Source organism: Methylobacterium sp. J-090, assembly GCF_022829345.1.
Classification (GTDB): Bacteria; Pseudomonadota; Alphaproteobacteria; order Rhizobiales; family Beijerinckiaceae; genus Methylobacterium.
Genome location: NZ_JAKSXV010000082.1, coordinates 1 through 112,131 on the forward strand (window position 1 = coordinate 1; position 112,131 = coordinate 112,131).

The 112,131-nt window shown below is 70.0% G+C and carries 103 protein-coding genes, 1 tRNA gene, 2 pseudogenes and 1 riboswitch (1 of these 107 only partly in view); of the genes and pseudogenes, 51 read left to right on the forward strand and 55 right to left on the reverse strand.

The annotated features are described in order from the left end of the window. On the forward strand, positions 1-165 hold a 165-nt coding region (locus MKK49_RS13215; RefSeq protein ID WP_244029458.1), incomplete at its 5' end, for an integrase core domain-containing protein. A 305-nt stretch (positions 166-470) separates the two neighbouring features. On the opposite strand, the gene MKK49_RS13220 is transcribed toward MKK49_RS13215, so the two are convergent. Continuing rightward, the gene (locus tag MKK49_RS13220; protein WP_244029093.1) at positions 471-2,525 is read right to left on the reverse strand and encodes a methyl-accepting chemotaxis protein; all 2,055 of its coding nucleotides are present in this window, start codon (positions 2,523-2,525) and stop codon (positions 471-473) included. A gap of 505 nt (positions 2,526-3,030) precedes the next feature. Here MKK49_RS13220 and hflX point away from each other — a divergent pair. Both hflX and MKK49_RS13230 read left to right on the forward strand, forming a co-directional pair. Further along, positions 3,031-4,443, forward strand: a complete 1,413-nt coding sequence (gene hflX / locus MKK49_RS13225; RefSeq protein WP_244029095.1) for a GTPase HflX — start codon at positions 3,031-3,033, stop codon at positions 4,441-4,443. A gap of 412 nt (positions 4,444-4,855) precedes the next feature. Then, on the forward strand, positions 4,856-5,548 hold the full coding sequence (locus MKK49_RS13230; RefSeq protein ID WP_244029097.1) for an ArsR/SmtB family transcription factor: 693 nt from the start codon (positions 4,856-4,858) through the stop codon (positions 5,546-5,548). A 144-nt stretch (positions 5,549-5,692) separates the two neighbouring features. On the opposite strand, the gene MKK49_RS13235 is transcribed toward MKK49_RS13230, so the two are convergent. The 5 genes from MKK49_RS13235 to MKK49_RS13255 form a co-directional block, all read right to left on the reverse strand. Further along, positions 5,693-6,667, reverse strand: coding sequence for a transporter (locus MKK49_RS13235; RefSeq protein ID WP_244029098.1), 975 nt, complete (start codon positions 6,665-6,667; stop codon positions 5,693-5,695). Positions 6,668-7,232: 565 nt separating this feature from the next. Continuing rightward, positions 7,233-10,226: an excinuclease ABC subunit UvrA gene (gene uvrA / locus MKK49_RS13240; protein ID WP_244029100.1), complete on the reverse strand. Its 2,994-nt coding sequence runs from the start codon at positions 10,224-10,226 to the stop codon at positions 7,233-7,235. Between the two features lie 184 nt (positions 10,227-10,410). Beyond that, on the reverse strand, positions 10,411-10,671 hold the full coding sequence (gene hfq / locus MKK49_RS13245) for an RNA chaperone Hfq (RefSeq protein ID WP_244029102.1): 261 nt from the start codon (positions 10,669-10,671) through the stop codon (positions 10,411-10,413). Between the two features lie 179 nt (positions 10,672-10,850). After that, positions 10,851-12,221 (reverse strand): sigma-54-dependent transcriptional regulator, encoded by a 1,371-nt coding sequence (locus tag MKK49_RS13250; RefSeq protein ID WP_244029104.1) that lies wholly within the window; start codon positions 12,219-12,221, stop codon positions 10,851-10,853. Further along, positions 12,218-14,476 (reverse strand): sensor histidine kinase NtrY-like, encoded by a 2,259-nt coding sequence (locus tag MKK49_RS13255; protein ID WP_244029106.1) that lies wholly within the window; start codon positions 14,474-14,476, stop codon positions 12,218-12,220. Before MKK49_RS13255 ends, MKK49_RS13250 begins: the two co-directional genes overlap by 4 nt. Before the next feature lie 400 nt (positions 14,477-14,876). Here MKK49_RS13255 and MKK49_RS13260 point away from each other — a divergent pair, with 400 nt between their 5' ends. From MKK49_RS13260 to oxlT, 3 genes are read left to right on the forward strand one after another with little or no spacing between them, the layout of a single operon-like run. Next, complete coding sequence (locus MKK49_RS13260; RefSeq protein ID WP_244029108.1) at positions 14,877-16,475, forward strand: gamma-glutamyltransferase family protein; 1,599 nt, start codon at positions 14,877-14,879, stop codon at positions 16,473-16,475. A 44-nt stretch (positions 16,476-16,519) separates the two neighbouring features. Next, positions 16,520-17,392, forward strand: coding sequence for a class I SAM-dependent methyltransferase (locus MKK49_RS13265; RefSeq protein ID WP_244029110.1), 873 nt, complete (start codon positions 16,520-16,522; stop codon positions 17,390-17,392). Between the two features lie 47 nt (positions 17,393-17,439). Continuing rightward, positions 17,440-18,714 carry an oxalate/formate MFS antiporter gene (gene oxlT, locus MKK49_RS13270; protein ID WP_244029113.1) on the forward strand — a complete coding sequence of 425 codons (1,275 nt, stop codon included), beginning with the start codon at positions 17,440-17,442 and terminating at the stop codon, positions 18,712-18,714. 222 nt (positions 18,715-18,936) lie between these two features. On the opposite strand, the gene MKK49_RS13275 is transcribed toward oxlT, so the two are convergent. Both MKK49_RS13275 and MKK49_RS13280 read right to left on the reverse strand, forming a co-directional pair. Beyond that, positions 18,937-19,194, reverse strand: coding sequence for a hypothetical protein (locus MKK49_RS13275; RefSeq protein ID WP_244029460.1), 258 nt, complete (start codon positions 19,192-19,194; stop codon positions 18,937-18,939). A gap of 327 nt (positions 19,195-19,521) precedes the next feature. Continuing rightward, positions 19,522-20,874: an adenylate/guanylate cyclase domain-containing protein gene (locus MKK49_RS13280; protein ID WP_244029115.1), complete on the reverse strand. Its 1,353-nt coding sequence runs from the start codon at positions 20,872-20,874 to the stop codon at positions 19,522-19,524. Between the two features lie 298 nt (positions 20,875-21,172). Between MKK49_RS13280 and MKK49_RS13285 the strand changes: the two genes are divergently transcribed. Both MKK49_RS13285 and MKK49_RS13290 read left to right on the forward strand, forming a co-directional pair. Then, positions 21,173-21,445 (forward strand): type II toxin-antitoxin system ParD family antitoxin, encoded by a 273-nt coding sequence (locus tag MKK49_RS13285; RefSeq protein WP_244029117.1) that lies wholly within the window; start codon positions 21,173-21,175, stop codon positions 21,443-21,445. After that, the gene (locus tag MKK49_RS13290; protein ID WP_244029119.1) at positions 21,435-21,743 is read left to right on the forward strand and encodes a type II toxin-antitoxin system RelE/ParE family toxin; all 309 of its coding nucleotides are present in this window, start codon (positions 21,435-21,437) and stop codon (positions 21,741-21,743) included. The genes MKK49_RS13285 and MKK49_RS13290 overlap by 11 nt, the downstream gene beginning before the upstream one ends. 61 nt (positions 21,744-21,804) lie before the next feature. Here MKK49_RS13290 and ntrC read toward each other — a convergent pair whose 3' ends face one another. The 3 genes from ntrC to dusB are packed head-to-tail and all read right to left on the reverse strand — an operon-like array spanning position 21,805 to position 25,445. Further along, positions 21,805-23,265 (reverse strand): nitrogen regulation protein NR(I), encoded by a 1,461-nt coding sequence (gene ntrC / locus MKK49_RS13295; RefSeq protein ID WP_244029121.1) that lies wholly within the window; start codon positions 23,263-23,265, stop codon positions 21,805-21,807. 9 nt (positions 23,266-23,274) lie between these two features. Further along, entirely contained in the window at positions 23,275-24,414 is a 1,140-nt protein-coding gene (locus tag MKK49_RS13300) for a two-component system sensor histidine kinase NtrB (RefSeq protein WP_244029123.1), read from the reverse strand. Further along, positions 24,411-25,445 carry a tRNA dihydrouridine synthase DusB gene (gene dusB, locus MKK49_RS13305; RefSeq protein WP_244029125.1) on the reverse strand — a complete coding sequence of 345 codons (1,035 nt, stop codon included), beginning with the start codon at positions 25,443-25,445 and terminating at the stop codon, positions 24,411-24,413. Before dusB ends, MKK49_RS13300 begins: the two co-directional genes overlap by 4 nt. Before the next feature lie 124 nt (positions 25,446-25,569). Between dusB and MKK49_RS24660 the strand changes: the two are divergent. The 5 genes and pseudogenes from MKK49_RS24660 to MKK49_RS13335 all read left to right on the forward strand — a co-directional run bounded on the left by MKK49_RS24660 (position 25,570) and on the right by MKK49_RS13335 (position 30,725). Next, a pseudogene (locus MKK49_RS24660) lies at positions 25,570-26,894 on the forward strand (bifunctional 2-C-methyl-D-erythritol 4-phosphate cytidylyltransferase/2-C-methyl-D-erythritol 2,4-cyclodiphosphate synthase). Beyond that, on the forward strand, positions 26,891-27,400 hold the full coding sequence (locus MKK49_RS13320; protein WP_244029131.1) for a CinA family protein: 510 nt from the start codon (positions 26,891-26,893) through the stop codon (positions 27,398-27,400). The pseudogene MKK49_RS24660 and the gene MKK49_RS13320 overlap by 4 nt, the downstream one beginning before the upstream one ends. A gap of 172 nt (positions 27,401-27,572) precedes the next feature. Then, complete coding sequence (locus MKK49_RS13325) at positions 27,573-28,244, forward strand: haloacid dehalogenase type II (RefSeq protein ID WP_244029133.1); 672 nt, start codon at positions 27,573-27,575, stop codon at positions 28,242-28,244. Between the two features lie 367 nt (positions 28,245-28,611). Next, positions 28,612-30,399 carry an ABC transporter ATP-binding protein gene (locus tag MKK49_RS13330; RefSeq protein ID WP_244029135.1) on the forward strand — a complete coding sequence of 596 codons (1,788 nt, stop codon included), beginning with the start codon at positions 28,612-28,614 and terminating at the stop codon, positions 30,397-30,399. Continuing rightward, a pseudogene (locus tag MKK49_RS13335) lies at positions 30,396-30,725 on the forward strand (low molecular weight protein tyrosine phosphatase family protein). Before MKK49_RS13330 ends, MKK49_RS13335 begins: the two are co-directional and overlap by 4 nt. Positions 30,726-30,728: 3 nt before the next feature. Here the strand turns inward: MKK49_RS13335 and blaOXA are convergent. The 4 genes from blaOXA to MKK49_RS13355 form a co-directional block, all read right to left on the reverse strand. Beyond that, positions 30,729-31,556, reverse strand: coding sequence for a class D beta-lactamase (blaOXA, locus tag MKK49_RS13340; RefSeq protein ID WP_244029137.1), 828 nt, complete (start codon positions 31,554-31,556; stop codon positions 30,729-30,731). Further along, positions 31,553-31,828: a hypothetical protein gene (locus tag MKK49_RS13345; RefSeq protein ID WP_244029139.1), complete on the reverse strand. Its 276-nt coding sequence runs from the start codon at positions 31,826-31,828 to the stop codon at positions 31,553-31,555. The genes blaOXA and MKK49_RS13345 overlap by 4 nt, the downstream gene beginning before the upstream one ends. A gap of 149 nt (positions 31,829-31,977) precedes the next feature. Further along, positions 31,978-32,442 (reverse strand): response regulator, encoded by a 465-nt coding sequence (locus MKK49_RS13350; RefSeq protein WP_244029141.1) that lies wholly within the window; start codon positions 32,440-32,442, stop codon positions 31,978-31,980. Further along, positions 32,439-33,554, reverse strand: coding sequence for a sensor histidine kinase (locus tag MKK49_RS13355; protein ID WP_244029143.1), 1,116 nt, complete (start codon positions 33,552-33,554; stop codon positions 32,439-32,441). Before MKK49_RS13355 ends, MKK49_RS13350 begins: the two co-directional genes overlap by 4 nt. Before the next feature lie 201 nt (positions 33,555-33,755). On the opposite strand from MKK49_RS13355, the gene MKK49_RS13360 reads away from it, so the two are divergent. The 4 genes from MKK49_RS13360 (at position 33,756) to MKK49_RS13375 (ending at position 35,203) form a co-directional block, all read left to right on the forward strand. Then, entirely contained in the window at positions 33,756-34,133 is a 378-nt protein-coding gene (locus MKK49_RS13360; protein WP_244029145.1) for a hypothetical protein, read from the forward strand. Positions 34,134-34,291: 158 nt separating this feature from the next. Then, complete coding sequence (locus MKK49_RS13365; RefSeq protein WP_244029147.1) at positions 34,292-34,651, forward strand: hypothetical protein; 360 nt, start codon at positions 34,292-34,294, stop codon at positions 34,649-34,651. A gap of 107 nt (positions 34,652-34,758) precedes the next feature. Further along, complete coding sequence (locus MKK49_RS13370; protein WP_056095126.1) at positions 34,759-34,941, forward strand: DUF3606 domain-containing protein; 183 nt, start codon at positions 34,759-34,761, stop codon at positions 34,939-34,941. A 76-nt stretch (positions 34,942-35,017) separates the two neighbouring features. Continuing rightward, positions 35,018-35,203 (forward strand): Rmf/CrpP family protein, encoded by a 186-nt coding sequence (locus MKK49_RS13375; protein ID WP_244029151.1) that lies wholly within the window; start codon positions 35,018-35,020, stop codon positions 35,201-35,203. A gap of 118 nt (positions 35,204-35,321) precedes the next feature. Here the strand turns inward: MKK49_RS13375 and MKK49_RS13380 are convergent. The 3 genes from MKK49_RS13380 to MKK49_RS13390 form a co-directional block, all read right to left on the reverse strand. Then, positions 35,322-35,408: transfer RNA gene (locus MKK49_RS13380), tRNA-Leu, on the reverse strand. A 37-nt stretch (positions 35,409-35,445) separates the two neighbouring features. Continuing rightward, positions 35,446-36,636, reverse strand: a complete 1,191-nt coding sequence (locus MKK49_RS13385; RefSeq protein ID WP_244029153.1) for an FAD-dependent oxidoreductase — start codon at positions 36,634-36,636, stop codon at positions 35,446-35,448. 5 nt (positions 36,637-36,641) lie between these two features. After that, positions 36,642-36,896: a zinc-finger domain-containing protein gene (locus MKK49_RS13390; RefSeq protein ID WP_244029155.1), complete on the reverse strand. Its 255-nt coding sequence runs from the start codon at positions 36,894-36,896 to the stop codon at positions 36,642-36,644. A 182-nt stretch (positions 36,897-37,078) separates the two neighbouring features. On the opposite strand from MKK49_RS13390, the gene map reads away from it, so the two are divergent. The 6 genes from map to MKK49_RS13420 all read left to right on the forward strand — a co-directional run bounded on the left by map (position 37,079) and on the right by MKK49_RS13420 (position 43,037). Continuing rightward, entirely contained in the window at positions 37,079-37,909 is an 831-nt protein-coding gene (map, locus tag MKK49_RS13395; protein ID WP_244029156.1) for a type I methionyl aminopeptidase, read from the forward strand. Between the two features lie 9 nt (positions 37,910-37,918). Then, on the forward strand, positions 37,919-38,653 hold the full coding sequence (gene radC, locus MKK49_RS13400; RefSeq protein WP_409565071.1) for a RadC family protein: 735 nt from the start codon (positions 37,919-37,921) through the stop codon (positions 38,651-38,653). A 200-nt stretch (positions 38,654-38,853) separates the two neighbouring features. After that, positions 38,854-40,293: a circularly permuted type 2 ATP-grasp protein gene (locus MKK49_RS13405; protein WP_244029158.1), complete on the forward strand. Its 1,440-nt coding sequence runs from the start codon at positions 38,854-38,856 to the stop codon at positions 40,291-40,293. A gap of 139 nt (positions 40,294-40,432) precedes the next feature. Beyond that, the gene (locus MKK49_RS13410; protein ID WP_244029160.1) at positions 40,433-41,377 is read left to right on the forward strand and encodes an alpha-E domain-containing protein; all 945 of its coding nucleotides are present in this window, start codon (positions 40,433-40,435) and stop codon (positions 41,375-41,377) included. A gap of 39 nt (positions 41,378-41,416) precedes the next feature. Further along, positions 41,417-42,244 carry a transglutaminase family protein gene (locus MKK49_RS13415; protein WP_244029162.1) on the forward strand — a complete coding sequence of 276 codons (828 nt, stop codon included), beginning with the start codon at positions 41,417-41,419 and terminating at the stop codon, positions 42,242-42,244. A 37-nt stretch (positions 42,245-42,281) separates the two neighbouring features. Then, on the forward strand, positions 42,282-43,037 hold the full coding sequence (locus MKK49_RS13420) for a peptidase (RefSeq protein ID WP_244029164.1): 756 nt from the start codon (positions 42,282-42,284) through the stop codon (positions 43,035-43,037). Positions 43,038-43,096: 59 nt separating this feature from the next. On the opposite strand, the gene MKK49_RS13425 is transcribed toward MKK49_RS13420, so the two are convergent. The 7 genes from MKK49_RS13425 to dnaG form a co-directional block, all read right to left on the reverse strand. Continuing rightward, positions 43,097-43,729 (reverse strand): thiamine phosphate synthase, encoded by a 633-nt coding sequence (locus MKK49_RS13425; protein ID WP_244029165.1) that lies wholly within the window; start codon positions 43,727-43,729, stop codon positions 43,097-43,099. After that, on the reverse strand, positions 43,726-44,517 hold the full coding sequence (locus MKK49_RS13430; protein WP_244029167.1) for a thiazole synthase: 792 nt from the start codon (positions 44,515-44,517) through the stop codon (positions 43,726-43,728). The genes MKK49_RS13425 and MKK49_RS13430 overlap by 4 nt, the downstream gene beginning before the upstream one ends. Before the next feature lie 4 nt (positions 44,518-44,521). Then, positions 44,522-44,734 carry a sulfur carrier protein ThiS gene (thiS, locus tag MKK49_RS13435; RefSeq protein ID WP_244029169.1) on the reverse strand — a complete coding sequence of 71 codons (213 nt, stop codon included), beginning with the start codon at positions 44,732-44,734 and terminating at the stop codon, positions 44,522-44,524. Then, the gene (gene thiO / locus MKK49_RS13440; protein WP_244029170.1) at positions 44,731-45,912 is read right to left on the reverse strand and encodes a glycine oxidase ThiO; all 1,182 of its coding nucleotides are present in this window, start codon (positions 45,910-45,912) and stop codon (positions 44,731-44,733) included. Before thiO ends, thiS begins: the two co-directional genes overlap by 4 nt. Before the next feature lie 117 nt (positions 45,913-46,029). After that, a riboswitch (TPP riboswitch) is annotated at positions 46,030-46,160 on the reverse strand. A 47-nt stretch (positions 46,161-46,207) separates the two neighbouring features. Then, a complete protein-coding gene (locus MKK49_RS13445; RefSeq protein ID WP_244029172.1) occupies positions 46,208-47,458 on the reverse strand; it encodes an adenylate/guanylate cyclase domain-containing protein in 1,251 nt (416 codons plus the stop codon). Positions 47,459-47,555: 97 nt separating this feature from the next. Then, positions 47,556-49,559 carry an RNA polymerase sigma factor RpoD gene (gene rpoD, locus MKK49_RS13450; RefSeq protein ID WP_244029174.1) on the reverse strand — a complete coding sequence of 668 codons (2,004 nt, stop codon included), beginning with the start codon at positions 49,557-49,559 and terminating at the stop codon, positions 47,556-47,558. Positions 49,560-49,758: 199 nt separating this feature from the next. Then, a complete protein-coding gene (gene dnaG / locus MKK49_RS13455; RefSeq protein ID WP_244029176.1) occupies positions 49,759-51,681 on the reverse strand; it encodes a DNA primase in 1,923 nt (640 codons plus the stop codon). Between the two features lie 264 nt (positions 51,682-51,945). Between dnaG and MKK49_RS13460 the strand changes: the two genes are divergently transcribed. After that, complete coding sequence (locus MKK49_RS13460; protein ID WP_244029178.1) at positions 51,946-52,245, forward strand: BrnT family toxin; 300 nt, start codon at positions 51,946-51,948, stop codon at positions 52,243-52,245. After that, on the forward strand, positions 52,187-52,495 hold the full coding sequence (locus MKK49_RS13465) for a BrnA antitoxin family protein (protein WP_244029180.1): 309 nt from the start codon (positions 52,187-52,189) through the stop codon (positions 52,493-52,495). Before MKK49_RS13460 ends, MKK49_RS13465 begins: the two co-directional genes overlap by 59 nt. Before the next feature lie 25 nt (positions 52,496-52,520). On the opposite strand, the gene MKK49_RS13470 is transcribed toward MKK49_RS13465, so the two are convergent. Further along, complete coding sequence (locus MKK49_RS13470) at positions 52,521-52,982, reverse strand: GatB/YqeY domain-containing protein (protein WP_244029181.1); 462 nt, start codon at positions 52,980-52,982, stop codon at positions 52,521-52,523. Positions 52,983-53,166: 184 nt separating this feature from the next. On the opposite strand from MKK49_RS13470, the gene carA reads away from it, so the two are divergent. Further along, on the forward strand, positions 53,167-54,399 hold the full coding sequence (carA, locus tag MKK49_RS13475; RefSeq protein WP_244029184.1) for a glutamine-hydrolyzing carbamoyl-phosphate synthase small subunit: 1,233 nt from the start codon (positions 53,167-53,169) through the stop codon (positions 54,397-54,399). 158 nt (positions 54,400-54,557) lie between these two features. After that, positions 54,558-54,935 carry a hypothetical protein gene (locus tag MKK49_RS13480; protein WP_244029186.1) on the forward strand — a complete coding sequence of 126 codons (378 nt, stop codon included), beginning with the start codon at positions 54,558-54,560 and terminating at the stop codon, positions 54,933-54,935. Between the two features lie 47 nt (positions 54,936-54,982). Here the strand turns inward: MKK49_RS13480 and MKK49_RS13485 are convergent, their stop codons facing one another. Continuing rightward, the gene (locus MKK49_RS13485; protein ID WP_244029188.1) at positions 54,983-55,423 is read right to left on the reverse strand and encodes a pseudoazurin; all 441 of its coding nucleotides are present in this window, start codon (positions 55,421-55,423) and stop codon (positions 54,983-54,985) included. 318 nt (positions 55,424-55,741) lie between these two features. Here MKK49_RS13485 and carB point away from each other — a divergent pair, with 318 nt between their 5' ends. The 6 genes from carB (at position 55,742) to MKK49_RS13515 (ending at position 63,564) form a co-directional block, all read left to right on the forward strand. Then, entirely contained in the window at positions 55,742-59,227 is a 3,486-nt protein-coding gene (carB, locus tag MKK49_RS13490; RefSeq protein WP_244029189.1) for a carbamoyl-phosphate synthase large subunit, read from the forward strand. Positions 59,228-59,353: 126 nt separating this feature from the next. Further along, entirely contained in the window at positions 59,354-59,830 is a 477-nt protein-coding gene (greA, locus tag MKK49_RS13495; RefSeq protein ID WP_187272944.1) for a transcription elongation factor GreA, read from the forward strand. 8 nt (positions 59,831-59,838) lie between these two features. After that, positions 59,839-60,369: a hypothetical protein gene (locus MKK49_RS13500; protein WP_244029191.1), complete on the forward strand. Its 531-nt coding sequence runs from the start codon at positions 59,839-59,841 to the stop codon at positions 60,367-60,369. An 87-nt stretch (positions 60,370-60,456) separates the two neighbouring features. Beyond that, positions 60,457-61,479 carry a mitochondrial fission ELM1 family protein gene (locus MKK49_RS13505; RefSeq protein WP_244029194.1) on the forward strand — a complete coding sequence of 341 codons (1,023 nt, stop codon included), beginning with the start codon at positions 60,457-60,459 and terminating at the stop codon, positions 61,477-61,479. Positions 61,480-61,493: 14 nt separating this feature from the next. Then, a complete protein-coding gene (trxB, locus tag MKK49_RS13510; protein ID WP_244029196.1) occupies positions 61,494-62,468 on the forward strand; it encodes a thioredoxin-disulfide reductase in 975 nt (324 codons plus the stop codon). 205 nt (positions 62,469-62,673) lie between these two features. Then, entirely contained in the window at positions 62,674-63,564 is an 891-nt protein-coding gene (locus MKK49_RS13515) for a LysR family transcriptional regulator (protein ID WP_056094777.1), read from the forward strand. 315 nt (positions 63,565-63,879) lie between these two features. Here MKK49_RS13515 and msrP read toward each other — a convergent pair whose 3' ends face one another. The 4 genes from msrP to MKK49_RS13535 all read right to left on the reverse strand — a co-directional run bounded on the left by msrP (position 63,880) and on the right by MKK49_RS13535 (position 68,987). Next, a complete protein-coding gene (gene msrP / locus MKK49_RS13520; protein WP_244029199.1) occupies positions 63,880-64,830 on the reverse strand; it encodes a protein-methionine-sulfoxide reductase catalytic subunit MsrP in 951 nt (316 codons plus the stop codon). A gap of 107 nt (positions 64,831-64,937) precedes the next feature. Next, positions 64,938-66,650: an AMP-binding protein gene (locus tag MKK49_RS13525; RefSeq protein ID WP_244029201.1), complete on the reverse strand. Its 1,713-nt coding sequence runs from the start codon at positions 66,648-66,650 to the stop codon at positions 64,938-64,940. An 85-nt stretch (positions 66,651-66,735) separates the two neighbouring features. After that, positions 66,736-67,497, reverse strand: a complete 762-nt coding sequence (locus MKK49_RS13530) for a hypothetical protein (protein ID WP_244029203.1) — start codon at positions 67,495-67,497, stop codon at positions 66,736-66,738. Beyond that, on the reverse strand, positions 67,494-68,987 hold the full coding sequence (locus MKK49_RS13535; protein ID WP_244029205.1) for a leucyl aminopeptidase: 1,494 nt from the start codon (positions 68,985-68,987) through the stop codon (positions 67,494-67,496). The genes MKK49_RS13530 and MKK49_RS13535 overlap by 4 nt, the downstream gene beginning before the upstream one ends. Before the next feature lie 270 nt (positions 68,988-69,257). Here MKK49_RS13535 and lptF point away from each other — a divergent pair, with 270 nt between their 5' ends. From lptF to rsmA, 5 genes are all read left to right on the forward strand, one after another. Next, a complete protein-coding gene (gene lptF / locus MKK49_RS13540; protein ID WP_244029207.1) occupies positions 69,258-70,403 on the forward strand; it encodes an LPS export ABC transporter permease LptF in 1,146 nt (381 codons plus the stop codon). 3 nt (positions 70,404-70,406) lie between these two features. Beyond that, on the forward strand, positions 70,407-71,501 hold the full coding sequence (gene lptG, locus MKK49_RS13545) for an LPS export ABC transporter permease LptG (RefSeq protein ID WP_244029209.1): 1,095 nt from the start codon (positions 70,407-70,409) through the stop codon (positions 71,499-71,501). Next, positions 71,501-74,179, forward strand: coding sequence for an LPS-assembly protein LptD (locus tag MKK49_RS13550; protein ID WP_244029211.1), 2,679 nt, complete (start codon positions 71,501-71,503; stop codon positions 74,177-74,179). The genes lptG and MKK49_RS13550 overlap by 1 nt, the downstream gene beginning before the upstream one ends. Positions 74,180-74,264: 85 nt before the next feature. Further along, positions 74,265-75,314, forward strand: coding sequence for a 4-hydroxythreonine-4-phosphate dehydrogenase PdxA (pdxA, locus tag MKK49_RS13555; RefSeq protein ID WP_313899164.1), 1,050 nt, complete (start codon positions 74,265-74,267; stop codon positions 75,312-75,314). Then, the gene (gene rsmA, locus MKK49_RS13560; protein WP_244029212.1) at positions 75,311-76,183 is read left to right on the forward strand and encodes a 16S rRNA (adenine(1518)-N(6)/adenine(1519)-N(6))-dimethyltransferase RsmA; all 873 of its coding nucleotides are present in this window, start codon (positions 75,311-75,313) and stop codon (positions 76,181-76,183) included. The genes pdxA and rsmA overlap by 4 nt, the downstream gene beginning before the upstream one ends. Before the next feature lie 58 nt (positions 76,184-76,241). Here rsmA and MKK49_RS13565 read toward each other — a convergent pair whose 3' ends face one another. From MKK49_RS13565 to MKK49_RS13580, 4 genes are all read right to left on the reverse strand, one after another. After that, a complete protein-coding gene (locus tag MKK49_RS13565) occupies positions 76,242-78,116 on the reverse strand; it encodes a peroxidase family protein (protein WP_244029214.1) in 1,875 nt (624 codons plus the stop codon). Positions 78,117-79,022: 906 nt separating this feature from the next. Continuing rightward, a complete protein-coding gene (locus tag MKK49_RS13570) occupies positions 79,023-80,024 on the reverse strand; it encodes a TIM44-like domain-containing protein (RefSeq protein ID WP_244029216.1) in 1,002 nt (333 codons plus the stop codon). A gap of 111 nt (positions 80,025-80,135) precedes the next feature. Further along, a complete protein-coding gene (locus MKK49_RS13575) occupies positions 80,136-81,251 on the reverse strand; it encodes an ATP-binding protein (protein WP_244029218.1) in 1,116 nt (371 codons plus the stop codon). Between the two features lie 83 nt (positions 81,252-81,334). Beyond that, positions 81,335-81,967, reverse strand: coding sequence for a helix-turn-helix transcriptional regulator (locus MKK49_RS13580; protein WP_244029220.1), 633 nt, complete (start codon positions 81,965-81,967; stop codon positions 81,335-81,337). Positions 81,968-82,197: 230 nt separating this feature from the next. Here MKK49_RS13580 and MKK49_RS13585 point away from each other — a divergent pair, with 230 nt between their 5' ends. Together MKK49_RS13585 and MKK49_RS13590 are read left to right on the forward strand one after the other, a co-directional pair. Continuing rightward, a complete protein-coding gene (locus tag MKK49_RS13585; protein ID WP_244029222.1) occupies positions 82,198-82,566 on the forward strand; it encodes a DUF952 domain-containing protein in 369 nt (122 codons plus the stop codon). Further along, complete coding sequence (locus MKK49_RS13590) at positions 82,563-83,642, forward strand: quinone-dependent dihydroorotate dehydrogenase (protein ID WP_244029224.1); 1,080 nt, start codon at positions 82,563-82,565, stop codon at positions 83,640-83,642. Before MKK49_RS13585 ends, MKK49_RS13590 begins: the two co-directional genes overlap by 4 nt. Here MKK49_RS13590 and MKK49_RS13595 read toward each other — a convergent pair. After that, entirely contained in the window at positions 83,639-83,938 is a 300-nt protein-coding gene (locus MKK49_RS13595) for a hypothetical protein (protein WP_244029227.1), read from the reverse strand. The genes MKK49_RS13590 and MKK49_RS13595 overlap by 4 nt on opposite strands. A 258-nt stretch (positions 83,939-84,196) precedes the next feature. Here MKK49_RS13595 and MKK49_RS13600 point away from each other — a divergent pair, with 258 nt between their 5' ends. Together MKK49_RS13600 and MKK49_RS13605 are read left to right on the forward strand one after the other, a co-directional pair. Beyond that, a complete protein-coding gene (locus MKK49_RS13600; protein ID WP_244029229.1) occupies positions 84,197-86,494 on the forward strand; it encodes an FdhF/YdeP family oxidoreductase in 2,298 nt (765 codons plus the stop codon). After that, positions 86,491-86,814 (forward strand): hypothetical protein, encoded by a 324-nt coding sequence (locus MKK49_RS13605; protein ID WP_244029232.1) that lies wholly within the window; start codon positions 86,491-86,493, stop codon positions 86,812-86,814. Before MKK49_RS13600 ends, MKK49_RS13605 begins: the two co-directional genes overlap by 4 nt. Before the next feature lie 67 nt (positions 86,815-86,881). Here the strand turns inward: MKK49_RS13605 and MKK49_RS13610 are convergent, their stop codons facing one another. Beyond that, positions 86,882-87,988, reverse strand: a complete 1,107-nt coding sequence (locus MKK49_RS13610; RefSeq protein WP_244029234.1) for an alkene reductase — start codon at positions 87,986-87,988, stop codon at positions 86,882-86,884. A gap of 113 nt (positions 87,989-88,101) precedes the next feature. Beyond that, the gene (locus tag MKK49_RS13615; protein ID WP_244029236.1) at positions 88,102-88,986 is read right to left on the reverse strand and encodes an HpcH/HpaI aldolase/citrate lyase family protein; all 885 of its coding nucleotides are present in this window, start codon (positions 88,984-88,986) and stop codon (positions 88,102-88,104) included. 181 nt (positions 88,987-89,167) lie between these two features. Between MKK49_RS13615 and MKK49_RS13620 the strand changes: the two genes are divergently transcribed. Next, positions 89,168-89,503 carry a DUF167 domain-containing protein gene (locus MKK49_RS13620; RefSeq protein ID WP_244029238.1) on the forward strand — a complete coding sequence of 112 codons (336 nt, stop codon included), beginning with the start codon at positions 89,168-89,170 and terminating at the stop codon, positions 89,501-89,503. A 61-nt stretch (positions 89,504-89,564) separates the two neighbouring features. On the opposite strand, the gene MKK49_RS13625 is transcribed toward MKK49_RS13620, so the two are convergent. The 7 genes from MKK49_RS13625 to MKK49_RS13655 all read right to left on the reverse strand — a co-directional run bounded on the left by MKK49_RS13625 (position 89,565) and on the right by MKK49_RS13655 (position 95,166). After that, positions 89,565-89,936: a tRNA-binding protein gene (locus tag MKK49_RS13625; RefSeq protein ID WP_244029240.1), complete on the reverse strand. Its 372-nt coding sequence runs from the start codon at positions 89,934-89,936 to the stop codon at positions 89,565-89,567. Positions 89,937-89,943: 7 nt separating this feature from the next. After that, a complete protein-coding gene (locus MKK49_RS13630; RefSeq protein WP_244029242.1) occupies positions 89,944-90,768 on the reverse strand; it encodes an FTR1 family protein in 825 nt (274 codons plus the stop codon). A 40-nt stretch (positions 90,769-90,808) separates the two neighbouring features. Next, positions 90,809-92,209: a 4Fe-4S binding protein gene (locus MKK49_RS13635; protein WP_244029466.1), complete on the reverse strand. Its 1,401-nt coding sequence runs from the start codon at positions 92,207-92,209 to the stop codon at positions 90,809-90,811. 17 nt (positions 92,210-92,226) lie between these two features. Further along, on the reverse strand, positions 92,227-92,568 hold the full coding sequence (locus MKK49_RS13640; protein ID WP_409565072.1) for a cupredoxin domain-containing protein: 342 nt from the start codon (positions 92,566-92,568) through the stop codon (positions 92,227-92,229). A gap of 2 nt (positions 92,569-92,570) precedes the next feature. Continuing rightward, a complete protein-coding gene (locus MKK49_RS13645) occupies positions 92,571-93,143 on the reverse strand; it encodes an iron transporter (protein WP_409565073.1) in 573 nt (190 codons plus the stop codon). A gap of 168 nt (positions 93,144-93,311) precedes the next feature. After that, on the reverse strand, positions 93,312-94,688 hold the full coding sequence (locus MKK49_RS13650) for an MATE family efflux transporter (RefSeq protein WP_244029247.1): 1,377 nt from the start codon (positions 94,686-94,688) through the stop codon (positions 93,312-93,314). Between the two features lie 10 nt (positions 94,689-94,698). Beyond that, positions 94,699-95,166: a gamma-butyrobetaine hydroxylase-like domain-containing protein gene (locus MKK49_RS13655; RefSeq protein WP_244029249.1), complete on the reverse strand. Its 468-nt coding sequence runs from the start codon at positions 95,164-95,166 to the stop codon at positions 94,699-94,701. 158 nt (positions 95,167-95,324) lie between these two features. Here MKK49_RS13655 and moaA point away from each other — a divergent pair, with 158 nt between their 5' ends. Beyond that, positions 95,325-96,362, forward strand: a complete 1,038-nt coding sequence (moaA, locus tag MKK49_RS13660) for a GTP 3',8-cyclase MoaA (RefSeq protein WP_244029251.1) — start codon at positions 95,325-95,327, stop codon at positions 96,360-96,362. 132 nt (positions 96,363-96,494) lie between these two features. Beyond that, the gene (locus MKK49_RS13665; RefSeq protein WP_244029469.1) at positions 96,495-97,361 is read left to right on the forward strand and encodes an NAD(P)-dependent oxidoreductase; all 867 of its coding nucleotides are present in this window, start codon (positions 96,495-96,497) and stop codon (positions 97,359-97,361) included. Here MKK49_RS13665 and miaA read toward each other — a convergent pair. Further along, positions 97,339-98,301, reverse strand: a complete 963-nt coding sequence (gene miaA / locus MKK49_RS13670) for a tRNA (adenosine(37)-N6)-dimethylallyltransferase MiaA (RefSeq protein ID WP_244029253.1) — start codon at positions 98,299-98,301, stop codon at positions 97,339-97,341. The genes MKK49_RS13665 and miaA overlap by 23 nt on opposite strands. Positions 98,302-98,318: 17 nt before the next feature. Here miaA and serB point away from each other — a divergent pair, with 17 nt between their 5' ends. Then, positions 98,319-99,215, forward strand: coding sequence for a phosphoserine phosphatase SerB (gene serB, locus MKK49_RS13675; RefSeq protein ID WP_244029255.1), 897 nt, complete (start codon positions 98,319-98,321; stop codon positions 99,213-99,215). A gap of 58 nt (positions 99,216-99,273) precedes the next feature. On the opposite strand, the gene MKK49_RS13680 is transcribed toward serB, so the two are convergent. The 6 genes from MKK49_RS13680 to MKK49_RS13705 all read right to left on the reverse strand — a co-directional run bounded on the left by MKK49_RS13680 (position 99,274) and on the right by MKK49_RS13705 (position 105,550). Further along, positions 99,274-100,806, reverse strand: a complete 1,533-nt coding sequence (locus tag MKK49_RS13680) for a Do family serine endopeptidase (RefSeq protein ID WP_244029257.1) — start codon at positions 100,804-100,806, stop codon at positions 99,274-99,276. 136 nt (positions 100,807-100,942) lie between these two features. Continuing rightward, positions 100,943-101,887, reverse strand: a complete 945-nt coding sequence (gene hflC, locus MKK49_RS13685; protein WP_244029259.1) for a protease modulator HflC — start codon at positions 101,885-101,887, stop codon at positions 100,943-100,945. After that, positions 101,884-103,047 carry an FtsH protease activity modulator HflK gene (gene hflK, locus MKK49_RS13690; protein ID WP_244029261.1) on the reverse strand — a complete coding sequence of 388 codons (1,164 nt, stop codon included), beginning with the start codon at positions 103,045-103,047 and terminating at the stop codon, positions 101,884-101,886. The genes hflC and hflK overlap by 4 nt, the downstream gene beginning before the upstream one ends. A 311-nt stretch (positions 103,048-103,358) precedes the next feature. Continuing rightward, complete coding sequence (locus MKK49_RS13695; protein WP_244029263.1) at positions 103,359-103,856, reverse strand: dihydrofolate reductase; 498 nt, start codon at positions 103,854-103,856, stop codon at positions 103,359-103,361. Beyond that, complete coding sequence (locus tag MKK49_RS13700; protein WP_244029265.1) at positions 103,856-104,650, reverse strand: thymidylate synthase; 795 nt, start codon at positions 104,648-104,650, stop codon at positions 103,856-103,858. Before MKK49_RS13700 ends, MKK49_RS13695 begins: the two co-directional genes overlap by 1 nt. A 90-nt stretch (positions 104,651-104,740) precedes the next feature. Then, positions 104,741-105,550 carry a CPBP family intramembrane glutamic endopeptidase gene (locus MKK49_RS13705; RefSeq protein ID WP_244029267.1) on the reverse strand — a complete coding sequence of 270 codons (810 nt, stop codon included), beginning with the start codon at positions 105,548-105,550 and terminating at the stop codon, positions 104,741-104,743. A 300-nt stretch (positions 105,551-105,850) separates the two neighbouring features. Between MKK49_RS13705 and MKK49_RS13710 the strand changes: the two genes are divergently transcribed. Beyond that, entirely contained in the window at positions 105,851-106,522 is a 672-nt protein-coding gene (locus MKK49_RS13710; protein ID WP_244029269.1) for an SspB family protein, read from the forward strand. A 3-nt stretch (positions 106,523-106,525) separates the two neighbouring features. On the opposite strand, the gene MKK49_RS13715 is transcribed toward MKK49_RS13710, so the two are convergent. Further along, complete coding sequence (locus MKK49_RS13715) at positions 106,526-107,920, reverse strand: cytochrome P450 (RefSeq protein WP_244029271.1); 1,395 nt, start codon at positions 107,918-107,920, stop codon at positions 106,526-106,528. Positions 107,921-108,059: 139 nt separating this feature from the next. Between MKK49_RS13715 and fumC the strand changes: the two genes are divergently transcribed. The 3 genes from fumC to MKK49_RS13730 are packed head-to-tail and all read left to right on the forward strand — an operon-like array spanning position 108,060 to position 109,914. Continuing rightward, on the forward strand, positions 108,060-109,472 hold the full coding sequence (gene fumC / locus MKK49_RS13720) for a class II fumarate hydratase (protein WP_244029273.1): 1,413 nt from the start codon (positions 108,060-108,062) through the stop codon (positions 109,470-109,472). 15 nt (positions 109,473-109,487) lie between these two features. Further along, complete coding sequence (locus MKK49_RS13725; protein WP_244029275.1) at positions 109,488-109,676, forward strand: DUF4169 family protein; 189 nt, start codon at positions 109,488-109,490, stop codon at positions 109,674-109,676. Positions 109,677-109,689: 13 nt separating this feature from the next. Further along, positions 109,690-109,914 (forward strand): ribbon-helix-helix domain-containing protein, encoded by a 225-nt coding sequence (locus MKK49_RS13730; RefSeq protein ID WP_244029277.1) that lies wholly within the window; start codon positions 109,690-109,692, stop codon positions 109,912-109,914. An 8-nt stretch (positions 109,915-109,922) separates the two neighbouring features. Here MKK49_RS13730 and MKK49_RS13735 read toward each other — a convergent pair whose 3' ends face one another. Further along, positions 109,923-110,681 (reverse strand): AraC family transcriptional regulator, encoded by a 759-nt coding sequence (locus MKK49_RS13735; RefSeq protein WP_244029279.1) that lies wholly within the window; start codon positions 110,679-110,681, stop codon positions 109,923-109,925. A gap of 82 nt (positions 110,682-110,763) precedes the next feature. Between MKK49_RS13735 and MKK49_RS13740 the strand changes: the two genes are divergently transcribed. Further along, positions 110,764-111,786 (forward strand): MBL fold metallo-hydrolase, encoded by a 1,023-nt coding sequence (locus MKK49_RS13740; protein WP_244029280.1) that lies wholly within the window; start codon positions 110,764-110,766, stop codon positions 111,784-111,786. 9 nt (positions 111,787-111,795) lie between these two features. Here the strand turns inward: MKK49_RS13740 and MKK49_RS13745 are convergent, their stop codons facing one another. Continuing rightward, positions 111,796-112,131, reverse strand: the end of a protein-coding gene (locus MKK49_RS13745) for a heterodisulfide reductase-related iron-sulfur binding cluster (RefSeq protein WP_244029282.1). 1,020 nt of this gene lie beyond the right edge of the window; 336 of the gene's 1,356 nt are visible here — the last part of the coding sequence; its start codon lies beyond the right edge, outside the window — the gene reads right to left on this strand; it ends in the stop codon at positions 111,796-111,798.

Here is a 112,131-nt window from a genome sequence, read left to right on the forward strand (position 1 = left end):
CGCGACGAGTGCCTGAACGCGAACTGGTTCTTGTCGTTGGCCGACGCGAGGAGCAAGATCGAGACGTGGCGGCGGCAGTACAACGAGAGCCGTCCTCACACAGCCCTGGGGTGGCGAACGCCTCAGGAATTTGCCTTGGCGACGGCCCTGCAGGCCGCCGAATGAGACCCGGAAGCTCACCTTCCGGCTGGACCAAAATCCGGGGGACCCTCATGAGACCCGGAAGCTTACCTTTCGGCCGGACCAAAATCCGGGCGACCCTCAACCGCCTGAGAACTTGCGTAGGTCGTGGACCACAAACTGGGTCAACTCCAGGCCACCTGTGTACTAACTTTACTCTTGGAACACCTCGTACGGGCCGATCAATCAGCGGTTAGCACGCTAAAGCGGTGATCGCGGAGCGCTTCAAGTGCGTCCACCGCAGCTTTGGCAAGGGTATTCTTGGGTTGCGCCGGTGATGCTCCCTCCTCTCAAGCCGCCCGAACGGTGGCCAGGAACCCGTCGACCTCAGTCCGCAGGGCGGCCGCTTGGCGGGCTAGGTCGCTGGCGGCGGTGAGGACCTGGTCCGAGCCCGTACGGGCCGTATCGGCCGCCGTGCTGACGCCGGCGATGTGGGTCGAGACCTGACGGGTGCCATCCGAGGTGCGGATCGTGGTGCGGGCGATCTCCCCCGTCGCGGCGTCCTGCTGCTGGACCGCCGCGGCGATGTCCTGCGACAAGGTGCTGAGGCGCTGGATCACCGTCGCGATGCCGCCGATCGTCTCCACCGAGGCCGCCGTGGAGGTGGTGATCTCGGCGACCTTGGCGGCGATCTCGTCCGTGGCGCGGGTGGTCTGGTTGGCGAGCTCCTTCACCTCCGCGGCGACAACGGCGAAGCCGCGTCCGGCGTCGCCGGCCCGCGCCGCCTCGATGGTGGCGTTGAGCGCCAGGAGATTGGTCTGTCCGGCGATGCTAGAGATCAGCCCGACGATCTCGCCGATGCTGCCGGCCGCCGCCGCAAGCCGGCGCACGTCCTCGCCCATGCGGGCGGTGTCGCGCTCGGCCTGGGCCGCCACCGTGGCGGAGGTCTCCACGCGGGCACCGATCTCGCGCACGGAGGCGCTCAGCTCTTCCGTCGCCGCCGCCACCGTATCGGCGCTGATCGCCGCGCTCTGCGAGGTGCTGGCCACCGCGCCGCTCAGGCGGGAGGTGTCGCTGGCGGCCTGCGACAGGGCGTAGGCGGAGGCTTCCAGCTGGGTCGAGGCCGCCGACACCGCCTCGACGATGCCGCCGGCCCGGGCCTCGAACCCGTCCGCGAGGGCGAGCATCGCCTGGCGCCGCTCGGCCGCCGTGCTCTCGCTGAACCGCTCGGCCTCGGCCTGGATGCGCTGGCTCTCGGCCAGACTGTCGCGGAACTCGGCCGCCGCCGCCGCGATGGCCCGCACCTCGCGGGCCCCCCCGACGGGGAGCGGACCGGATTCCGCGCCGCGTCCGATGGCCGTGAGGGCATCGGCGATCCGACCGAGTGGCCGGGCGATGGCGGTGCCGAAGCCGAAGGCGACGAGGCAGGACAGGGTGAGGGTCGCGAGGCTGGCGCCGAGCCACAGGGTCGCGCCGCGCTCCGCGCCGGACCGTGCCGCGGCGGCGGCGGCGGCGAGATCGGCGGTCAGGCGATCCTCGATGCCCTTCAGGGCGTCGATGCGCTGGGTCGCGGCGGTGAACCAGGCCGGCGCGTCGGTGAAGCTCAGGAGCTGGCCGGGGATCGTCGCCAGGACGAGGGCGCGCAGGCGCTCGACTTCGCGGGCCGCCGGGCTCGACGCCGCGGCGTCGAGGAGCGCCGCCTGGGCCGGGTCGGCGGAGAGGCGGAACAAGGATTCGTAGGTCGCCTGGCCGGCGCCGAGCGCCAGGAGTCGCGAAAAGCCCGGCAGATCGACCTGGCCCGCGCCGATGAGGCCGGCCCCGGTGGCCCGCTCCTGGCCGGCGAGCTCCTTCAGGGACAGGAACGAGGCGTAGGTCGAGACCCGGGTGCTCAGGGCCGCGTCGGCGGCGACCTGGGACATCTCGCGCACGAGGTCGAGGGCCTTGGCGATCATGTCCGAATAGGTGGCGAGGTTCTGGGCCGGCGTCGGGGCGAGGCCGTCCACGGCCCGGCGATGGGCGCCGAGGCCGTCGAGGGCGGCGGTGAGGGCCGCGCCCCGAACGGCGAGGCTTCCGCCGGCCGAGGCCGGCTCCATCGCCGCGTAGGCCTCCATCAGGTGGGTGCGGCTCGCATCGGTGCGGGTGCGCTGGGCGTCGAGTTCCGTCCGGAACCGGGTGCCCTTCGAGCCGAGGAACAGGCTGGAGGCACCGCGCTCGCGCTGGGCCTCGTGGACGAACCCCCCGACCTGGCCGGCGAGGCCGAGGAGGCTCTCCACCTGAACCATGTGGGCGCGCTCGCTCATCCGCCCGGAGATCGCCAGGGCCGCCACGACCGCGAAGGCGAGGCACGGCGCCAGGGCGACGAGAAGGATGCGACCGCGAAGGGATTGGAAGAAGCTGGCGAGCATCGAGAAGAGCTTTCCTGGAACGTTAGCTTTGCTTAGTCATCCAGATTCATAAACGTGATCTTTCCCGGCGAAGGGATGCCTGAATTTTCCGCACGGATGATGATTTGCTGAGCGGATCTGCCGTGTGACATCGACCATCCGCGCGACAACGCAGGATCGGGCGGCGATCTGAGCATTCCTGTCATCCCTGATCCGCTGACGACCACCGACGCGACGGGAACATCCCTTGTCCCGCGCATCGATGTCTTGCGGCGATGTCTTGCCGCGATGTCTTGCCGCGATGTCTTGCGGCACGGGTTCGCAGGATGGCGGCGCGCCGGACGAGGGGCCGCCGATCCCGCCCGTCCCCGTCGGCGACCGCGGCCGCGGCGATCGCCGCAACCGACGGGGTCGCGGTGGGCGCCCGACGCGATGGCGGTTCGCCGGATAAACACCGGGCGCCCTTGTCTGACGTGATGCGGAGCCCAATGTCGGAGGACCACGAAAAAGGTCTGACACGCACGCGATGACGGAAACCATGACGCCCGGCGAAGCCCGGCTCCAGGCGATGGCGGCCCCCGAGGGCGACATCGCGGCCGCGACCCACACCCTCGTGGTCGGGCCGTATCTCGGCCGGGTGGCCCAGCGCAGTGCCGGGGGCGTCCACAGCACCGAGTCCTCACGGTCCAACGAGGCGCGCCTCGACGAGGCCTCGGGCCTCGCCGCCGCCATCGAGCTCGACGTGGTCGAGGCGATCTTCGCGCCGGTGCAGCGCATCCGGCCGTCGACCTATCTCGGCAAGGGCCGGGTGGAGGAACTCGCCGGCGTGATCAAGGCCCGCGAGATCGGCCTCGTGGTGATGGATTGCGCCCTCTCGCCGGTGCAGCAGCGCAACCTCGAGAAGGAATTCGGTTGCAAGGTCATCGACCGCACCGGCCTCATCCTCGAGATCTTCGGGCGTCGCGCCTCGACCCGCGAGGGCACGCTCCAGGTCGAGCACGCGCATCTGGCCTACCAGCGCAGCCGCCTCGTGCGGTCCTGGACCCACCTGGAGCGCCAGCGCGGCGGCTTCGGCTTCCTCGGCGGCCCCGGCGAAACCCAGATCGAGGCCGACCGGCGGATGATCCAGGAGCGGATGACGAAGATCGAGCGCGAGCTCGACGGCGTCACCCGCACGCGCGGCCTGCACCGCCAGGGCCGGGCACGGGTGCCGTACCCCATCGTGGCCCTCGTCGGCTACACCAACGCCGGCAAGTCGACGCTCTTCAACGCGCTCACCAAGGCGCAGGTGATGGCGCAGGACATGCTGTTCGCCACCCTCGACCCGACGGCGCGGGCGACCAAGCTCCCCCACGGCGAGACCGTGATCCTGTCCGACACCGTGGGGTTCATCTCCGAACTCCCGACCTCCCTCATCGCCGCCTTCCGGGCGACCCTGGAGGACGTCATCGAGGCCGACATCCTGCTCCATGTCCGCGACGTCTCCCACGGCGACAGCGAGGCCCAGGCCGAGGATGTCGGCGCGGTCCTGCGCGAGCTCGGCATCGAGACCTCCGCCACCCGGATCATCGAGGTCTGGAACAAGGCCGACCTCCTCGACGAGGGCGAGCGCACCCGCCTGCTCAACCTCAGCGCCCAGGGGCGCACGGACCGGGACAGCGACGCGCCGGTCCTCGTCTCGGCCCTCACCGGCGAGGGCCTCGCGGCGCTGACGAGCCGGATCGAGGCCCGCATCGCCCGCCAGCGCTCGACCTTCGCGGTGGTGCTGCCGCCCGAGGACGGCGCCGCCCTGCACTGGCTCTACGAGAACGGCGAGGTCCTGGACCGGCGCGAGGAGGAGGGCGGCACCATGCACCTCGCCTTCCGCATCGCCCCCGAGAAGGAGCCGCGCTTCCTCAACCGCTTCGCGGGCGCGCGGCGGCTGAACCGGGTGGGGTAGCCCCCGCGCGATCCATCCGCGCCACGGGCGGATGGACTTGCGGGGCCTCGCGCCGGTCGAACAGTCCGTAATTCCGTGTCGATGAAGCCGTCGATGCCCTCCAGCTCCGGCTTCAGCATCCTGGCATGAGCATCCTGGCATGCCCGAGGTAGGCGTCGCGCTGCCCGTCTCCCGGATGGACTTCGAAGACGACCGAGATCACGCGGGCTGCCCCTGTTTCCTGATCCGGGCGAGGGCCCGTGCCTCAGCGTGAGGACGCGGCGAGCCGGGATGCGGCGGGCGATCACGATGCGTCCCCCCGGTTCGGCCCGCAGGATGACGCCCTTCGGGTCGGCTGTCAGGCGCGAACGCTTCGGTCCCGGCCGAAGCGTCGGGGCGGGATCGCGCCGGCCGAATCGGTTAGGCTCCGCCCATGACGAACGCCATCGGCCTCGCCGAGACCGCCGCCCTCGTCGGCGACCCGGGACGTGCCAACATGTTGGCCGCCCTCCTCGACGGGCGCGCCCTGACGGCGACGGAGCTGGCCTGGACCGCCGGGATCACGGCGGCCACGGCGAGCGGGCATCTCGGACGGCTCGTCGAGGGACGGCTGCTGCAGGTCGCCCAGCAGGGCCGCCACCGCTACTTCCGCCTCGCCTCGCCCGAGGTCGCGCGGATGCTGGAAGGCATCCTGGTGGTCGCCGGGGCCGCGGCGCCGGCGGGAATGCGCCGGGCGACGCCGCGCATCGACCCGGATCTGCGCGCGGCCCGGACCTGCTACGACCACCTCGCCGGACGCCTCGGGGTCGGGATCGCCGACGCCCTCGTCGCGCGCGGGCTGATCGTGCTCGGGTCGGAGGCGGGCGAGGCGACGGAGGCCGGGCGTGCCTGGCTCGCGGCGTTCGGCGTCGCGAGCGAACGGACCGGATCGGCGCGCCGCGTGTTCTGCCGCCCATGCCTCGACTGGAGCGAGCGCCGACCGCACCTCGCCGGCCTTTTGGGGGCCGCCCTGTGCCGCCGTTGCGAGGATCTCGGCTGGATCGCCCGCGTGCGGAACGGCCGCGCCGTGACGGTGACCGAGGCGGGCCGGCGCGGGTTTGTCGAGGTGCTGGGGTTCGAGCCCTGACGAACGCCCGCCGGGTTTTGCGCAGCGACGGTCTCACGGTCCCCCGAACGACGAAAGCCGCCCCTCCCGGGGGAGGAACGGCTTCCGGCTTCTGAAACACCGCGGACCCGGAGGTCCGCGGCAGTCGGATCAGTCCTTGTGGGATCAGTACTTGCGGATGATCGGCGAGACCGGAGCGGCGGCGACGGCGGTCGGCGAGTACAGCGGAACGATCAGGCGGAACCAGCCTTCGACCGTGTCGGCGCGACGGACGGAGTTGGCGACCGTGGTGGCGACGTAGGCCTGGGCGGTGACGGGCCCGAAATCGTAGCCGATGAGACCACCGACCGAGAAGTTGCCGCGGTTGCCGGCGGCGAGGCTGACGGAGCTGATGTCGAAGTTCATCGTGCCGTAGGCGATGGCGCCGATCTCGAACTTGCCGAACTTCTTCGTCGCGGTCAGGTCGAGGTTGAGCGAGTCGGAGATGATGAACGGACCGCGGGTGTTGCCGAAGCCCACCGTGTTGGTGCCACCGAACGAGGCCGGCGAATCGTAGATGTTCGCGGTCAGGTTGGCGGTCAGGTTCCAGCCGTCACCGGTGTAGCTGCCGGCGACGCCGAAGCGGTAGGTGTTGGAGGCGAGCTGGCCGAGCACCGGGGCGCCGGAGAAGTTGCCGGAGTTGCTGACGAGGACGCCGCGGTCGCCGTTGAGCTCGTTGAGGTAGACACCGCCGAGCAAGCTGACGCCGAAGTTGTTGCCGAGGTCGAACGCCCAGATGCCGCCGACGAAGGTGCCGACGTTGATCGACAGATCACGGGTGCCGTTCGGGCCGCCGTTCTTGCCGAAGGCGAACACGGTCGGGGGAGCGACGAGCAGCTCAACGCGGCCACCGAGCGGAACGAACGGGGTCGACCACACCAGCACCGGGACGTTCACGCCGACGTCGACGGAGCCGGGACCGGTGTTCTCGTTGCTGCGGTAGACGAAGGTGTTGAGGGCGTAGATGCCCTCGGGCAGCGGGGCGCCGGTGGCGAGGCCGACCTGCTCACCGGGAACCGTGGTCGTCTGGGCGAAGGCGGCGGTGGCGGACATGCCGACCGAAAGCGCCACCGCTCCGGCGGCGAGCCAGTTCTTCATCATGTGTCTGTCCTTCCCAAGGATTTCAGGCGGGCGCCGCGTAGCCTTCCGCACCATTCTGCCGGTCCGCCGCTTTTTGAGCGGCGTGTTCCCGTTGGTTTGGAAGGCCCCCCTTGCGGCCCGAATTCGTGTCTCAACGAGGGGAACTATTCTACAGCTTGGCTCGGAAGGACAGCGCATTGCACTGAAACGGGGCAGTTCCAAACTGACCGTTGCGCAAAAGCCGCAATTCGGCCGCGGTGCAACACCGTGCTTCGTTAACCATTGCGGCGCGGTGCGGGACGCCCCGCGGCACCGAACCGGAACGATATCGCTGACGGCGTAAGCGTTTGCCGTGGCCGCCCGGTTTGGGAGGAAGCGGAAATCCGCCCTCGGCGATTGCGCAATCGTTAACCTTTGGCGGACCGGCCCTCCGGCCGGTCCCGCGGCGCGGGACGGGCGTCCGCCGACGAAAGGCCTTGCCGACCCCGCGAATCACCGTCCGGCGCCGTCGTTCTCCGGTCCCGAATCAGGTTCGGATGCGTCCGCGCCCGCGACGAACCGGCCTGGCGTCCGGCGCGACCGCGCCCTAGCCGGCGGCCTTGCGGCCCTTTGGAACGACGGCGGGGGCGGGCGGCCGGCGGGCGAGCACGTCGCGCAGGAAGCGGCCGGTGTGGCTCTTCTTCGACTGGGCGATCTGCTCGGGCGTGCCCTCGGCCACCACCAGGCCGCCGCCGTCGCCGCCCTCCGGCCCCATGTCGATGACCCAGTCGGCGGTCTTGATGACCTCGAGGTTGTGCTCGATCACCACGACGGTGTTGCCCTGGTCGACGAGCTCGTGGAGCACGTCCATGAGCTTGGCCACATCGTGGAAGTGCAGGCCCGTGGTCGGCTCGTCGAGGATGTAGAGGGTGCGGCCCGTGGCGCGCTTCGACAGCTCCTTCGACAGCTTCACCCGCTGGGCCTCGCCGCCCGACAGGGTGGTGGCCTGCTGGCCGACCTTGACGTAGCCGAGGCCGACGCGGGCCAGGGTCTCCATCTTCTCCCGGATGGTGGGCACCGCCTTGAACAGGTCGGCGGCCTCTTCCACGGTCATGTCGAGGACGTCGGCGATGGAGCGGTCGCGGTACTTCACCTCCAGGGTCTCGCGGTCGTAGCGGCGGCCCTTGCAGACGTCGCAGGTGACGTAGACGTCCGGCAGGAAGTGCATCTCGATCTTGATGACGCCGTCGCCCGAACAGGCCTCGCAGCGCCCGCCCTTCACGTTGAACGAGAACCGCCCGGCCTGGTAGCCGCGCGCCTTCGCCTCCGGCAGGCCGGCGAACCAGTCGCGGATCGGCGTGAACGCGCCCGTATAGGTGGCCGGGTTCGAGCGCGGGGTGCGGCCGATGGGCGACTGGTCGATGTCGATGACCTTGTCGAGGTTCTCCAGGCCCTCCAGCCGGTCGAAGGGCGCCGGGTGCTCCAGGGCGCCGTTGAGGGTCTTCGCCACGGACTTGTAGAGCGTGTCGATGATGAGGGTTGACTTGCCGCCCCCCGAGACGCCCGAGACGCACGTGAAGGTGCCGAGCGGGATCTCGACCGAGACGTTCTTGAGGTTGTTGCCCCTGGCGCCCACGAGGCTGAGCTTGCCCTTCTTGGGCTTCCTCCGCGCGGTGGGCACCCGCACGCTCATCTCGCCGGTGAGGTACTTGGCGGTGAGCGAGGCGGGGTTCTTCAGCACCTCCGCGGGCGTGCCCTGCGCGATGATCCGGCCGCCGTGGATGCCCGCACCCGGGCCGACATCGACCACGTAGTCGGCCTGCAGGATCGCGTCCTCGTCGTGCTCGACGACGATCACCGAGTTGCCGAGATCGCGCAGGCGCTTGAGGGTGCCGAGCAGGCGCTCGTTGTCGCGCTGATGCAGGCCGATGGAGGGCTCGTCGAGCACGTAGAGGACGCCGGTGAGCCCGGAGCCGATCTGCGAGGCGAGGCGAATGCGCTGGCTCTCGCCACCGGACAGCGAGCCCGAGCCCCGCGCCAGGGTGAGGTAGTCCAACCCCACATCGACCAGGAAGGTGAGTCGGTCGCGGATCTCCTTGAGGATGCGGAACGCGATCTCGTTCTGCTTGGCCGTGAGCTTTTCGGGGAGTTCGGAGAACCAGCGATGGGCCTCGCGCACGGACAGGGCGGTGATCTCGCCGACATCCTGCATGGCGATCTTCACGCACAGCGCCTCGAGCTTAAGACGCTTGCCGTCGCAGGTGGCGCACGGCGTGGCGCTCATGAACCGCGCAATCTCCTCGCGCGACGTGTCGCTCTCGGTCTCCTTGTAGCGGCGTTCCAGGTTCGGGATCACGCCCTCGAACGGCTTGTTCACCTCGTAGGCGCGCAGGCCGTCGTCGTAGGCGAAGCGGATGGATTCCCGGCCGGTGCCCTGGAGGATCACGGCGCGGGCCGTCTCCGGCAATTCGGCCCAGGGCACGGTGGTCTTGAACTTGTAGTGCCGTGCGAGGACATCGAGGGTCTGGCCGTAATACGGCGAGGTCGATTTCGCCCAGGGGCCGACGGCGCCGCGCTTCAGGCTGAGCTTGGAATCCGAGATCACGAGTTCGGGGTCGATCCGCATCTCGTGGCCGATGCCGCCGCAGGTCGGACAGGCCCCGAACGGGTTGTTGAACGAGAACAGGCGCGGCTCGATCTCCGCGATGGTGAAGCCCGAGACCGGGCAGGCGAAGCGCGACGAGAACGTGATGGGCTCACGGGCGGCCTCGCCCTCCTGCGTGTCGGCGAACTCGATGAGCGCGATGCCGTCGGCGAGCTCCAGGGCGGTCTCGAACGAATCGGCGAGCCGGGCGGCGATGTCGGCCCGCACGACGATGCGGTCCACCACCACGTCGATGTCGTGCTTCACCTTCTTGTCGAGGACCGGCACGTCGTCGATGGCGCAGTATTCGCCGTCGACGCGCAGGCGTTGAAACCCCTTCTTCTGGAACTCGGCGATCTCCTTGCGGTACTCGCCCTTGCGACCGCGCACCACCGGCGCCAGCAGGTAGAGCCGGCTCTTCTCCGGCAGGGCCAGGACCCGGTCGACCATCTGGCTGACCGTCTGGCTCTCGATGGGCAGGCCGGTGACCGGCGAGTACGGGATGCCGACCCGCGCCCAGAGCAGGCGCATGTAATCGTAGATCTCGGTGACCGTGCCGACGGTGGAGCGCGGGTTCTTCGAGGTGGTCTTCTGCTCGATGGAGATGGCCGGCGAGAGCCCGTCGATCTGATCGACGTCGGGCTTCGACATCATCTCGAGGAACTGGCGGGCATAGGCCGAGAGCGACTCGACGTAGCGGCGCTGGCCTTCCGCGTAGATGGTGTCGAAGGCGAGCGACGACTTGCCCGAGCCCGACAGGCCGGTGAACACCACGAGCCGGTCGCGCGGGATCGTCAGGTCGACGTTCTTGAGGTTGTGCTCGCGCGCGCCGCGCACGGAGATGACGCGCGCGTCACGGGCCCCGTCGAACAGCTTCTCGATATCCGCCTCGATCTTGTCCGACTGCGCTTGCTTCTCGACACGCGCTTGCCGGGCGGCGGCTTTGGCTTTGGCCATGGGATCTCTTCGAAAGTCGGGTCGCCGCGGGCGTCATGCGTCCGCCAGGGAGCGGAACACCCGGAACAGAACGCATGTCGGGCGTGGAGTGCCCGTGGGCAAGGTGCGGCGCTCGGTCTCCCGAAGGGATGGCAGGCTTTGCGGCGACTCCGATCCGTTCCCCGGAGGGCGCGTGCGTCCCGATTCAGGCGAGGGCCTTCTCCGGCGCGGTCTCGTCCGGCTCGAACAGCTGCACGGGATGGCCCGGCATGATGGTCGAGATGGCGTGCTTGTAGACGAGCTGTGAATGGCCGTCCCGGCGCAGGAGCACGCAGAAATTATCGAACCAGGTGACGACGCCCTGAAGTTTGACGCCGTTGACGAGGAAGATGGTGAGCGGGATCTTGTTCTTACGAACGTGGTTCAGGAACGTGTCCTGCAGGTTCTGAGCGCGTTCGCCCGCCATTGTTCTTATCCTTGCTCGAACTGCCGCCCGCCGCACATGACGGGTTCTCATCAGTTGGGTGCGTTGTACGGGAACGCACGATTTGACATCGGCACGTCCCGCGATACGCGTATCCCATTACACGTGCATCGGCGCTCCGATGCAAGTCCATCTCCACACGTCCACCCGGCGTTCGGACCTCAGGGACCGATGCCGAGGGACTTGAGTTTCCGGTGGAGCGCCGAGCGCTCCATGCCGATGAACTCGGCCGTGCGGGAGATGTTGCCCGAGAACCGGGCGATCTGCGCCACGAGATACTCGCGCTCGAAGATCTCGCGGGCCTCGCGCAGCGCCAGGCTCATGAGCTTCTCGCCGCCCGAGCCGTTGGGCGTCGTCGGCACCAGGGCGCCGATCTCGGTGGGGAGCATCTCCGAGGTGACCTCCTGCTCCGGATCCGTGTGGGTGAGGATCATCAGCCGCTCGACGTTGTTGCGCAGCTGGCGCACGTTGCCGGGCCAGTCGTGCGACTGCAGCACAGCCATGGCGTCCTCGGCGATGCGCCGGCGCGGCAGGCCGGTGGCGCCGGAGATCTGCTCCATGAAGAAGGCGATGAGTTCCGGCACGTCCTCGCGGCGCTCGGACAGGGCCGGCACCCGGATCGGCACCACGGAGAGGCGGTGGAACAGGTCCTCGCGGAAGCGGCCCGCGGCGATCTCCTCCGCGAGGTCGCGGGACGAGGACGAGATGATGCGGACGTCGACGTGGACCCGGGTGGTGCCGCCGACGCGCTGGAAGTTCTGGTCGACCAGGACCCGCAGGATGCGGTTCTGGGTCTCGCGCGGCATGTCGGCCACCTCGTCGATGTAGAGGGAGCCGCCATGGGCCTCCTCCAGGGCGCCGACCCGGCGCGCCCGCCCCTCCCCCGCCTCGACGCCGAACAGCTCGGCTTCCATGGTGTCGGGCGTGATGGTGGCGGCGTTGATGACCACGAACGGGCCGTTGGCCCGGGTCGAGGTGGCGTGCAGCGTCCGGGCGGAGAGCTCCTTGCCGGAGCCGGGTGCGCCGAGGATCATCACCCGGGCGTTGGTGGGCGCCACGCGCTCCACGGTCTGGCGCAGCTGGTTGCACACCACCGACGCGCCGACGAGGCGGCTCGCCTGGCCCGAGCGGGTCTTGAGGTCGCGGACCTCGCGCTTGAGGCGGGAGGCTTCCAGGGCGCGTTCGGCCACCAGGATGAGCCGGTCGGCCTTGAACGGCTTCTCGATGAAGTCGTAGGCGCCCGCCTTGATGGCCGCCACCGCCGTCTCGATGTTGCCGTGGCCCGAGATCATCACCACGGGCAGGTCCGGGTGGCCGGCCTTGATCTGATCGAGGACCTGCAGCCCGTCGAGGCGCGAGCCCTGGAGCCAGATGTCGAGGAAGACGAGGTGGGGCCGGCGCGATTCGATGGCCGCGAGCGCCTCGTCGGAGCCGCCGGCCGTGCGGGTGCGGTGGCCCTCGTCGTCGAGGATGCCGGCGACGAGGTCGCGGATGTCGGCCTCGTCGTCGACGATCAGGATATCGGCGCTCATGACTGCATCTCCGCGATTGGGGGGGCCGTCCGCGCGGCGCCCTTCTCATCCTGCGCGGAGGGTTTGCCCTCCGGCGTCGTGTGCCCCCGGGGGGGCTGATCGTGTGGGATTTGCGGCACGCGCATCCGTACGCGACCGCCCCGCCCCTCGGGGTTGTCCTTCAGTTCGATCCCGCCGCCGTGCTCTTCCAGCACCTTGCTGACGATGGCGAGGCCGAGGCCGGTGCCGCCCTCGCGGGTGGTCATATAGGGCTCGAGCAGGCGCTGGCGCCCCTCGGCGGGAAATCCCTTGCCGTTGTCGGTCACCTCGATGACCGCGAAGCCCTCTTCGAGGACGAGGCGCACATCGACCCGGCCCTTGCCGAGCTCGGCCTCCGGCACGGCCTGCACCGCCTCGACGGCGTTCTTGAGGATGTTGGTGATGGCCTGCGACAGCAGGCGGATGTCGAAGGCGGCGAGCACCTTGTCCTCGCCGGCTTCCGTGAAGGAGAAGTCCATGTCCGGATGGGCCACGCGCATCATGAACAGGTTCTGCCGCGTGATCTCGCTGAGATCGTTCTGGGCGATGGCGGGTTTCGGCATCCGGGCGAAGGACGAGAACTCGTCGACCATGCGCTTGATCTCGTCGACCTGACGGATGATCGTCGCCGTGCACTGGTCGAACACGTCCTTGTCCGCGACGATCACTTTTCCGTATTTGCGCCGGATGCGCTCGGCCGAGAGCTGGATCGGCGTCAGCGGGTTCTTGATCTCGTGGGCGATGCGGCGGGCGACATCGGCCCAGGCCGAGGTGCGCTGGGCCGAGACGAGGTCGGTGATGTCGTCGAGCGTCACCACGAAGCCGCGCGCGCCGCCCTGCGCCTGCTCGCTCGTGACCCGCACCGTGACCGTGCGCTCCCGGCCGTCCCGGGTGAGCTGGATCTGCTGCTGAAGGGCGCGCTGGCGCCCCTCCCCACCCTCGGGGAACAGCGGCGCCAGCTCGGGCACGGCCTGGATCAGGGGCTGGCCGACGATGGACTCCGCCGTGAGCCCGAGGGTGCGCTCCACGGACGGGTTGGCGATGGTGACGCGCCCGCCCGCATCGACCCCGATGACGCCGGGCGAGACGCCCGACAGCACGGCCTCGGTGAAGCGCCGGCGCCGGTCGATGAGGTCGCTCGCCGCCGTCAGGCCGTCGTGCTGGCGCCTGAGCTCCTGCGTCATCTTGTTGAAGCTCTCGGACAGGTGCGCGAGGTCGCCGTCGCTCTTGCGGGCCGGCACCTGGGCGTAGAAATTGCCCGACGCGACCTGATCGGCGGCGTTGATGAGCCGGCGGATGGGCGCCACGAAGCGGTTGGCGAAGTTGAGCCCGAACCAGACCGCCGAGAGCAGGGCGATGAGGGCGATGAGCACGAAGACCGAGGCGAAGCTGATCTGGATCGAGCGCTTCAGGGAATCGTAGGTGAGGTACTCGGCCGCCGCCGCCCGCGACACGCCGGGGAACTCGATGGCGAGCTGGCTGACCTCGCGCTGCACCAGCAGCACGGCGCCGTCATAGGCGGTCATCCGGAACAAGGCGGCGAAGATCCGGCCCTCGCTCGGCACGAGGCAGATGGGATCGGTGGATTTGGCCGCGTCGTCGAAGGCGGCGGCCGAGGGCAGGCGCCGGTCCTTCAGGGCCTCGATCTGGGCGCGCGCCACCACGGTGTCGGGGCCGCGCATGATCTCGGCGACGGGCAGGCCCAAGGCCGTGGCCCGGGTGGTGAGGAAGCTTTCGAACCATTGCCGGTTCACGTCGAAGTTCGGCCGGGCCCGGGTCAGGTCGTCGGCGAGAATCCGGATCTCGCGGGCGAGCGACTGGCACTGGTTCTCCTGATAGGCGTCGGCGACCTCGACGGATTTCAGCACCACGTCGCGGACCCGGTCGGTGAAGCCGAGCGACAGGCCCCGGTCGATGGTCACCGCCGCCACCACGGCGAGGAGCACGGTGGGCAGGATGGCGATGAGGGAGAACAGGCCGACGATGCGGGTGTGGAGCCGGGCCACCGCCGCGTTGGTGCGCCGCGCGTGCAGGAAGACCCGCGCCTCCCAGGCGATGATGACGATGAGGCCGAGGACGAGGACGACGTTGATGCCGAGCAGCGTCAGCCCGACGGTGGGCGTCGGCGTCACCCGGATCACGCCGGCCAGGATCAGGAACGTGGCGATGGCCGAGACCAGGGCGGTGATCACCACCAGGGCGCCGACCCAGCCGGGGCCGCGCGGCGCCGGCTTCATCGGGCCGGCATCCGCGTCCACCTCCGGCGACGCTCCGGCCGTGCCGGACGCCTCCTCGGAACCCCTCGATGCCTTCGAACGCCGCAGCCACGCCATGCGTGATGCATCGCCACAACAGTGTGGCGAAATTAATACGAATGGGGCTGGAGGCTACGTAGAAACTACGGGGATCCAACACTCGTCAGACGCCTCGGGGACCGATCTGCGCAACGGCTGCGGCATTTCCATCCTCGGCAGGACGGGTGGGTCTGCCCGGCTCGTCAACTCGGGGGCATGCGGTCGCCAAGGGTCCCGAGTCGGGCAAGACGGATCGGCCCAGGCACGAACCCTGCCTTCCACGCCGGCATCGACCCACGCCGAAAATACATTATCTTCGCACCATCCCATCCCAGAGACCCCCATGCCCGATACACCCGTCTTCGCGACCGCCGCCGTGGCCGCGCCCCATCGGCTCGCGGCGCGCGCCGGCCAGCACGTCCTGGCGCAGGGCGGCAACGCCATCGAGGCCATGGCGGCCATGGCGGCGACCATCGCGGTGGTCTACCCGCACATGAACGGCATCGGCGGCGACGGGTTCTGGCTCGTGCGCGAGCGCGGGGGCCGTGTGCGCGGCATTGAGGCGTGCGGCCCGGCCGGCTCCCTCGCGACCATCGCGCGCTACCGGAGCAAGGGCTACGACGTGCTGCCGTCGCGCGGGGCCGACGCGGCGCTCACCGTCGCCGGCGCCATCGGCGGCTGGGCGCTGGCCCTCGACCTCGCCAAGGCGCTCGGCGGGCGCCTGCCCCTGGAGACCCTGCTGGCCGACGCGATCCGACATGCCCGCGACGGCGTCGCGGTCTCGCCCTCGGAGGCGCGCTACGTCCCGAAGGAGATCGACACCCTCCACGATCAGCCCAATTTCGCGAAAACCTTCCTCGACGACGGCAAACCCTACGCGGCGGGGGCCAACCGCCGCCTGCCGGCCCTGGCCGACACCCTGGCGCACCTGGCCCATGCCGGCCTCGACGATTTCTACCGCGGGGATCTGGGCCGCGAGATCGCCGCCGACCTCGCCGATCTCGGGTCCCCGGTGACCCGGGCCGATCTCGAAGCCTACGCCCCGCGCGAGCGAAAACCCCTGACCCTGCGCCGGCGCGACGCCACGCTCTACAACTTCCCGCCGCCGACCCAGGGCATCGCCGCCCTTCTGATCCTCGGGGTCTTCGACCGGCTCGCGATCACCCGGCCCGAGACGACGGCGCATTATCACGGGCTCATCGAGGCGACGAAGCGGGCCTTCGCCATCCGCGATTCCATCGTCACCGACTTCGACCGGCTCGCCGTCGATCCCGACAGCTTCCTCGATTCCGGCCGCCTCGACCGCGAGGCCGCCGCCATCGACATGCGCCGCGCCGCCACCCTGCCCCTGCGCAACCCCGGCGAGGGCGACACCGTGTGGATGGGGGCCATCGACAAGGATGGGCTCGCCGTCTCCTACATCCAGTCGATCTACTGGGAGTACGGCTCCGGCGTCGTGCTGCCGAAGACCGGCATCCACTGGCAGAACCGCGGCACGTCGTTCTCCCTCGACCCCAACGCCGTGAACCCCCTGGAGCCGGGCCGGCGCCCGTTCCACACCCTGATCCCGGCGCTGGCATGCTTCGACGACGGCCGGGTGATGGCCTACGGCTCCATGGGCGGCGACGGCCAGCCCCAGTTCCAGGCCCAGATCTTCGCCCGCTACGCCGATTATGGCCTGAGCCCCGCCGCCGCCGTCGATGCGCCGCGCCTGCTCTACGGCCGGACCTGGGGGGCCGAATCCCTCACCGTGAAGGTCGAGGACCGGTTCGATCCCGCCTGCATCGCCGCGCTCCGCTCCATGGGCCACGCGGTGGAGGAACTCGGCGGCGCCTACATCGATTCGCTCGGCCATGCCGGCATGCTGGTGCGCCACCCCGGCAACGGCCGTATCGAGGCGGTGCACGATCCGCGCTCGGACGGCGGGTCGGAAGGGCTGTAGAAGCCGGTCCGGCGATTCTCCTCGCGGCATAGGTCAAGAAGCACATGGCGGCATCCGATCTCACCCAGGGTGAGTACTGGAACGGCGATGCGGGCGCGCGCTGGGCGCGCCATCAGGCCACCTTCGATCGGGTGTTCACGCCGCTGACCGAGCGCCTGTTCGCGCGGGCCGCCCTCCGCCCCGGCGACGCCGTGCTCGATGTCGGCTGCGGCGCCGGTGCCACGACCCTGCGGGCCGCCGACGCCGTCGGCCCGTCCGGCCGCGTCACCGCCGCCGACGTCTCGGCGCCCCTGCTCGCCGTCACCGCGCGCCGGGCGCAGGCCCGGCCGCCGGGCGGCGCCCCCATCGCCCTGGTCGAGGCCGATGCGCAGACGCATCCGTTCACGGACGGCGCGTTCGCCCATCTGATCTCGCGCTTCGGGATCATGTTCTTCGACGATTCGACCGCCGCCTTCGCCAACCTCCACCGCGCCCTGCGGCCAGGGGGACGCCTCACGGTCCTGTGCTGGCGGCCCCTGGTGGAGAATGCCTGGATCGCCGAACCCCTCGGCCTCATCCGCGCCCTCGTGCCGGAGCCCGAGCCGACCCCGCCCGACGCGCCCGGCCCGTTCCGCTTCGCGGAAGCCGAACGGCTTCGCGCGGTCCTCGCCGCCGCCGGGTTCGGCGAGATCGGCTTCGAGACCGTGGACGAGGAACTGGTGCTCGGCCGCTCCGAGACCGGAAGCGCCCGCGCGGCGGCCGAGGCGGCGGCGGCCTTCGCCCTCGACCTCGGACCGGCCTCCCGCCTGGTGCGCGACCAGCCGCCCACGATCCGCGAGCGCGCCCTCGACCTGGTCCTGCGGGATTTCGAGGGCCGCGCCGTGGACGGGACGGTGCGCCTCGGCGCCGCCTGCTGGCTCGTCACCGCCACCCGCTAACATTTGGCACGGCGTATGCGTGAGGCGCTCCGGTTCAGGAGTGAATTATGGATACGACCGTTTCTCGCCACCGCTGGCTGCAACTCGGCCTCGGCCTCGTCGCCATGATGGCGATCTCCAGTCCGCAATACGTGTGGACCCTCTTCACCAAGCCGCTGATGGCGACGACGGGCGCGACGCTCGCCGCCATCCAGGTCACCTTCACCATCGTCATCGTGCTGCAGACGTTCTTCTCGCCGGTGCAGGGCTACCTCATCGAGCGGTTCAGCCCGAAGGTGATGATTGCGCTGGGCGCGGCCCTGTCGGGCCTCGGCTGGGTGCTCGCCGCCCGCATCGACAGCCTGTGGGGCCTCTACGCCACCTACGGCCTGTTCTGCGGCCTCGGCACCGGCATCGTCTACGTCGGCATCGTCGGGTTGATGGTGAAGTGGTTCCCCGACCGGCGCGGTTTCGCCGTCGGCGTGGTCGCGGCCGGCTACGGCATGGGCGCCCTGCTCACCACCTTCCCGATCACCAACATGATGGCCGCGTCCGGCTACCGCGAGACCCTCACCACCTTCGGCATCGCCCTCGCCATCGTCGGCGTCCTGGCGGCCCTGGGCCTGCGCGCCCCGCGTCCCGGCGAGGCCCTGCCGGCGCCGGCCCGCAACCTCTCCACCTGCGTCCACGACACGGCGCCGCGGGAGATGCTGCGCACGCCGCTGTTCTGGCTGATGTTCGTGATGATGACGATGATGTCCACGGGCGGCCTGATGGTGGTGGCGCAGTTCGCCTCCTTCGCCCGCGATTTCGGCGTCGCCGACGCCATCGTGTTCGGCTTCGCGGCCCTCCCCTTCGCGCTGACCTTCGACCGCATCACCAACGGCCTGACCCGCCCGTTCTTCGGCTGGGTCTCGGACCGGATCGGCCGTGAGAAGACCATGGCCATCGCCTTCGCGGCCGAAGCCGTCGCCATCGCGCTGATGCTGGTGTTCCGCGAGAACGCCTACGCCTTCGCCCTGCTGTCGGGCGTGGTGTTCTTCGCCTGGGGCGAGATCTTCTCGCTGTTCCCCTCGCTCCTCACCGACACCTTCGGCACCAAGCACGCCACGACGAATTACGGCTTCCTCTACATGGCGCAGGGCGTCGGCTCCCTGCTCGGCGGTCCCGTGGCGGCGATGATCTACGCCGCGCAGGGCTCGTGGATTCCCGTGTTCGGCATCGCCATCGGCCTCGACCTCGCCACGGCGGCCCTGGCCTGGTTCGTCCTGCGCCCCATGCGCCGCGAGTGGCTCGGGCTCGGCGGCGCACCGGTGCCGGCGGGCAAGACCGCCCTCGCCTGAGGCGCCCGCGGTCCCGAACGCGAACGTCGCGACCTGGAACGCAAGACGGCGGGGCGCCAAGCCCCGCCGTTCGTCGTTTCGCGTGCCGATGGCGTCGGGCTCAAAGTCCGAGCAGGGCGTGGGACGCACCGATGAGCGTGAAGGCCAGGCCGCCCACGAAGGCGGCGGCCATGGCGTAGGAAAAGCCTCTCCAGATCATGGAAACCGCCTCGACGGCCCGGCTCAGCAACGGTTGCCGCCGGCGGTCTGGCCGTACTGCTTGACCGGGAAGTTCTGCTGGTTGGCATTGCCCTCGGCGGCCGAGCTCACCGGACAGTTCAGGGGCGAGCGGGTCTGCGGGACGGCGTAGACCGTGCCGGTGGTCTCGATGTCGTTGGCGAACCCGGTGTAACGGGTCGGGCGATCGAAGGCCATCGCGGACGAGATCGAAGCAACGCCAAGGACGAAGGCGGCGGTGGCGGCGGCGATACGGGTCTTCATCATGGTCTCTCGGCTCCTGTAAAGGACAGATCGGCGATCCGGTCTGTCTCTCTTGCGTCTGATACTGATATAGGGTGCCGTTTGCCGACATGACGTGCCGCGCCGCACCCGGCGACGGGGATTAAGTGTTGCTCACGAAGCTCCCGCTGGGCCGTGGCGCTCGCGGCGAGACCCGGCTGTGGTCGGGCGTTTCGTGAGGCGCTCTCCAGAGCGACGGGCCTCGTGCCGAATCCGGTCGATCCGCTCGGGATGGCGGATCCGGGCTTCGCCCGGGCGCCGCGCGGGCTTGACTGATGCGGCCTCCGCCTCGAGCGCGCGGAGGCCGGATCAGGCGAGGGGCGTGAGGGCGGCCCCGGCCGGGGCGTCGGGCCAGCCCACGGCGTAGAGGGTCATGTCGCGGGTATCGCGGCACTCCGAGGGCCGCATCGCCGCGAGGGTCAGGCCCGATCGGATCGCGGGGCCGAGACACCGCAGGAAGGCGTCGGAGGCCGTGAGGGTCAGGTTCTCCGATTTCGCGCGGGCCTCGATCCGCGCCAGCGTGTTCATCGCCTCGCCCAGCACCGTGAACTCGGCCCGGTGGCCGTCGTCGAACACCCCGACCAGCACCTCGCCGCAATGGAGCGCCATGGTGATCCGCAGGATCGGGCGGCCCTCCCGGGCGCGCTCGTCGTTGAGGCGGGCGAGGCGTTCCGCGATGGCGCGGCTGCAGGCCAGGGCCGCATGGGCCTGGGCCTGCGGACGCCCGACGACGAACTGGGCCAGGATGCCGTCGCCGACATACTTGTCGAGGATGCCGCCATGCTCCGTCACCGCCACGTGGGTCAGGGCCCGGACGTCGAGGAGGGCGCGCACCACCTCCTCCTGCGCGTGGTCGCGGGTGAAGGCGGAGAATCCGCGCAGGTCGAGGGCGAACAGGCAGGCATGGCGCGACCGGACCGCCTCCAACCCCTCCCCCGCCCGGGCGAGTTCGCCGACCACGCGGGTGGGGACGAACCGTGCCAGGGTGCCGCGTTCGCGCTCCATCCGCAGCGCGGTGGTCACGGCCGAGCGCAGGCGCCGCACCCCGTCGATGACCACGAGGCTCGCGGCCATGAAGGTGAGCAGGCCCGGTACCTCCTCGTCGAGGGTGACGTGGGGCCCGAGGAGCGCGCTCTCCGGGTGCACGAAGGCGAGCACGATGGTGCCGCCCCAGGCGAGGCTGACGAGCCCGGCGAACACCGCCGTATGCCGGACCCGCATGCTGAGCCCGGTCTGGAGCAGGAGCAGGAAGGCGGGGAGCCGGCTCACCGCCGTGGCGGTCTCCTCCGTCGCCACCGCGCCGACCAGCATATGCTCGACCACGAGGAACAGCGCGACGCCCGCGTTCAAGAGCGTCGCGGTCCAGGCGAGCCATTCCGTCTCGGCCGATGCCTCCGGGTCGGTGCCGCCGTATTCCCGGCGCCGGCCGCGATGGGCCTCGCGCCAGTCGGCCAGCCCGAGGCAGACCGAGCATGTGGCGTAGACGACGAGCACGACCCAGTGGTTGGCCGTGTGGCTCGAGCCGTCGAACCCCTGGGCGGTGGCCAGCAGCACCAGGACGATGACGAGGTGGAGCACGAGGGAGCGGCGCCCCGAGGCGGTCTGGACCAGCCGCATGACGGTGGGGTCGCCTTGGGCCGGGCGGCGGGTGGGCAGGGGCATGGGGCTCCGGTCGCGAGGAAGGCGGGTCGGCCGGACTTAGGCCACACGGGGCCTGTCGCGCCAACGCTCCACGACGCCGCTGCCGAGGGCGACGCCGCGCGTCGACGGTGCCGGCGGACCTGTCATGAACGCGTTCAGGCCGACGGCCCATCCGCGACGGGCGCCCGGCGACACCTGGTCGCCGTTCAAGGATGCGTGACGTGTCACCTGCCTGCGGTCCGACGGACGGTCGTATCCGTAGCATGCTGCACCCGTCCGTGGCATGCTGCGCCCGAGGTTCTCGGCGAAAGAGATAAGGATGCCAGACGTCAATCTGGGGCCGCATTTCGAAGGGTTCGTACGGGAGCAGATCGAGCGGGGTCGCTTCCGGGACGCCAGCGAAGTCGTTCGCGCCGCCCTTCGCCTCCTGGAGAGCCGGGAGAGCTCCGCCGCTGCACGCCGGTCCGTCCTGCGGCAGGAGATCAACGCGGCGTTCGATGACCCGCGACCCGGAAGCCCCGCGAGCGAGGTCTTCGCTCGCCTGCGGGCCCATCATGCCGAACGGGTGAAAGCGGACGACCGTGGCGGTTGAAGTCCGCTTCAGGCCATCGGCCGAGACGGACCTCTTCGAACTCTATCGTCATATCGCCGAAGAAGCCGGCCTCTCGCGTGCGGGCGCCTACATCGATCGCATCGAGGCGGCATGTCTCGGGCTCGCGGATTTTCCCGAACGCGGTACGCGGCGTGACGATCTTCGCCCCGGCCTCCGCACCTTGGGCTTCGAACGGCGCGCGACGATCGTGTTTCAGATCGTCGGCGACAGGGTCGAGATCGGTCGCATTCTCTATGGCGGACGCGATCTCGACACGCTGCTGTCGGACGCGGAGTAGCCTTTGATTCGCACGACCGGCGAGCGGCGGGCACCTCTGTGACCCCCCGCCCGTCCCACCCTCACCGCGCGTTGCGGAACACCTGCAGGTCCAGGTCCCGCACCTTCTTGCGCAGGGTGTTGCGGTTGACCCCCAGGAGCTCGGCCGCGCGGATCTGGTTGCCGCGCGTGGCGGCGAGCGCGGCGCCGATGAGCGGGCCCTCGATCTCGCGCAGGATGCGGTGGTACAGGCCCGGCGGCGGCAGGGTGTCGCGGTAATTGCCGAAGTAATCGGCCAGATGCCGCTCCACGGCGCCCGACAGGGTCTCGCCCTCAGCCCCGCCCTTGCGCGGGGCGCCGTTGGCGGGCGCGCTCTGGGCGAGCGGCAGGGTGTCGAGCTCGGCCTCGATGACCGGGCCGGTGATGGTCTCCTGCGGATAGAGGGCGGCGAGACGCCGGACGAGGTTTTCGAGCTCGCGGACGTTGCCGGGCCAGCGGTAGCGCTTGAGCCGGTCCATGGCCTCGCCGTCGAGCTGCTTGCGGCTCAGGCCCTCGCGCTCGACGAGGACGAAGAAGTGTCGGATGAGGTCGGGCACGTCCTCCGCCCGTTCCCGCAGCGCCGGAAGCCGGAGCGGCACCACGTTGAGGCGGAAGAACAGGTCCTCGCGAAAGATTCCCTGCTGGATCGAGACGCGCAGGTCCTTGTTGGTCGCCGCGATGATGCGGACGTTGGTCTTGATCGGCACCCGGCCGCCGACGGTGGTGTACTCGCCCTGCTGCAGCACGCGCAGGAGCCGGGTCTGCGCCTCCATCGGCATGTCGCCGATCTCGTCGAGGAACAGGGTGCCGCCCTCGGCCTGCTCGAACCGGCCGGCCGAGCGCGACAGCGCCCCCGTGAAGGCGCCCTTCTCGTGGCCGAACAGCTCGGATTCGATGAGGTCGCGCGGGATCGCCGCCATGTTGACGGGCACGAAAGGCCCCGTGCGGCGGCGGCCGTAATCGTGCAGCGCGCGGGCGACCAGCTCCTTGCCGGTGCCGGATTCGCCGGTGATCATCACGGTGAGGTCGGTGGGCATGAGGCGGGCCAGCGCCCGGTAGATCTCCTGCATGGCGGGCGAGCGGCCGACGAGGGGGATGTCCTCGTTGCCCGGGTCCGCCCCGGGGGCCGGCGTGCCGCGCGGCCGCGACAGCGCCCGCCCGACGATGGCGATGAGTTCCTTCAGGTCGAAGGGTTTCGGCAGGTACTCGTAGGCCCCGCGCTCGGAGGCGCGGATCGCCGTCATGAAGGTGTTCTGCGCGCTCATGACGATGATCGGCAGTTCCGGCCGCACCCGCTTGATGCGGGGCAGCAGGTCGAAGACGTTCTCGTCGGGCATCACCACGTCGGTGATGACGAGGTCGCCCTCCCCTTCGGCGACCCAGCGCCAGAGGGTGGCGCAGTTGCCGGTGGTGCGGACCTCGTAGCCGGCCCGCGACAGCGCCTGGTTCAGAACGGTGCGGATGGCGGCGTCGTCGTCCGCGACGATGATGTGGCCGTTGGGCATGCAGCGACTCTACAGCTCCGCGCTCGACTCGCGCCCGTCACGGGCGCTCGACATGGGAAGAAGAAGGCGGAAGGTGGTGCGGCGCGGCGCGGGATCGCATTCGACGATGCCGCCGTGATCGCCGACGATCTTGGCCACCAAAGCAAGTCCCAGGCCGGAGCCCTGCGCTTTCGTGGTCACGAACGGATCGAACAGGTCCGGCAGCAGGTCGGCGGTGACGCCGGGTCCGTTGTCGCGCACCGCGACCTCGATGGGCAGGCTGACGCGCTCGCGCGAGCCCGGGATCTGCAGGCGCAGGCCCGTGCGGAAGGCCGTCGACAGGGTGATCTCGCCGTCCACCGTGTCGGCACCGATGGCCTCGGAGGCGTTCTTCACGAGGTTGAGGATCACCTGGATGAGCTGGTCGCGGTTGCCGAGCACCGGCGGCAGGGACGGGTCGTAGGTCTCGACGAAGCGGATGTGGCGGGCAAAGCCCGACTGGGCCGAGCGCTTCACCTGGTCGAGCACGCCGTGGACGTTGACGGCGGTGCGCTCCACCGGGCGCTCGTCGCCGAACAGCTCCATGCGCTCGACGATGCGGACGATCCGGTCGGACTCGTCGCAGATGAGCCGGGTGAGGAGGCGGTCCTCGTCGTTGGCGGATTGCTCGAGGAGCTGGGCGGCGCCCCGGATGCCGGCGAGCGGGTTCTTGATCTCGTGGGCCAGCATGGCGCCGAGCGCCACCATGGAGCGCGCGGCGCCCCGATGGGTGAGCTGGCGGTTCATCTTGTCGGCGATGGTGCGTTCCTGCAGCATGAGCACCACGGCCTCGCCGTCGTCGCCCAGCGGCGTCGCGAACACGTCGACGCTGCGCTCCTGGCCCGAGCGCGGGTGCACGAGCTCGACCCCGTACTCGCTGACGCTGGCGCGGCGGCGGCGCACCTCCGTCACCAGGGCGCTGATGGGCGAGGCGAACGGGATGATGTCGGCGAGACGCCGCCGCCGCATGAGCCGGGCGGAGTGGTCGAAGAACGATTCCCCGGCATGGTTCACGTGCAGGATGCGGTCGTCCACCCCGATGGTGAGCACCGGCAGCGGCAGGGCGTTGATCACCGCCTCGCTGGTGGGGCCCGCGACGGTCGGGCCGCCGGACTCGTCGGGGCCGGTCATGCCGCCTTCTCCATCGCTGCGCCCATCGTCGCCCCGTCGAAGGCCGAAGCCAGCAGGGCGATGACCAGGGCCGGATCCGTGGTCGTGAGGAGCCGCGTGCGCCGGTCCGCCGAAAGGCCGCCGCCGGCCTCGGCATAGGCGGCGAGGTGCTTGCGGGCGTGGCGCACGCCCATGCGGGCACCGTAGAGGGCGAGCAGCCCCTCGTAATGCGCGATGGCCAGCGCCGCCTTGTCGGCGCCCGTGAGCACCGGGGCCTCCCGGCCGGCGAGCCCGGCCGCGATCGCGCCGACGAGCCAGGGCCGGCCCACGGCGGCGCGCCCGATCATCACGCCGGCGGCCCCCGAGCGCGCGAGGCAGGTCCGGGCCTCGTCGAGGGTGGTGACGTCGCCGTTGGCGATCACCGGGATCGACACCGCCTCGACGACGGCGCGGATGGCGCCCCAATCGGCGCTGTCCTTGTAGAATTGCTGGCGGGTGCGGCCGTGGACGGTGACGGCACTGAGCCCAAGTCCCTGCGCCCGCCGCGCGAGGTCGGCGGCGTTGAGGCTGGCATGGTCCCAGCCCAGGCGCATCTTCACCGTGACGGGGATGGTCACGGCCGCGCGCACGGCGGCGAGGATGCGGGTGGCGCCGTCCAGGTCGCGCATGAGGGCGGAGCCGGCAGCCCCCCCGGTCACGGCCTTGGCCGGGCAGCCCATGTTGACGTCGATGACGTCGGCGCCGTTCTCCTCGGCGAGACGGGCGGCCAGCCCCATGGGCTCCGGCGCGCAGCCGGCGAGCTGGACCACGTGGGGCGCGATGCCGCCGCCCTCGGCGCGCAGGGTCGCCTCGACGCTGCCGCGCGTGAACTCGGCCGCCGCCACCATCTCGGAGACGACGGCGCTGGCGCCGCAGGCCCGGGCGATCCGGCGCATGTGCACGTCGGTGACGCCCGAGAGCGGCGCCAGAAGCACGGGCACCGGTCGGCCCGCACCATCGGGCGCCGTCGGATCGGGCGAGCGCAGAACGCTCAAATAATCATCATGGATCATTGTGCTCAAGGAATAGACAAAACCGCGACGCACGCAAGCGCTCCCGGCGATTTGATTTCAGGCCATGCCCCGCTTAAACGCAGGGCTCGTTCAAACTAGACAACCCACGCGCGGGAGCGTTTTCATGTCGGGCACCGCGTTCGAGGCGGCGGCGGTGGTGGTCGCGGCCGGTCGCGGCATCCGCATCGGCGGCGACGTGCCCAAGCAGTACCGCCGGGTCGGCGGCCAGGCGGTGCTGACGCGGACCCTGGCGGCGCTCGCCGCGCACGACGCCATCACGTCCATCCAGCCGGTGATCGCGGCGGACGCGCGAGACTTTTATCACGAATGCGTCGCCGATCTCGCCGTCGCCGTTCGCGAAAAACTCCGCGCGCCGGTCTCGGGCGGGGCCACGCGCCAGCTCTCCGTCCGCGCCGGCCTCGAAGCCCTGTCGGATTCCGCGCCCGACCTCGTCCTCGTCCACGACGCCGCCCGCCCGCATGTCGACACCGCCCTCATCGACCGGGCGCTGGCCGCCGGGCGCGACTACGGCGCGGCCGTGCCGGGCCTGCCCGTCACCGACACCATCAAGCGCGTCGAGGCCATCGCGCCGGGCATCGGCCGGGTGGTCGAGACGCCGGCCCGCGAGTTCCTGCGCGCGGTGCAGACGCCCCAGGCCTTCGCCTTCCGGCTGCTGCTCGACGCCCACCGGGCGGCGGGTGCCGAGGGGCTCGACGGCTTCACCGACGATGGGGCGCTCGCCGAATGGGCCGGGCTCCCCGTGGTGGTGTTCGAGGGCGACCCGCGCAACCGCAAGATCACCCAGCCCTCCGACCTCATCGACGCCGACCGCGATTTTTCCGGGTCCGCCTCCACCTGAGTCGGGTCGCGTCGGCCGCTCTCACGAAACCTGCTCAGCCTGGAGCCCCCATGACCACCTACCTCACCCGCCTCGGCACCGGCTTCGACGTGCACGCCTTCACGGAGGGCGACCACGTCTGGCTCGGCGGCATCAGGATCCCGGCCGACCAGGGCGTGCTTGCCCATTCGGACGGCGACGTGGCGCTCCACGCCCTCACCGACGCCCTGCTCGGCGCCATCGCCGACGGCGACATCGGCACCCACTTCCCGCCCTCCGACGAGCAGTGGCGCGGCGCCTCGTCCGACCGCTTCCTGGCGCATGCCTGCGAGCTCGTGCGGGCGCGCGGCGGCAAGATCGACCACCTCGACATCACCGTGCTGGCCGAGGCCCCGCGCATCGGCGCCCACCGCGAGGCGATCCGCGCCCGCATCGCCGAGATCGCGAACGTGCCGCTCACCTCCGTCTCCATCAAGGCGACCACCACGGAGAAGCTCGGTTTCGTCGGCCGCGCCGAGGGGCTCGCCGCCCAGGCCGCCGCCACCGTGCGCCTGCCGGAGATCGGCGCCGATGTCGCCACCGCCTCCGAGACCGCCGAGCGCCGCGCGTGATCGACGATCCCGCCCTCCTCGCCCGGGCGGAGGCGCTCGTCGCCGCCTACGCGGCGGCGGGGCGAAGGATCGCCACGGCGGAATCCTGCACCGGCGGCCTCGTCGCCGGCCTGCTCACCGCCGTGCCGGGCTCCTCGGCGGTGCTGGAGCGCGGGTTCGTCACCTATTCGAACGCGGCGAAATCCGAATCCCTCGGCGTGCCGGCCGCTCTCGTCGACGCCCATGGTGCGGTGAGCGAGGCGACGGCTCGCGCCATGGCGGAGGGCGCGCTCGGTCATTCCCACGCGGAGGTCGCCGTGGCGATCACCGGCATCGCCGGCCCGGGCGGCGGCAGCGCGGACAAGCCCGTGGGGCTGGTGCATTTCGGTCTGGCCGTGACGGGCGGGCCTACCCGCCACCTGGAGCGACGCTACGGCGATCTTGGCCGGGGGGAGATCCGGCGCCTCGCCGTGGGGGATGCGCTGGGGTTGCTGGAGCAGGTTGTCGGCAGGTCGCCAGGGCATTGACCGGCGTCCGGTGTTCTGTCCGCCGACGGGCGGAACGAACGTCGGACGCGGGACGATAACGGCAGCCTCGCTCGAAATGGCGGACGGCGCGCCCGTCGCCCGTCATCCGCGCCGGCATCGAGGTCGTCCCGGCCCCGCCGATCCCAAGACGCCTCTCGACATCGGAACCGCCATGCTCAAGCGCCCCAAGGTCGTCGCCTTCGACATCATCGGCACCGTGTTCAGCATGGAGCCGATGCGGCCCGCGCTGGTCGCGTTGGGCCTGCCGCCGCTCGCCCTGGACTTCCTCTATACGGCCGGCCTTCGGGATACCTTCGCCCTTGCCGCGACGAACACCTTCGCCCCCTTCCAGTCCGTGTTGTCGGGCTGCCTCGACGAGGCCCTCGCCATGCACGGGCTCGATGTCTCCCCGGAGCGGAAGCGGGCCGTTCTCGAGATGATGAAGACCCTTCCCCCGCACGCGGACGCCAAGGCCGCATTCCAGGTTCTCGCCGACGCCGGCATCCGGATCTTCGCGTTGAGCAACGGCGCGGCCAGCACCACCCGGGGACTGCTCGCCGCGGCCGGCATGGATGGCCTCGTCGAGCAGGTCCTCTCCGTCGAGGACGTGAAGCTCTCGAAGCCGCGGGCCGAGGTCTACCTCTACGCCGTCCAGGCGGCCAGGGTCGCCCCGGGCGAGATGGCCCTGATCGCGACCCATCCCTGGGACCTTCACGGCGCCAAGGCCGCCGGCCTCATGGCGGGCTACGTCGCCCGTGGTCTGCCGTACGCCCGCGCATTGCGGGCGCCGGATCTGACCGGGAAGACCCTGTTGGACGTCGCCTCGGAGGTGGTGCGGATCTAGTCGTTCGCGTCCGGCATTCGGTGTCCGTCCCCGAGAGTCCGGGGCGGATCGGATGCGGATTGCCGGACCGGCTCACGGACGTGAGTCGACCCATCGCCTGCGCGCGCCTCGCTTGCGAATCACCGCGCGCCATGCTCAATACGCCTCCCGGTTGTTCTCGAGCCGATGGGGAGGTTGCATGCGTATCGTTTCGATCCCCGTCCGGGCCGGTGCACGCCGCTTCGGCTGCCAGATCTGACGCACGCCGCGCGCCCGAGGGCGCCCCGCTTCCGTCCTTCGCCGCTTTCCTGATCGACCCTGTCCGCCGCCGGCCCTGCGCCGTGCCGCGGCCCCCGGAACGGCGCGTGCCCCGCGTCGCGAGGTCCCCATGAAACCTGTTCGTCCCCGGCGCGCGAACGCCTATCGCGGCGTCCTCGCCTTCGTGTTCCGCCAGTGGCGCGCCAAGCTCCGCCTCGTCGCCGGCCTCGTCACGGCGATCACCTGCGCCACCCTCGCGGACGTCTTTCTGCCGCTCTATGCCGGGCGGCTCGTCGATGCCCTGGCGGGGGCCGACCGCGACGCGGCGCTCGCGGCGGCGCTGCCGGCCTTCGCCGCCATGGCGGCCCTCGGGGTCGCCCATATCGGCCTGCGCCACGTCGCCTGGGCGCTGGTGGTGCCGCTCACCCTCGGCATGATGGCGGACGTGGCGCGGGCCGGCTTCCACCGGGTCCAGCGCCTGTCCACGGACTGGCACGCCAACAGCTTCTCCGGCTCGACGGTCCGCAAGATCTCGCGCGGCATGTGGGCCCTCGACGGGCTCAACGATACCCTGCTCCTCGCCCTGCTTCCCTCCGGGGTGGTGCTGCTGGGCACCATGGTGCTGCTGGGCGTCCACTGGCCCGCCATGGGCGTGGTGATCGGGCTCGGCACGCTCGTGTACGTGGGCGCCACCGTCCTGCTCGCCACGCGGGTGATCGCACCGGCGGCGCAGCTCTCCAACGGCTGGGACACCAAGCTCGGCGGCACCCTGTCGGACGCCATCGGCAACAACGCCGTGGTCAAGGCCTTCGGCGCCGAGGGCCGGGAGGACGCGCGGCTCGCAAGCATCCTGGGCAAGTGGCACAAGCGCACCCGCCGCACCTGGATGCGGGTGACCTGGAGCGTCACGGGCCAGCTCGGCCTGCTGCTGGCGCTGCGCACCGCCATCGTCGGCGTCGCCCTGTGGCTGTGGTGGACCCGCGCCGCCACGCCCGGCGACGTCGCCTACGTGCTCACCACCTACTTCGTGGTCCACGGCTACCTCGGCGACATCGGCCAGCACATCAACCACCTCCAGCGGGCGGTGAACGAGATGGAGGAACTCGTCGCCCTCGACGCCGAGCCCTACGGCGTCGCCGACCGTCCGGGGGCGACGATTCTGGCGGTGACGGGCGGGGCGATTCGCTTCGAGGCGGTGACCTTCCACTATGCCGGGCACGCCACGCCGCTCTACCGCGACCTCTCGGTGACGATTCCGGCCGGGCAGCGGGTCGGGCTGGTCGGCCATTCGGGCTCGGGCAAGACCACCTTCGTCAAGCTGGTGCAGCGGCTCTACGACGTCACCGGCGGACAGGTCCGCATCGACGGCACCGACATCGCCGGCGTCACCCAGGCCTCCTTGCGCGAAAACATCGCCATCGTCCCGCAGGAGCCGGTGCTGTTCCACCGCTCGCTCGCCGAGAACATCGCGTATGCGCGGCCCGGTGCCTCCGCCGACGCGATCGAGCAGGCGGCGCGCCTCGCCAACGCCCACGACTTCATCGCCCGCCTGCCCCGGGGCTACGGCACCCTGGTGGGCGAGCGCGGGGTCAAGCTGTCGGGCGGCGAGCGCCAGCGGGTGGCGCTCGCCCGCGCGTTCCTCGCCGACGCGCCGATCCTGATCCTCGACGAGGCGACCTCGAGCCTCGATTCGGAATCGGAGGCGCTGATCCAGCAGGCGATGGAGCGGCTCATGCGCGGGCGCACGGCGATTCTCATCGCCCACCGGCTCTCCACCGTGCGGACCCTCGACCGCATCCTGGTGTTCGACCACGGCCGCATCGTGGAGGACGGCACCCACGCGGTCCTGATCCGGCGGCCTTCGGGGCGGTACCGCGCCCTGTTCGAGATCCAGTCGGCGGTGGCCCTGGGCGCATGAGGACCCGCAACCTGCTGTTCGTGTGCAGCCGCAACCGTCTGCGCAGTCCCACCGCCGAACAGGTCTCCGCCGGCCGAAGCGATTGCGTCGTCGCCTCGGCCGGCACCGACCACGATGCCGACGAGCCGGTGACGGCGGCGTGGCTCGCCTAGGCCGACATCGTCTTCGTGATGGAGCGCAAGCACAGGACCAAGCTCCGGCGCCGGTACGGAGCGGCGCTGAAGTCGGCACGCCTGATCTGCCTCGAGATCGCGGACGAATACGGGTTCATGGACCCCGAGCTGGTGCGGTTGCTCGAATCCAGGGTGACGCCGCACCTGCGCTGAACGCTACCGCCCGAGCGACGCCGCGAGCGCCGGCCACTGTTCCAGAAACTCCGCGCGGGCGCGCAGGCCGCCGGAGACCGCTTCCTTCGTGTCGTCCTGGTTGAGGCGGGCGAAGACCAGGGTCCGACCGGCCTTCGTCGCCCAGCCGACGTACCAGCCGTAGGCGCGGGCCTCGTCGAAGCTGCCGTTGGCCTTGCGCGGAAACGCCGTGCCGGTCTTGCCGTGGGCGCTCCAGCCGTCCCCGGCGGGACTCACGGTGACGATCTTCAGGGTTTCGTCGAGGGTGTGGGCGGAGACCGGCAGGGTCCGGGTGGCGAGTTTTCGCAGGAAAACGATCTGCTCCACGGGCGAGACCTTGAGGGACGACATGATCCAGGCCCGGTCGAGGCCGTTGTCCTGTCCCGGATCGCCGGAGAAGTCGGCGTTGCCGAAGCCGAGCCGGCCGGTCTCGGCCTCAAGTGTCCCGCGGCCGAGCTGGTGGGCGATCACCTGCGAGTACCAGACCACCGAGTAGGTCATCCACCGCATCGGGTCGGTCGGCACGCGCCACGCCGCGCCGCCCCAATCCGGGTAGCCCGGCTTGAAGCTGTGGACCGGCGCGTGGGCGTCGGCGAGCACGCCCGCCTCGAAGCCGATCACCGCCAGCGGGACCTTGAAGGTCGAGGCCGGCGTCACCCGGGTGCGGCAATCGCCCTCCTCCCGCAGGATCGCGCCGTCGGCCGCGTCCGCCACCAGGGTGCACAGGGTGCGGGCGGATACGGGCGCGGCGCCCGTCAGGAGCGCCAGGACGGCGAGGAGGAGCGGGCGCCGGGCGCGGACGTCGGCGCTCATCGGTCGGGGCGCTCGCAGCGAAAGGCACGGCCGTCGGCGGAGGCGTGGAGCATCCGGCCCCCGGCCGCCCGGCACTCGGCCGCGCGGGCCTCCATGATCCACTTGTCGGCCAGCGCGAGGCTGAGCGGCACGAGGGTCACGAGTCCGAGAAACACCGCCACCGCCGCGACGGCCCATCCGGTCCCGCGTGGCGGATCGGGAAAATTCGGCCGCTCCGCCGGGCTGGGGAAGAGGAAGGCCAGGGTCGTGAGTCCGAGAAGGGTGGCACTCATGGGCAGGTTGCATTCATGGGGGAGCCCGTGCTGTCAGCCGGTCGAGCATAGCCGCCGGGTCGCCCGTGGGCAGGTGACCATGGGAAGCACCGGGCTCCGTCCGACCCGAGGTCACCCGCTGGACAGCGCTCCCGCGAACGCGAACATCCTCACGTCGCGATGTCGGCGCGAAACGTCGGGGCCGATGCCGGGACGGGTCCCTGGCACGCGCAGGTGAGCCCCGCATGTGGGTCGGCCCCCTTCCGGGCCGGCTCCTCGCAGGTGAGCAGACGCTGGAGCAGATGCGCCATCGGCGCACGCTGGTAGGGCTTCTGCAGGACCGGAACGCCCCGATAGGCGGCCTCCACGCCCTCGACGCCGTAGCCCGTGGCGAACAGGAATGGCAGGCAGCGCTCGAACAGCACATCCGCGATCGGGTAGCTGCGGGCGTCGCCGAGGTTCACGTCGAGAACGGCCGCGTCGAATTCGCCCGTCCGGGCCTGCACCAGGGCCTTGTCGAGCCGCATGGCGACGAGGACCTCGCAGCCGAGCTCCATCAGCATGTCCTCGGCCAGCATGGCCACGAGACTCTCGTCCTCGACCAGCAGCACCCGGCGTCCCTGGAGCAGCGTCATAGGGCTGCCTGCCGTTCGATCACGTCCTGTCCCATCCATCCCAACGTGACCAGAGGAATTTTGAGCCCGCACACCACCCCTGCGCTGCGGTAATCGATCTCGGCGCTCCCGTCGAACTCCAGGGGCAGCTGCCGTTCGATCAGCCGCGACCCGAATCCCTTCCGGGTCGGCTCTGCAACTTCGGGACCGCCCTGCTCCTCCCACACCAGATCGAGCTGCTGCCGGCCATCGTCCATGGCCGCGAGGGACCAGAGGATGGAGACGCGCCCTTCGGGCACGGAGAGGGCACCGTACTTCGCCGCGTTGGTCATCAGCTCGTGAAGGGCCATGGACAGGGTCACCGCCACCTTCGGATGCAGCCGCGCGTCCGGCCCCTCCACGCGAAAGCGGTTCACGTCGAGCTCGGCCAGGAGGTGTGGCGCCAGGGCGCGCTCGACGACGCTGCGCAGGCTGGCGCTCTCCCAATTGTCCGCGACGAGGACGTTGTGGGCCGTCGAGAGGGCGACCATTCGGGCGTCGAACACGCTCCGCGCGGCCTGATCGGCCTGACCCCGGAACGTCTGGGCGGCGATGGACTGCACCGTCGCCAGGGTGTTCTTCACCCGGTGGTTCAATTCGTTGAGGAGCAGGCGCTGGCGCTCGGCCGCCGCCTTCTCCTCGCTGATGTCGAGCACCTCGATGATGGTGCCGATGATGTTGGCGGAATCGTCGCGGATCGGGCTCGCGGTGAAGCCGACGGGATAGAAGTGCCCGTCCGCGTGGACGAAGACCTCCTCGCCGCGCTCGTGGTTGTTCTGCGGGAACGCGCGGTCGATGGCGCATTCCGCCAGCGGAAACGGGCGGCCGTCGGGATAGGTGTGGTGCACGATGTCGTGAAGCGGGCAGTCGCGCGCGAGCACCTCGGCGAGGGTGTAGCCGGTGAGCTGCTCGGCGGCGCGGTTCATGTAGATGCAGTGCTGGCGGTCATCCATGAGGAAGATCGACACCGATGCGTTGTTGAGCACCGCGTTGAGGCGGCGCTCCGTCTCGAAGAGCTGGTCGCCCCGGCGCAGGGTCGCGAGCGACGCCGCCGCCAGGGCGGACGATTGCAGAGGCTGCCGGGACTGCGGCACGGCGTGATCCTTCACTGAGGTTGCGCAAGCCCGTGCACCGAACGGACGGGTCCCGTCAACGGTGGGGAGCGGTTCGCTCCGGCCGGCAGTACACGGGCCCCGGTCGCGCGGTGCCGGCGGCAGCGCGTGATCCGTTTTCTCGGAACGGTCCGGTCCCTGGGGGGTTGGTCACCCAATCATCACGACAGCAGGAGATACCGAATGCGCACTCTCGCACTCGTCTCGACCGCCGTTCTCGGTCTCGGCATCCTCGCATCGGCTCCGGCCGAGGCGCGCGGCTACGGCTACGGTCACGGCGGATACGGCCATGGCGGCTACGGCGGCGGCTTCGCCCGCCACGGCGGTGGCTATGGCCGCGGCTACGGCGGTTACGGGCGCCGTGGCATCGGCACCGGTGCGGCCGTCGGCCTCGGCATCGCCGGGCTCGCCGCGGGTGCCATCGCCGCCGGCTCCTATGGCGGCGGCTACGGCTACCCGGCCTATGGCGGCTATTCCTATGGCGGCCCGCGCGCGGTCGGCTACGGCTACGCACCGGCCTATGGCTACGGCAGCGGTGGCTATTACGGCTACGGCTACTGAGACCCTCGGGTCACGAGACGGATAAGGGGGTCGCCGAGAGGCGGCCCTTTTTCGTTGTCGGACCGGTCGCGGGCGACGGGTGAGCGAGCCGGAAGGCCCCTTCACCGAACCGTCGCCTGCGCCTCAGTGCCGCCGCGCTCGCCCCGCACACCGGCCCGATGACGCACGTTTCCCGGTTCCTCGCGTGGATTCTCCTGGCCGCCCTGATCTTCGCCACGCTGGCGCCGATCGGATTGCGCCCGGTCAGCGGAGCGCCCGTCGGCCTGGAACGGTTCGGTGCCTTCGCCGTCCTCGGCTTCCTGTTCGCCTCCGGATACCCGCGTCGTCGCTGGGAGGTCCTCGCGCTGGTCACCCTCGCGGGGGCCGGGCTGGAGGTACTCCAGATGCTGGAGGCGACCCGGCACGGCCGGATGAGCGACGGCCTCGTGAAGATCGCCGGAGGGGGGTTCGGCGTCACCGCCGCGATGGTGCTGAGCCGCGTCTCGGCCCGCGCCGGGGCCGCCGTCGGGCGCCCCTGAACGTCACGCTGCCCGGTTTCCCCGAACGCCGGAAGACCGGCTTCCGGGAGAGACTTGACCCTGAAACGCCGAGGTCCGACATGCGCGTCCTGGGCGGGGGATCGGACATGGCCGGGCTGAAGGACAAACGGGGCTTCATCGACAAGGACCGTCTCGACCTGTCGGAGCGCAAGGCCGTCGAGTTCTGGATGAAGCGGTGGGGCGTCACCCAGGACCAGCTCACGACCGCGCACCGGAAGGCCGGCCGGATGGTCAAGGACATCGCGGCGGAACTCGGCAAGAAGCGGTAGGCGCTTAAGGTCCGTCGTGCCGCCTCGACGCGACGCGCCGCTTGGAGCGCCCGGGGCGAGCCCTACCTTACCCGCCATGACACAGGTGCCCGACGACAACCTCGACCATTACACGCTGGGCTTCCACGCCCCCCGAAAGGGCCTGCGCCGGCAGGACTGCCCCTACGCGGAGGGCACCGACGCGCACGCCCAGTGGATCGCCGGCTACGACGCGGCGGTGAAGGCGGCCGGGGACGGGAGCACGGACCCGGTCCGCGGATGATCGCCGGAGCCGTGGGGCGGGCCAGTGTGGCGATGGGGCCGGTGTATCATCCGCGCGGCGACGCGTCGGGACGGCGCGCGCGGGACAGGACGGCACCCGGCCGGCGCGGTCCAGGTTTTGGTGCGGACGGCGGGACTCGAACCCGCACAGCCTTGCGGCCGCAAGATTTTAAGTCTCGTGCGTCTACCGGTTTCGCCACGTCCGCATGCCGGCTCCTGCGGTAGCGGGGCGAACGTCCGAGATCAAGGCGTCCAGCCGTAGAGCCAGCGGTAGCGGCGGGTCATGCCGGCGGGGCCGAGGCGGCGCATCACCGTGTTGCGGACGGCGCCGACGAGGGCGCCGGCGTGGTAGCTGCGGCCGTTGGCGCGGGCGGCGGCGCGGACTTTCCGCACGCGGGCCGTGCGGGCTTTGGCGTAGGCGGCGAGGGCCTCGGGCACCGGCGCGGCGGCGAGGCAGGCGGCCAGGGTGGCGGCATCCTCCACGGCGAGGGCCGCGCCCTGCGCCAGGAACGGCAGGATCGGGTGGCCGGCGTCGCCCAGGAGCGCGAGGCGGCCGCGTGCCAGGGGTCTGGCCGGCGGGCGATCGACCAGGGACCAGACCAGCCAGGAATCGGGCACGTTGAGGAGGGCGGCGAGCGGTGCCGCCGCGTCGGGGAAGCGCGCGCGCAGGACCGCCGGCTCGCCGAGCTGGCCCCAATCGTCGGTGCCGGCGCGCTCGGGCACCACGGCGACGACGTTGAGGTGGCTGCCGCCCTGGATCGGGTAATGCACCACGTGGCGGTCGCGGCCGAGCCACAGGCCGGTCGCCTCGCCGTCGAGTTCGGGCGGCACCGCCTCGCGCGGCACCAGCGCCCGCCACGCCGCCGCGCGCCACGGGCGCAGGGGCACGGTGTCGAGGTGGCCGCGCAGGCGCGAGCGCACGCCGTCGGCCCCGACCGCGAGGTCGGCGACGAACGTCTCCGAGCGGGCGCCCTGGTGGCTCTCCAGGGTGAGGCTGATCGCGTCGGGCGCCTCGACGAGGCCGGTGACGTCGCGGCCCATGAGCAGGCGGATGCCGGCGCGGCCCCGCACGGCGTCGAGGAGCAGGGTCTGCAGGTCGGCCCGGTGGATCACGTAGTAGGGCGCGCCGAAGCTCTCGCGGTGCGCGGGCCCGAGGGGGATCTCGCCGAGGGTGCGGCCGGTGGCGAGGGCGCGCACCACCACGCCCGGCGGCTCGCTCGCGGCCCGGCGGAGCGCCGCGCCGAGGCCGAGGCCGATGAGCACGCGGCTGGCGTTGGGCGAGAGCTGAAGGCCGGCGCCGACCTCGCTGAAGCCGGTGCGGCGCTCGATGAGGGTGACGTCGTGGCCGGCCGCGTCGAGGGCGAGCGCCGCCGTGAGGCCGCCGATCCCCGCGCCGACGATGGCGACCCGATGGCCCGGTCCGGTGGGAGGCACGGGGCTCAGGCGGCGGCCGTGGTCCGGTCGTCCCACACGCAGGCCGCCGGATCGGCGGTGCCGGCCTTCAGGCCCGGGCGGTGCCGATAGAGCGTCGAGCAGTACTGGCAGATGATCTCGTCCTCCGTGCCCATGTCGAGGAACACGTGCGGATGGTCGAAGGGCGGGCGCGCGCCGATGCACATGAACTCCCGCGATCCGACCTGGATCACCGCGACCCCGAGGTCGTTGTGGAAGTGCGGCACCGCCTTGTCAGCCATCGTCCCGTCCTGCCTGCCGGCCCGTCGAAACCCGTCCGGGCGCCTGTTCGTCGAGACACGGTGTCTAGCCCCTCCCCGGCCCGGCGCCTAGCCCGATCGGGCCCGCCTAGGGGCTAGGGTTGGCCTCGCCCGCCCGGGGTCGTACAGAGGAGCTTTCCCGGCCAGCCACGAAACGCCCGCCCATGACCCAGAACGATCAGGCCGTCTCCGACACCGGACGGCGCTCGCCCGAGCCGCCGATCCACGGGCCGGAGGGGTTCGAGGGCATGCGCAAGGCCGGCCGCCTCACGGCCGAGGCCCTCGACGTGCTGATGGAGGCCGTGGCGCCGGGCGTGACCACGGAGGCCCTGGACCAACTTGCCTACACCTTCGCCATGGACCACGGCGCCTACCCGGCCTCCCTGCTCTACCGGGGCTACCCGAAGTCGATCTGCACCTCCATCAACCACGTGGTCTGCCACGGCATCCCCAACGACAAGCCCCTGCGCGAGGGCGACATCGTCAACCTCGACATCTGCCTCATCGTCGAGGGCTGGCACGGCGATTCCAGCCGCATGGCCTATGTCGGCGAGGTGCCGCGCAAAGCCCAGCGCCTGTGCGAGATCACCCACGAATGCCTCATGCGCGGCATCGCGGCGATCAAGCCCGGCGGCTCGACCACCGATATCGGCCGGGCGATCCAGGCCTATGCCGAGGCCGAGCGCTGCTCCGTGGTGCGCGACTTCTGCGGCCACGGCCTCGGGCGCCTCTACCACGACGCGCCGACCATCCTGCACTACGCCGAGCCGAGCTACGACGTGACGTTCAAGCCCGGCCAGTTCTTCACCGTGGAGCCGATGATCAACCTCGGACGCCCCGCCGTGAAGGTGCTGTCCGACGGCTGGACGGCGGTGACGCGGGACCGCTCGCTCTCGGCCCAGTTCGAGCACACGGTAGCGGTGACGGAGACGGGCGCCGAGATCTTCACCTTCTCGCCGAAAGGCCTGCATCAGCCGGTCAATCCGGCGGCCTGAGCCTCTCCCGTGGGCGCCCGCCGACCTCCCGACGCTCCCCTGCCGTCCGGCGAGGCCGGGCCGGCGGAGACCGAACCGCACTATCTCGGCCACCGCGACCGCCTGCGCGCCCGGTTCGCACAGGGCGGTGCCGACGCGCTGCCGGATTACGAGCTCCTCGAACTTGCCTTGTTTCGCGCCATTCCCCGGCGCGACGTGAAGCCCCTGGCGAAGGCGCTGATCCGGCGCTTCGGCAGCTTCGCCGAGGTGATCTCGGCCGAACCGGCCCGACTTGCCGAGATCGAAGGCATCGGCGCCGGCGTCATCGCCGACCTGAAGCTCATCGAAGCGGCAGGCCATCGGCTGGCCCGGGGCGCCATCGCGGCCCGGCCGCTGCTGTCGTCGTGGAGCGCGGTGCTGGACTATTGCCGCGCCACCATGGCGTTCGCGGCCCGCGAGCAGTTCCGGGTGCTGTTCCTCGACCGGCGCAACCACCTCATCGCCGACGAGGTCCAGGGGCGCGGCACCGTCGACCACACGCCGGTCTATCCCCGCGAGGTGGCGCGCCGGGCGCTGGAACTGTCGGCGACCGCCATCATCCTCGCCCACAACCATCCGTCCGGCGACCCCACCCCCTCGGCGGCCGATATCCGGATGACCCGCGAGATCGTCGGTGTCCTCGACCCCCTCGGCATCGTCGTCCACGACCACGTGATCCTCGGGCGCGAGGGCCACGCGAGCTTCAAGGGTCTGAAGCTGATCTGACCGTGGGTCGGGAAACATCCTCCCGCCGGTGTCGTCCCGCCGTCACCGGCCCCGGCACGTTTCGTCAGAGACACGGTGCCGCCCCCGCGTTCGGCATGTTAGCGTGCCCGCCAAGGGGTCCGTCGAGACCTCGAACGGCTGGCCGGCCCGCCCCTGGCGCGCCTCTTGCCTGGAACTAGGCGTTATAAGGGGAGGCGCACATGGCGCTCGCTGCGTTCGACGAGATGACCGGGTTGCCCGAAGGGGCGCTCAAGGATGCCGCCGTGCGCGAGGCGTACAACAGCCTGAAATCCTGGCTCGACACCACGCCGCCGGAGCATTTCAACACCCGCCGCAGTCAGGCGGAGATGCTGTTCCGCCGCATCGGCATCACCTTCGCGGTCTACGGCGCCAACGAATCCACCGAGCGGCTGATCCCGTTCGACATCATCCCCCGGGTCATCACCAAGCCGGAGTGGAGTTTTCTGGAGCGCGGCCTCAAGCAGCGCGTCACGGCCATCAACGCCTTCCTCAAGGACATCTACGGCGCCCAGGAATGCATCAAGGCCGGCATCATCCCGGCCGACCTCGTCTACCGCAACCCGCACTACCGGATGGAGATGCGGGCCTTCAAGGTGCCGCACGACCTCTACGTCCACATCGCCGGCATCGACATCGTCCGGACCGGCGAGAACGACTTCTTCGTGCTGGAGGACAACGCCCGCACCCCGTCCGGCGTCTCCTACATGTTGGAGAACCGCGAGGTGATGCTGCGGCTGTTCCCGGAACTGTTTTCGCGCCATCGCGTGGCACCCGTCGAGAACTATCCCGACGCCCTGCTGGCGACCCTGCGGTCGCTGGCCCCCTCGACGGCGACCCGCGACCCCACCGTCGCCCTGCTGACGCCGGGGCGCTACAACTCGGCGTTCTACGAGCACTCGTTCCTGGCCGACAAGCTCGGCGTCGATCTGGTCGAGGCCTCCGACCTCTTCACCAAGGACGACGTGGTCTACATGCGCACCACGGAAGGGCCGCGCCGGGTCGACGTGCTCTACCGCCGCCTCGACGACGACTTCCTCGATCCCCTGGTCTTCCGCCCCGACTCGGTGCTCGGCGTGCCCGGCCTCATGAACGCCTACGAGCGCGGGACCGTGACGCTGGCCAACGCGGTCGGCACCGGCATCGCCGACGACAAGGCGGTCTACAGCTACATGCCGGAGATCGTGCGGTTCTTCACCGGCGAGGAGCCGATCCTGCACAACGTCCCGACCTATCGCTGCCGCGAGAAGGACGCGTTCGCCTACGTCATGGACAACCTCAAGGACCTCGTGGTGAAGGAGGTCAACGGCTCGGGCGGCTACGGCATGCTGGTGGGGCCGCACGCGACGAAGCGCGAGATCGAGGAGTTCGGGCGGAAACTCCGCCACGCCCCCGAGGGCTTCATCGCCCAGCCGACCCTGGCGCTCTCCACCTGCCCGACCTTCGTCGCCTCGGGGGTGGCACCCCGCCACGTCGATCTGCGCCCCTTCGTCCTGTGCGGCTCGGACGAGATCCGCATCGTGCCGGGCGGCCTCACCCGCGTGGCCCTCAAGGAAGGGTCCCTCGTGGTCAATTCGAGCCAGGGCGGCGGCACCAAGGACACCTGGGTCCTCGACGCCTGACGATCGCGCCCAAATGCCGTGTCCCGACGCCCGCGGCGGCGGCGGGGCGCTTTCCAATCCGCCGCCGCCTCCGGCATAGTTCCCCTTCAGCCCAACGGTCCCCGCGCGCGTCGCGGTAGCCGCGCCTCAACGGAAGCCCATGCTCTCCCGGACCGCAGACAACCTCTACTGGCTCTCGCGCTACGTCGAGCGGGCCGAGTTCGTCGCCCGCATCCTCGACGCGGCGCACCGGCTCGCGGCCCTGCCGTCGAGCTACGGCGGCGGCGAGACCAACGAATGGGCCTCGGCCCTCGCCTCGGCCGGCGACCCGGAGGTGTTCAAGCCGCTCTACGACGGCATCACCGAGGCGACCGTCTGCAACTTCCTGGCGTTCAGCCCGCACAACCCTTCGTCGATCCGCTCCTGCATCGAGACGGCGCGCGAGAACGCCCGCAGCGTGCGCACGGCGCTCACCACGGAGATGTGGGACGCCATCAACGGCGCGTGGCTGGAGCTGCGCAACTACGAGGGACGCGAACTCAACCGCGATGAGTTCGCGCGCTTCCTCGAATGGGTGAAGGGCGTGTCCCTCGCCTTCGACGGCTCGGCCTACCGGACCATGCTGCGGAACGACGCCTACTGGTTCACGCGGCTGGGCACCGCCATCGAGCGGTCCGACAACACCGCCCGCATCCTCGACGTGAAGTACCGCATCCTCCTGCCCGCCACCGAGCGGGTCGGCGGCAGCCTCGACTACTTCCAGTGGACCACGATCCTGCGCGAGGTCTCGGCCTTCAACGCCTATCACTGGGTCTACCGCGAGAGCGTGAAGCCCCTGCTGGTGGCCGATCTCCTCATCCTCAACCGGCAGATGCCGCGGTCGCTGGCCAATTGCTACGGCATGCTCGTGGAACACCTCGACCTCATCGCCGACGCCTATGGCCGGCGCGGCGCCAGCCAGCGCCTCGCCAGCAACACGCTGGCGCGTCTGGAGGGCGAGAACATCGACCGGATCTTCACCTCCGGCCTGCACGAGTTCGTCACGGCGTTCATCGCCGAGAACAACCGCCTCGGTGCGGCGGTCATCGAACAATATCTGGTGTAGTGGTTCCGACCCGGTCGGCACCCGCATAAAGGTCGCCTCATGCGAATCCGCGTCTTTCATGAGACCAACTACACCTACGAGCATCCCGCCCGGAACCTGATCCAGGTCCTGCGCCTGCGTCCGCGCGACCATGACGGCCAGTACGTCCGGCGCTGGCGCATCGAGCCGTCCATCGACGGGCGGATCAGCGAGCGCGAGGACGGCTTCGGCAACGTGGTGCACTGGTTCACCGCCGACGAGCCGGCGGAATCGCTCACCATCCGCGTCACCGGCGAGGTCGACACCAACGAGATGCACGGGGTGGTGCGCGGCACCGTCGAGCGCCTGCCCGACGAGTTCTACCTGCGCGATTCCGATCTCGCTCTGGCGAGCGAGCCGATCCAGGCCTTCGCCCGCGCGGTCCAGGCCGCCGGCGACAGCTCGCCCCTGCCCTGCCTGCACCGGCTGCTCGCCGCCGTGCATGACCGCGTGACCTTCGAGCCGGGGCCGACGAGCGCCAGCACCACGGCGGCGCAATCGTTCGAGCAGGAGAAGGGCGTCTGCCAGGACCTCACCCACATCTTCATCGCCGCCGCACGCCACCTCGAGATCCCGACCCGCTACGTCTCGGGCTACTTCCACCGCGACGACGGGATGGTCGATCAGGAGGCGGGCCATTCCTGGGTCGAATCCCTGGTGCCGAACCTCGGCTGGGTCGGCTTCGACCCCGCCCACGGCATCGCGACCACGGAGGCGCATATCCGCGTCGCGGTGGGACTCGACTACCTCGGCGCGGCCCCGATCCGCGGCAGCCGCATGGGTGGCGGCACGGAAACCCTCGACGTGAAGCTCCGCGTCGAGCAAGCACAGGCGACGGTCCAGTCCTGATCCCGAGGGCGCTCGGACGCGAGGAAAGCTTGAGACGATGACCTACTGCGTCGGTGTGCTGGTCGAGGACGGCCTCGTCATGATCGCCGATACCCGCACCAATGCGGGCCTCGACGACATCTCGACCTACCGCAAGCTCCACCACTTCAACGTGCCGGGCGAGCGGGTGATGATGCTGGCCTCGGCCGGCAACCTCTCCATTACCCAGTCGGTCCTGAGCCTGCTCTCCGAGGGCGTCGAGGGCGATGCCGGCGAGCCGAAGATGAAGCTCGTCGAGGCGCCGACGATGTTCCAGGCGGCCCAGCTCGTGGGGCGGGCCATCCGCCGGGTGCGCGAGATCGAGAAGGCCGGGTTCGAGGCGGCCAATCTCCGCTTTTCCGTGTCGCTGCTGTTCGGCGGTCAGATCGGCACGGAGGCGATGAAGCTGTACCTCATTTACGCGGCGGGCAACTTCATCGAGTGCAGCGGCGACGCGCCGTTCCTGCAGATCGGCGAGCACAAGTACGGCAAGCCGATCCTCGACCGGGCGGTGAAGTACGAGACCGACCTCTACGACGCCCTGAAGGTCGGCCTCGTCTCGATGGATTCGACCATGCGGTCCAACCTCGGCGTCGGCCTGCCCATCGACATCGCGCTGGTGCGCCGCGACGCCCTCACCCTCGAGGTCAACCATCGCATCGAGGCCGGCGAGGGCTACTTTCACGACCTGCGCGAACGCTGGTCGGCCGCCCTGCGTGCCGCCCACCGGGCGATCCCGCGCCCGCCCTACGGCCCTGCGGCCGATCCGAAGTAGGGTTTTTCGGCCATTGGCATCGCGCGCTTCCTCCCGATTGGGGAAGAGAAGCGCGCGCCTTACGTCCCCCAGGCGTCGAGGAGCGCGCCCGCGTCGCGCGCGGGATCGAGACCGCGCATCAACCCGCCCATGACGGCGATCCCCGTCGCGCCCGCGTCGCGGCAGGGCCGCGCCGTCTCCCCGGTAACGCCGCCGAGGGCGATGACCGGCAGGCCATGGGATGCTGCCGCCCGAAGCGCCGCCGGCCCCAGGGCCGGTCCGTAGCCGGGCTTGCTCGACGTCGCGTAGATCGGGCTCAGGGTGGCGTAGTCCGCGCCGTGCCGCGCGGCCGCCCCGACGTCCTCGAGGGTATGCGCCGAGACCCCGATCAGCCCCCCGGGCAGGCGGCGGCGGGCCTCCGCGAGGTCGGCCGGCGTCGCCCCGCCGGGCAGGTGGACGCCGTCCGCCCCGAGATCGGCCGCCAGGGCCGCGCTTGCGCCGATGCTCAGGATACCGCCCCGGGCCCGCACCCGCGCCAGCACCGCACGGGCCAGTTTTTCGCGCGGACCCTGTGCCATGTCGCGTTCGCGAAACCAGACCCAGCGTGCGCCGCCCGTGAGAAGCGCGTCGAGGTGCGCGGCGAGGGCCGGTTCCCCACCGGGAACCAGGGTCCGGTCCGTCACCACGAGGAGCGGCGACGGCAGCGCTCTCACGAGCCGACGAGGCCGAGTTGCGGGCTCGACGGTTCGGCCCGGCCCCGCCTCGGGATGCGGCCGGCCAGGTGCGCGAGGCGACCGGCCGCGACGGCGTACCCCATGGCACGGGCCATCCGCACGGGATCGTCGGCCTTGGCCACCGCCGTGTTGAGGAGGCAGCCGGCGGCCCCGAGCTCCATGGCGATGACCGCGTCCGACGCCGTGCCGATGCCGGCATCGACGATGACGGGGACTTCCGAGCGCCGGCAGATCAGTTCGAGGTTGGCGGGGTTCGCCACTCCCATGCCCGATCCGATGAGCGAGCCCATGGGCATCACGGCGGCGCAGCCGAGATCGGCGAGGCGCTGGCACACCACCGGGTCGTCGTTGCAGTAGGGCAGCACCGTGAACCCGTCCTCGACGAGGTGGCGGCAGGCCTCCAGCAATTCGGCGACGTCCGGGTACAGGGTCTCGCGGTCGCCGATGACCTCGACCTTGATCCAGGTTGTGTCGAGGGCCTCGCGGGCGAGTTCGGCGGTCATGATCGCGTCGCGCGCCGTCTCGCAGCCGGCGGTGTTGGGCAGGAAGCGGTAGCCCTTGAGCTTCTCCACCGTGTCCGACCCGTGGCCCTGCAGCGAGACCCGGCGGATGGAGGCGGTGACCACCTCGGCGCCGGACGCCGCCACGGACGCCGCCATGATCGTCTGTGTCGGGTAGCCGGCCGTGCCGATGAACAGGCGCGAGCCCAGGGTGACGCCAGCGATGACCAGGGGATCGTGGTGCCGGTCGTCGTGAGATTGGATCATGGTATCAGCCTCCCTGCATGGCGCGGACGATCTCGACGCGGTCGCCCTCGTCGAGTTGCGTCGTTTCCCAGTCCCGGCGGCGGATCACCGCGCCGTTCAGGGCGATGGCGATGCCCTGCGGGCTTTCGAGGCCGGTCTCCTCGGCCTCGATCCGGAACAGGGCGTCGAGGGTCTCGGCCGCGCTCTCGTGGGGGCGGCCGTTGAGGATGAGCTTCATGCGGTCGCCCTTTCGCGGGCCGGTGGACCTTCGGGTGCCGGGGCGAAGCGGCCGCGACCGAAGGCGCGGGCGTAGTCCGGCAGGGCGCCGTCCGTCAGCAGGGCCGCCACGGCGTCGGCGGTGGCGGGCGCCAGGAGGTAGCCGTTGCGGTGGTGGCCCGTCGCCACGACGAGGCCGGGGGCCAGGGTGTCGATGATCGGGGCGTCGTCGTCGGAGGTGGGGCGGTAGCCGCTCCACACGGCCTCCACCGCCATCTCCTCGATGCCGGGCAGGACGCGCCGGGCGCCCTCCAGCAGGGCGTAGAGCCCGCCCGCCGTGACGCCGGGCGTGAAGCCGCAATCCTCCACCGTCGCCCCGACGATGAGGTGGCCGTCGCTTTTGGGCGCCATGTGGACCTGCTCGGTCCAGACCATGTGGGTGAGCGTGCCGGTGCGCGCCGTGGTGCGCAGGGCGAGGGACTGGCCCTTCAGGGGCCGCACCGGCAGGGCGAGCGCCTCGGGCAGGAGCCCGGCCTGCCCGCTCCAGGCCCCGGCGGCGAGGATGACGGTCCCGGCCGCGATCCGGCCCTGCCCGGTGGCGAGCCCGGTGACCCGGCCGGCTTCCCAGTCCAGGGCCTCGACGGGGCAGGCCTCGACGATGGTCACGCCCGCCGCCACGCAGGCGCGGATGAGGGCGGCCATGACCCGGCTCGGATCGACCTGATGGTCGCGGGGGCAGAACAGGCCGGCGGTGACGGCCGGGCGCAGGGCCGGCTCGCGGGCGCGCACCTGCGGGCCGCTGAGCCAGGTGGCCTCGAGCCCCGAGCGGATCTGGAGGTCGTGGCGAAACCGCAGGCGCTCGACCTCGTCGCGGCCGATGGCGAGGACCAGGGTGCCCTCCTGCCGGTAGTCGATGTCGACGCCCGACGCCGCCTGGAGATCGTCGCGAAATCCCGGCCAGCGCGACAGGCTCTCGAGCGCCAGGGGCAGCAGGGGATCGGAACCGGGCTCGTGCTCGGCGGCCGGGGCCAGCATGCCGGTGGCGGCGAGACTCGCCCCCGCGCCCACGGTCTCGCGCTCGACGACGGTGACGGACCGGCCCCCTTGCGCGAGGCGCCAGGCCATGGACAGGCCGATGAGGCCGCCGCCGACGATGGCGACATCGCTCCGCGCCGGCAGGGCCGACGGCGCCCGCGGCATGGCGGGGGAACGCCTCAGGTCGATGGGTCGGGTGGGGTTCGGCTCCAAGACAACCTCCGCGACGCGACGCAGAGAGTGTGGGCCTGTGCGCCTCGTGAGGCGCGTGCCGGGCTTTGAAAAAACACGGCGGTCCAATCCCTACGCCGGTATGAACCGGTTCAGGTTCGAAGGATTTCCGCGCCGCCGCCCCGCTTAGGGGCGACTCATCGGTTTCTCAGCCCCTTGCCGGGGATCTCCCTGGAACACCCCCGATGTGGGCCGCACGGGGGCCGGGGTCAACACCCCGGCGGCGTTATCAGACCGCCGCGGGGGCGCGGCCGGGGCGAAACACGCGCATCGGCTCGGCGAATCCGTCGAGGGTGTGGGAGCCGAGCGGAACGGGATCGCCCCACAGGAAGTCGACGAACGGCTTCGACATCAGCAGGGGTTCGCCGAGCGTCCGGTTGAGGCGGGCGAGGCGGCTGGCGAGGTTCACGTCGCGGCCGATGACCGTGAAGTCGAGGCGCGCGCCCGAGCCAACATTGCCGTAGGCGGCCTCGCCGTGGTGGAGCGCGATGCCCGCCGCCACGGGCTGGGCGAAGCGCCCGAGGCCGTTGGCCTCGTCGAGGGCCGCGAGCGCGCTCTGCGCCGCCGTCAGCGCCCCCTTGGCCGCGCCGCCGAGGTCGTCGCCGCGCTCGCGAAAGATCGCCAGCAGCCCGTCGCCGAGGTACTTCAGCACCTCGCCGCCCTCGCGCTCGATGGCCGGCACGAGGCAGTCAAAAAAGATGTTGAGGAGGTCCACCGCCTCCTCCGGGGTCATCTCGGCGGAGATGCGGGTGTAGTCGCGCATGTCGGCGAAGAAGATCGCCGAGCGGATGCGCTGGACGTGGCCGCGCCGGATGGAGCCCGCCAGGATCGCCTTGTGCGGCTCGTCGCCGACATAGATCCTGAGCACGTGGTCGAGCTGCTTGTTGATGCTGCGCATCTCCATCACGGCGGCCAGCGTCGGGATGACGAAGCGCAGGATCGCCACGTCCTCGTCGCGAAAGCCGTCCTCGCTGCGCGTCGCGAAGGTGATGCCGTTGCGGGTGCCGTTGGTGAAGAACAGCGGCGCCACGATGTAGTGGCGATAGCCCTCGGCCTTGAGGTCGGGAATCACCGCGTAGGCACCGGGCGGCGTCTCGGCGAGATCGAGAATCAGCCATTCCCCGGTCTCGTGGACCGTGTGGAACGGGCTCTCGCGGTAGGCCTTGTCGGAGGCGTCGCCGTGGGGGAACAGCCGCACCGTCGAGCCCGATTCCCGGGTCCAGAACCGGCCGACCCCGGAATACTCCGAATGCAGAGCGTCGATGGCCGTCGTCGCCCGGTCCACCGGGACGCCGAGGTCGATGAGGCGCTCGGCCAGCCCCGCCAGCAGGTCCTCGGCGTTGGGCATCCGCGCGCCCTCGCTCAGCAGCCAGTCGCGCAGGGCCACGCATTGCTGCAGGGCGCCGAACGGCACGTCGTTCGCTTCCGATCCGTCGGCTTCGGCGGTGGGCGGCGACTGGGGCGGGCCTCGATCGAGCATGGGGGCCTAAGTGGGTCGCGGGCCGACTTGGGCAACCGGGCTGTCGGTATCACCCCCGAGCCGGCGGCGCCGAAGCGCCGCCGGTCTATCCTGTCGCTCAGTTGTCGAGGAAGCTCCGGAGCTTGCGCGACCGGCTCGGGTGCTTGAGCTTGCGCAGGGCCTTCGCCTCGATCTGGCGGATGCGCTCGCGGGTCACCGAGAATTGCTGGCCGACCTCCTCGAGGGTGTGATCGGTGTTCATGCCGATGCCGAAGCGCATGCGCAGCACGCGCTCCTCGCGCGGGGTGAGCGAGGCGAGGACGCGCGTCGTCGTCTCGCGAAGGTTGCTCTGAATCGCCGCGTCGATGGGCAGGACGACGTTCTTGTCCTCGATGAAGTCGCCGAGGTGGCTGTCCTCCTCGTCGCCGATGGGCGTCTCGAGGGAGATCGGCTCCTTGGCGATCTTCAGGACCTTTCGGACCTTCTCCAGCGGCATCGCCAGCTTCTCGGCCAGCTCTTCCGGAGTCGGCTCGCGGCCGATCTCGTGCAGCATCTGGCGCGAGGTGCGGACGATCTTGTTGATCGTCTCGATCATGTGCACCGGGATACGGATGGTGCGGGCCTGATCGGCGATGGAGCGGGTGATGGCCTGGCGAATCCACCAGGTCGCGTAGGTCGAGAACTTGTAGCCGCGCCGGTACTCGAACTTGTCCACCGCCTTCATCAGGCCGATGTTGCCCTCCTGGATCAGGTCCAGGAACTGCAGGCCGCGGTTGGTGTACTTCTTGGCGATCGAGATCACGAGGCGCAGGTTCGCCTCGATCATCTCCTTCTTGGCCTGACGGGCTTCGCGCTCGCCTTTCTGGACCATGTTGACGATCTTGCGGTACTCGCCGATTTCGAGGCCGGTCTCGGAGGCGAGCGTGAGGATCTGCTCGCGCAGGCGCACGACTTCCTTCTGGCCCTTCTCGACGAGGTTCTTCCAGCCGCGGCCGCCGAGGCTGCCGACGCGCTCCATCCAGTTCGGGTCGAGCTCCCAGCCCTGGTAGTGGCGCAGGAACTCGTCGCGGGCGACGCCGTGGGTCTCGGCGTAGCGCATCAGGCGGCCCTCATGCGAGATGAGGCGCTTGTTGATGTCGTAGAGCTGCTCGACCAGGGCCTCGATGCGGTTGGCGTTGAGCGAGAGGGACTTCACGTCGGTGACGACGATGTCCTTCAGCTCGTCGCGCTTGCGGCCTTGCGCGTCGGTCTGGGTGCCGCCCGACGCCTTCAACTCGGCATGCTCGCTCTGGAGCTTGCGCAGCTTCTTGTAGTTGTTGGCGATGTTGTCGAACGTCTCGAGGACGCGCGGCTTGATCTCGGTCTCCATGGCCGCCAGGGAGACGTTGTTCTCCATGTCGTCGTCGTCGTCGCCCTCGGGCGGCGCCGGGGTTTCGGTCTCGGTCTCCTCGGCTTCCTCGGCCCCCTCCGCGATCTGCATCGCGTTCTTGGCGTCGGGGCCGGCATAGGTCGCCTCGAGGTCGATGATCTCGCGCAGGAGCACCCGGCCGTCGACGAGCTCGTCGCGCCAGATGATGATGGCCTGGAAGGTCAGCGGGCTCTCGCACAGGCCGGCGATCATCGCCTCGCGGCCCGCCTCGATGCGCTTGGCGATGGCGATCTCGCCCTCGCGCGACAGGAGCTCCACGGAGCCCATCTCGCGCAGGTACATGCGCACGGGATCGTCCGTGCGGTCGGTGGGCTCCTTCGTCGTGGTCTCGCGCACGGCGGGGGCCTTGGTCGGCGCGATCTCGGCGACCTCGGTCCCCTCCGCGCCGTCCTCGTCCTCGGACGCCTCGCCGTTGGCCTTCGCGGTCTCGCCGGCGGTCTCCTCGGTCTCTTCCGCCTCGACGACGTTGATGCCCATCTCGGAGAGCTGGGACAGCACGTCCTCGATCTGGTCGGGATCGGACTGGCCGTCGGGCAGGACCTCGTTGATCTCCTCGTAGGTGATGTAGCCGCGCTTCTTGGCGAGCTTCACCATCCGCTTGACGGAGGCATCCGTCAGATCGAGGAGCGGCCCGTCCGTCTGTGCCTCGGGGGCAGCATCGGTCTCGTCCCGTTCCGTTGCCTTCGTCGCCATGGTCCGCCTATGGTTGTCGTGGCAATGTCGCGCGGGAGCGTGTGTCTCACTCCGCGTCGCCGACGCTGCAATGCATATGGTGTGCGGAACGCCGAAAAGCGCCCGCGTCGATCTCAGATCTCGGTATGCAAGCGAGACGCTTGACCGATTGTTAACCATGCGCCGCCTTCGGCGCGTGAATTCCGTCCCTGCGAAGGGCCTAGCCCGCCGCGTCGGCGTCGGGCCCGCCCTCCTCCGCCTCCGCTCCGGCGACCACGGCCATACGTTGCTTCACGTCGCACAGCCAAGCGAAGTTCGCCTCCGTGAAGTCCTCGGCCAGGGCGTGTTCCGCCAAGCGAAGTTCGCTATTTAGCGCGCCGGACTTGCGGTGCAAGATCACGGCCTGACGCAATGCGTCTTCGAGACGCACAGGATCGGCATGCGCGTCAAGGGTCCATCGGTCGCCGGGACGCACATGGGTTGCCAGCCGCGTCGCCGCCTCCGCAAGTCCGGCGCGGCGCAGGCGGGCTTCGAGAACCTCTACATCGGGCTGTCCCGCATCGGCGTGGCTGTCGAGTAGAAGGGAACGCAGGGCCTGCGCGTCGAGATCGCCGAGTTCGAGCTCGGCGAGATCCTCCGCCTCGATGCCGAGCAGTTCCGGGTGGACGAGGAGGCTCGACACGATCATCGCCTCGCGGTCGCGAAACGCCACCGGACCGGCCGCATTGGTCTCGCCGGCGTAGAGCGGATTGAACTTGGTGGTGATGCGCGGCGACGGCGGCGGATCGCCCGGGCGCGGCGTGCGCTGGAACGCCGGCCGGCCCCCGCCGCCCGCGTTGCGCGGCTCCCACGGACCGCGCCGGCCCTGGTTCGCCTGGGGCGACAGCGCGCGCAGGCGGCCCTCGATCTCGTCGCGGTAGAACCCGCGCACGGTCTCGTCGCGGATGCCCGCCACCATCTCGCGCAGGGTCTTGGCGAGCCCCGCCCGGCGCTCGGGCGTGTCGAGGGGGGCGCCCTCGGTGGCGCGCGACCACAGCACCTCGACGAGGGGGCGCGCGCCCTCCAGCACCCGGTCGATGGCGGCCTTGCCCTCGGAGCGCAGGAGGTCGTCGGGGTCCTGCCCCTCGGGCAGCATGGCGAAGCGCAGGGATTTGCCCGGCGTCAGGCCCGGCAGGGCGACGTCGAGGGCCCGGAACGCGGCGCGCTGGCCGGCGCCGTCGCCGTCGAAGCACAGGATCGGCTCGTCGCCGTGGCGCCACAGCAGCGCGACCTGCTCCTCGGTGAGCGCCGTGCCCAGCGGCGCCACGGCGTTGGGATGGCCGGCCAGCGTCATGGCGATGACGTCGACGTAGCCCTCGACGGCGATGATCGTGCCCCGGTCGTGGGCGGCCTTGCGGGCGCCGTGGAGGTTGTAGAGGATCTGTCCCTTGTGGAAGAGCGGCGTCTCCGGCGAGTTCATGTACTTCGCCTTGGCGTCCTTCTGCATCGCCCGGCCGCCGAAGGCGATGACCCGGCCCCGCGAATCGGTGATGGGAAACATCACCCGGTCGCGGAACTTGTCGTACGGCACCTTGATGTCGTCGCCGGTCACCAGCAGGCCGAGCTCGGCCATCATCTCCTTCGCGACGTCCTTGGCGGCCAGATGATCGCGCAGGGCATAGCGGTCGGACGGAGCGTAGCCGAGGCGGAAGCGTGCGCGGGTGTCGAGGCCGAGCTGGCGCCGGTCGAGATAGGCCCTGGCCTCGATCCCGGCGCCGCTCGCGAGCTGCGCCTCGTAGAAGGCGGCCGCCATCTCCATGACTTCGAGGGCGCCGGCGCGCTTGGTCTCCATCTCGCGGGTGTCGGCGCTGGGGGTGGGCAGGCTCACGCCGGCTTCCGATGCCAGCCGCTCGACGGCCTCGGGGAAGCTCAGGCCCTCCGTCTCCATGAGGAAGGTGAACACGTCGCCGTGCTTGCCGGACGAGAAGCAGTGGTAGAACTGCTTCTGGTCGTTGACGTAGAAGGACGGCGACTTCTCCGCGTTGAACGGCGACAGGCCGCGCCACTCGCGCCCGGCCTTCTTCAGCCGGACGCGGCGCCCGACCACATCGGAGGCGGGCAGGCGCGCACGGATCTCTTCGAGGATGTGAGGCGGGTAGCGCATGGGACCTCTGCGGCCGCTCAGTCTAGCGCAGGGGGCTTAAGGAGTCCCTATGGCTCGCGAACGCGCCTGCTAGGTCGCAACACTCATAGGGCGGTAAGAGTAGCTCACAAAACTCCCGATCCCGGACGGTTCTCGCTTCGAGACCAACGGTGCAGCGGGAGTTTTGTAAGCGACACCAAGCCCGTGCCCCACATTGCGGTCCGCTTCCCAATCGGTGTACATACGTTTGTATCTTTTTATGGATGCGCGCCGGGGCATGCGTCGATGGAGGAGTGGTCCTACGAATGGGACGAAACCAAACGCGAGGCCAATCTTCGTAAGCACGGCATCGATTTCTGGGACGCACTCGACGTTTTCGAGGGTCCTCATCTTATGATCCGGTCGGATCGAAACGGAGAGGAGCGCTGGGGCGCGCTGGGTCTGCTCGGAGACAGGGCCATCGTGGTGTTCTTCACGCCGCGGGGCGCGGTTCGGCGTCTGATCTCGGCACGTTCAGCGAGACGCAATGAGCGAAAAATCTATCACACACACAACGCTCCAGGGGCGCCGCCAGGGTCGGACTGACCACACCGCGCTCAAGGCCGTCACCGACGAGACGATTGCTGAGCGCGTCGCTTCGGACCCCGATGCCGGCCCCCTCGACATCGACTGGTCGAAGGCCGAACTCGTGATCCCGCAGCGGAAAGCCGCCATCTCAATTCGGCTCGACGAGGACGTCCTGGATTTCTTCAAGCGTAGCGGGGCCGGCTACCAGAGCCGGATCAATGCCGTCCTGCGCAGCTATATGCAGGCGAAGGGCGGCGGGGTGGGCTGAGCCACGCCGCCGCTTCGAGGCAAATTCACGCCTTGGCGTTCAGCACCTCCTTCACCAGTCCGCTCGCCTTCCCGAAATCCATGCGGCCGGCATAGGCCGCCTTCAGGGCGGCGATGACCTTGCCCATGTCCTTGGGGCCGGCGGCGCCCGTCTCGGCGACGGCGGCCTCGATGGCGGCGCGGGTCTCGGCCTCGTCCATCTGCTGGGGCAGGTAGCCGGCGATGATCGCGGCCTCGGCGCGCTCGTTCTCGGCGAGCTCGGGGCGGCCGCCCTGGTCGTAGACGCCGGCCGATTCGTTGCGCTGCTTGATCATCTTCTGCAGCAGCGCGAGGATCTCCTCGTCGGTGGGCTGTTCCTTGCCCAGCCCCCGCGCCTCGATGTCCTTGTCCTTCAGGGCGGCCTGGATCATCCGCACGGTGGCGAGCTTCGCCTTGTCGCCGGCCTTCATGGCCTCTTTCATCTCGGTGGTGAGGCGGGCGCGCAGCATAGGACTCTCCTGATCGGGCTGGTCTGTGAATTGCTGAGTGGGTCGCGCGTCTTGAGCCGGACGGTGCGCGGGGCCACATTGACCCCATCGCCCCCCGCTCGGTATGAGCGCCGCACGACAAGCCACCCGCGTGCGCCGTGTCGCACGGCGCCGGGATCGGCCGGACATAAGCGAGATCACGCCGATGCTGCAAGATGAAGGCGCCCGTGCGCACCCCGCTGCCCCCGCGCCCTGGGCCGAGCCCGTCGCCACCGCCCTCCTCGTCCTCGCCGACGGCACGATCCTCGAAGGCTTCGGCATCGGCCAGACCGGGGCGGCCGACGGCGAGGTCTGCTTCAACACGGCGATGACGGGCTACCAGGAGATCCTGACCGACCCGTCCTATGCCGGCCAGATCGTCACCTTCACCTTCCCGCATATCGGCAACACCGGCACCAACGACGAGGATCTGGAGAGCCTCGACGCCGCCCCGGCTTCGGGCGTGCGCGGCGCCGTCATCGCCTCGGCGGTGACGAACCCGTCGAGCTGGCGCTCGTCGAGCCACCTCGACGCCTGGCTGAAGGCGCGCGGCATCGTGGGCATCACCGGCATCGACACCCGGGCGCTCACCGCCCTCATCCGCGACCACGGCATGCCCAACGCCGTCATCGCCAACAGTTCCGACGGCACCTTCGACCGCGACGCCCTGAAGGCCCGCGCCGCCGCCCTCGCCCCCATGGAGGGCCTCGACCTCGTGCCGCCGGTGACCAGCCGCGCCACCTCCGCCTGGTCGCAGACCACCTGGGGCGTGAAGACCGGCTACGGCGACCGCCCGGCCGGCCAGGGCCTGAAGGTCGTGGCCATCGATTACGGCGTGAAGCGCAACATCCTGCGCCTGCTGGCGGAGGCCGGCTGCGACGTCACCGTGGTGCCGGCGACCACGAGTGCGGCCGAGATCATGGCGATGAAGCCCGACGGCGTGTTCCTGTCGAACGGCCCCGGCGATCCGGCGGCGACGGGCGAATACGCCGTGCCGGTGATCCGCGCGCTGCTCGCCGAGAAGGTGCCGACCTTCGGCATCTGCCTCGGGCACCAGCTCATGGGCCTGGCGCTCGGCGGGCGCACCGTGAAGATGGCACAGGGCCACCACGGCGCGAATCACCCGGTGAAGGACAAGACCACCGGCAAGGTCGAGATCGTCTCGATGAACCACGGCTTCGCCGTCGATCCGGGAAGCCTGCCCGCGACGGCGGTGGAGACGCACATCTCCCTGTTCGACGGCTCGAACTGCGGCCTGACCCTGACCGACCGCCCGGCCTTCTCGGTGCAGCACCACCCCGAGGCCTCGCCGGGGCCCCGCGACAGCCACTACCTGTTCGAGCGCTTCGTCGCGCTCATGCGGGCGGGGACGCCGGAGACGATCCACGCCGTGGTGTGAGGGCGACCGGATCCCGACCCCCTGCCCCGATATGGACCGGGGTGGGTCACAAAAAGTCCGGCATTGCCCGGCATCCCCGCGCCGTTAACGGATCGCTAACGACGACGTTCGAAGCTTCGTCGAGCAGGCCATTTCGCGACGGTTACGGGGATATCCACATGACGTTCGACGACGCGCGCGACGACTTTTCGCGGTTGCATCGCCTCTTCACCTTCCACCTCGGCGTCGGTGTCGGCCTGTCCTGGATGACGACCCTGTACGCGGCCTGCTACGCGCCGTGGGTGCGCAACATCCGCGCCCTCATCGACCCCGCCGCCGGCCTCGACCGCGTCGAGAGCACGTGGTCGTTCCTGTTCGTCCTGCCGGCGATCCTCACCATCGCCTGGGTGAGCCTGTTCTTCGGGCGCGAACTCCTGCGCCGCAGCCAGACCCTGTCCAGCGCCGCCCTCGAATTCGCCGCCGCCGCCCTCGTGGCCTTCGGCGTGTTCACCCTCTCCATCGACCGGGCCGTGGCCGCCCTCTACGCCGGGCTCTAACTCTGCGAACCGGCCGGAAGCGTCGGCCACCGCTTCCGGCCCGCCCGTCACTGCACCTGCGCGAACAGCGGCTCGAACCGCTTCGTGCCGATCTTGCCGTGCGCGACGGCCTTGGCCGCCTCAAGGTTCGCCGGCGCGTCGCCGACCACCACCAGGCCGATCATCCCCATGATGTAGTGGGGCGAGCACTTGATGCCGTAGACGCCCGGCTTGTCGAAGGTCACCACCTCCTCCTTGCCGACGACGGTCTTGAACGGCGCCGCGCCCTCGGGCGCCATGCCCTTGATCAGTTCGGCGTTGTGGCCCTTGTCCGTCGGGACGAACCGGATGCTGTCGCCCGGCGCCAGCTTCACGAAGGCCGGCTCGAACACCATCATCCCGTCCGCGCCGCTGTTGAGGGTCTTGACCGTGACCTCGGCCGCCGTCGCGGTCGTGCCGATGGTGGCGCACAGGGCGACCGTTCCGGCGAGCAGGCTCAGCTTCATCATGCGTTTCCTCGAATAATTCTGAACAGTATCGATGGTTTCCGTCGACGGTTATCAAATAAAACATCGACGAGTAATAGGCAAATTTTCCGATACTTAATAATTGGAACAAGTCTATTCATGGATAGATCTTGGACCCCGCCGGTGGGCACGGTTCCTGCCTGTGGTCCCCGGCGGCCGCCCGCTCCGCCCTTCCAAAACCGGGCGGCGGCGTGTAGACGCGACGCCTAACGACAATCCATGCCGCTCGCGCCCGCACACGGCAGTCCCCGATGGGGCGTCGTGCGTGCCCGGGCGCGTGTCCGCAAGCCAGGGCCCCCGATGCCGAAACGCACCGATCTCTCCACGATCCTCATCATCGGTGCGGGCCCGATCGTCATCGGACAGGCGTGCGAGTTCGACTATTCCGGCACCCAGGCGTGTAAGGCGCTCCGCGAGGAGGGCTACCGGATCGTGCTGGTCAATTCGAACCCGGCGACCATCATGACCGACCCGGACATGGCGGATGCCACCTATGTCGAGCCGATCACCCCGGAGATCGTCGCCAAGATCATCGAGAAGGAGCGCCACGTCGCGCCGGGCGGCTTCGCCCTGCTGCCGACCATGGGCGGCCAGACGGCGCTGAACTGCGCCCTGTCCCTCAAGAAACTGGGCATCCTGGAGAAGTTCGACGTCCAGATGATCGGCGCCACGGCCGAGGCCATCGACAAGGCCGAGGACCGGCAGCTGTTTCGCGACGCCATGACCAAGATCGGCCTGGAGACGCCGAAATCGGCCGTCGCCAACGCCTCCGCTGCCAAGAAGGTCGACCGCGAGAAGTACCTCGCCGAAATCGCCAGGATCGAGACGGTCATGGAGGGGGAAGACCGCGCGGCGGCGCTGCGGGCCTTCGAGAAGAAGTGGCATTCGGGCGAGTCCGAGCGGCGCAAGCGCTACGGCGAGCACGCCATCGGGCAGGCGCTGATCGCGCTGGCCGATGTCGGTCTGCCGGCGATCATCCGCCCGTCCTTCACGATGGGCGGCACCGGCGGCGGCATCGCCTACAACCGGGAGGAATTCCTGGACATCGTCGAGCGCGGCATCGACGCCTCGCCCACCAACGAGGTGCTGATCGAGGAGAGCGTGCTCGGCTGGAAGGAATACGAGATGGAGGTCGTTCGCGATAAGAACGACAACTGCATCATCGTCTGCTCTATCGAGAACATCGACCCGATGGGCGTCCATACCGGCGATTCCATCACGGTCGCGCCCGCGCTCACGCTGACCGACAAGGAATATCAGGTGATGCGCGACGCGTCGCTCGCGGTGCTCCGCGAGATCGGCGTCGAGACCGGCGGCTCCAACGTCCAGTTCGCCATCGACCCGGCCACGGGCCGGATGATCGTCATCGAGATGAACCCGCGCGTGTCGCGCTCGTCGGCGCTGGCCTCGAAGGCCACGGGCTTTCCCATCGCCAAGGTCGCGGCCAAGCTCGCCGTCGGCTACACCCTCGACGAGATCGCCAACGACATCACGGGTGGGGCGACCCCGGCCTCGTTCGAGCCGACCATCGACTACGTCGTCACGAAAATTCCGAGGTTCGCGTTCGAGAAGTTCCCCGGTGCCGAGCCGACGCTCACCACCGCCATGAAGTCCGTCGGCGAGGCCATGGCCATCGGCCGCTGCTTCGCCGAATCGCTCCAGAAGGCCCTGCGCTCCCTGGAGACGGGGCTGACCGGCCTCGACGAGATCGAGATCGAGGGCCTCGGCAAGGGCGACGACCACAACGCGATCAAGGCCGCGCTCGGGACCCCGACCCCCGACCGGCTCCTCAAGGTCGGTCAGGCCCTACGCCTCGGCGTCAGCCACGCGGAGGTCCACGCCTCCTGCAAGATCGACCCCTGGTTCCTGGAGCAGCTCCAGGCGATCGTCGATCTGGAGAACCGGGTGAAGGCCCACGGCATCCCGACGACGCCCGGGGCGCTGCGCCAGCTCAAGGCCGCCGGCTTCTCCGACGCGCGCCTCGCCGTGCTCGCCAGGACCGACGAGGATTCGGTGCGCAAGAACCGCCGGGCCCTCGGCGTCCGCCCGGTCTTCAAGCGCATCGACACCTGCGCGGCCGAGTTCAAGGCGCCCACCGCCTACATGTACTCGACCTATGTCGCGCCCTTCGCCGGGACGGTCGTCGACGAGGCCCAGCCGACGGACGCCAAGAAGGTCATCATCCTCGGCGGCGGCCCGAACCGGATCGGCCAGGGCATCGAGTTCGACTATTGCTGCTGCCACGCCTGCTTCGCGCTCACCGAGGCCGGCTACGAGACCATCATGGTCAACTGCAACCCGGAGACGGTCTCGACCGACTACGACACCTCGGACCGGCTCTACTTCGAGCCCCTGACCGAGGAGGACGTCCTCGAGATCATCGAGACCGAGCGTCAGGCCGGCACGCTCCACGGCGTCATCGTGCAGTTCGGCGGCCAGACCCCGCTGAAGCTCGCCCGCGCCCTCGAGGCCGCCGGCGTGCCGATCCTCGGCACCTCGCCCGACGCCATCGATCTCGCCGAGGACCGCGACCAGTTCAAGCGCCTCCTCGACAAGCTCGGGATGAAGCAGCCGAAGAACGGCATCGCCTACTCGGTCGAGCAGAGCCGGCTCGTCGCCGCCGACCTCGGCCTGCCCTTCGTGGTGCGGCCGAGCTACGTGCTCGGCGGCCGCGCCATGGCGATCATCCGCGACGAGACCCAGTTCGCCGACTACCTCCTCGACACCCTGCCGAGCCTGATCCCGTCCGACGTCAAGGCGCGCTACCCCAACGACAAGACCGGGCAGATCAACACGGTTCTGGGCAAGAATCCGCTGCTGTTCGACCGCTACCTGTCGGATGCCACCGAGATCGACGTGGACGCGATCTGCGACGGCACCGACGTGTTCATCGCCGGCATCATGGAGCACATCGAGGAGGCGGGCATCCATTCGGGCGATTCGGCCTGCTCCCTGCCATCGCGCTCGCTCTCGCCCGAGACCATCGCCGAACTGGAGCGTCAGACCAGGGCCATGGCCCTGGCGCTGCAGGTCGGCGGCCTGATGAACGTGCAGTACGCCATCAAGGACGGCGCCATCTACGTGCTGGAGGTGAACCCCCGCGCCTCCCGCACGGTGCCGTTCGTGGCCAAGGTGATCGGCGAGCCCATCGCCAAGATCGCCGCCCGCGTGATGGCCGGCGAGCCGCTCGCGAGCTTCGGTCTCAAGGCCAAGGTCCTCGATCACATCGCCGTCAAGGAGGCGGTGTTCCCGTTCGCGCGCTTCCCCGGCGTCGACGTGCTGCTCGGCCCCGAGATGCGCTCCACCGGCGAAGTCATCGGCCTCGATTCGAGCTTCGGCGTCGCCTTCGCCAAGAGCCAACTCGGCTCGGGCACCCAGGTGCCGAAGAGCGGCGCGGTGTTCGTCTCCGTGCGCGACGCCGACAAGGCGCGCATCCTGCCCGCCATCCGCGAACTCGCCGGCCTCGGCTTCACCATCGTGGCGACCAGCGGCACCCAGCGCTACCTCACCGAGAACGGCGTGCCGACGGAGCGGGTCAACAAGGTTTTGGAGGGCCGGCCGCACGTGGTCGATTCCATCAAGAACGGCGACATCCAGCTCGTGTTCAACACCACCGAGGGAGCCGGCGCCCTGTCGGACTCGCGCTCGCTCCGCCGCGCGGCCCTCTTGCATAAAGTGCCGTACTACACCACTCTTGCGGGGGCGATGGCGGCGGCCGAGGGGATCAAGGCCTATCTGGAAGGCGATCTCCAAGTCCGCGCCTTGCAGGAATACTTCGCGGCCTGAATCATCGCGTTGCGGGTGACTTGCGTCACGGCCGCGACGCATTAGGTTCCGGACGATCTTATTCTGGCCCGGGGGGAGCGGTATCGCTTCCTTCGGGCCTCTTCATTGTGGCGCGAGACGATGACCATAGACAAGGTTCCGATGACGGTGCGCGGCTACGCGGCGCTGGAGCAGGAGTTGAAGCACCGCCAGCAGGTGGAGCGCCAGCGCATCATCCAGGCGATCTCCGAGGCGCGTGCCCTCGGCGATCTGTCGGAGAACGCCGAGTACCATGCCGCCAAGGAGGCGCAGTCCCACAACGAGGGCCGCGTCATGGAGCTCGAGAGCATGATCGCGCGCGCCGAGGTGATCGACGTGACGAAGCTCTCGGGCACCAAGATCAAGTTCGGCGCCACGGTGAAACTCGTCGACGAGGACACCGAGGAGGAGAAGACCTACCAGCTCGTCGGCGAGCCGGAGGCGGACGTGCGCTCGGGCCTCGTGTCCATCACCTCCCCCATCGCCCGCGCCCTCATCGGCAAGGGCGTCGGCGACACCGTCGAGGTGACGACACCGGGCGGCGGCAAGTCCTACGAGGTCGTCGCCGTCCAGTACGGCGCCTGAGCTCCGGCATGCGCAGTCCGATGCGTCGGGCCGGGGCAGGCCTGCTCGGCCTCCTCGCTCTTGCCGTCGCCGCTCTTGCCCTCGCCGCTCCGGCCTCGGCCGAGGGGCTGCCGAGCCTCGGGGCCGAGCGTCTGTCCGGCATCCGCGTCGATGTCGGGGCCCTCGTCGCCCGGGGCGACGGCCCCCGGGCGCAAGTGCTCCAGGCCGACCTGATTCAGGCCCTGCGCGCCGAGTTCGCCGATGTCTCCGGCGGACGCGGCCCGACCCTGGTGGTGCGCCTGCGCACCCTGTCGATGAATTCCTATGTCGGCAACCAGGGCCGCAGCGGCTTCGGCGGCAGCATGGATTCGGACTACCTCGACGGCGAGGCCCTGCTCGTCGGGCGGCGCGGTGAGATCCTGGCCCGGCACCCCCAGCTCTCCGTGGTGCCGGCGAGTTCGGGCGGCGCCTGGTACGATCCCGAATCCGAGCGCCGCCGCGTCGCCGCCATCGCCGCCCATTACGCTGGCTGGCTGCGCCGGGCGCTTCCATCGAATTGACCGGTGGCCGGAATGATCGGCGGGACTGACGGGGTGGCCGGGATTGACGTGGCGGCGCCGATGGCGAATGCGTCCCGGATGCATGCCATGCCCGACCGTTCGGCGACGACCCCCTCCCCCCCGTCCGACATCGCCCGCGCCCGCGCCTGGATCGTCACCGACGGCAAGGCCGGCGACGAGAACCAGTGCCTCGGCCTCGCCGAAACCCTCGGCCTCGCGTTCGAGATCCGGCGGATCGCGCCGCGCCCGCCTTTCGGCTGGATGGCGCCGTGGGGCCCGGTGGATCCGGGCGACCGGCCGGGCCGGGCGCGCGGCGTCCTGTCGGGCCCCCTGCCCGACATCCTCATCGCCTCCGGGCGGCGGGCCGTGCCGTATCTGCGGGCCGTGCGCGAGGCCTCGGGCGGGCACACCTTCACGGCCTTCCTCAAGGATCCGCGCACGGGGCCGCAGACCGCCAATTTCGTCTGGGTGCCGGACTACGACGACCTGCGGGCCGAGAACGTCTTCACCACCCTGACGGCACCTCATCAGGTCTCCGCGGCCCGTCTCGCCGCTGCGCGCGCCCGGCCCGATCCGCGCCTCGCCGTCCTGCCCTGGCCGCGCATCGCCGTGCTGATCGGGGGCGACAGCCGGCACCTCACCTATCGCAACGCCGACATGCGCCGCCTCGTGCGCGATCTCACCAAGCTCGCCGAGGGCGGCTGCTCGCTGATGCTGACGGTCTCGCGCCGCACGCCGCCGGCCCTGCGCGACGCCCTCGAAGACCTGGTCGCGGCCAAGGGCGGGTTCTTCTGGGACGGGACGGGGGAGAACCCCTACGTCGCCATGCTGGCGCTCGCCGAATCCATCGTGGTCACGTCGGATTCGGCCAACATGGTCGGCGAGGCGGTGAGCACCGGTGCCCCGGTCCTCCTGTTCGATCTGCCGAAGACCTATATCCGTCATAGGCGGCTGTTCGCCGGCCTCGCCATGGCGGGCGCCCTCAAGCCCTTCATCGGGCGTTTGGAAGCCCTGCGCTACGGACCCCTCGACGCGACGCCGGCCATCGCGCAGGCGATGGCCCGGGCCTACGACGCGCATGTCGCGCGTCTGGCGGCCGGCCCATCCTGAAGGAGACGAAATCGATGGCGCACACCCATTCCAAGCTCGTCATCATCGGCTCGGGACCGGCCGGCTACACCGCCGCCATCTACGCCGCCCGCGCCATGGTCGAGCCCCTGATGATCTCCGGGTTCCAGCCCGGCGGCCAGCTCATGATCACCACCGACGTCGAGAACTATCCGGGGTTCGCCGAAGCCATCCAGGGGCCGTGGCTCATGGAGCAGATGCGCGCCCAGGCCGAACATGTCGGCACGACGATCGTGTCCGAGTACATCACCAAGGTCGATCTCAAGGTCCGCCCGTTCCGGCTGGAAGCCGATTCCGGCGAGACCTACTCGTGCGACGCCCTCATCATCGCCACGGGCGCCCAGGCGAAGTGGCTCGGCCTGCCGTCCGAGGCGGCGTTCCAGGGCTTCGGCGTCTCGGCCTGCGCCACCTGCGACGGCTTCTTCTTCCGGGGCAAGGAGGTCGTCGTGGTCGGCGGCGGCAACACCGCCGTGGAGGAGGCACTCTACCTCGCCAACCTCGCCGCCAAGGTGACGGTGGTCCACCGCCGGGGCGAATTCCGGGCGGAGCGCATCCTGCAGGAGCGCCTGTTCAAGCATCCCAACGTCGAGGTGCTGTGGCACCACGCCGTCGAGGAGGTCTGCGGCACGCAGAAGCCGCCGTCCGTCACGCACCTGCGCCTCAAGGACGTGCGAACGGGCGAGATCGTCGAGCGTCGGACCGATGGCGTGTTCATCGCCATCGGCCACCAGCCGGCCACCGCGATCTTCGAGGGCCAGCTCGCCATGCGCGACGGCGGCTACATCGACACCAAGCCCGGCACGACCCATACGGCGATCCCCGGCGTCTATGCGGCGGGCGACGTCACCGACGACGTCTATCGCCAGGCGATCACGGCCGCAGGCATGGGGTGCATGGCGGCCCTGGACGCCGAAAAGTTCATCGCCGCCCTCGACGTCGGCGAGACCCCACAGCAAGCTGCGGCGGAATAGCGATTTTACGTCGATCCGGCTTGCGCCGGGCCGCAACACGATCGCAAGATCGAAGTCCTAACCCGAGCGCTGACGGCATGGGCCGTCGGCGCTCGTCGCATGGAAGACCGCCCCGCGTTTCGGGGCGGCGTCCCTGTGGCGCGGCGGCTCTTCGGTCGGCAATCGCCGGCGGGACGGCGCCGGGGTGCGTACGGGAGTGGACGCCGTGGACTGGGACAAGATCCGCATCTTCCTCAACGTCGCGGAGGCGGGCAGCTTCACGCGGGCGGGCGACGATATCGGCCTGAGCCAATCGGCCGTGAGCCGGCAGATCAGCGCCCTGGAGCGCGAACTGAAGGCGCCCCTGTTCCACCGCCACGCGCGCGGCCTCATCCTCACGGAGCAGGGCGACCTGCTCTTCCGTGCCGCGCGCGATATGAAGCTGCGCCTGGAGAACACCCGGGCCCGGCTCGTCGAGACGAGCGAGCGCCCGTCCGGCGACCTCAAGGTGACGACGACGGTGGGTCTCGGCACCTCGTGGCTCGCCCAGCGGGTGGCCGAGTTCCTCGACCTGTACCCCGATGTCCGCGTCGAGATGATCCTCACCAACGAGGAACTCGACCTCGCCATGCGCGAGGCCGACGTCGCCATCCGCATGCGGCGCCCGGCCCAGCCCGACCTCATCCAGCGCCGGCTGTTCACCGTGCACTACCACGCCTACGCGTCGGCCGATTACGTCAAGCGCTTCGGGGAGCCGAAAAGCATCGCCGACCTCGACAACCACCGCCTGATCTCGTTCGGCGGCAACGAACCGTCCTACCTGCTCGCCACCCACTGGCTCGCCACCGTCGGGCGCGAGGGCCTGGAGCGCCGGCCGATCCACTTCACGGTGAACAACATCACCGCCCTGCAGCAGGCCATGGAGACGGGCGCCGGAATCGGCATCCTGCCAGACTACGCCGTGGAGAGCGGCACCGGCCTCGTCCAGGTCATGCGCGACAGCGAGATGCCGCACATGGAGAGCTACCTCGTCTACGCCGAGGAGATGCGCACCGTCGCCCGCGTCCAGGCGTTCCGGGACTTCCTCGTCGCCAAGGCGCAGCGCTGGATCTATTGAGCCCCGTCCCGGACGCCCGGAGCGAAAGCGCGGGGTGACACCAGACCTTGATGAGCCCGACTCATCGCGGTCTGCCCGCGCGACCGCGCGGCGGCGGTCGTCCGCCGGGCCTCGTTTCCCCCAACCATGGGTTGGGGGCAACGAGAACAAGTATGAGCCGGGACCCAGCGCCAAAAGCGCCGCGTCAGCGGCTCGATCCCATCGTCGCTGAAGGATGATGGCGCTTCGCGACGCTTCGTGCTGGCCCCCGGCTCGGGTTTCGCTCCGCGACACCCGTCCGGGGAAAGGCCGCCGAGGACGCCCCGTCGGAGCGGCTCACACGAAAAGCCGCTCCTTCTCCAGGCCCTTGTAGAGCCCGGCGACCTGCTCGCCGTAGCCGTTGTAGATCAGCGTCGGCACGCGCTGATCGGTGCCCAGCACCCGCTCCGTCGCCTGGCTCCAGCGCGGGTGCGACACGGCCGGGTTGACGTTGGCCCAGAAGCCGTACTCGGCCGCCTGAAGGCCCTCCCAGAAGGTCTTGGGCCGCTCGGCCACGAACGAGACCTTGGTGATCGATTTGACCGACTTGAAGCCGTATTTCCACGGCACCGCCAGGCGGATCGGGGCGCCGAACTGGTTCGGCAGCGCCTTGCCGTAGATGCCCGTGACCACGAAGGCGAGGTCGTTGGCCGCCTCCGCCATGGTGAGCCCCTCGACATACGGCCACGGGTACAGGAACGAGCGCTGGCCCGGCGCCATCGACGGGTCGTTGAACGTCTCCATCCGGATGTACTTCGCCCCCGAGGCGGGCTTGGCCAGCGCCACGAGCTTCGACAGGGGGAAGCCCGTCCAGGGGACGGCCATGGACCACGCCTCGACGCAGCGATGGCGGTAGAGCCGCTCCTCCAGGGTCACCTTGCGGACGAGGTCCTCGAAGCCGATCTCGAACGGCTTCTCGACGAGGCCGTCGATCTTGATGGTCCACGGCTTGGTCTTCAGGGCATTGGCCGCCGGCAGCACGCTCTTCGACATGCCGAATTCGTAGAAGTTGTTGTAGTCGCCGCTGAACTTCTCCGGCGTCACGGCGCGGTCGAGGGCGTAGGTCTCGTTGCGCGGGGCCGGGTACAACCCCGGCTCGGTGGCCGCGTGCGCGCCGCGGGGCCCGAGAATCGAGGCCGCCGCGAGGCCGGCGGCACCGCCGAGCCAGGCGCGACGATCGAGGAAGAGGCTCTCCGGGGTGGCGAGGCGCTCCGGGATTTCCCAGCCGCGCGGGCGCTTGATGTGCATGTCGGTTCCCTCGACCCATGGCGGCGGGGTCACGGGGGAACCCCCGCGACGCCGCCCATGCCCCATCATACGAATGGGACGGCCGATTGGTTACAGGCCCGCGCGCGTCACGAAGCGGGCGGATCGTCGCGCAGGGCCCGGCGCAGGACCTTGCCGACATTGGTCTTCGGCAGGGCCTCGTGGAACACCACCCGGCGCGGCACCTTGTAGCCCGTGAGCTGGGTTCGGGCGAAGGCCCGCAAGATGTCGGGCGTGGTCTCGTCCCCCGAACGTCGGACCACGTGGGCCACCACCATCTCGCCGGTCTCGTCGTGGCGCGCGCCGACGACGGCGCATTCGAGGACGCCGGGATGGCCGGCCAGCACCTCCTCGATCTCGTTGGGGTAGACGTTGAATCCCGAGACGAGGATCATGTCCTTCATCCGGTCGACGATGCGGACCTGCCCATCGTCCTCGAACACCGCGACGTCGCCGGTGCGGAAATAGCCGTCCGGCGTGGTGGCGCGCGCGGTCTCGTCGGGGCGCTTCCAGTAGCCGGCCATGACCTGGGGGCCGCGAACGCACAGCTCACCGGGCTCGCCGGGGCCGGCCTCCCGCCCGTCGGCGGTGCGGATGGCGACCTCCGTCGAGGGCAGGGGAAAGCCGATGGTGCCGGACCATTCGGCCAAGCCGGGGGGATTCACGCACACCACGGGCGAGGTCTCGGACAGGCCGTAGCCCTCGACGATGGTGGTGCCGGTGAGCGCCTTCCACTTGCCCGCAACGGGCGCCTGCACCGCCATGCCGCCGGCGATGACGAAATCGATGTGACCGAAGTTCACGGCCCCGATGCCCGGGTGGTTCACCAGGAGGTTGAACAGGGTGTTGACGCCCGACAGGTGGGTGAAGCGGTTGGCCCTGAGGGTCTTCACGAAGCCGTCGGCGTCGCGCGGGTTCGGGATCAGGAGGCAGCATCCGCCGAGCCTCACGAACAGGAAGAAGCAGCAGGTCAGGGCGAAGATGTGATAGAGCGGCAGCGCGGTGATCATCACCCGCTCGTGGCCGTCATCGCCGTCGATGCGGAACCAGGTCTGGCACTGGACAACGTTGGCCACGATGTTGCGGTGGGTCAGCATCGCCGCCTTGGCGACCCCCGTGGTGCCGCCGGTATATTGCAGGAAGGCGATGTCGTCGGGCGCGAGGGCGATGGTGGGCCGTGGCAGGGTCCGGCCCAGCCGCACGACCTGATCGAACCGGACCGTGCGCTCGGGTGGCAGAGTGTAGGCCGGCACCGCCTTCTTCAGGTGGCGGCTCGCCCAGCCGATGGCCCGACCCTTGAGGCCGAGGCCGTCGCCCGGCCCGGCGACGACGATGCGCTCGAGGCTCACGTCGGCGAGGGACGCCGCCACCGTGTGGGCGAAGTTCTCGAGGACGAGCAGGGCGCGCGCCCCGGAATCGTTGAGCTGCGCCGTGAGTTCCCGTGGCGTGTAGAGCGGGTTGACGTTGACGACCGTGCAGCCGGCGAGCAGGACCCCGAAGATCGCCGTGGGGTAGGCCGGCACGTTGGGCATCATGATCGCGATGCGGTCGCCCTTGCCGAACCCCTGCGCGGCGAGCCACGCCGCCAGCGCCCGGGCCGACGCGCCGAGCGCCGCATAGGTGATGCGGGAGCCGAAGCACTGCACGGCCGGCCGTTGGGGATGGCGCCGCAGGGTGTCCTCGAACAGGTCGACGAGGGTGCCGAGGCCGGCGACATCGATCTCCGCCGGCACCGCCGGCGGGTAGGCGGACAGCCACGGGCGCTCGGGGCCACGACGAGGGGCCACCCGATTTTGGGCCATTGCGAACCTCCCTGTGATGTGGCGCAGCGGCTTGGTGCCGATTTCGTTCACATCTAAACTATCTTCTCGGATTTACCCGCGCGGATCAACCCGCCGCGGACCGATGGTGGCCGATGCGGCGCCCGGCTGTCGAGCCGGCCGAGCCCGGCAAGGAAAAGGGGGCAACGGACAGGAGGGCAAGGGACAGGAGGGCATGGGGCAGGAAGGCGAGGAGAACCAGGGCGGCGGCGAGTCCCGCCTCCCAGCCCGCGAGCGGGCGGCGCGGCCAGGCGCCGAGACCGGCGGCGTGGGCGAGGCCGAGGACCGCAAGGGCGAACCACAGGGCCAGGATCCGCATCAGCACCCGGCCTCCGCGCGCCAGAAGCCATCGGCCCCATCCCCCGCTTTCTCGAAAGGTGCCGGCCGTGAGAAGCCCGCCGAGACCGAGGGCGAGGCCGAACACGAACGCGGCCGAGGCGGCACCGAGGCCGTAGGCCACCGCCATGGATTGTCCGGTGAGGAAGGCCATGCCGCCCGTGGCGAAGCCCGCGCGCAGGGTCGGGCCGCCGAAGGTCGGGTACAGGCAGGCGGCCAGAAGCCCCGTGATCGCGACGGCGCCCCCGACCACGCGCCGAACGGGACCGCTCGGCCCCGGCCGCAGCGTTGCGACGAGGAGACGGGCCAGACCGTACACGATGGCGGCGGCGAACAGCGGGTAGCGGTCGAGAAAGAAGCCGTAGAACCGCGCGTCGACCATGCCCGGCAGGGCCGTGCGCTGGCTGAACCCCGTCAGCCAGGTCAGTCCGATGGCGAGAATGGCGGCCGCCACCGGGCTCAGCGCCCAGGCGGCGGCGGTCACGCGGCTCACGCCTCGTAGTTGTCGCGCACGAGGCGGTCGAGGAGGCGCACGCCCCAGCCGGCGCCCCAACTGCGGTTGATCTCCGAGGACGAGGACGACATGGCCACCCCCGCGATGTCGAGATGCGCCCACGGCACGTCGTTGGTGTAGCGCTTGATGAACGAGGCGGCGGTGGCGGCACCGCCGTGGCGCCCGCCGGTGTTCTTCATGTCGGCGAACTTCGAATCGATGGCCTTGTCGTAGGCCGGGATCAGCGGCATCCGCCACACGGCCTCGCCGGTCGCATCGCCGGCGGCGGTGAGCTTCGCGGCCAGCGCGTCGTCGGTCGAGAACAGGCCGGCGATGTCCTGGCCCAAGGCCACGATGATCGCGCCCGTGAGGGTGGCGAGATCGACCATGAATTTCGGCTTGTAGGCGCTCTGGATGTGCCAGATCACGTCGGCGAGGACGAGGCGCCCTTCCGCGTCGGTGTTGATGATCTCGATGGTCTGGCCCGACATGGAGGTGACGATGTCGCCGGGGCGGTAGGCGTCGCCGTCGGGCATGTTCTCGACGATGCCGATGGCGCCGACCACGTTCACCTTCGCCTTGCGGGCGGCCAGCGCGTGCAGGGTGCCGACGACGCAGGCGGCGCCGCCCATGTCGCCCTTCATGTCCTCCATGCCGGCCGCACCCTTGATGGAGATGCCGCCGGAATCGAAGCACACGCCCTTGCCGATGAAGGCGATGGGGGCCTCGCCCGCCGCGCCGCCGTTCCAGCGCATGACCACGACGCGGGGTTCCTTCACCGAGCCGCGGGCCACGGCGAGCAGCGCGCCCATGCCGAGGGCCTCGATCTTGCCGGGGCCGAGCACCTCGACCTCGACGCCGAGCTTCGTCAGTTCCTCGGCGCGGCGGGCGAACTCCTCCGGGTAGAGGACGTTCGGCGGCTCGTTGACGAGTTCGCGGGCGAGGATCACGCCCTCGGCCACGGCGTCGGCGGCCATGGCGGCGGCCTCGGCGGCGGCCGGATCGGACACCAGCAGGGTGAGCGCCGTGCCGCGCGTCTCCTCGCCCTCGGGCTTCTTCTTGGTCTTGTAGCGGTCGAAGCTGTAGTGGCGCAGGCGCGCGCCGAGCGCGAAGTCGGCGGCGTTGGCGCCCGTCACCGTCACGCCCGGGAGGGTGAGCGCGAGGCTGGCGTTCCGGCCCGTGACCTTGCCGGCGGTGAAGCCGCCGAGCGCCGGCCAGTCGATCTTGGCGCGGTCCTTCTCGGAGCCGAGGCCGACGACGACGAGGCGGTCGACATCGAGGCCGGCCGGCGCCGGCAGGGAGAGGGCCGAGAGGGACTTGCCCTTGAAGCGCTCGCTGGCGGAGGCGCGCGCCACGAGGTCGGCGGCGCCGCGCCCGATGGCCTGGGCCACTTCGGGGGCGAGGGCGAGGTCGTCGCCGACGAAGACGACGAGGTCGCCCCGGCCCACCGGTCCGAGGGGGCCGAATGCGATCGTGATACCGTCCGCCATGCCTGCAGCTTTCCAAGGTCGCGCCAAGGTCGCGCGGTGGGTTGTGTGCGGCGCGGCACGCCGTGACGGGCGGCGCCGGATCGGTTTCCTGTGTACCCGTTGAGCCGCAGAACGCAACGCGATGGCGCGGCGTGCGAAAGCGCCGTCAAACGGCCCGGTTTGGCGCGCTCACAGCGGGCTCGACGGCGCCTCGGCGCCCGCGCTACATCGGCCGGTCGCCACCTCCATGGCTCGGCCGGATTCCCCCGGGAGATCCGACCGCGAGAACCGATGACGCAGATCGAGCGCTACATCTTCCGGATCGCGTTCGGCGCCTTCCTCGCCTGCCTCGTCGGCCTCACCGGCACGATCTGGGTGACGCAGGCCCTGCGGGAACTCGACCTCATCACTGCCAAGGGCCAGACCCTGGTGATCTTCTTCCTCATCACCGGCCTGTCCCTGCCGACCCTGATCACGGTGATCTCGCCGGTCGCCCTGTTCATCGCCGTGGTCTACGCCCTGAACAAGCTCAACGGCGATTCCGAGCTCATCGTCATGTCGGCGGCCGGGATGAAGCCGCGCCGCATCCTGCGCCCGTTCCTCACCCTCGGCCTCGCCGTGAGTTTCGCCGTGGCGTTCCTGACCATCCAGGTGATGCCGTCCTCGTTTCAGGAACTGCGCGACGTGCTGACCCGGGTGCGGGGCGACTTCATCGCCAACGTGGTCAAGGAAGGCCAGTTCACCAGCCTCGACAGCGGCATCACCTTCCATTTCCGCGAGCGCGGGCCCGGCGGATCGCTGCTCGGCATCTTCATCCAGGACAAGCGCGAGGCGGGAAAGAGCGTGGTCTACCTCGCCGAGCGCGGCCAGGCGGTGGAGTACGGCGGCCAGAGCTACCTCGCCCTGGAGAAGGGCAGCGTCCACCGCCAGCAGAAGGATTCGCGCGACTCCTCGATCATCACTTTCGAGCGCTACACCGTGGATCTCGCCGCCTTCACCCCTCCGGATTCGGAAGTGACCTACAAGCCGCGCGAGCGCTCGACCACTCAGCTGTTCTTCCCCGACCGGTCGGAGGGGTACTACCAGCTGCAGAAGGGCCGTTTCCGCGCCGAGCTGCACGACCGCCTCTCGTCCTGGCTCTATCCCCTGGCGCTGACCTTCATCGCGTTCGCCGCACTCGGCGATCCCCGCACCACGCGCCAGGGCCGAGGGCTCGCCGTGGCCGGGGCGGTGCTCGCCGTGGTGGTGCTGCGCATCGCGGGATTCGCCGCCACCAGTGCCGCCACCCGCAGCCAGGGCGCCGTGGTGGCGATCTACGCCGTGCCGCTGCTGGCCATCGCGTTCTCCAGCCTCCTGATCTTCCACGGGCCCGCGGTCCGGGCCTGGAACGCGCGCCTCGCCGGGCTCCTGCGCCGTCCCCGCCTCGGACGGGCCTGAGCCGTGAGCGCGCTCATCGGACTCACCCTCGGGCGCTACTTCGCGCTCCGCTTCCTGCGCACGATCCTGGGCGTGTTCCTCACGGTCTTCACCCTGGTCTACACCCTGGATTTCGTCGAGCTGCTGCGCCGCGCCGGCGACGCCGAGGGTGCGTCCACAGGTTTGATGGCGCAGCTCGCCCTGTACCGGACCCCGGCGGTGGCCGAGGGCGTGCTGCCCTTCGCGATCCTATTCGGGTCGATGGCCTCGCTTCTCCAGCTCTCGCGGAAACTCGAACTCGTGGTGGCGCGGGCCGCCGGGATCTCGGCCTGGCAGTTCCTCCAGCCCGGCCTGTTCGTGGCGCTCGCCATCGGTGCCTTCACGGTGGGGGTCTACAACCCGGTCTCGGCCCTGTTGAAGCAGCGTTCCACCGAAATCGAGGCGAAGATCTTCGCCAAATCCACCAAGGCGGGCTCCGGCAAGGACATCTGGATTCGCCAGCGCAGCCTCGACGGGCAGGCGATCCTGCGGGCCGAGACGGCCATCGAGGGCACCACGACGCTGGCCGGCGTCTCGGCCTACACCTTCGACGAGGGCGGCGCCTTCGTGTCCGAGATCGATGCCGCGAGGGCGATCCTGCACGAGGGCTACTGGGAATTGCAGGAGGCGCGCCTCCTCAGCCCCGGCGCGCCGCCGGAGAGCTTTTCCACGTACCTCATCGCCTCGACCCTCGACCCGGGCCAGATCCGCCAGCGCTTCACCCCGCCGGAATCTGTGCCTTTCTGGCAACTTCCCGAGACCATCGCACGCAACGAGCGGGCGGGGTTGGATGCCACGCGCTACCGTCTCCAGTATGATGTGCTCATGGCGCGGCCTGTCCTGTTCGTCGCCATGGTGCTCGTGGCGGCCAGCGTTTCCTTAAGGTTCTTCCGCTTTGGTGGTGTGGGGAAGCTCGTGCTCGGCGGCGTCGCGGCCGGGTTCGCCCTCTACGTCGCCCGGCAGCTCCTCGAGGGGTTGGGCGCGTCGGGGATCGTCACGCCGGCGGTGGCGGCGTGGTTCCCGGCTGTGATAGGAAGTCTTCTCGGTATGCTCACGCTTCTCTATCAGGAGGACGGCTGATGCTGGTCTCTGGATCGGGACACGGGGCGGGATCGTGGCAGGAGTTGGGACTCGCGTTGCGTAAGGTCGCCGACATCGCGTTCGCCGCCGGTTTGCTGGCGCTGCTCCCGGCCGTGGGTTTCACGGCGGCCGAAGCGCGCCCGGCTGCCCAGCCGGAATCCACCTCCAAGCCGGATACCAAGGGAAAACCCGACTCGAAGGGTAAGCCGGGTTCGGGAAAGCCGGCCGAACGCCTCCTCGTCGAGGCCGCCGAGCTCGTCTACGACAACGACAAGAACACCGTCATGGCGCGGGGCAACGCCGAGCTGCATTACGGCCCGCGCACCCTCCAGGCCGACCGCGTCCTCTACGACCGCAACACCAGCCGGGTCTTCGCCGAGGGCAACGTCCGCCTCACCGACGAGACCGGGGCGGTGCTGACCGGCGCCAAGATGGAGCTGACGGACGACTTCAAGAACGGCTTCATCGACGCCCTGCGCATCCAGCAGACCATCGAGGTGAAGGGCCAGCCCGTCCGCACCCGATTCTCGGCCCCCCGCGCCGAGCGCATCGAGGGCGATCGCACGAGCTTCGAGTACGGCACCTACACCGCCTGCGAGCCGTGCAAGAACAACCCGGAGACGCCGCCGCTCTGGCAGATCCGCGCCACCAAGATCATCCACAACAACGAGACGCACACCATCGCGTTCGAGGAATCCACCCTCGAGATCGCCGGCATCCCCCTCGCCTACCTGCCGTATTTCGAGACGGCCGACCCGAGCGTGAAGCGCAAATCCGGCTTCCTCACGCCGCGCTTCATCTCGTCCACGGCCCTGGGCAGCGGCATCGCCACGCCGTACTTCTTCAACCTCGCGCCGGACTACGACCTCACCCTGTCGCCGGCCTTCCTGAGCAACCAGGGCGTGCTGGGTCAGGCCGAGTTCCGCCAGCGCCTCGACACCGGCTTCTACAACCTGCGCCTGTCGGGCATCTTCCAGACGACGCCGAGCGCGTTCCTGCCCGGTCCCCTCGGCGCCGGAGATCGCGATTTCCGCGGCTCCGTCGAGTCCAAGGGCCAGTTCTACATCAACGACCGCTGGCGCACGGGCTGGGACCTCGTCGGCGTCACCGACAAGTGGTTCCTCGACAACTACCGCATCCGCAACCAGAGCATCACCACGGACTATTTCCGCGAGGCGGTCTCGACGGCCTACCTCATCGGACAGGGCGACCGCTCGTGGTTCGAGGCGCGGGCCTACTACTTCAAGGGCCTGTCGAGCTTCGACTGGCAGAAGGAACAGCCCATCGTCGCGCCGGTCATCGACTACGACAAGCGCATCAACGGGCCGGCCCCGCTCGGCGGCGAAGTCCGGTTCGAGGCCAACATCACCAGCCTGACCCGCGAGGCCACGGATTTCCAGGGCGTTCCGCGCACGGGCGCCTACCTCCTGAGCCCGAGCGCCAACGGTCTGAGCTATCCGCTCTACGAGACCTGCCTCACCTTCACCCGCAGCACCTGCCTCATCCGGGGTCTCGCCGGCGCCAACACCCGCGCCTCGGCCCAGGTCTCCTGGCGCCGGACCTTCATCGACGAGGCGGGCCAGGTGTTCACGCCGTTCGCCTACCTGCGCACGGACGCGTTCTTCGTCGATCCGCGCAATTCCGGCTACCAGAACGCCCTCGCGCAGAATCTCACGACGCAGGATTCCGACCTGTCCGGCCGGGTGATGCCGGCCATCGGCCTCGACTACCGCTATCCCTTCGTCTCCAATTTCGGGCCGCTCGGCGTTCACACCCTCGAGCCCATCGCCCAGGTGATCGCCCGCCCGAGCGAGACCCGCATCGGCCGCCTGCCCAACGAGGACGCCCAGAGCCTCGTCTTCGACGACACCTCCCTGTTCCAGTGGGACAAGTTCTCGGGCTACGACCGGGTCGAGGGCGGCCTGCGGACCAATCTCGGCGCGCAGTACTCGGTGGTGACCCCCGCCGGCTGGTACGCGAACGTGCTGTTCGGCGAGTCGATCCAGATCGCCGGCGTCAACTCGTTCCGGCGCGGCGACATCGCCAATGTGGGCCTCGATTCCGGCCTCGAGAACCGCCGCTCGGACTTCGTCGGCCGGTTCCAGCTCTCGCCCAACCAGAATATCAGCTTCATCTCGCGGGCGCGGTTCGACCAGCGGGATTTTGCCGTCAACCGGTTCGAGACGGGCGTGACGGCGCGCTTCGCCCCGTTCCTGCCCCTGGACCTGTCGGTGTTCTATTCATTCTACGAGGCGCAGCCGGCGCTCGGCTTCGTGCACCGGCGCGAGGGCCTGACCGCGTCCGCGACCTACCACGTGACGCCGAACTGGTTCGTCACCGGCTCGGCCCTGGTGGATCTGAGCCACTACCTCGACGTGCGCGACAACTTCGCCGACGCCTACACGGCCTACCTGCAGAACCCCGTCGGCCCGTCGCCGATCTACGTGAATCCGGGCAAGTCCTATCTCTCCGGCATCAGCCTCGGGGCCGGTTATCAGGACGAGTGCACCACGGTGTCGTTGAACTACATCGTCTCCCCCATCGCCACGGCCCTCGGCACCGCGGAGCGCAACCGCACGGTGCTCCTGCGCGTCGAGCTGAAGACCCTGGGCGAAGCGGACCTGCGCCAGAACCTCGGTACGGCCACGACCTCGGACGGCATCGCCACCGTCCGGTGACCCCTGTCGTCTTACTGGGTCGTCTTGCCTTGTCGGTCCCGACCTGCGACGCGGTCGGGATGACAGTGCAACGACGGCGGACGACGTGACCGATCACAAGCCGATCGCCCTCACCCTCGGCGATCCGGCCGGGATCGGGCCGGAACTCGCCCTGATGGCGTGGCGGGACCGCGACGAGGGACCGGGCCTGCCGCCGTTCTTCCTCGTCGCAGACCCGGATTTCGTCGAGCGCCGCGCGAGCGAGCTCGGGATGTCGATTCCCATCGCGGAGGTCGGCCCGGACTACGCGACCGAAGTGTTTCCCCGCGCACTCCCGGTGATGCCCCTGCCGAGCGGTGCACGCATCCGCGCCGTGGCCGGGCGGCCCGATTCGGCCAATGCCGGGGCGACCCTCGAATCCATCACCACGGGCGTCGCCCTCGTGCGCGCCGGGATCGCCACGGCGCTCGTGACCAACCCCATCGCCAAGTACGTCCTCACCCAGGTCGGCTTCGCCCATCCCGGCCACACCGAGTTCCTCGCCGCCCTCAGCGTCCAGCCCGGCGAAGCGGTGCCGCTTCCGGTGATGATGCTGTGGAGCGAGACCCTCGCGGTGGTGCCGGTGACGATCCACGTGGCGCTCCGCCGGGTGCCCGAGCTGCTGACGCGGGAGCTCGTCGTCGCCACGGCCCGGATCGTCGCCCACGACCTGCGCACCCGCTTCGGCCTCGCCCATCCGCGCCTCGTCCTGTCCGGGCTCAACCCGCATGCGGGCGAGAATGCCACCATGGGACTGGAGGACCGCGACGTGCTGGAGCCGGCGGTCGCCCAGCTCCAGGCCGAGGGCATCGACATCCGGGGGCCGCTGCCCGCCGACACCCTGTTCCATCCGCGCGCGCGGGCGACCTACGACGTGGCGCTGACCCCGACCCACGACCAGGCGCTCATTCCCATCAAGACCATCGCGTTCGACGACGGCGTGAACGTGACCCTCGGCCTGCCCTTCATCCGGACCTCGCCGGACCACGGCACCGCCTTCGACATCGCCGGCAGGGGCATCGCCCGTCCCGACAGCCTGATGGCGGCCCTGCGCCTCGCCGCCCGCCTCGCCAAGAGGCGTTCCCGAGAGGCCTCCCCAATGAGCTCCGCGTCATGAGCGACATCGACCATCGCGCCGATGACGGCCTGCCGCCCCTGCGCGACGTCGTGCGCACGCACGGCCTGGAGCCGAAGAAGGCGCTCGGCCAGAACTTCCTGTTCGATCTCAACCTCACGGGCCGCATCGCCCGGTCGGCCGGCCCCCTCGACGGCGTCACCGTGGTGGAGATCGGTCCCGGCCCCGGCGGCCTCACCCGCGCCCTCCTGAGTGCCGGCGCCGCCCGGGTGATCGCCGTCGAGCGCGATCCCCGCGCCCTGCCGGCCCTCGCCGAGATCGCCGCCCACTACCCCGGCCGCCTCGACGTGGTGGACGCCGACGCGCTCGGTTTCGATCCCGTGCCGCTCGTTGGGGCGAGCTCCTTGGGCACAGGGCCCGTGCGGATCGTCGCCAACCTGCCCTACAACATCGGCACGCCCCTGCTCACGGGCTGGCTCACCGCCCCGGCCTGGCCGCCATGGTGGGACAGCCTGACCCTGATGTTCCAGCGCGAGGTCGCCGAGCGCATCGTGGCGGACGAATCCGACCGGGCCAATTACGGCCGCCTCGGTGTGCTGTGCGGCTGGCGGACCCAGGCCGACATCCTGTTCGACGTCGCCCCGTCGGCCTTCGTGCCGCCGCCCAAGGTCACGTCGAGCGTGGTGCGCCTGACGCCCCGCCTCACCCCCCTGCCCTGCGCCGTCGAGACCCTGGAGCGCGTCACCCGCGCGGCCTTCGGCCAGCGCCGCAAGATGCTGCGCCAGAGCCTCAAGGCGGCGACGCCCGACGCCCTGCGCCTGCTGGAAGCTGCGGGCATTCCCGAGACCGCCCGGGCCGAGGAGGTGCCAGTGGCGGGGTTCGTTGCCATGGCACGGGCCCTGGCCGGCTGACGGAGAGGGGGTAAGTCCCGACCATCGCGGCTGCCCCGGGGCGTCGCGCCAGGTCCGGTCAGGCGAGGGTGTACTCGTTCGCGCTGATCTGGGCCGGCCTCACCCCCAGGAGTTCGACCTCGACGCTCCCGTAGGTGATGACGGCGTGCCCGTGATCCCAGGTGACCACCGGTCCGTCGTGCGTGTCATGGTGCCGGCCCGACGCGGCGGGCTCGTGGCCGGAATCCGTGCCGCCCCCGGCGGTCTCGAAAACCAGGTGGTCCCGTCCGGGGCGGAAGTCGGTGATGACGGCCGTCGTGTCCGCCGTGAACACGAACTGGTCGTTCCCACCGCCGCCCGTCAGCGTCTGTTCGCCGGTGCCGGCGACCAGCATGTCGCCCTTCGGCCCTCCCACCACGAGAGCCTCGCCGTTCGTGCCGATCACGAGCTGCGGCGCATTCGGGTTCTCGGACGCCACATCGCTGCTGCGGCGGTCGTAGAAGGTGAAGGCGTCGTCCTGGATATGCCGGGTGTCGGTGTTCCGCGTGATGATGTCCGACAGGGTCGTCTGGCGGATATCGTTCAGCGTCTGGCGATCGAACTGGTCGTTCTCGTACCAGAGGCGATCCCCGTCGCGCAGGCGATCGAACTGCGAACCGACGATGGCCGAGAAGGTCGGCCCGAGCAACGAGTGCGGCGCGTGACCCTCGGCGAGGCCCCCGGTCCAGAGATCGACGGCCTCCACGGAGCCGAAGGCCTCGCGCATCGCCGCGACCGTAGCCTGGTCGTCGGTGATCTCGGAAAAGTCCTTGTAGGGCGCGAAGCCGAGTTCCTCGCGGGTCTCGTTGAGGGTGCCGAGCCCGAGGTCGCGGCCGCGTTGGATGTTGATGCTCGCCAGATCCAGGACGACCGGTGGATCGTTCAGGAAGTTGCGCAGGTCCTCGACGATGCGGACATCCATCGTCTGCGAGGCGTCGTCGCCGAGGTGGCGCAGGAAGCCGTCGGCGCCCGACGCCGCCGCGAAGGCCGCCGGTGTCAGCCCGAAGGTGTCCCGGAGTTTGAGCCCAGGCCCGACGAGGTTGCCGGTTTCGTCGACGCGCTCCGTCTCGGCCGAGACGATCGAATGCCCGAACCGGTAGGCCGCACCCGCGAACTCGACGCTGATCCTCGGGTCCACCTCGGCATCGTAGCCCTCGTAGGGCGCGATCGCATGTGCACCGAGGAGGTGGGGCAGGAACTCGTCGTAGGTGATGTGCTGGATCTCGGCGGTCACGATCGCCCGGGCCTGGTGGTAGAGGGCATCTCCACCGAGATCCGGATGGGCCGCGTGGAGCTGGTCCACCTGGAGATTGTGTTCGCGCAGGAACAGCGTCTGGAGCGCGGTCAGGGACGGGTTCTCGGCGGCACGCCCGTCGCCCGCCAGGAAGGCGCCCTTCACGATCGGCAGATTGTCGCCGGCCGAGGTCGCCAAGTGTCCGTCCGGGAGCCGCAGGTGTGCGGCCGTGGCCGCATCCGAACCATAGACCATCGAGGCGTCGAGCCAGCCCGTGACGGCGTTCTGCGCGATCGCCGGCCTGTCCGTGCCGGCCCCGGTCGCGGGATCGATGACGGCGCGGGTGATGGGAATCGGGCTCCCGGCGGCGAAGAACGCGTCACCGGCCGGGACGACGACGTCGATCCGCGTGACCCCGTCCGTGCGACTGAGGTCGAGATCGTGGTCGACGAACTGCCCCCAGGCGTAGAGCATCCCCGACAAGCCCTGCGGGTTCGGGATCGTCGGATCGCCCTCGCCGACGACGATGTTGCTGATCGACCGCGCGTTCGGCCCATCGACCAGGGTCGAGATCCCGTCCGCGTAATGCGCCGCGCCGAGCCGGGCGAAGGTGCTGCCGGCCGCGTTCAGGTCGGCCTGGTTGAGATTGTTGCCCGAACCGGTGATCGAATAGAACTCCATCACGATGCGTCCTTTCACCCGTCCCGCGCCCGTCCGCGGGGTTTCGTGCCGGCGCCGGTCTCCCGTCGACCGCGGTGTCTCGGGTGGGCGAGCGGATCGCGCGACCGCGTCGCTGCGGCGGGCCGACGACGCGCGCCTAAGTTTCACCCCCCAGAAAAGTCGTCCTGGCCCGCCGGGACAGATCTCGGCCGGAAGCGGACAGCCTCGAACAGTCGATCCGGTATGTGCGGCAGTGCCTCGGCGCCGATCCGCGTGATTCGCTGGAATTTATTGCTGGTCTGCCGAGGCAAGTCAAATCTTTACAAATTTTTATTGGTCTGAGAGGGGCATAGTCCAATGACATAGGAATTTATATTTGATGATCTTCTACTTGGATTTATCGGTGCGATGCCGGTTGTTTCCAAGGCCTTATCCCGAAAATTCGCGGCGGGCGATCAACGCGGATGGCTTGTTCGAGTTTTTCGTCGGCGCTTAGAACACGCTTCGGCTCGAGTACGGTCGGCCGGAAGCATCAGGTGTGGCTTAGACTGGGGTATCTATGGTGCCCGGGAGCGTCTGCGGACGGCTGCCGTCGCTCCCGCCGGGATTGCCCTGACGGATGCAAGTCGATCGATGGCCGGATCGAAAGATGAATGGGTCATTGAACCGTGGCCGCGTCGCCGATCCGTCCGGGAGATCTGTGACATCGGATGATCGATCGGAATACCTGCTCCGGAAGTCGTCAGGTCGCGTGACGTGACTGGGATCGTCGGCTCCGGCCGTGTCGAGGGTCAAGGAACGCCCCGCTCGGCGGATCGGAGACATCGGGCGCGAACCGATGATCGGGCGGCCGATGCAGCACAACAGAAAAGGGCCGCCCGGTTGCCCGAGCGGCCCTCTTGTCCTGAAGGTTCGAAGAAGGGGTCTTCAGCGGCCCTGCTGGATCGCCGAGAGCACCCAGCGGCCGCCGCGCTCGCGCACGAAGGTCCACAGCTCCACGGCCTCCGGCTCGCCGGTGGCGACGACGCGGTCGGTGCGGCGCTCCACGGTGACGTCCTTGATGGCGTAGCGCATGGCCACCGTGGCGTACTCAGAATTGCCCTCGCCCCACGACTCGGACAGGTCGCCCTGCAGGAGCTTCACGTCGGAGATGCGGTTGACGACGCCCTTGGCCTCGTTGGCGCGCAGTTCCTCGATGAAGTAGCCGGCCATCTCCGGGGTCGCGAGGTTGCGCAGGCTCGCCACGTCCTCGCGGCCATAGGCCTCCTGAACGCCCTTGAGAGCGATCTCGAAGCTCTCGAAGTCGCCGGGCCCGATCTGGACCGGACGGGCCTGCACCGGCTGCACGGGCGTGGGGCCGCGCCCCATGCCGCCGATGCCGCCACCAAGTCCGCCGCCCATGGGGCCGGCATTGCCGCCGCCCATGCTGTTCGGACCGGTGCCGTTGCCGCTCAGCTCCGAGCGGGCGTGGCCGGCGGCGGCCGGGGCACCCTGGCGCCGGCGGAACCAGCGCACGGCGAAGGCGACGAGGAGCACGACGAGGCCGACCTGCAGCATCAGGCCGATGAACGAGGCGATGCCGCCCAGGCCCCCGAAGAAACCGCCGCCGAGCAGCGCGCCGAGGAGGCCGGCGCCCAGAAGACCGGCCATGAAGCCGCCGCCGAAGCGCGGGCGCTGAGCCGCGGCCGGATTCATGCCGGGATTCCCCATGGCCGGGCCGGGCTGGGTCTGCGAACGCTGGATCGGCGCGGCCGTGGTGGGCGCCGTGGTGGTGGCCGACGGGGGCGCATAGGTCCGCGAACCGCGCGAACCCATGCCGCCGCTGCTGCCGCCCGGACGAGCCTCCGCCATGGGCGCCGCCAGCGCCAGGGTGGCGGCGAGCGTGAGGATGGTGGCCGCGCGCCTGCGGCGCGTGGGGGTGGTGAGCATGAATTCGCCCCTGATGCGGTTCGACAAGAGTCTGGCGGAAGCGCCAGTCACTATATGGTGACGTGTGGCGCGCGGTTTTAGTCCATTCCGTCGAACGCTTTTGTCGTTCCGTCAGACCACGGCCGGAAAGACGAGGCGGACCACGGTGCCCTCGCCGGGCTTGCTGTCGAGGGTGACCGTTCCGTTCTGACGCTTGACGAGGCCGTGGACGATGGCGAGGCCGGTGCCGCGCCCGGCCTCGCGGCTGGTGATGAAGGGTGCGAGCGCCCGTGCGGCCATCTCGGGCGACATGCCGTGGCCCGTATCCGTCACGGTGATTCCCACGGCGCCGTCCCCCGGACGCTGCAGGCCGCGATCGCCCACGGGGACCGCGAAGGTCGCGATGGTGATGCGGCCCTCGCCCGGCATCGCCTCGCAGGCGTTGGCGACGATGAGGTTGAGGGCCAGTTCCACCTGGCGCGGGTTGCTCAGGCCGAGGGCGAGGCCGGGCGTGGTGCGAATGTCGAGGGTGATCCGCACGGGCAGGCTCGGGGCGGTCCGGGTCGCGAATTCACCGACCAGCGCGTTGAGGTCCACGGGCCGCACGTCCGGCGCGATCCGCCGCGAGAACGCGAGGAGCTGGCGGGTCAGGATCGTCGCCCGCTCGGCCGCGTCCGTGGAGCGCAGGATCGCGCGCTGAATGAACGGCTCGTCACGGTCGCCCAGGCGCCGCTTGAGCCCGTCGATGTAGCCGATGAGGATCTGGAGGAAGTTGTTGAACTCGTGCGCGACGCTGTTGGTGAGGAGCCCCAGCGCCTCGCGCTGGCGCGACAGGCTGAGCGCCCCTTCGGCGTCCCGGCGCCGCGAGACGTCGATCACCTGCACGATGCGCCGGTCGGTGCCGGGCACGGGGGCCACCAGGATCTGCGCCCAGAACGCCGCACCGACCCGGGTGTAGGCCAGGAGCTCGATCCCCTCGGGCGGGGCTTCGGCCAGGGCGGCCACGAGGGCGCCGCGCGCCGCGCGGTCCGTGTCGGGGCCGAGCAGGAGATGGGTGCTGCGGCCGGTCACCGCCTCGGCGCCGTGCCCCGTCAGGGCCAGGAAGGCGGGGTTGGCGAAGACGATCCGCTCGCCCTCGGACGCCGTCTCGACGAGGAGGGTGGGGACGCGCGACGCCGTCAGATAGGCCTGCGGGTCCGCATCCGTCCGGTCGTCCGGCGCCTGATCGTCCCGTCGAGGCGATGCCATGGCCTGTCCGCGTGCGGGGCACCGACCGTCCCCGGAGCGTCAGCCATAGACCGATCCGGTGGCTCGGCAAAGCCGCGGCCCCGCTACTGGCGCACCCACATCACGCGGCCGATCCAGGCGATCTCGCCGACATTGACCACCCGGTCGGCATGCTCGGGGTTGAGGGACGTGAGTTCGATGGTCCGGGCCGTGCGGCGCTTCAGTTCCTTGGCCAGGACTTCACCGGCGGCCAGGCGCACCACGACCCGGTCGCCCTTGCGCACGCTCGCCGAGGGGGAGACGATGAGCACGTCGCCGTCCCGGTAGAGCGGCGCCATCGAATCGCCCTGTACCTCGAGGGCGAAGGCGCGGTCGTCGGCGAGATCGGGAAACTCGATCTCTTCCCAGCCGGGGCCGCCCGTGGGCATGCCCTCGTCGGTGAACAGCCGTCCCGATCCGGCCTGGGTCATGCCGATGAGGGGAATCATCGAGCGGGCCGGCCCGGTCCGGACCTCGATGAGGCGCAGGAATTCATCGAGGCTGGCGCCCGTGGCGGCCAGGACCTTGGCGATGGACTCGGTGGAGGGCCAGCGCTTGCGTCCGTCGGGGCCGATGCGCTTCGAGCGGTTGAAGCTCGTCGCGTCGAGGCCGGCACGCCGCGCGAGTCCGGAAGCCGAGAAGCCGTGGCGCTCGGCCAGCCGATCGATGGCGGTCCAGATCTGCTCGTGCGACAACATCACAGGCTCGCGGCAGGAAAGTGTGTAAGACGCTCAGCCTACGTGTAGGAAAGTAGAACTAAAATATCGAGAAAGCAACGGTCCGAAATCGGGCGGACTTCCTTCTGCCTTCGGTCCCGCCAGGATTGTCCCCGGTCCCGGTCGGCCCACGGTTGCGGTGCAAGGGCGCGCGCTCTATCGCCGGGCCGGCAGGCCCCGCCCACCAGTAAGCCCCGCACATAGGAGACCGGATGTCCTTCGTCCACAAGATCTGCGTCTACAAGATCTGCCCGCGCGATCTCTGGGCGAGGGCGCAAGCGCAGGGGCGCTTCACCGGGGCGCCCGTGGACCTGGCCGACGGCTTCATCCACTTCTCAACGGCGTCCCAGGCGCCCGAGACGGCGGCCCGGCATTTCGCGGGTGTCCGTGACCTCGTCCTCGTCGCCGTCGACGCCGAAGCCCTGGGCGAGGCGCTGCGCTTCGAGCCCTCGCGCGGCGGCGACCTTTTTCCGCACCTCTACGGTGATCTGCCGCTCACCGCCGTGCGCGCGGTCCACGCGTTGCCCGTGGGGCCGGATGGGAACCACGTCTTCCCCGAGCTTCCCGGAGACGCCGCATGATCGGCGCGCTGTTTCCCCTGGTGAAACCCCTGCTGCACCGCCTCGACGCGGAGGCGGCCCACAATCTCACGATTCGGGGCCTGTCCCTTTTGCCGGCGCGCCGGCCGCCCGTCGACGATCCGCGTCTCGCCGTCGAGGTTCTCGGCCGGCGCTTTCCAAACCCCGTCGGCCTCGCAGCCGGCTACGACAAGGGCGCCGAGGTGCCGGACGCGCTCCTCGGCCTCGGCTTCGGCTTCGTCGAGGTGGGCGGCGTCGTGCCCAAGGCGCAAGCCGGCAATCCGGCCCCCCGCGTGTTTCGCCTGAGGGCCGACGGCGCCGTCATCAACCGGTTCGGCCTCAACAGCGAGGGGCTCGACGTGGTGCGCCGCCGCCTCGTCGCCCGTCAGGGCCGGCCCGGCCGCATCGGCGTCAACATCGGCGCCAACAAGGAGGCGGTGGACCGCCTCGCCGACTACGTCGCCTGCACCCGGGCGCTGGCGCCGCTCGTCGACTTCGTCACCGTCAACGTGTCCTCGCCCAACACCCCGGGCCTGCGTGACCTCCAGGGCGAGGCCTTCCTCGACGATCTGCTGGCGCGGGTGGTGGAGGCCCGCGACGCGGTCGGTCCCGGCACGGCGATCCTCCTCAAGATCGCGCCCGACATCACCCTCGATGCGCTGGATGCCATGACGGCCACCGCCGTGAAACGCGGCGTCCAGGCCATCGTCGTCTCCAACACCACCATCGCGCGGCCCGCGACGCTCGCCGAGACGGCCCTCGCCCGCGAGACCGGAGGCCTCTCCGGCCGGCCGTTGTTCCGGCCCGCGACCCGGCTTCTAGCGCAGACCTACCTGCGGGTGGGCACGACAATCCCCCTCGTCGGCGTCGGCGGGATCGACTCGGCCGAGGCCGCCTGGACGAAGGTTCTGGCCGGGGCGAGCCTGCTCCAGCTCTACTCCGCCCTGGTGTACCAGGGGCCGGGCCTGATCGGGTCCATCAAGGCCGGCCTCGTCGACCGGATCGCCGCCGCGGGCGCGGGCAGCCTGTCCGGGTTCGTCGGGCGTGACGCGAGGACCCTGGCGGCGATGCCGGATTAGGTTCTTGGAACGGGTGGCCGTCGCCGTCCGGTTCCGGCCAGCACGACGCAGGCGGCGAACAGGCCGACCAGCCCCCATTTGACCGGCAGGAGGTCGGCGCCCTCGCTGGCGACGGGCTGGCGCGCGAACCGGCCGGGGCCGGTCTCGACGCCCGGTTTACCCGCGCCCTGCGCGTCCGCGATCTGCGCGGGCGAGATCGCCCATTCGGCATCGATCTGGCGGTCATGCGCCATCATCGCCAGGGCGACGGCGATGCCCACGACGATGGCCGCGCTCACCCGTACGGGGGTCCGCATCCGCGAGGTCTCCTCGACCATTCCGGGCCGGCGCAGGCCCCATTCCCGTGCATACCCCACCTGCGTATGGCAGCGCACCGCCTTAACCGACGCGAAACCACGGGCGACGAAGCATGGCTTGGCGCAAGCGCATGACTGGCCTGCGTTTTCACGCGATTGAGGGGCCGCTGTGCGGTGCGGTAACCCTTCGTGCAAGCCGGTCGTCACGACCCGGGTCGGGTCGCCACGACCTCAGAAGCCTCCCCATCAGGATCGTCCATGGATCACCCGGTCGCGTCTCCCAAGCGTTCGTCCGCCGCCGGCGGCTGGGGGGCGCTGAAAAGCTGTGGCAAGCACTTGCTCGGCAGCCGCGCGCCGCTCTCCGGGGCGCGGGCGATGCTGAAGGCCAACCAGCCCGACGGGTTCGACTGTCCGGGCTGCGCCTGGGGCGATCCCGAGCACGGCTCCTCGTTCGAGTTCTGCGAGAACGGCGTCAAGGCGGTCTCGTGGGAGGCCACCGACAAGCGCACGCCGCCGAAGTTCTTCGCCAAACACACGGTCAGCGAACTGCGCGGCTGGACCGACTACGCCCTGGAGGGCGAGGGCCGGCTCACCCACCCCATGCGCTACGACGCGGCCAGCGACCGCTACGTCCCGACCACCTGGCCCGAGGCCTTCGCCGCCATCGGCGCCGCCCTGCGCGCCCTCGACAACCCCGATCAGGCCGAGTTCTACACCTCGGGCCGGGCCTCCAACGAGGCGGCGTACCTCTATCAGCTGTTCGCCCGGCACTACGGCACCAACAACTTCCCCGACTGCTCCAACATGTGCCACGAGGCCAGCGGCGTCGCCCTCCAGGCGGCCATCGGCATCGGCAAGGGCACCGTGCTCCTGGAGGATTTCGAGAAGGCCGACGCGATCTTCGTGGTGGGTCAGAACCCCGGCACCAACCATCCGCGCATGCTCGGCGACCTGCGGAAAGCCGCCCAGCGCGGCGCCCGCGTGGTGGTGTTCAACCCCGTGCGCGAGCGCGGGCTCGAGCGCTTCGCCGACCCGCAGAACACCGTCGAGATGCTGCGCGGCGCCAGCGCCCCCGTGGCGAGCCACTATTACCAGCCGCGCCTCGGCGGCGACATGGCGGCCTTCCGCGGCATCGCCAAGGCGGTGTTCGCCGCCGACGACGCGGCGCTCGCCGCCGGCAAGCCGTCCGTCCTCGACCGCGCGTTCCTCAGCCACCACACCGCCGGCCTCGCCGCCTATCGCGCGGTGGTCGACGCCACCACCTGGGAGGCCATCGAGGATCAGTCCGGCCTGTCCCGCGCCGACATCGAGGTCGCGGCGGGGGTCTATCTCGGGGCCGACAAGGCGATCTGCACCTGGGCCATGGGCGTGACCCAGCACCGGCACTCGGTGGCCACCATCCGCGAACTCGCCAACGTGATGTTCCTGCGCGGCCATGTCGGGCGTCCGGGTGCGGGCCTGTGCCCCGTGCGCGGCCATTCCAACGTGCAGGGCGACCGCACGGTCGGCATCAACGAAAAACCCCCCGCCGCCCTCCTCGACGCCCTGGAGACCACGTTCGGCTTCACCGCGCCGCGCCGGCACGGCCACAACGTCATCGCGGCCATCGGCGCGATGCTCGACGGCTCGGCCAAGGCGTTCATCGGGCTCGGGGGCAATTTCGCCCGCGCCACGCCGGACACGACCCTGGTGGCCAAGGCCCTGTCGTCCTGCGAACTCACCGTCCACATCGCGACGAAGCTCAACCACTCGCACCTCGTGCCGGGCCGCGTCGCCTACCTCCTGCCGTGCCTCGGCCGCACGGAGATCGACCGCAACGCCCGGGGCAAGACCCAGATCGTGACCGTGGAGGATTCCATGAGCATGGTCCACGGCTCGGGCGGCATCAACAAGCCGGCCTCGAAGGAACTGCTCTCGGAGATCGCCATCATCGCCGGCATGGCGGCGGCCACGGTCGGCTCGGACCGGGTCGATTGGGCGGCGCTGGCGGACGATTACGACCGCATCCGCGATCTCATCGAGCGCACGATTCCGGGATTCACAGGCTACAACGTCCGGGTGCGGCGCCCGCGCGGATTCATGCTCCGCAATCTCGCCGCCGAGCGCAACTTCGAGACCGAGACCGGGTTCGCCAACTTCTCCGCCGACGCCCTTCCCGAGGCGACCGAGCATCAGCGTGCCCGCGCGACGCCCGGCACCTTCGTGCTCCAGACCTTCCGCAGCCACGACCAGTACAACACCACCATCTACGGCCTCGACGACCGCTATCGCGGCGTCTACGGCGAGCGCCGCGTGGTCTTCGCCCATCCCGACGATCTCGCGGAGATCCGCGCGCTGAACGGCGACCGGGTCGACATCGTCGGCACCCACGACGACGGCGTGACCCGGGTGGCGGAGAGCTTCCGCCTCGTGCCCTTCGACATGCCGCGCGGGTCGCTCGCCGGCTACTACCCCGAGCTCAACGTCCTCGTGCCGCTCTCGACCTTCGGCGAGGGCAGCGACACGCCGACCTCGAAATCGGTCCTCGTGCACCTGCGCGCGCCGGCCGCCGCGTGAACGAACCGGCGGCCGGGACGACTGAGGAAGAACTGGCGGACACCTTCCTGGCGGTGACGGACTCCGTCGCCGCCCTCCAGCCCGGCCTCTCCACCCTGGAGGCGGGCGTGCTCGCCGCCCTCCACCTCGGCCTCGCCGCCGACAGCCGCAGCTTTTCGCGGGTGTTCGGCGTGGAGCACGCGCTGGTGCTGCGGGCGGTGGAGATCCTCGTCGGCGAGGCGACGCTCCTCAGCGTGATCGCGCGCGCGCCCCGCACCCAGCGCACGCGCTACGCGGTCACCGAAACGGGTCGGGCCATTCTCGACCATCTCCACGGCTGAAGCCTTCAACGGAAAACGTCTTGTCCATCGTCCCCCACCCCGTGGGAGGGACGATGGCGCGAACGCCCTACCGCACGATCCGCACCGGCCCGTTCATCCCCGGCCAATCCGAGTACCCGTTGGCGCCGCCGCCGTACCAGTACGTCTTCGGGGCCTCGGCGAGGGGTGCGCCCGTGCGCAGGCGCTCCACGAGGTCCGGATTGGCGATGTAGGGGCGGCCGAAGCTGAACAGATCTGCGCGGCCCTCCTTCAGATCCTTCTCGGCAAGCTCCAGGGTGTACTGGTTGTTGCCGATATAGGCGCCCTTGAAGCGCTTGCGAATCTGCCCGAAATCCACCTCGTCCGGCACGTCGCGGCTCTGCTGGGTCACGCCCTCGATGGTGTGGACGTAAAGCAGGCCGAACCCGTTCAGGGCCTCGACATAGGCGCCGAAGGTCGCCTTCGAATCGCTGTCCAGCGCCGTCTTGCCGGGCTCGGTGGTGGCCGGCGACAGGCGGATGCCGACGCGCTGGCCGCCGCCCCAGGCCTCGGTCACGGCCTCCACCACGGCCAGCGGAAAGCGTAGGCGGTTCTCGATGGAGCCGCCGTACTGGTCGTTACGGTGGTTGGTGGAATCGCGCACGAACTGTTCGAGCAGGTAGTTATTCGCCGAGTGGATCTCGACACCGTCAAAGCCGGCCGCCTTGGCGTTCTCGGCGGCGCGGCGGTAATCCTCGACGATGCCGTGGATCTCATCCGTCTCCAGGGCACGCGGGGTGACGTGGGGCTGCATGCCCTTTTCGGTGAACGCCATGCCCTCAGGCTTGATCGCCGAGGGCGCGACGGGCAGGCCGCCGTTCGGCTGGACGTCCGGGTGCGAGATGCGGCCCGTATGCCAGAGCTGCAGGAAGATGCGCCCGTCATTGGCGTGGACGCCGGCGGTGACCGTCTTCCAGCGCTCGACTTGGGGCTCGGACCAGATACCGGGCGTCAGGGCGTAGCCCACGGCCTGTGGCGAGATGTTCGTCGCCTCTGAGATGATCAGGCCCGCATTGGCGCGCTGGGCGTAGTAATCGACGGCGAAATCCGGCGGCACGCCGTCGGTCGACGAACGGCTGCGGGTGAGCGGCGCCATGACGACGCGGTTCTTCAAAGCGAGGTCGCCGAGGGTGTAGGGTTCGAGGATCGGGCTCATGCGGGGGATGGAGGTCCTTGTGGGAGCGCACCGCCGTGCGGCGCACCGTCAGCGGGGAAAGCCCCGCTTCCCCGCCCCTGTTCCCGCCCTCAGCGCATGGCGGGCCCGCCCCGCTACTGCCCCTTCGCCGCAATCGCCTCCGACCAGTTCACCGCGCGTCGCGCCATGCCGATGTGCTGGCGCTCGTACATGCGGCCCTCGATCTTGATGGCGCCGCGCTTGAGGTTCTCGGGCTTGTCGAAGGCCTCGATGACGATGCGGGCGCGGCGCACCTCCTCCTCCGTGGGGGCGAAGCAGGTGTTGGCCGGCTCGATCTGGTTGGGATGGATCAGGGTCTTGCCGTCGAAGCCGAGGTCGCGCGCCTGCTGGCACTCGGCCCGGCAGCCGTCCACGTCGCCGATGTCGTTCCAGACGCCGTCGAGGATGATCAGGCCCTCGGCGCGGGCGGCGGCGAGGGTGAACATCATCCACGGCAGCATCGGCACGCGGCCGGGGACGAGCTGGGCCCAGGTATCCTTGGCGAGATCGTTGGTCCCGAGCACGAAGCCGGTCAGCCGCGTGCGCCGGTCGCGCCGGGCCTTGGCGATGTCCTGGATGTTGAGGATGGCCGCCGGGGTCTCGATCATCGCCCAGACGGCGATGCTGTCGGGCGCCTCCATGGCCTCGAGATGATTGGCGATGCTCTCCAGCACGGCGGGCGAGGACACCTTCGGCATCAGGATCGCGTCGGGCCGGGCCTCGATGGCCGCCTTGAGGTCGGATTCGCCCCAGGGCGTCTGGGGGGCGTTGACCCGGATGATGATCTCGCGGCTCCCGTAGCCGCCTTCCTTGACCGCCGCGCAGACCTGTTCGCGGGCGATTTCCTTGGCATCGGGCGCCACCGCGTCCTCGAGGTCGAGGATCAGCGAATCGGCGGCCAGCGTCCGGGCCTTCTCGAGGGCGCGCTGGTTCGAGCCGGGCATGTACAGCACGCTGCGGCGGAGGCGGAGGTCGGACATCGAGGGTTCCCGTGAAAACGCCGCGCACCTTAATGCAACATCGGCGCCGGGGCACCCCGCAGGGGCTCGCCGAATGGCGGATCCTTCGCTGGTTCGCGGCGCGCGCAGACGACGGCTGCTGTAAGCTCCGCGGAACGCCGCCGTCTCCACACGGCCCATCGATCCCGAATCCGAGGGTGCCTTGACGCGATCCCTGCCCTATTCGATCGGCTCGGACGGCGTTCGCCTCGCCGTCCGGCTCACGCCGCGCGCCGGCCGCAAGGGTCTCGACGGCCTCGTCGCCGGAGCGGACGGGCGGATCGCCCTGCAACTCCGCGTCGCCGCCCCGCCCGTGGAGGGCGCGGCCAACACGGCGCTCGTCGCCTATCTCGCCGAAATCCTGGATCTGCGGCGCGGCGACATCCGCATCGTGTCGGGGCAGACGGCACGCCACAAGATGGTGGCGCTCGCCGGCGATCCGGCGGTTCTGGCCGACCGCCTCGCGAAATGGATCGCGGGCGCGTCCCTGCGCCGGTAGGCCCCACGCGGCGGATGCGGGGGGACCGGTCTCGCCCGAACCCTCACGCGATCACGGACGCTCAGAACAGGCGCCCGCCGTTCGGCACCGCCCGGTCCGGCGCGAACAGCACCACCGCCCCGTCGGCATCGGGAAAGCCGAGGGTCAGCACCTCGGACAGGAACGGCCCGATCCGGCGCAGCGGAAAGTTCACCACCGCCGCCACCTGACGGCCGGGCAGGTCCTCGGCCCGGTAATGCTCGGTGATCTGCGCGCTCGACCGCTTCAAGCCGATGGGGCCGCCGAAATCGATCGTAAGCTTCAGGGCGGCTTTTCGCGCCTCCGGGAACGGCTCGGCCGACACGATGGTGCCGACCCGGATGTCGACGGCCAGGAAGTCGTCGAACGCGATGGCCTCGGCCGCCGGGGCGTCGGGCGCGTGGCTGACGTGCATGCCCGCCTCAGACCGTGCGGACCTGCCGGCGCTTGTCGGCCGACGACCATTGCATCAGGGCGACCATGACCAGGATGGTGCCGAGATAGACCACGCCCTGGAGCACGCTCGGCCGGTCGGTGTATCCCACCAGCGCGTGCAGCACCCGGCCGGCGAGGCTGTCCTCGCGCAGGATGGCGGCACTGTTCCACAGGGGCCGGTCGAGGACCGTGACCACGCCGGCATTCAGCAGGAACTGCGCCGCCTGGGAGGCGAGGCCGGCGGCGAGGAAGATGATGAGCGCGCTCGTCACCGAGAACACGTAGCGGGTCGGAATGGCGGCGAGACCGAAATAGCTCACGCTGGACAGCGCGGCGCCGACGGCGACGCCGGCCAGCGCCCCGAACTGGATGTCGAGGCCGGAGGTGCCGGAGGCCACGAGGCCGTAGAGGAACAGTACGAGTTCGGCGCCCTCCCGCAGGATTGCCGCACCGACGACGAGGGCGAGGGCGGCGGCCGTGGTCTGGCCGGTGCGGACCTTGTCGCCGGCCGCGCGCAACTCGCCGGCCAGTTCCCGGCCGTGCTTGCTCATCCAGGTGTTGTGCCAGATCAGCATCAGCACGGCGACGATGAGCACGGCGGCGTTGAGGATGTCCTGTCCGGCGCCCTCGAAGGCGTCGGAGATCTTTTCCGCGAACAGGGCGATGAGGGCGGCGCCGGCGAGGCCGCCGAGAATGCCGAGGGCGATCCAGCGGCCGCGCCCGGCAATGCCGCGGGTCGCCGCCATGACGATGCCGACGATGAGGCCGGCCTCGATGACCTCGCGGAAGGCGATGACGAAAGCGCCGATCATGCGCGGATATCCTTGTGTGCGCGCCGGGAGGCAGCGCGGGTTACCAGATCCAGAACAGCAGCACCCAGCCGAACACCGAGAGACCGCAGGCGGCCGCGATGGCGAGCGTCGCGGCGAGCCGGCGCGGGCCGGCCGCGTAGAGCCCCGACACCCGCCACGCGAGCCAGGTGCTCCACAGGCTGCTCGCGAGGAGGAGCCCCACACGCAGCTCGGAGACGTAGGGGATGATGAGCCCGTCGCCGCGCAGGAACGTCACGGTGAGGGCCGAGAGCCCGAGGAACACGCCGCAGCCCGCCACCGGGATCAGGGTCTGGGTGAGGTGGTGGAAGCGCGCCCACGACCACGCCCCGAGGGCCCGTGTTCCCAGCGCCACGAAGCCCGAGAGCGACAGGCCGAGGATGATCGCCGAGGCGGCGATGTAGGCGAGTAGCAGCACGCCGTCGAGGAGGCTGAGCACGTCGTTGTGCTCGGGGTAGTTGGTGAGGACGAACCATGGCAGGGTCGTCTCCAGGGGCCAGGCGATGCCGCGCTCGATGAGCCATGTGGCAAGCCACTGCTTGGCCTCGATGAACCACGGGCTCGACGACCACTGGAACGCGCCCACCGCCAGGCCCATCATGCCGAACAGGATGAGGGCGGTCTGGTCGAGGCTCGGCTCGTTGCCGGCGACGTTGACGATCTCGTGGGTGGGGGAACGGCGGGCGAGGCGCACGGCCCCGCGATAGCCGCTGCAGCGCCCGCACATGTGGCAGGCCCCGGCCCCGTTCATGGTCTTCACCGGCACCAGGGGGGCGCAGTTGAAGGCTTCACCTCGGGGCTTCGGCGATGCCGCCCAGGCGGCGTGGTCGACCTGGAAGCTCACGGGGGCGAGCTTGGCCAGCACGGCGAAGACGCCGTTGACGGGGCAGAGGTAGCGGCACCACACCCGCTTGTTGCGGCCGTAGAGCAGGCCGACGGCGATGGCCGCCACCGTCGAGCCGCCGAGCACGGCGAGCACCGGCTTAGGGTAACCGTAGACGCTGACCATCTGGCCGTAGACCGTGGTACCGGCGAACGCCACGAACGGCCAGCCGCCCCAGGTGAGCCAGCGCGGCACGGCGCGGCCCAGGCTCCAGCGGCTGGCGAATTCCGTCAGTGTGCCCTCGGGGCAGAGGATGCCGCACCAGGCGCGCCCGACCACCACCATGCTCACCAGCACGAACGGCCACCAGATGCCCCAGAACGCGAATTGGGCGAACACGGTCAGGTCGTTCCACAGGTGCGCCGTGCGTCCGGGGAGGGGCAGGAAGGCCGGCACCGCCACGAGGACGAGGTAGATCGCCACGACGATCCACTGGATCGTGCGGATGATGCCGCCGTTGCGCTGGAGCCACTGGCCGAGGCCGGCCAGCTTGGCGTCGACCCAGGCCTCGCCCGGTGTGATGAAGGCCGATGCCGCCATGGGGTTCGCCATTCGATTTACTTCGCCACGAGGACGGCTTTGGACTCCGGGTGGAAGTCGTCGAACACGTCGTAGCGGCCGGGATCGATGGTGCGGAACACGATGGACGAGGTCGCACCGGCGGCGAGCGCCTTCTCGCGCTTCAGTTCGGTGCTCTCGAACTCGACGGGGCTCTTGCCCGTGTTGGTGATCTCGAGCTTGAACCGGGTGTTGGCCGGCACCTCGATGACGTTGGGGATGATTTCCCCATCGCGCATCTCGACCTTGATCACCGGCAGATCTTCGGCGAGGGCCGGCCACCCGAGTGCCAGGGTGCCGGCCGTCAGCGCGGCGGCGAGCAGGTGCGAGGGGCGGGTCACGCTCAGTACGCGCCCTTCTTGCCGATGCCCGCGAAGGTGAAGTCCTGGGTCACGTCGAACGGCTTGAACCATTCGGCGACCCCGGTCTCCTTGTCGACGTGACGGCCGAAATGCTGGCCCGCGCCGGGGGGCGCCACCGTGAGCTTGAGGCGGTAGCGACCGGGACCCGACAGCTTGACGTTGTCGCCGTAATGCGGACCGTCGTTGGCCACCATGGGCATCAGGGTGCCGGTGACCTTCGGGCCCGTGGCGGCCTCGCCCTCCAGCTTCGTCAGCTCGAACGAGACGGCAAGCGACGGCACCCAATCACCCTCGGCGAAACCGTTGCGGTTGTCCTTGGCGGCGCGGATGTCGGCCTCGAGGTGCAGGTCGGACGCCGCCGCGGCGCGCATCATGTCCGGTGGGTCCATCTCGATGGGCTGGAGATAGACGGCGGCGACCTCCAGGCCGTTCTGGATCACGTGCGGCCCGATGGGCGTCTCCTTCGCCAGGACGGGAAGGACCGAACTGGCAGTGAGGAAGCCGGCCAGGAGAAGGGACGGAAGCAATCTTGCGGTCATGAGAGTCTCTCGCATGGTCCTGAGCGCGTAGACCAGCCGCGAAGGCAAGCAAAGAGGCTTCTTCGTCACATTACCACATCGGAATCGTTCTAATTCAGGGATTGCCTGACTTTCCCGAAGCAAAGCTTGTCCTGGAAGTCCGTCTATTGGTTCGTGGTCTTGCCAGCGCACAATAGACCGCGATCATGCGCCCTGGCGTGCCGGACAGGGCAGCGCGGTCTCCACAGCTGGGGAAAACGTCCGCGTGGTCAGGCCCGGATAGGCCAGGGCCTGACCGATGCCGCGGCCGCCGAGCAGGAGCAGGAACGCGGCCCAGAGTCCGGCATTGCCGAATCCGAGGGCGTGGAAGGTCAGCAGGGCGAGGCCGTAGGTGCCGGACGCCGCGATCATCAGGTTGCGCATGGCCCGGGTCCAGGTGGCACCGATATAGATTCCGTCGAAGGCGAAGGGGAGCGCTGCAACCAGCGGCGCCAGGGCCGCCGGAACGAGGTAGGCCCGCGCCGTCTCGCGAACCTCCGGATTCGTCGTCACCGCGTCGATGAAGGCCCCACCCGTCACGAGGAACAGGCAAGCGATGGCGGCCCCGAAGGCGAGGCACCAGGACAGACTCAGGCGTGCGGCGCGGCGAAAACCCGTTTCGTCGCGGGCGCCCACGGCCTGCCCGCACAGGGTCTCGGCGGCGGTGGCGAAACCGTCGAGGAAGAAGCCGCCGATCATGAAGAGATTCCACAGCACGGCGTTGGCGGCGAGGACCACGTCGCCCGAGCGCGCGCCGAGCGCCGAGAACGCGGCGATGCAGGCGACCAGCAGCAGGGTCCGCACCATCACGTCGGCGTTGACGCTGAGCATCCGTGCGAGCGCCAGGGGATCGGCGACGATTCTCCATGGCACCGCGAAGGGATGCGAGCCGAGGCGGGCGAGGAGGGTGAGGCCGAGTCCGGCGCCGGCCGCTTCGGCCAGCAGCGTCGCGAGGCCGGCGCCCGCGACGCCCCGATCCGCACCGAGCACCAGCGCGAGGGTCAGGGCGATGTTGACGCAGTTGATGGCGATCTGCAGCACGAGCCCGAGATCCGTGCGGCCGCGCCCGAGCACCGAGCCGAGGATGGCGTAGTTCGCCAGGGTGAAGGGGGCGGCGAAGATGCGGATGTGGAAATAGTCCGACAGGCCGGCGATGACCGCCGGGCTGGCACCGCTCAGGGCGAAGGCGCCCCGGCCGATGGGGCCCTGCAGGATCACGATGGCCGTGCCGACGAGGAGGCCGGCGGCGAGCGCCCGCGCCAGGGTCCGGTCGACCTCCGCGCCGTCGCGGGCGCCCACCGCCTGGGCGGTCAGTCCGGCGGTGGCCATGCGAAGCGACCCGAACGACCAGAAGATCGCGTCGAAGATCACGGCCCCGAGCGCCATGGCCCCGAGCAGCGCGGCATCGCCGAGCCGGCCGATCACCGCGGCGCCGACGAAGCCGAGGAGCGGCGTCGTCACGTTGGCGACCGTCATCGGCAGGGCCAGCGACAGGACGCGCCGGCTCGTGGCCGGCACCGGATGGGCGCCGCGGACGTTCATCGGCACGCCTTCAGTGGCAGCCGCATCCGGTGCCGCAACTGCCGCCGCCCGCAGCCTCGCCCGGCGTCCCGGTCGACTTCTTGGCCGGCCTCACGGCGGGATCGCGCGACAGACCGCGCTCTTCCAGCTCCGACAGGTAGGTGGCCCAGCGGTTCCGGTACTCGCGGCCGAGGTCGTACAGGTAGCCCCAGCCGAACAGTCCGGTGTCGTGCATGTCGTCGAATGTGAGCTTGACGGCGTAATTGCCCACGGGCTCGACGTTGAGGATCGCGACCTCGCGCTTGCCGCCGATCACCTTGCGCTCGGCCGGCGAGTGGCCCTGGACCTCGGCGGACGGGCTCGACACCCGCAGGTATTCCGCAGGCAGGGTGAAGCGCCCGCCATCCTCGAAGGCGACGATGAGGCTGCGCTTGTCGCCGGACAGGCGGATCTCCGTGGGCCAACGCTCGGCGACGGCAGCGACGGTCTGTTGGTCCATGGCTGGCTCCTGAAGAGGGGGCGTGGTCCCACGTGCGGACGCGTCGCCCCGGTGCGCGCTTGTCCGCGCGGGTGCAAGACCTCATATGCTTCTTCATGCTAGGTTCGTCACGCGACCAAACGCCAGTGCTTTCCCCAGATCAGAGTTCAGAGTCCCGCATGTGGGGTCCCCGCACCGTCGACACTCCCGTGACGCCCGTTGCTGCGCCGTTGATCGACCCGTTCCAGCGGGCGATCACGTACCTGCGCATCTCGGTGACGGATCGCTGCGATCTGCGTTGCGTCTACTGCATGTCCGACGACATGAACTTCCTGCCGAAGCGCGATCTCCTCAGCCTCGAGGAACTCGATCGCCTCTGCGCGGTGTTCATCGGGCGCGGGGTCCGCAAGCTGCGCATCACCGGCGGCGAGCCCCTGGTGCGACGCGACATCATGCACCTGTTCCGCCGCCTGTCGCGCCACCTTGGCACGGGCGCGCTGGAAGAGCTGACCATGACGACGAACGGAACGCAGCTCGGCCGCTTCGCGCCCGAACTCGCCGACCTCGGCGTTCGCCGCGTCAACGTCTCCCTCGACACCCTCGACCCGGCCAAGTTCAAGGCCGTGACCCGGCGCGGCGACCTCAAGGCGGTGCTCGACGGCATCGCGGCGGCGCAGCGGGCCGGCATCAAAGTCAAGATCAACGCCGTGGCGCTCAAGGGCGTCAACGAGGATGAGCTCGCCGACATGATCGCCTGGGCGCATGGCGGCGACATGGACATGACCCTCATCGAGGTCATGCCGCTCGGCGAGATCGAGGGTGACCGCACGGACCAGTTCCTGCCGCTCTCCGTAGCGCGGGCGCGGCTCGAACAACGCTACACCCTGATCCCCCTGCCCGACCGCACGGGTGGCCCGGCGCGCTATGTCCGCATCGCCGAGACCGGCGGGCGCCTCGGCTTCATCACGCCGCTGACCCATAATTTCTGCGAGAGCTGCAACCGCGTGCGCCTCACCTGCACGGGCAAGCTCTACATGTGCCTCGGCCAGGAGGACGCGGCGGACCTGCGCGCGGCGCTGCGCGCCTCCCCCGACGACGCCCTCGTGACCCAGGCGGTGGTGGACGCCATCGCGCGCAAGCCCAAGGGCCACGACTTCGTCATCGAGCGGGCCCGCCCGGCGGCGGTGGGACGCCACATGAGCGTCACCGGCGGCTGATTTTTTGGGGTGCATCGGCGTGTCCGAAAACCGGGCCGCATTTCTCGGGCCGAGGCTCCCGCTGGTTTGACCCTGTGCCCCATCGAACCTAGACCCCGCTCCATCGCAAAAACTGGATGATGGAGACGGATGATGGCGAAGGTCGCGTTCCTGGGCCTCGGCGTGATGGGCGGGCCGATGGCCGGGCACCTCGCCAGACACGGCCACGCCGTCACCGTCTACAACCGGACGGCGGCCAAGGCCGAGGCCTGGGTGAAGGCCCATGGCGGGGCAGCGGCGCCGACCCCGCATGAGGCCGCCCGGGGCCAGGAGATCGTGTTCGCCTGTGTGGGCAACGACGACGACCTGCGCGGCGTGACGCTGGGTTCGGACGGCGCCTTCGCGGGCATGGAAAACGGTGCGGTCTTCGTCGATCACACCACCGCCTCGGCGGAGGTCGCCCGCGAACTCAGCGACGTCGCGCAGGCGGCCGGCCTGCACTTCATCGACGCCCCGGTCTCCGGCGGTCAGGCCGGTGCCGAGAACGCGGCGCTGACCGTCATGTGCGGCGGCGAGGCCGCGATCTACGCCCGGGTCGAGCCGGCGATCCTGAGCTTCGCCAAGGCGAGCCGCCTGATGGGTCCCTCGGGTTCGGGCCAGCTCACCAAGATGGTCAACCAGATCGCCATCGCGGGGTTGGTGCAGGGCCTGTCGGAGGCGATCCACTTCGCCAAGCGGGCCGAACTCGACGTCGAGGCGGTCCTCGACGTGATCTCCAAGGGCGCCGCCGGCTCCTGGCAGATGGAGAATCGCGGGCGGACCATGAACGCCGAAAAGTTCGATTTCGGCTTCGCCGTCGATTGGATGCGCAAGGATCTCGGCATCCTCCTGGCCGAGGCGCGCCGCAACGGCGCCAGATTGCCGGTGACCGCCCTGGTCGATCAGTTCTACGCCGACGTGCAGGGCATGGGGGGCAACCGCTGGGATACGTCGAGCCTCATCGCGCGTCTGGAGACGTAAGCCGCGCTTCGGCGAGGGACAGGGCCGCCTCCGGGGCGGTCCAGGCCCAGTCCCCGCCCATCTGGTGGCGGAACCAGGTGAACTGGCGCTTGGCGTAGCGGCGCGTGTCGGCCTGACCGCGCCGGATCGCCTCGGCCCGGTCGATGGCCCCGTCGAGATGGGCGATCAGGCCGGGCACGCCATGCGCGCGCATGATCGGCAGCATCGGGTCGAGGCGGCGTTCGCGCAGGCCCGCGACCTCCTCGAGGGCGCCGTCCGCGATCATCGCGGCGAACCGCGCGTCGATGGCGGCGCGGAGCGCCTCGCGCTCGGGCGCGAGGAACAATTTCAGCATGGGCAGGCCGGCGAGGGGCCCGGGCGTGCGCTGCCCGTGGAAATCGGCGATGGGCCGGCCCGTGGCGGCGTAGATCTCCAGGGCGCGCATGATCCGGGCACGGTCGCTCGGCCGCAGGGCCTCGGCGCCGGCCGGATCGCGGGCGGCGAGGTCGGCGTGGAGAGCCTCCGTCGACCGTCCCTCGGCCCCGGCCCGGATCGCGGCCCGTACGGCGTCGGGCACGGTCGGCAGCTCCGAGAGCCCTTCCTCCAGGGCGCGGAAGTACAGGCCGGTGCCGCCCACCAAGATCGGCAGGCAGTTCTCCTCCCTCAGACCGGCGAGCAGGCCAGTCGCCTCCCGGGCGAAATGGCCGGCCGAGTAGTTCACCGCGCCGTCGACGTGGCCGTAGAGGCGGTGCGGGGCCAGGGCCTCCTCCTCCGCGCTCGGACGGGCCGAGAGGCGGCGGAGATCCCCGTAGACCTGCATGGAATCGGTGTTGATCACCACGCCCCGGAACCGCCGCGCCAGGGTGGTGGCGAGGCCCGACTTGCCCGAGGCGGTCGGCCCTGCGATGAGGATGGCCGCCGGCCGGCCGTGCGCGTGTGCTGTGTCCGTGACCGGCGGCAAGGCGTGGAAGCTCCCGGATGTCCCTCGTCGCGATCCTGATAGCAAACCCCGCGCGCCCCGCCATCACCGATGCGGTCCTCGCCGAGACCCGCCGGGTCCTGCGCACGGAGCACCAGCCGCGCATCCTCCACGGCGAGGTCGCCGCCGAGGTACTGGTGCCCGGAACACCGGCCGATGCGCCGGCCCTCGCCCGGCGCCTGCGCGCGGCGTTCGCGTCGGAGCCCTTCGACATCGCCGTCCTGCCCGCCGGCCCGCACCGGCGCAAGCGCCTGTTCCTCGCCGACATGGATTCGACCATGATCGAGCAGGAATGCATCGACGAGCTCGCCGGCACCGTCGGCCTGCGCGCCCAGGTCTCGGCCATCACCGACCGGGCCATGCGCGGGGAGATCGACTTCGGACCGGCCCTGCGCGAGCGTGTCGCCCTCCTGCGGGACCTGCCCGTCGGCGTCATCGATACCCTGATCGCCGAACGCATCACCCTCATGCCCGGCGCCCGGACTCTGGTGCAGACGTGCAAGGCCCACGGTACCCACACCTGCCTCGTCTCGGGCGGCTTCACCCTGTTCACCGGGCCGGTTGCGCAGAGGATCGGGTTCGACGAGGCCCATGCCACGACGCTCGGCGTCAGGGACGGAACACTCACCGGCACCGTTCACGAGCCCATCGTCGACAAGGCGACGAAGCGCGCCACCCTGGTCAATCTGCGCAGTCGCTTCGGCCTCGATCCGGCCGAGACCCTGGCGGTGGGCGACGGCGCCAACGACCTCGACATGCTGGCCGAGGCCGGCCTCGGCGTCGCCTTCCGGGCCAAGCCCGCGGTGGCCGCCGCCGCCCATGTCCGCATCGACCACGGCGACCTCACCGCCCTGCTCTACCTCCAGGGCTATGCGGCGAGCGAGTTCGTGAACTGAAGAAGGCCGCCCTCCCTTCGGAAGGCGGCCTTTTCAAAGTGACGACCAAGGGGCCCGGTCAGTCGAGGCCGAGGGCCACGAAGCGGACGTCGCCGGACGCGCTCGCAACCATGAGGAGCACCGACTTGCGGTTCTCCTTGCGCAGCTGCTCGACGCGCTTGGTCACCTCGGCCGGCGTGGTCACTGGCTCCTGGCCGACCTCGACGATGAGTTCGCCGGGCTTGATCTGCTTGTCGGCCGCCGTCGAATTCGGGTCGACCCGCATCACCACCACACCCTTGAGGGTATCCTTGATGCCGTAGCGGCGACGCAGGTCGTCGGTGAGGTTCGACAGGTTGAGGCCGAGCGCCTGACGCACGGCGCTCTCGGCCTCGGGCTGGCGGGCATTGGCGAGCTGCGGCTTCTCGTTGTCCTCCAGGCGCCCGAGGGTCACGGACTTCGTCGTCTCGGCGCCCTTGCGCACGACGATCACCTCGACGACCTTGCCGACGGGGGTCGAGGCGACGATGCGCGGCAGGTCGCTCGACGATTTCACGGCCGTGCCGTTGAACTTCACGATGACGTCGCCGACCTCGAGGTTCGACGCCTTGGCCGGACCCTTCTCGTCGACGCCGGCGATGAGGGCGCCCCGGGCGCCGCCCTTGAGGCCGAGTGCCTCCGCCGTGGCATCGTCGACGTTCTGGATGCGCACGCCGAGCCAGCCGCGGCGGACCTCGCCGAACTCGCGCAACTGGTCGATGACCTGCGACGCCGTGGCCGAAGGCACCGCAAAGCCGATGCCCACGGACCCGCCGGTCGGCGACAGGATCGCCGTGTTGATGCCGATGACCTCGCCGTTCATGTTGAACAGCGGGCCGCCGGAATTGCCCTTGTTGATGGCCGCGTCCGTCTGGATGTAGTTGTCGTAGGGACCGGACTCGATGTTGCGCCCGCGCGCCGAGACGATGCCGGCCGAGACCGAGCCGCCGAGACCGAACGGGTTGCCGATGGCGATGACCCAGTCGCCCGGCCGCATCTTCTCGGAATCGCCGAACGGCACCGCCCTGAGGGGCTTGTCGGCTTCGGGCTTCACCCGCAAAACGGCGAGATCGATCTTCGGGTCCTTGCCGATGATCTCGGCTTTCAGCTTGGTTCCGTTGTGCAGGATGACCTGGATGTCGTTGGCGTCGCCGATGACGTGGTTGTTCGTGACAACGATGCCCGACGCGTCGATGATGAAGCCGGACCCGAGCGAGTTCGACTTGCGCGACTGCTGGCGCGGGGTGTCGCCGTCCCCGCCGCCGCCGCGTCCGCCGCGCTTGCTGAAGAACTCCTCGAACAGGTCCTCGAACGGCGTGCCGGGCGGAAGCTGCGGGCCGCTGCGGGTGTTGGGCCGGGCCTCGACGGTGGTGGAGGCCGAGATGTTCACCACCGCGTCCGTCACCTGGTCGGCGAGGTCGGCGAGGGATTCCGGCCCCTTGGCGAAGGCGGGCTGGGACAGGCCGGTAACGCTGACCGAGGTCGCCAGGGTGGCGGCCACGAGAGCCGAGCACAGGGAGCGGCGCAGCGCTCGCAGGCGGGGCGCTGGGGCAGCGCGCGCGACGGATTCCATGTTCGACCTCTTGCCTGAAACGTTGCTCTTAGATCGTCCCCCGGACCCGGCGATCAAGGGGCCTTATGCTCTCATGGAAACGGCCGGCACTGGGGTGCCGGCCGCTGGGTCGCTGTCCACGGGGAAAGCGGTCGGTTCAGCGCCCGACCGAACCCGTCGCGCCCGCATCCCCACTCCGACCGGCGGTGGCCGGCGAGCGACCCTGCGGATCGCTGAAGTAGCGGAAGAAGTCCGAGGACGGGGACATGACGAGGCGGGTGTCGGAGCCCTTCAGCCCGGTCTCGTAGGCCTGCATCGAGCGGTAGAAGCTGAAGAAATCCGGGTCCTTGCCGTACGCGACGGCGAGGATGCGGTTCTTGTCGGCGTCGCCCTGGCCGCGCAGGGTCTCGGAGGTCTGGTTGGCCTCGGAGAGCAACACGGTCACGTCGCGGTCGGCCTTGGCCTTGATGGTCGCGGCGATCTGGTCGCCGTTGGCGCGGATGTCGGCGGCCTCGCGGTTGCGCTCCGTCGTCATGCGCCGATAGACCGCCGTGCTGTTCTGCGCCGGCAGATCGACGCGGGTCATGCGCAGGTCGACGATCTCGACGCCGAGCTCCTTGGCCTGCCGGTTCACGTCCCCCTGGATCTGATTCATCAGGTCCGAGCGCTGGGTCCGCACGATGGCATCGCGGGTCGAGCGCGCGAGCACGTTGCGCAGGGCCGAGTTGGTAAAGCTGGCGAGCAGGGTGTTGGCCCGGAGGATGTTGTTGGCCGACTGGTAGAACTTCAGGGGATCGATGATCCGGTAGCGGGCGAAGGCATCGACTTCGAGGTTCTGGCGATCGGCCGTCAGCAGTGTCTGCACCGGCAGATCGAGGTCGAGGACGCGCTTGTCGAAGAGCACCACGTTGTCGACGAACGGCACCTTGAAATACAGGCCCGGCTTGTCGGTACCGGTCTGGTTGAGGACGGCGCGCACGCGGCCGAACTGGAGGACGAGCGCCTGTTGCATCTGCCCGACGGTGAAGACCGAGGCATAGAGCAGGATGACGACGGCCGCCGCCGCGATTAGGAGGCCGGTGCGAAGGGCGGGATTGTTCATCGTGCGGCTCCACCGGTGCTGCGGGCGCCGAACTCGGTGAGCGGCAGGACGGGGACGACGCCGGTGCCGGCATTGTTCACGCCGGTGCCGTTCTGATCGATGATCACCTTGTTGACCGAGCCCAGGACCCGCTCCATCGTTTCGAGGAAGATGCGCTCGCGGCTGATCACCGGCGCGACCTTGTAGGAATCGTAGACCTGCTGGAAGCGGGCCGCCTGACCGGTGGCCTCCGCCGTCGCCTGCGTCTTGTAGGCCTCGGCCGCCTGGACGATCTGCGACGCCTTGCCCTTGGCCTGGGGCACCTCGCGGCTGGCGTAAGTGCGAGCCTCGTTCTGGGCGCGCTCGGCGTCCTGCTGGGCGGCGTTCACGTCGATGAAGGCGGGACGCACCTCGGGCGGCGGATTGACGGCCACGAGCTGGACCACCTCCATGCGCACGCCGGCGCCGTACTCGTCGAGCGCCTTCTGCGTGATCTCCTTGACCTCCTGGGCGACGCTCGACTGCTCGTTGGTCAGGATCGCCTGGATATTGCGGCGGCCGATGACCTCGCGCATGGCGCTCTCGGCGATGGCCTTGATGGTGCCCTCGGGGTTCTCGAGGTTGAAGACGTAGTCGGAGGCCTTGAGCGGATTCACGCGCCACTGCACTTCGAAGTCGAGGTCGACGATGTTCTCGTCGCCGGTGAGCATCAGGCTCTCCTCCGGCTTGTCCGTGGCGCGGCCCTGGGCGCCGAGTCCGGCGCGGTAACCGATCTGGATGCTGTTGACCTGGCCGACATTCGGCTTGGTCACGGCGCCGATGGGATAGGGGAAGTTGTAGTTCAGGCCCTGGCCGGTGGTGCCGGTGTAGCGCCCGAACATCGTCGTGATGCCGACCTGCTGGGGAGCCACCGTGTAGACACCCGTGGCGAGCCACGCGACGGCGACGAGGCCGGCCGCGATGAGGATACCGCGTCCGCCGCCCATGGAGCCGCCCGGCAGCACGCCGCGCAGGCGATCCTGGCCGCGCCGGAGCAGCTCCTCGAGGTCCTGGGGCGTCTTGCCACCACCCCCGCCGCCGCCGCCCCACGGGCCACCCCCGCCGCCATTGCCGCCGCTGCCCCGGCCCCAGGGCCCTCCCCCGTTGCCGCTACCGCCGCCGCTCTGATTGCTCCAAGGCATGCTCGCCGATATCTCCCGTTCCAGCAGCGTGTCCGCTGCGCAAAGCCTAAGTGGCACGAAGCCGATTTGCGCCATCCGGCCGCACCGCCACCGGCGTGCGAACCGTACCCCCATCGTGTGGACAAGAGCGTTGTACGGTCTCGATCAGTCCATTCCACCTGCGAGGCCACGCGCGGTCCTGTCAAGGTTGGGCCGCGGGCGGTGGGACGAGACGAATTCAGACTTGTCCAGGATTTGGGCATCGCCCGCCCGAATGACAACCGGCGGCGGAACCATTGCGCGATGGGTCGCGGGTCGGCCTTCGGCGCGCGTCACGCGATCCGCTCGAGATCGACGAAACTGAAGGCGCAGGCGTCGTGCCCGCCCGCCGGATGGGCCTCGCGAAAGGTCTCGTGGAACGCCGCACGGTCGAAGGGCGGAAACACCGTATCGCCCTCCGGCGACAGGGCCACTTCCGTGAGGTGGATGCGATCGGCCTGCGGGAGGGCGAGGCGGTAGATCTCGCCGCCCCCGGCCACCATCAGTTCGTCCGCGCCCTCAACCCGTGCCAGGACCCCGTCCCAGTCGTGCACCGTCTCGACGCCGGGCGCGGAGAAGGCGGGATCGCGGGTCAGCACCAGAATGCGCCGGCCCGGCAGCGGGCGTCCGATGGACTCGTAGGTCCGTCGACCCATGAGGACGGGCTTGCCGAGAGTCAGGGCCTTGAACCGCTGCAGATCGCTGCGCAGGCGCCAGATCAGGCTGTTGTCGCGGCCGATGACGCCGTTCTCGGCCACTGCGGCGAGGAGTGTGATGCGGGGACGCGCCATCAGACGGCCACCGGCGCGCGGATGGCGGGGTGCGGCGCGTAGCCCTCGATGGCAATGTCCTCGAAACGGAAATCGAACAGCGACGTGACGGCCGGATTCAGCGCGAGGCGCGGAGCTGGGCGCTCCTCCCGCGTGAGCTGGAGCCGGGCCTGGTCGAGGTGGTTCACGTAGAGATGCGCGTCACCGAGCGTGTGGATGAAGTCGCCGGGCATCAGTCCCGTGACCTGCGCGATCATCGCCGTCAGCAGCGCGTAGCTGGCGATGTTGAACGGCACGCCGAGGAATACGTCGGCCGAGCGCTGGTAGAGCTGGCACGAGAGCCGCCCTTCCGCCACGTAGAACTGGAACAGGCAGTGGCACGGGGCCAACGCCATCCGGTCGAGGTCGGCCGGGTTCCAGGCCGAGACGACGAGGCGGCGCGAATCCGGGTTGCGGCGGATCTCGTCGAGGACCCAGGCGATCTGGTCGACGCTGCCGCCGTCGGGTTTGGCCCACGAGCGCCATTGCCGGCCGTAGACGGGGCCGAGGTCGCCCTCCGCGTCGGCCCACTCGTCCCAGATGGTGACGCCGTTGGCCTGGAGCGCGCGGACGTTGGTGCTGCCGGTGAGGAACCACAGCAATTCGTGGATGATGGAGCGCAGGTGCAGCTGCTTCGTCGTGACCAGGGGGAAGCCGGCGGCGAGATCGAACCGCATCTGATGGCCGAACACCGAGAGGGTGCCCGTGCCGGTGCGGTCGTCCTTGCGGACGCCCTCGCGGAGGATGCGTTCGAGAAGCTGGTGGTAGGCGTGCATCGCGGCTCCGGCTGTTCCTTCGGGATAACGCGTCCGCGGCGGCGAGGCGAGATCGTGGGCGCGCCTCGTCTCGGTTGTCCCTAACGATCCTCACCCCTCGGGCCACAGCACCCAGGCGATCATGGCGAGGTTGCTCCAGGCGTGGAGGACGATGCAGGGCCACAGGCGTCCGCCGCGCCAGCGCAGCCAGCCGAGCATGAGGGCGAGCGGCAGGAGCGAGACCGGCCGGGCGAGGCCGAAGCCGTTGACGTGCGCGCCCGCGAACAGCACGGCCGTGGTCAGGATGGTGAGGGCGGGGCCGGCGCCCCGCAGGCCCCGGGCGAAGACGAAGCCGCGCATCAGCAATTCCTCGGCCACGGGCGCCAGCACGACGACGGTGGCGAGCCACAGGATGACGCCCCCGGCCTGGAGGGTCGGCGACAGGGTGGCGTTGCGGGCTACGGGCGCACCGAACACGGCACCCGTGCCCGTGACCCAGGCGATGTGGACGACAGGCCAGACGACGAGGAGCCACGCGAGGGTGCGCCGCGGCAGGCCGGCGTTCCGCGGAGCCGTCAGCGCCAGGGTCCGGCGCCACGAGGGTCCGTCGGCCCAGCGGGCGGCGGCGAGGACGAGGAGGGCGAGGATTCCCTGGCGCACGCCGTCGAGGGCGAGTTCGCGGGCGGCGAATTGGCGCGGACGCAAGGGGCTGCGCCCGGCGGCCGAGAACGGGTCGAGTCCGTCGAGCCAGTCGGCGCCCAGCCGTACGATCACCAGGGCGACGACACTTGCCCCGCCGAGGAGAAGCGCGGCTCGGAGCACCATGCCGGCCATGGCGAGCCCGGCCCGCGCGGCCGCGTGCCACCGCCCGGTGGTATCCAGACCGTCGCGTTCGGCAGGGACCCTCGGATCGGGCTTCAAAAGCGGCCGGACTCCCTCTATGTTCGCTGCACTGCCCGAAGTGCCGGCGACGGTGACGAGCAAGCCCCGCGTTGGCGGGGTGCTCCGACCCCGAGACGGTACCCGGCGCCTTCCGACAGAACCACGGGCCTTTGGACGCATCGCATGCGGGCTGGACAGGCCTCGGGTTCCGGCGGAAGGTCGAGGTCGTTCAGGACTACCGGAGAGGCTCGGAAACGGCGCTCCGCTCGATTTTCATCCGACCCCGGTGCGCCCTTGGGCGCGCGACGGCGGCCAGGCACCGGGTATAAGCGACCGCAGATGGCAGACGATCTGATCCGTTACGATCTTCTGGTGCAGGACGCCCTGCGCGGCGTCGTGCGCAAGGTGCTCACCGACGCCGCCCGGGACGGGCTGGCGGGCGAGCATCACTTCTACGTGTCCTTCCGGACGGAAGCGCCCGGGGTTCGGATGTCCCAGCGTCTGCGCGAGAAATACCCGCAGGACATGACCATCGTGCTCCAGCACCAGTTCTGGGATCTCAGCGTCAACGAGCACACCTTCGAGGTCGGGCTGTCATTCTCCGGCGTGCCCGAGCGGCTGCTGGTGCCGTTCGACGCGCTTTCGGGCTTCTTCGACCCCTCCGTCCAATTCGGTCTCAAGTTCGACCTGACCGAAGGCATGGAGGAGGCCGTGGAGGCGATGGACGACGACGTCACCCCTCTGGCCACCGGCAAGACGGCACCGCGCGGCGCCGCCTCGGAGCCGAGCGAGCTGAAGCCGAAGGGCACGGGACTCGCCGCCATCGGCTCCGGCGTTCCCAAGATCGGGCCCGCCACCGCTTCGACCCAGAACAACACGGACGGGGACGATGCGGACAAGCCCGCCGCCAAGCTGTCCATGGGCAAGACGCCGGCGAAGAAGCCCGAGGGCGAAGGCACCGAGGCCGGCGCCGAGGTCGTGAGCCTCGACGCGTTCCGGAAGAAGAGCTGACCGTCAGCCCCGGCGCTCCACGCCCATGCGCAGGCCGTGTTCCGGCCTCAGCGTGACCCGGTGCAGGGGCGTGACCGGCGGGTGATCCGCCGACACGCTCAGGCGGACGGCGCGGACGATGTGGGCCAGCACGATCACCGCCTCCTGCACAGAGAAGCTCTGGCCGATGCAGACGCGTGGGCCGGCCCCGAACGGCAAGTAGGCGAAGCGCGGAATCGCCTTCCGGGCATCGCCCAGAAAGCGCTCGGGGACGAAGGCGGCGGGATCGTCCCACAGGGTGCGGTGGCGGTGGAGCACGTAGGGTGCCACCATCACCAGGGAGCCGCGCGGAATCTTCACCCGGCCGATGCGATCCTCGGCGATGGCCTGACGGCTGAGGAACGGAACCGGCGGGAACAGCCGCATGGTTTCCTCCATCACCGCCTTGGTGAACGGCAGCGCGTCGGCATCGAATCCCTCCGCCGGCACGGCATCGACCTCCGCCTCGATCCGCGCGCGCGCCGTGTCGTCCTGCGACAGGCAGTAGAGTGCCCAGGTCAGGGCGTTGGCGGTGGTCTCGTGTCCGGCGGCGATGAAGGTGACGATGTTGGCCTTCACCTCCAGGTCCGTGAGGCCCTTGCCGGTCTCCGGGTCCTGCGCTTCGAGCAGCAGGGTAAGGAGGTCGGCGGGCGCCCGGTCGGCCGCGATCAGGGCGCGGCGCTTGTCGATGAGCGCATCCACCACCTCGGCGAAGAACCGCACGGCGGGCCGCGCCCGCAGGCGGCCGATGCGCGGCACGAAGCCCGGCACGCCGAACACGTCGAGGGGATCGATGGGCCCGACGGCCTCCAGGAAACGCGTGATCGCCCGGCCGAGCGCATCGGGATCGCTTTGCAGCCCTTGCGTAAAAATCGTCCGCTCCAGCACGTCGAGGGTGACGCGGGTCATCTCCAGGGCGGCGTCGACGGTGGTCCCGTCCCGCCGCGCGAGACGCCGCGCGATGCGGGCGCCGGCCGCGTTCATCGATTCGGCGAAACCCAGCACGTGGCGCGCCGAAAAGATCGGCGCCAAGGTACGGCGCTGGAGCTTCCACTCCTCGTCCTCGGCCGTGAGCAGGCCGTTGCCGAGGCCGGGGGCTAGCACCCGCCGCTGGAGGTCGTCCTTGCGGTAGTTGGCGGCGTTCTCGACGTAGAGGTAGCGGATCAGAGCCGGGTCGCTCACCACGGTGACGCGGCCCATGGCGCCCTCCCCGGCCATGACGGGCTTCTCGAAGTGCTCGTCGAGCCAGGTGGTGATGGGGTTGGACCGCGCCGCCTTGAGGAAGGCGAGCAGCCCCAGCGGCTGGCGCAGGGGGCGCGGCACGGCCGGGCGGAAGCGCGCGGGTGCATCGGGCGGGCACGGAACGGCGGCATCCATCATCGGCGTGTCATCACTCCATGGTCCGGGGCAGGTCGCCAAAAAAGCCTTGAGACTTCCACGGCACCGTCACCCGGTGCCATCGCGGTTTCGACCCACCCAGTCTAAGTAGGGTGCGCCGCAGCCACACGAAGAGGCCACGATGTCGCCCACCGAGACGCCCGCCACCCGCACGGAATCCGACACGTTCGGACCCATCGAGGTCCCGGCGCATCGCTACTGGGGGGCTCAGACGCAGCGCTCGATCCAGAACTTCAAGATCGGCACGGAGCGGATGCCGGCGCCCCTCGTCCACGCCCTCGGCCTCGTCAAGCAGGCCGCTGCCCTGGTGAACCAGGATCTCGGCGGCCTCGACCCGAAGGTGGCCCAGGCCATCGCGGCGTCGGCGGCCGAGGTGGTCTCGGGCGAGCACGACCAGGAATTCCCCCTCGTGGTGTGGCAGACCGGGTCGGGCACCCAGTCCAACATGAACGCCAACGAGGTCATCGCCAGCCTCGCCAACGAGTTGCTCGGGGCTAAGCGCGGCGGCAAATCGCCGGTGCATCCCAACGACCATTGCAACCGGGGCCAGTCCTCCAACGACGTGTTCCCCACCGCCATGCACATCGCGGTGTCGCGCGAGATCAACGACCGGCTGATGCCGGCCCTGAAGCACCTGCACGACGCCCTCGACGCCAAGGCCAAGACCTTCGCCGACATCGTCAAGATCGGCCGCACCCACCTGCAGGACGCGACCCCCGTGTCGCTCGGCCAGGAGTTTTCCGGCTACGTCGCCCAGGTGGCCCTCGGCAGTGCGCGCGTCCAGGCGACCGTGCCGGGCGTGCTGGCGCTGGCCCAGGGCGGCACGGCGGTGGGTACCGGCCTCAACGCGCATCCCGAGTTCGCTGAAAAGTTCGCCGCGAAGGTCGCCGAGCTGACGGGCCTGCCGTTCACGTCGGCCGAGAACAAGTTCGAGGCGCTCGCCACCCACGACGCCCTGGTGTTCACGCAAGGGGCGCTGTCGGCGCTCGCCGCCGGCTTGTTCAAGATCGCGCAGGACATCCGCCTGCTGGCATCCGGCCCGCGCTCGGGCCTCGGCGAGCTGTCGTTGCCCGAGAACGAGCCCGGCTCCTCGATCATGCCCGGCAAGGTCAACCCGACCCAGTGCGAAGCCCTCACCATGGTCTGCGCTCAGGTGATCGGCAACGGCACCACCGTGAGCTTCGCCGGCAGCCAGGGCCATTTCGAGCTCAACGTGTTCAAGCCCGTCATCGTCAACGCCGTGCTGCAATCGGTGCGGCTTCTTGCCGACGCGGCGATCTCCTTCACCGACAATTGCGTGGTGGGCATCAAGGCCAACGAGGACCGCATCGCCGACCTCATGAGCCGCTCGCTCATGCTGGTGACGGCGCTCGCGCCCTCCATCGGCTACGACAAGGCCGCCGAGATCGCCAAGACCGCGCACAAGAACGGCACCACCCTGAAGGAAGAGGCCCTGCGGCTGGGCTACGTCACGGAAGAGGAGTTCGAGCGCGTGGTGCGCCCGGAGACCATGCTGGCGCCCAGCGCCGACTGACGGAGGTTTTCGCGCATGGCGGAGATCATCAACCTGCGCGACGCCCGCAGGGCGAAGGCACGGACCGAGAAGGAGGCGAAGGCGGCCGACAACCGCATCGCCTTCGGCCGGCCGAAAAAAGCCAAAACCTTGGCGGAGGCCAAGAAGGCCATCGAGGTCTCGCGCCACGAAGGGCACAAGCTCGTGGGGCCGGATTCGGAGTGAGGGAGCGCAACCCGTGACCGGCGGCGTCACCAAGCGTTCGGTGATGATCGCCGGCCATCGCACCAGCGTGTCCCTGGAGGACCCGTTCTGGGACGCCCTTCGCGAGATCGCCGAGGCGCGCGGCCTGTCGGTCCAGACGCTGGTCGGCGCGATCGATGCGGGGCGGGACGGGCAGAATCTGTCGTCGGCGATCCGGGTGTTCGTGCTGGCGGCGGTGCGGGCGCCTCCGCGATCCTGAAGTGTCGCCTATCGGCGAACGCCCAGGAGGCTCCGCGACGCGGGCGCCCCGAACGTCCTGCGAAAATCGTTGGCGAAGTGGGCCTGATCGGCGAAACCCGCAGCGTGGGCGGCGCCCGTGAAGTTCGCCCCCGCGATGATGGCGGTGATGGCCCGGCGCATGCGGAGCCAGGAGCGGTAACGCCGGAACGGCACGCCGATCTCCTGGGTGAAGAGGTGTTGCAGACGCGACGAGGACAGGCCCACCGAGCCGGCGAGCGAATCGGCCGAAAGTCCGGAACCCGGGCCGGTCCCGAGGCGCGACACGACCTGAGCGATGCGCCCGTCCAGCCGACACTCCGTTCGGCGGCGTGAGAAGCCCGCGAGATCTGCGAGCGCTTCCGCGGCCCAGGCACAGGCGCCGCGATCCTCGTAGAGGGCACGCAGGGACACGATCTCGCCCCCTGCCGCGACGCGGGCGCCGGCGATGGAGGAAGCGCCCCGCATCAGGCCCGTCAGGGCGTGCGGCGAGGCCTCGGGTTCGAGGTAGAAGACCGCCACCGGGTCCCCGCCGCATTCGAGTTCGTGCGCCAAGCCCGCCGGCACGAACGCGGTCCGGCAGGTGATCCACGCTGTTCCGTCGAACCGGATCCGGAAGCGGCCGTAGAGGCCGGCGAGATAGACCGGCGCCCCATGCTGGTGGCTGGCGTTGTAGGCGAGCGGCCCGGCGAAGAAGGTGTGCGCGCCCTCCACATGCCAGAGCGGGCCGAGCGCAGCAGGTTCGTTCAAGCGCCGCCCTCCGTCACGATGCTAGCCCTGCCCTCGAGCCGGAGCCCTGGGATCATCCTGGCGCACGCGGACCGGCGGGGGAATGCCCATCATGATCGATCTTACCCGCCGCCGCCTCGCCGCCTCCGCCCTTGCCCTGGCCGTACCCCGTCCGGCCTCGGCGCAGGTTTCCTCGGCGCAGATTTCCTCGGTGCAGGTTCACCCGACGCAGGTTTGTCCGCCCGAAACGCCGCCCACCATCCACCGGGTTCGGCTCGGAGGCTTCACGGTGACGACCCTGCTCGATGCGAGCGCGATGATCGACGGCCCCTGGCCCATCGTCGGGGAGGACCGCGAGCGCGTCGAGGTCGAGGCCCTGATGCGGGAAAATCGCCTCCCCCCGAACCGATTCAAGCCGGGCTTCACGCCGACCGTCGTGCAGACCGGCCGCGAGACCGTCCTGTTCGATACCGGCAACGGCGAGGTCGGGTTCGTACCCCGTCCCGCCGGCGGGCAACTGGCGCGGCTCCTGGCCCGCGCCGGCATCGCGCCGGAGACCATCGACGTGGTCGTGCTGACCCATTGCCACACCGATCATATCGGCGGCCTCGTGGAGGGCGGGCGCCCCGTCTTCGCGCGGGCGCGCTACGTGGTCGGCGCGGCCGAGGACGCGTTCTGGCGCGACCCGTCTCGTCTGTCCGCGCCGCCCGAGAGCAACGCGTTCAAGTCGGCCCGGGTCTTCCGCAGCCACCTGCTGCCGCTTGCCGACCGCACCACCTTCGTGAAGCCCGGTGACACGGTGGCGCCGGGAATCACCGCGCTGGCCGCCTTCGGGCACACGCCGGGACACCTCGCCTTCCACGTCGAGAGCGCCGGCCAGGGCCTGCTGGTCTGGGGGGATTGCGCCCACCACGAGGTCGCCTCCCTGGCACGCCCGGACTGGCAGGCCTTCTTCGACATGGACAAGGAGCGCGGGGCTGCCACGCGCCGGACGATCTACGACATGGCCGCGACGGACGGGATTCTGGTCGCGGCCTATCACACCGCGTTTCCCTCCCTCGGCTACGTGGTGCGGCAGGGGACCGGCTACCGCTGGATTCCCCTCACCTACCAGCTCGATCCCTGAACCCGGGCGTCAGGCCGCCGTCAGCACCGCCGGCTTCGGCCCGCCCGTCGCCCAATCGAGCAGTTCCACCGTGTGCACGATGGGGATGGCGGTGCCCTTCCCGATCTGCGTCGCGCAGCCGATGTTGCCGGTGGCGATGACGTCGGGGCGCATGCGCTCGATATTCGCCACCTTGCGGTCCCGCAGGCGGCCGGCGATCTCGGGCTGGAGGATGTTGTAGGTGCCGGCCGAGCCGCAGCAGATGTGGCCCTCGGGCACGTCCTTCACGGTGAAGCCGGCAGTCTTCAGGAGGTTTTTCGGCTCCGTGCGGATGCCCTGGCCGTGTTGCATCGAGCAGGCGGAGTG

What these genes read in the sequence shown, in the direction of transcription:
- MKK49_RS13220 (WP_244029093.1), bottom strand. Translation starts at nt 2,525, where the DNA reads ATGCTCGCCAGCTTCTTCCAATCCCTTCGCGGTCGCATCCTTCTCGTC.
- hflX (WP_244029095.1), top strand. Translation starts at nt 3,031, where the DNA reads ATGACGGAAACCATGACGCCCGGCGAAGCCCGGCTCCAGGCGATGGCG.
- MKK49_RS13230 (WP_244029097.1), top strand. Translation starts at nt 4,856, where the DNA reads ATGACGAACGCCATCGGCCTCGCCGAGACCGCCGCCCTCGTCGGCGAC.
- MKK49_RS13235 (WP_244029098.1), bottom strand. Translation starts at nt 6,667, where the DNA reads ATGATGAAGAACTGGCTCGCCGCCGGAGCGGTGGCGCTTTCGGTCGGC.
- uvrA (WP_244029100.1), bottom strand. Translation starts at nt 10,226, where the DNA reads ATGGCCAAAGCCAAAGCCGCCGCCCGGCAAGCGCGTGTCGAGAAGCAA.
- hfq (WP_244029102.1), bottom strand. Translation starts at nt 10,671, where the DNA reads ATGGCGGGCGAACGCGCTCAGAACCTGCAGGACACGTTCCTGAACCAC.
- MKK49_RS13250 (WP_244029104.1), bottom strand. Translation starts at nt 12,221, where the DNA reads ATGAGCGCCGATATCCTGATCGTCGACGACGAGGCCGACATCCGCGAC.
- MKK49_RS13255 (WP_244029106.1), bottom strand. Translation starts at nt 14,476, where the DNA reads ATGAAGCCGGCGCCGCGCGGCCCCGGCTGGGTCGGCGCCCTGGTGGTG.
- MKK49_RS13260 (WP_244029108.1), top strand. Translation starts at nt 14,877, where the DNA reads ATGCCCGATACACCCGTCTTCGCGACCGCCGCCGTGGCCGCGCCCCAT.
- MKK49_RS13265 (WP_244029110.1), top strand. Translation starts at nt 16,520, where the DNA reads ATGGCGGCATCCGATCTCACCCAGGGTGAGTACTGGAACGGCGATGCG.
- oxlT (WP_244029113.1), top strand. Translation starts at nt 17,440, where the DNA reads ATGGATACGACCGTTTCTCGCCACCGCTGGCTGCAACTCGGCCTCGGC.
- MKK49_RS13275 (WP_244029460.1), bottom strand. Translation starts at nt 19,194, where the DNA reads ATGAAGACCCGTATCGCCGCCGCCACCGCCGCCTTCGTCCTTGGCGTT.
- MKK49_RS13280 (WP_244029115.1), bottom strand. Translation starts at nt 20,874, where the DNA reads ATGCCCCTGCCCACCCGCCGCCCGGCCCAAGGCGACCCCACCGTCATG.
- MKK49_RS13285 (WP_244029117.1), top strand. Translation starts at nt 21,173, where the DNA reads ATGCCAGACGTCAATCTGGGGCCGCATTTCGAAGGGTTCGTACGGGAG.
- ntrC (WP_244029121.1), bottom strand. Translation starts at nt 23,265, where the DNA reads ATGCCCAACGGCCACATCATCGTCGCGGACGACGACGCCGCCATCCGC.
- MKK49_RS13300 (WP_244029123.1), bottom strand. Translation starts at nt 24,414, where the DNA reads ATGACCGGCCCCGACGAGTCCGGCGGCCCGACCGTCGCGGGCCCCACC.
- dusB (WP_244029125.1), bottom strand. Translation starts at nt 25,445, where the DNA reads ATGATCCATGATGATTATTTGAGCGTTCTGCGCTCGCCCGATCCGACG.
- MKK49_RS13325 (WP_244029133.1), top strand. Translation starts at nt 27,573, where the DNA reads ATGCTCAAGCGCCCCAAGGTCGTCGCCTTCGACATCATCGGCACCGTG.
- MKK49_RS13330 (WP_244029135.1), top strand. Translation starts at nt 28,612, where the DNA reads ATGAAACCTGTTCGTCCCCGGCGCGCGAACGCCTATCGCGGCGTCCTC.
- blaOXA (WP_244029137.1), bottom strand. Translation starts at nt 31,556, where the DNA reads ATGAGCGCCGACGTCCGCGCCCGGCGCCCGCTCCTCCTCGCCGTCCTG.
- MKK49_RS13345 (WP_244029139.1), bottom strand. Translation starts at nt 31,828, where the DNA reads ATGAGTGCCACCCTTCTCGGACTCACGACCCTGGCCTTCCTCTTCCCC.
- MKK49_RS13350 (WP_244029141.1), bottom strand. Translation starts at nt 32,442, where the DNA reads ATGACGCTGCTCCAGGGACGCCGGGTGCTGCTGGTCGAGGACGAGAGT.
- MKK49_RS13360 (WP_244029145.1), top strand. Translation starts at nt 33,756, where the DNA reads ATGCGCACTCTCGCACTCGTCTCGACCGCCGTTCTCGGTCTCGGCATC.
- MKK49_RS13365 (WP_244029147.1), top strand. Translation starts at nt 34,292, where the DNA reads ATGACGCACGTTTCCCGGTTCCTCGCGTGGATTCTCCTGGCCGCCCTG.
- MKK49_RS13370 (WP_056095126.1), top strand. Translation starts at nt 34,759, where the DNA reads ATGGCCGGGCTGAAGGACAAACGGGGCTTCATCGACAAGGACCGTCTC.
- MKK49_RS13375 (WP_244029151.1), top strand. Translation starts at nt 35,018, where the DNA reads ATGACACAGGTGCCCGACGACAACCTCGACCATTACACGCTGGGCTTC.
- MKK49_RS13390 (WP_244029155.1), bottom strand. Translation starts at nt 36,896, where the DNA reads ATGGCTGACAAGGCGGTGCCGCACTTCCACAACGACCTCGGGGTCGCG.
- map (WP_244029156.1), top strand. Translation starts at nt 37,079, where the DNA reads ATGACCCAGAACGATCAGGCCGTCTCCGACACCGGACGGCGCTCGCCC.
- MKK49_RS13405 (WP_244029158.1), top strand. Translation starts at nt 38,854, where the DNA reads ATGGCGCTCGCTGCGTTCGACGAGATGACCGGGTTGCCCGAAGGGGCG.
- MKK49_RS13410 (WP_244029160.1), top strand. Translation starts at nt 40,433, where the DNA reads ATGCTCTCCCGGACCGCAGACAACCTCTACTGGCTCTCGCGCTACGTC.
- MKK49_RS13415 (WP_244029162.1), top strand. Translation starts at nt 41,417, where the DNA reads ATGCGAATCCGCGTCTTTCATGAGACCAACTACACCTACGAGCATCCC.
- MKK49_RS13420 (WP_244029164.1), top strand. Translation starts at nt 42,282, where the DNA reads ATGACCTACTGCGTCGGTGTGCTGGTCGAGGACGGCCTCGTCATGATC.
- MKK49_RS13430 (WP_244029167.1), bottom strand. Translation starts at nt 44,517, where the DNA reads ATGATCCAATCTCACGACGACCGGCACCACGATCCCCTGGTCATCGCT.
- thiS (WP_244029169.1), bottom strand. Translation starts at nt 44,734, where the DNA reads ATGAAGCTCATCCTCAACGGCCGCCCCCACGAGAGCGCGGCCGAGACC.
- thiO (WP_244029170.1), bottom strand. Translation starts at nt 45,912, where the DNA reads ATGCCGCGGGCGCCGTCGGCCCTGCCGGCGCGGAGCGATGTCGCCATC.
- MKK49_RS13445 (WP_244029172.1), bottom strand. Translation starts at nt 47,458, where the DNA reads ATGCTCGATCGAGGCCCGCCCCAGTCGCCGCCCACCGCCGAAGCCGAC.
- rpoD (WP_244029174.1), bottom strand. Translation starts at nt 49,559, where the DNA reads ATGGCGACGAAGGCAACGGAACGGGACGAGACCGATGCTGCCCCCGAG.
- dnaG (WP_244029176.1), bottom strand. Translation starts at nt 51,681, where the DNA reads ATGCGCTACCCGCCTCACATCCTCGAAGAGATCCGTGCGCGCCTGCCC.
- MKK49_RS13460 (WP_244029178.1), top strand. Translation starts at nt 51,946, where the DNA reads ATGGAGGAGTGGTCCTACGAATGGGACGAAACCAAACGCGAGGCCAAT.
- MKK49_RS13465 (WP_244029180.1), top strand. Translation starts at nt 52,187, where the DNA reads ATGAGCGAAAAATCTATCACACACACAACGCTCCAGGGGCGCCGCCAG.
- MKK49_RS13470 (WP_244029181.1), bottom strand. Translation starts at nt 52,982, where the DNA reads ATGCTGCGCGCCCGCCTCACCACCGAGATGAAAGAGGCCATGAAGGCC.
- carA (WP_244029184.1), top strand. Translation starts at nt 53,167, where the DNA reads ATGCTGCAAGATGAAGGCGCCCGTGCGCACCCCGCTGCCCCCGCGCCC.
- MKK49_RS13480 (WP_244029186.1), top strand. Translation starts at nt 54,558, where the DNA reads ATGACGTTCGACGACGCGCGCGACGACTTTTCGCGGTTGCATCGCCTC.
- MKK49_RS13485 (WP_244029188.1), bottom strand. Translation starts at nt 55,423, where the DNA reads ATGATGAAGCTGAGCCTGCTCGCCGGAACGGTCGCCCTGTGCGCCACC.
- carB (WP_244029189.1), top strand. Translation starts at nt 55,742, where the DNA reads ATGCCGAAACGCACCGATCTCTCCACGATCCTCATCATCGGTGCGGGC.
- MKK49_RS13500 (WP_244029191.1), top strand. Translation starts at nt 59,839, where the DNA reads ATGCGCAGTCCGATGCGTCGGGCCGGGGCAGGCCTGCTCGGCCTCCTC.
- MKK49_RS13505 (WP_244029194.1), top strand. Translation starts at nt 60,457, where the DNA reads ATGCCCGACCGTTCGGCGACGACCCCCTCCCCCCCGTCCGACATCGCC.
- trxB (WP_244029196.1), top strand. Translation starts at nt 61,494, where the DNA reads ATGGCGCACACCCATTCCAAGCTCGTCATCATCGGCTCGGGACCGGCC.
- msrP (WP_244029199.1), bottom strand. Translation starts at nt 64,830, where the DNA reads ATGCACATCAAGCGCCCGCGCGGCTGGGAAATCCCGGAGCGCCTCGCC.
- MKK49_RS13525 (WP_244029201.1), bottom strand. Translation starts at nt 66,650, where the DNA reads ATGGCCCAAAATCGGGTGGCCCCTCGTCGTGGCCCCGAGCGCCCGTGG.
- MKK49_RS13535 (WP_244029205.1), bottom strand. Translation starts at nt 68,987, where the DNA reads ATGGCGGACGGTATCACGATCGCATTCGGCCCCCTCGGACCGGTGGGC.
- lptF (WP_244029207.1), top strand. Translation starts at nt 69,258, where the DNA reads ATGACGCAGATCGAGCGCTACATCTTCCGGATCGCGTTCGGCGCCTTC.
- MKK49_RS13550 (WP_244029211.1), top strand. Translation starts at nt 71,501, where the DNA reads ATGCTGGTCTCTGGATCGGGACACGGGGCGGGATCGTGGCAGGAGTTG.
- rsmA (WP_244029212.1), top strand. Translation starts at nt 75,311, where the DNA reads ATGAGCGACATCGACCATCGCGCCGATGACGGCCTGCCGCCCCTGCGC.
- MKK49_RS13565 (WP_244029214.1), bottom strand. Translation starts at nt 78,116, where the DNA reads ATGGAGTTCTATTCGATCACCGGTTCGGGCAACAATCTCAACCAGGCC.
- MKK49_RS13570 (WP_244029216.1), bottom strand. Translation starts at nt 80,024, where the DNA reads ATGCTCACCACCCCCACGCGCCGCAGGCGCGCGGCCACCATCCTCACG.
- MKK49_RS13575 (WP_244029218.1), bottom strand. Translation starts at nt 81,251, where the DNA reads ATGGCATCGCCTCGACGGGACGATCAGGCGCCGGACGACCGGACGGAT.
- MKK49_RS13580 (WP_244029220.1), bottom strand. Translation starts at nt 81,967, where the DNA reads ATGTTGTCGCACGAGCAGATCTGGACCGCCATCGATCGGCTGGCCGAG.
- MKK49_RS13585 (WP_244029222.1), top strand. Translation starts at nt 82,198, where the DNA reads ATGTCCTTCGTCCACAAGATCTGCGTCTACAAGATCTGCCCGCGCGAT.
- MKK49_RS13590 (WP_244029224.1), top strand. Translation starts at nt 82,563, where the DNA reads ATGATCGGCGCGCTGTTTCCCCTGGTGAAACCCCTGCTGCACCGCCTC.
- MKK49_RS13595 (WP_244029227.1), bottom strand. Translation starts at nt 83,938, where the DNA reads ATGCGGACCCCCGTACGGGTGAGCGCGGCCATCGTCGTGGGCATCGCC.
- MKK49_RS13600 (WP_244029229.1), top strand. Translation starts at nt 84,197, where the DNA reads ATGGATCACCCGGTCGCGTCTCCCAAGCGTTCGTCCGCCGCCGGCGGC.
- MKK49_RS13610 (WP_244029234.1), bottom strand. Translation starts at nt 87,988, where the DNA reads ATGAGCCCGATCCTCGAACCCTACACCCTCGGCGACCTCGCTTTGAAG.
- MKK49_RS13615 (WP_244029236.1), bottom strand. Translation starts at nt 88,986, where the DNA reads ATGTCCGACCTCCGCCTCCGCCGCAGCGTGCTGTACATGCCCGGCTCG.
- MKK49_RS13625 (WP_244029240.1), bottom strand. Translation starts at nt 89,936, where the DNA reads ATGCACGTCAGCCACGCGCCCGACGCCCCGGCGGCCGAGGCCATCGCG.
- MKK49_RS13630 (WP_244029242.1), bottom strand. Translation starts at nt 90,768, where the DNA reads ATGATCGGCGCTTTCGTCATCGCCTTCCGCGAGGTCATCGAGGCCGGC.
- MKK49_RS13635 (WP_244029466.1), bottom strand. Translation starts at nt 92,209, where the DNA reads ATGGCGGCATCGGCCTTCATCACACCGGGCGAGGCCTGGGTCGACGCC.
- MKK49_RS13645 (WP_409565073.1), bottom strand. Translation starts at nt 93,143, where the DNA reads ATGCGAGAGACTCTCATGACCGCAAGATTGCTTCCGTCCCTTCTCCTG.
- MKK49_RS13650 (WP_244029247.1), bottom strand. Translation starts at nt 94,688, where the DNA reads ATGAACGTCCGCGGCGCCCATCCGGTGCCGGCCACGAGCCGGCGCGTC.
- MKK49_RS13655 (WP_244029249.1), bottom strand. Translation starts at nt 95,166, where the DNA reads ATGGACCAACAGACCGTCGCTGCCGTCGCCGAGCGTTGGCCCACGGAG.
- moaA (WP_244029251.1), top strand. Translation starts at nt 95,325, where the DNA reads ATGTGGGGTCCCCGCACCGTCGACACTCCCGTGACGCCCGTTGCTGCG.
- MKK49_RS13665 (WP_244029469.1), top strand. Translation starts at nt 96,495, where the DNA reads ATGGCGAAGGTCGCGTTCCTGGGCCTCGGCGTGATGGGCGGGCCGATG.
- serB (WP_244029255.1), top strand. Translation starts at nt 98,319, where the DNA reads ATGTCCCTCGTCGCGATCCTGATAGCAAACCCCGCGCGCCCCGCCATC.
- MKK49_RS13680 (WP_244029257.1), bottom strand. Translation starts at nt 100,806, where the DNA reads ATGGAATCCGTCGCGCGCGCTGCCCCAGCGCCCCGCCTGCGAGCGCTG.
- hflC (WP_244029259.1), bottom strand. Translation starts at nt 101,887, where the DNA reads ATGAACAATCCCGCCCTTCGCACCGGCCTCCTAATCGCGGCGGCGGCC.
- hflK (WP_244029261.1), bottom strand. Translation starts at nt 103,047, where the DNA reads ATGCCTTGGAGCAATCAGAGCGGCGGCGGTAGCGGCAACGGGGGAGGG.
- MKK49_RS13695 (WP_244029263.1), bottom strand. Translation starts at nt 103,856, where the DNA reads ATGGCGCGTCCCCGCATCACACTCCTCGCCGCAGTGGCCGAGAACGGC.
- MKK49_RS13700 (WP_244029265.1), bottom strand. Translation starts at nt 104,650, where the DNA reads ATGCACGCCTACCACCAGCTTCTCGAACGCATCCTCCGCGAGGGCGTC.
- MKK49_RS13710 (WP_244029269.1), top strand. Translation starts at nt 105,851, where the DNA reads ATGGCAGACGATCTGATCCGTTACGATCTTCTGGTGCAGGACGCCCTG.
- MKK49_RS13715 (WP_244029271.1), bottom strand. Translation starts at nt 107,920, where the DNA reads ATGATGGATGCCGCCGTTCCGTGCCCGCCCGATGCACCCGCGCGCTTC.
- fumC (WP_244029273.1), top strand. Translation starts at nt 108,060, where the DNA reads ATGTCGCCCACCGAGACGCCCGCCACCCGCACGGAATCCGACACGTTC.
- MKK49_RS13725 (WP_244029275.1), top strand. Translation starts at nt 109,488, where the DNA reads ATGGCGGAGATCATCAACCTGCGCGACGCCCGCAGGGCGAAGGCACGG.
- MKK49_RS13740 (WP_244029280.1), top strand. Translation starts at nt 110,764, where the DNA reads ATGCCCATCATGATCGATCTTACCCGCCGCCGCCTCGCCGCCTCCGCC.